Here is a 111,197-nt window from a genome sequence, read left to right on the forward strand (position 1 = left end):
CAGTTGCCGGCCGCCCAATTGCCACCGTCGCCCCATGCGCTTGCATTGAGCGGGAAGGTCGGGAATGGGCGCGCGTCCCAATTCCAGGCACAGCAAAATGACGTCAGGATCATCGGGACGCCCGAGGCCGAAGTCTCGTTCTTGCCGCCGGTCCAGTAATCGTAAATCGCCTGTAGTCCGAGCGCGGCGAGAAGATCGTCCCGGCGCGGCAGGAAGCTCGCGCCATCGGCGGAATCCCACACGGACCAGAACGGCGTGTCGCTCTCGGTCGATTTCGCGTCGAAAAAGACATTCGGCTGATTGGTGCAACGGTCGACCGTGGCGAAGCCATATTCGACGAAGATCATCGGCTTGGATTTCGCCGCCCATTGCGTCGTCGGGCCGTGCGGCGTCCATCCGAGGCCGTCGCTGGCGTCATACATCGCCTGATGCGCGTTCTTCCACCACCACCGGAATTGCTTGCGTCCGAGCAGCTGCTGATTGGCGTAATAGGGGTTGCGCGCCTGGCTCGCGCGGTCGCCTTCGGGCAGGCTGACATATTGCCCCGTCCCAAGCGGATCAAACCCGCGCCCGAGATTGTTCGAATCGCCATAGTACCAATTGAAGCTCTCGCCGCCCTCAATATTGGCCTGCAAATAAGCCTCGCTGTGCAGCATGGGCGTCCCGGAAAGGCCAAGGCCGCTCATCGCCCCCGAAGACGGCGGCCAGGAGGTCGGCGCGGCGCTGGTCCAGTTGAGCGGGTCAAGGCCGCCATCGCCCGTCGTCCAGTCGGACAGCGGCAGATAATTGTCGAATGAGACGATGTCGATATTCTCCGAGGCGAACAGTCGGTCGAGGTGCGGCCATTGCCCATTCGCGCCGGAATGCTGGACGCCGTTCCAGGTCGACCAGTCCGCCGAATAGGAGATCAGGTTTTTCCACGTCGTCAGGTTCTTGCTCAGGCCCGCGCCGTCGAAGATCGAGCGCGCATCCGCCGCAAGCTGGATCAGACCGGCGACAAAGGGATAATCCCAGACCGCGAAGCCGTCGCCGTCCGTCGTCCCCGCCTTGGTCCAGCCGGGACCGCGGATCGCTTCGAGGCCGCGCAATTCCGATCCGATCAGGAACAGATCGACGCCGCCCGCCACCACGCACAGATTGGCGTAATGCAGGATCATCCGGCGATAGCTGAAATCAGTCGGCGAGCCAGAATAAGCGACCGTCAGGTTTGTCGCGTCGCGCGTGAATTGCCCGGTCGAGGCCGCGCCGAGAAAAGCGCTCACTGCCGCCGTCGCGGCGCTGTTCACATCGCTTGAAACCCCGATCCGCCCGCGCCAGGGCTTGCCGGCGCAATCCATCAGGATGAAGGGATAGAAAACCACGCGGAGGCCGCGCGCTTTCAGATCGTGAATGCAGCGGACGACGCTTTGGTCCGATGGCGTGCCGCCATAGGAAAAGCTGCCGCCCGTCTGCGAAATCGGGATCAGGCCCGTCGATCCCTGCGTCAACCCCGAGCATTGCCAGTTCGCCACGACCCAGGTCGAGCCGTTCCAAGACGTAAACGCACCCTTGATATAAGTCGTGGACGGGTAAATCTGGCAAGAACCCGCATCGGTCGAATTGCCGAACCATGCGACGACGAGGGCGACCGTCTGACATTCCGGGTGCGCCGCCTGCAACTGGTCGATCGCATAGGAATAGTCGGTCTTCGTCCCGCCCGGCGCGTAAAAACAATTGATCGGCGCCAATGTTTCGAGCGCGCCGGTCCCGAAGGTTCCCCCGGTCGGGTTCCAGCGCGCGCCCTGCGCGGGGAGAGTGTCATAGGCGAATTCGCCGGTCGCGGGGAGAAGGCAGACGCCAAAGACCTGTGCCAAACCTTACGCCCCCGCAAGCCGTCTCAGACCCAGATGGTTGCCGTCCGCGACGGCCTGATTGATCGCCTTCATGATCTGGCGCGAATTGCCGCCAAGCCAGCTCTTGACCGAGCCCGCATCAAGCGCGCTGACGTTCAGATGAACGCTCGCGCCTGCGGCCGCCGTCGAACCACCCGAGCCGCCGCCCTTGGTCGCACCGGAGAGCATCGAACGGAACGCGCCCGCCTCTGCCGCCGGCATGACGAGTTCGTTGCGGTGAACCATCGCCAGCTGATCCTGCGGGATCGACCAGGCGCCAATATCGAAAGCCGCAACGGACATCACCGCGCCCTGCGCCGCGGCCGCAGGCCCGGCCGCCGCCGGCCCCATCACGGGAGCGAGAAAACCGAACACGCCCGCAAATGTCTCGGAGGCCGAGGCTGTTATGCTTTTCAGCAGGGAGCCCAGGATCGACGCTTGTCCGGCCGCCGCTTCGCCAGCCGCAATGCCGCCACGCGACGCGGCGCCGGCGGCAGCGGCGGCCGTCTTCTGGCCTTCGCCGGCGGCCGACAAAGCCGCAAGCGCCAGTTGCCGCTTGCCCCAATCCGCCACGATGCCGACGCCCATGCGGACGAATTGCGACACCACCGACTGAGCCAATGAAGACAGCGCCTGATTCAGCGTGCGCGTCCCCATAGCCATGCCGGTCAAGCCGGACGAGAAGGACGACCCCATGGAGTCGATCACATGGTCCATTGGCGCGACCATTTGCCCGACCGACTGCAGCATGATCTTCTGGCTGTCGAGCGCATATCGCGCATCGAGCGCGAGCTTTCGATTCTCAACCTGCTCCCGCTGCCGGATGCTCAGGTCGCCAAGCTGCCCCTCTTTTTGGAGCAGAGACCTTTCCGCCGCATATTCCTCGTTCAAAGCGGCCTGCGAAGCGGAAAGCCGTTCGCCCGCGCTTATGACCTTCAATATGGTCAGCTCGTCATAGAGCGATTTCTTTTCCGCAAGCGCCGCGCGCTCAGCGAAAATCTGGCGATTGATCGCCCCGAGGCTCTCCCGGGCGGCATCCTCCTGAGAGGAGCTCGCCGTCCGCGCGGCGTCGCCGATCCCGGACAAGGCGTTAGCCGCGCCGGCGCCGAAGGAGGCAAAACTCCGCGACGATTTGTCAACGCCGAGCCCCACCTGACCGACATCGCCGGGCAGCGTCTGCAAGGCGGCCGAAACACGCGCGACGCCGTCAAGAAAGCCGGACGCATCTGCGCCGAAGGAAATTGAAACATTGGATTCGGCCATGCCGTCCTCGCTTTTCGCATGACATTGGTGCTGTCAGATGCGCCCTGACGGAAACAGCCCCCGCAGCGCGGCGACCGCATCAGTGGCGCGACGCTCCGGCTTCCAGCAGCCTAGGCCGATCGCGAGCGCGGACAACAAAACTGGCGCCGGCGGATTTTTGCGCCAATAGGCGTGGCGGGCGAAGATTTTGACGAAAGTCAGTTCCGCTTCGAGCGCGTCGGTCCAGGCCTCGCCGGACATTTGGCAATAATGGGCGACGATCCGGTCGAAATCCGGAGCGTCGCCTTTCATTCCCCCGGCGGCTGCGCCTCCGTTGGCGCAAACAGGCCCGTCTGCCCGGCGATGACGGCAAGCGCCGCGACGAGGTCAGTAAATCCCGCCTCGAGATCGAGAACATCATCACGCGCCAAATCAGGATAGGCGCGGGTCAATCCGCAATGGACGACATCGAGCATCAACTCGACGTCATCCTGATCCAGCAGCGTCGCGCCCAGCGGATCGCCGCCGGAGATGCGCGCCTGGATAGCGTTGAGGCGCGGCATCAGTTTCAACAGGCCCGGCACGACGATGCGCGCCTGCCGCAGGGCGAGGCGCGGCACGAAGAACTCCTGCCCGCCGAGAGCGACGACAGGCGAGCCCGCGCAATTGATTTTCGGATCCGGAACCATGTCAAACCGCCGTATTGATTTCGCCGATCGAATTCGCAGCATTGGCGAGAGCTTCGAAATCGAGCTCGGGAACGACAAAATCCTGCGTCTTCGAGGCGATGCTCAGCTTGTTCGAAACGCAATTGAAAAGCCGCAAGGACCATTGCGCGCCGGCGATATTAGGATTGGTCTGATAAAAATCGATCTGGAAGGTGGGCGCCGTCCCCATCGCCTTGTTGACGATGAGCGCGCGTGATCCGCCGCTGGTCTGCGTATAGGAATAGGAGACCAGGACAGCCTTGCCGGCGTCGCCTGAGCTGAAGGTATAGACGCCAGCCGAGACGCTATATTGGCCAACGGCGGGAGCAGAGGAAACCCTGGTCAGCGCCAGACCGCTCGCCGCATAGACCACGCCGAGATCGCCGTCGAAATTGGCGGCGTTGGCCGTGGCGTAAGTATAGGGCGAGGAGGAAGGAACAGCGCCAGCCTCATTATAGGCCCAGAGTTTCTGCCCCGCATTCAGCGTCTGGCCAAAGAAGCATGCGTTGAACAAAGGCCCGTCGATATTGGCGAATTTCGCCTTGCCGGTGATCTTTCCTTCGCCCCGAGCCAGAGCGATGGGAAACTGATATTGCCCAAACAATTGCTTCGACGAAAAACTGATGTCCAGCGTGACATCCTGCACGGCGCCGAATTGAACGGGAGTCGCATTGGCCCCCGAGGGCGTCGCGATCAAAACGCCAGAGCCGAACGCTACGGAAGTTGTATTGGACATGGATCATTGCTCCTGCAAAAGAGCGGCGAGTCTCGCTTTCAAGACATCGACCGCGACGCGCACATGGTTGAAAATGTCGGTGGCGCGCGAGACCGGCGAATGGTGCATGGTCTCGACAAACCAAGAGTCGATTGCCGCCTCGATTTCACGGACGGCCGCTTCGGATTGCTCCGGAGGAATTTGAAAAGAATTTTGCATCACGAATTCCCTGGAAGTGAACGCGGCGTCATGGCGCGAGGATGCGGATCGGAACAAGCGCAAGCCCCTGTCCATCGAGGTCGCCGGAGTCCTTGACGATCCGTCCCTCGATACGGCAGTGATGAACCAGGCTGCCAAGAGTCTGCCGACCGATCGCGGGATCAGGCGCCAGCGCCGCGCAAAGCGCGTCGAGCGCAATATTCAGATCGCGCGCCGGTACAACGCAGGGATCGTTCGCCCCGGTGACATAGACGAAAAGATCGACGTTCAGGATCGTTTTGCCGGGCGCATTTTCACTGGCATAGGCGATGTTTTCGCCGTGCTCCGTGACGAACAAGGCTGGCTGATCCGCCGCCGCGACATCGCTCCATAGCTTCACGCGTCGCGACAAAATCGCCCAGCTTTCGTGGCCATTGATGGGCGTCGAAAATTGCGCTCGGGCCAGGCGCGCGCAAAGCGCTGCCATGATCTCTTCGCGTGAGTTTTTCATCGGGGCTCTTTCAGCTGTTCGGCGGTGTCGGCGACGAGTTCCCTGAGCGCTGCGGCGATTTCGCCACTCGCATCGTCCAGCGCCCCGCCGAGATAGGACCGCGCGGCGAATGTCGAACCCGGGTGCTGGATTCTCCGCGCGAAGGCCTGCTTGCCATTCGCCAGAAACGCCAGCGCTCTCGCCTTGTCGGGCAGGATTTCATGCGCCGCCGTCTTGCCGCCGAATTCGAGTATCGCGGCATAGGGGACGTCGCCGTCCGAGAAGATTTTCGCATCGACCCGCGCGTCCTCCCCCTGGACATCGATCTGGATGGAATCCCGCAACGCTCCGCTGCGCGCGTTCAAGACGGAGCCGCTCAGATTGACGCCGACGACCTGCGCATAAAGCGCCTGCGCCAAAGCCTGGACTTTCCCAGTCAAAGCCGCGCGCAATTGATCTGGCAAAGCGTCCAGCCGCGCGGAAAACTCGGCCGCGCCGTCGAGGCTGATCTGCAACATGGCTCAACTCGGGATGACGCGGGTGTAGTTGCGCAAGGCGACGGCGACATAATCGGGCACGGCCGAGATGCGGAACGCCGTCGTCTCCTGGCCGCCAAGGCTTTTCGACGTCATGGCGATGCGCTCGCGATAGCGGTAACGGTCGGCCGCCCATTCCAGCGCGCAGCTGGCAAGATCGGCGGGCGCATAGCCATAATTCAGCAAAAGAGTCTGGCCCGCGTCGGCGGTCGAGAAGAAATAGCCGTCGCCACCGTCAAACGCATATTGTCCTTGCGCCGGATTGGCCGCCACGCGCGTGAGCGGCTGGCCGTTCGCGTAGGTCACGCCCGCGTCGCAAGCGAATTCTCCGAAGGGCTGCGCGGCCTGTACGAGGAAAGGCCCCGAGGCCGGCGCGACAAAGGCCTCGTTCGAGATCTGATATCCCGCGCGATAGGCGATCGTGATGTTTTGCCAGCCACGTGAGAATGTCGCCCCGCGCAACAGAATTTTCTGCATCGCGCCCGGCGGTTCGATTTCGCCCGGCTCCAGCGCCCATCCGACGCCCAAAGGCGTTTGCGCCTGCGGAATATTCTGGCCATCGATCGAGACCGAGGAGACGGAAATCACCGGCCAGTTTCGCAACTGGATCAACGCCCTGCCGTTGCCGTCGAAATGATCGACGACATCGCGCGGCCAGACGAAAGGTCGGTTGATATAGGCGCAGATCGCTCGGCTGATCTGGCCGATCAGGCCGACGAGCAGAAGGTCGTCGCCATTCGATTGCACGCCGAGATGCGCCTTGAGCTGCGCCAGCGAAACGAGGTCGCCCTGCGCCATGGTCAGCTCACCTTCCCGGCGCGCGAACGCCCACGTGAACTCTTTTCTCCAACGGACGCGCCGGGCAGATCAGACTCACATTCGACGCAACCATGAGCCCTCAATTCGTCGGCCAATTCCTCCGAAGCTTCGAAAACGCCGGCTTCGTCTGGCGCGATGGTTTCGCCCGCGCAGGACAACGCGGCCACGCCCTCGGGCGCCCGATATTTCATGTCGAGACTCCATTTCAGGAAAGAAATCGCGCCGCCTTATGCAAGGCGGCGCGCCAGGCGTCAGCCGTTGCCGATATTGGTGATGACCGACATGGAAGGCGGGAAGAAGTGCTGCAGCACTTCATCGGCATAGACGCCATATTCATAGCGGCGGGCGCGCAGCGGCCATTCGATCTGGTAATAATCCTGCCGCGTGCGGACCTGGATGACATTGCCGACATTCGCCAGCGGATAGGGCAGCTTCCGCGTCAGGAACAGCATGGTCCCGGCCGGCATGTTCGGGTGGATCTTGATGTCGAGGGACTTGGCGCCCGCGAGCGAATATTTGTTCTTATATGTCGTGACCATCACGCCGCCGCCGATGGCGTCCTGCTTCGTGTCGAAGATGAATCTCTGCGCGCCGGTGGCCCCGCCCGCCAGGATTTTCTTCGAGATATTGTTCGCTTCCTGCGACGAAACCCAAACTTCGTCAGGCGAGAGACGGTAGAGATCCCAATTGGCCTTGAGCACGGCTTCAATCTCGACGATGCCGCCGGCGCCATCGCTCGTCAGCGGCGTGCCCGCGCCCGCAACACCGGTCGGCTGCACATTCACCATCGCGCCCGAGCCGGGCAGCAGCGCCTGAGTGAGCAGGCCGTCGAAGGCGAGCGAATTGGCGGACCAGTCGGCGGCCGGCAAGGAGGCGGCGGTCTGCGTTCCGGTCGCGGCGGCCGTGATCGCCACGCTGTTGACCGTGGTGATGGCGCCCAGAACCTCCGAACCGGCGGCGCCCCAATACCAGGCGTAGCCGAAAGCGCCGGTCTTGGCCGCGACCGTCGCGGTGACGCTGCCGCTGGGGCCGGTGACGGAAACCGTGGCGTTGGCGGATTTCTGCGCGGCGCCGCCGCCGAAGACGTCCGACGAGGAATCCGCATTGGCGCGGCTGATCGACGCCTGGACGCCCGTGGCGACCGAGGAATTCATCAGGCCGTCAAGGGTCAAGGCGACGCAGATCACGGACCAGGTCCCGGTCGCCAGCGCGCCGCCGGAAGCGGAGGCGGCGAGGGTCGGAGTCGCGGTCACGCCCAGAGACATCGACGTATTGCCGCCGAGCAGCATCGCTTCTTCGCCGATCATCAGCGCCTCAAGGCCGATCTGCGCGGCAAGCGCGCGGACGTCGTCGAAATTCTGGCCCGCGAACTGGGCCTCGAAATCGGCATTGGTCTCGATGCCGATCCCCTTATAGGTTGCGACATAATCCTTCGTCGTGACAGCCGCGACGGCGCCGCGGTTGCCGCCCGAAACGCCGATGCGCAGGCCGGTCGAATTGATCGCCGTGACGGCGCGCCAGGCGGCCTGGACGCCGCCCCTGCCGGAGACGCGCGGGATCGAGTTGCGCAGCGGCGTCAGCACCGGGAACAGCAGCTTCGCGCCGGCTTCGAGATCGTAATAGGTCAGTCCCGAAGTCGGCGAGGACGCCTGGGAGAAGGTGGATTTTTCCAGGCTGGCGAAACGCGGATCGAATACGGGCGCGGCCTGCGCCTTTCGGATCGCCTGAGTGAGCTCAAGCGCGGTCTGTTGTGCGGTCATGGACATGCTTTCTCTGTTGGGAGTCGTCAAAAGGATGCGGCTTAGCCGAAGCGTTTCGGCTGGGTCTGGGCCGCCTTGATCAGCACGAGGGAGGCCTGCTCGGGCGAGAGCCGCGCCAGTTCGGCGGCAAGGTCTTCGAGGCTCGCCTCCCCCGATTTGGAGACCGGCGCAAAGCCCGGCATCAGGACGGGCGCCGCTGGCGCGGCCTCCAGCGCGCTTACGCGCTCGGCAAGCTCCGCCAGACGCGGCGCGAGATCCGCCGCGACTTTACGGGCCGCTTCGCCCTGCGCGGCGAGCTTTTCCAGCCGGGCTTCAAGTGAACCAGATTTCTGGGCCGCGCGGGGCTGAAGCGCCGCTACGCATTGCGCCTTGAGCCGCGCCAGCAGGGACGAGAGGGGCGTGTCGTGGATCGGGTCGGCGTTGAGGTCGTGCTCCAGCGCGTCAAAAAAATCGGCAATCGTCTCGGCCGCCTCGCAATCGCTCGTCACATTGCCGGCAAGCCAGTCGCGCAGGGCGGAGGCCGCCGCATCGGACGCGGCCTCCGCCTTGGCGACAGGCTCAATGAAAGCGCGCCTCTCGCTCACGCCATCCGCCTTGACCAGTTCGAAGCCAGCCTCCGGCAGACAGGGCAGATCGACCAGAGAAATTTCCGTCGGACTGGCGGTATAGCGCGTGAATTCCGGCTGGTCCGGATCGGGCCAGCGTTTCACATAGGCGCCCCCCTGGCTGAAGCCGGTATAGACGCCCTCCTCGATCTTGCGCCATTCGTCGTCGTCGATGATCTTGGCTGCGATCTCGATGCGCTTGGCGTCATCGTTGAAGGCGATCGAGGAAATCTTCCCCGCCGCGATCTTGCCATGCATGGCGCGCAAATTGCCGAGGCTCTTGCCTCCGGAGGCCTTGGCGCAATCCGCCGACCATCGCTCGTAAAAAGGCTTGGTGCTGGCGTAATCGCAGATCTCGCCGGACTTGTCCGGCAATTCGGCTGTGGCGTAGCCATAGATCAGGCGACTGGCGGCGTCCGCCTTGCGCAGGGGTATGAACATTTGCAACGGGTCCGGCACGCTTGGCGCTCCTCGCTGGGTTGAGCCGGCCGCGCTCGCTGCGGGGCTGGCCATGGGGTCGAAAATTTTGCTAAAGGGATGCGCGCCATCGAATGGCGCGGAGAAAAGGCGCGAAACCATGGAATTCTGGAGCGCAAAGGCGCAGAGCCTGAGCCCCTACACGCCCGGCGAGCAGCCGCGTATCGAGGGCCTGGTCAAGCTCAACACCAATGAATGTCCGCTGCCGCCATCGCAGCACGCCATCCAGGCCATGCGCGACGCTGCGACCGACGCCCTGCGCCTTTATCCCGATCCGGAATCGCTCGCTTTACGCGAAACCCTCGCGCGCTATCACGGTCTTCACGCTGAAAATATTTTCGTCGGCAATGGTTCCGACGAAGTGCTGGCCCATGTTTTCGTCGCGTTGCTCAAGCACGAGAAGCCGCTGCTTTTTCCAGACGTGACCTATAGTTTCTATCCCGTCTGGGCCCAGCTCAACGACATCGCCTTCCAAACCGTCGCGCTGGACGACTCCATGCGCCTGCGCGTGGATGACTACCGCCGCAACGCCGCCGGCGCGATCGTCTTCGCCAATCCCAACGCGCCGACGGGCGTCGCTCTGTCGCTCGACGAGGTCACGCGAATGCTGGATCAGCACGCCGACATACCAGTCGTCGTGGACGAGGCCTATGTCGATTTCGGCGGCGAGAGCGCGATCCCGCTGATTGCGGCGCATCCCAATCTTCTGGTGGTGCGCACCTTCTCGAAATCGCGCGCGCTCGCCGGTCTGCGCGTCGGCTATGCGCTCGGCCAGCCTTCGCTGATCGACGCGCTGACGCGGGTGAAGAACTGCTTCAATTCCTACCCGCTCGGCCAGATCGCGCAGGCCGGCGCCATCGCCTCGGTGGAGGACGATTCCTATTTCCGTTCAAGTGTCAAAACCATCGTCGCCGAGCGCGAAAACATGACCGCGCAGCTGCGCGAACTCGGCTTCGACATTCTGCCATCGAGCGCAAATTTCATCTTCGCCCGACACAAAACCGCGAAGGGCGCCGACCTCGCCCGCGCCCTACGCGACCGCGCCGTGCTGGTGCGTCATTTCAACGCGCCGCGCATCGAGGATTATCTGCGCATCACGATCGGAACAGCGGAGCAGACGGACAAACTCGTTTCTGCCTTACACGATATTCTCGTGTGACGCACTTCGCTCCCGTTGACGGGTTGAACTTCAAGGCCACAGGCGATTCGTCGGGGCGGCTTATCCGCGTGTTTTCAAATCATCTGGCGCAGTATCTGGATAGAGTTGATAGACTGGGCGCAGGATATTGAAATATATTTCACTCAAAATCGAGCCGATTATTTGTTTATATCTGGCAGTCTCTTCGGAGTCGGCGCCCTTGAGCAATTCAATGAGAACCAAATTCAGATCGCCAGATGCCCGGAGCGCAAGCTGCGATATCACTTTGGCATGTTCGAATTCCATTCTGATCTCCGTCTGATGCCGAATGCCATGACGTCGCCCCAACTTTATCCAGTTCTGAGTTCGCGCTTTTAATTGGATGACCTGCGGAGCGGATCGGGCGGCAATGGAACGCAAAATTTCATTACCCTTACGGCAACTTTGCGCCGACAAGCGATTTCAAATCGGTGACCGCCTTGGCAACGATTTGCTCCCGAACTTCGTCGAGCGATTTCCAACCCCGATTCAACGCAAGGGCGTAACTGATTTCCAGATCGCCCCACGCATCCCAGAAGTCTTCTCGCCAATCCTGGTCGTCAAGATCGACAGCATTGAACAATCCTTCAAGCTCTTGAATCAAAGAATCAAGAGCCAACTGGCCGTTTTCGAATGCGCCGAGCTTCAACAACATCATCCGAAATTTATGGTCTTGATCGCTCGTCATATCGATCCTAACGATTGTCGCCCTGAATGACTGTGATGAAAAAATCGGAAGGTCATATTGGCCCCGGCGAAGCGATCTACTAACGACAAAATCGAAAGCGCGAGGCTTTGAAGCGGCATTGTTTCCGGTGGCGAAATCTAGCGATGCTTGGCAAGTTCGATCAGCCGTTCTTTGGAAACGCGTTCGCCCATTGGCATGAGAGAAATATAGTCATCGGGAATCTCCGCCAATTGACCCGTTGAAATTGGCAGGCCCGCCTCCGCCATGAGGTAAAGCCGGAAAAATTTGGCATCCACGACAAGCGGCCAATGGTCTTCGATTTCCGCGTCCAACGGCGCCTTTTCCATTTCCGCCAGCGCAGCGGTGTCTTTTCCCATTTTTTTTAAAAGCTCTGCACGTTTATGGAAGACTCCGCTTTTGCATTCAAAACGATGCAAATTAGCAGCCAGAAATTGGAAAGCTTCTTCATAGCGGCCTTCGTCGCGCAAGACCACCGAGCGCCAATGAGCCACCGTCTGCTCGCCGGGATCAGCGAATTCTTCCTCGTCCAACAACGCGTGGGCCGTTGTCCAATCTTTGCGACGGATGAGATCGATCAATTTATTGATTTTTGCCATATCGATCATCGCAACACCTTCCCTGCTAACTTCCGGAGATCTGGTTTCCGCCGCATCTTTCGCTGACAAACCCTTTAGCGCAGCCTTCCTTGTTCGTGTATCCGCCCAGAAGAACTCGATCTGGATGGAATTTTGGAAGGCGCAGCAGACCTTCGCATCTATCGTATGCCCGTTGCCATTCTGCTGCGCAATTTTCAACGGTCCTTTGGGGCGTGGACATCCTGGAAGCGACCGGCGGCTCCAGTTTTTCTTGTTGGTAGCTCACCTGTTCGGCTGTGACAGAGCCTGTGGCCGTCCATCGCCCCTGATCATCGCGCGGCTGGTCAGGTTCAAATTTTCCTAACGACAGGTTGTCGAAACGGCGCAGTGAAAAATCTCCGTCCCTTTTCATCACGCCATTCTGATCCGCATTGCCGCCCAGCCTGACAACCCCCTGCCCCGTCGAAACCGTCAACACATCGACCATCGGATCGGCGGGCAGCCTCTCGCCCATGATCTCCGCCGCGCGGCGCCGGGTCATCATGCCGGCGCTGACGTAAGCAACGAGATTCTCCCGCTGCACGGTCGGATCGATCGCCGTCTCGTGGCGCCAGACGAATTCCAGACTGTCCACGCCCAGCATGTTCTGGATGACATGATCGCACAGCCGCTTGATCCAGGCGAGGATGGGGAACAGCCCCTCCTCCTCGGCCGTCTCCTTCTGCGTCTCGCTGGTGGCGCGATTCATCTGGCTGACGAAGGGCTGCGGCGAGATCGAAAAGGCGAAGCACACCACCCGCGCGATCCATTCGTCGAAAGCGTTTTTGAGCTCCGGCTCCTTGGTCTGGATGAAGGTTTTCGCTACCCCGCCGGGCACGAATTTCGCTCTTCTGCGCCGCGCCAGATCGCCGGTGAAATAGAGGTCCCAATAGTCCTGGAAATTCTTGATCTGGTCCGGCGTCCAGGCGTCCGGCACGCCGATCAGGCTCTCGGGCACATTGCCCTCGCTGTAATAGCTCAGCTGGTGCAATTGCCGCTTCAGGCCGATATTGACCGTCGCCATCACCTGCTCGACAGGCGAGAAACCATAGGCCCGATGCGCGCGCACATTGCGCGGCCGGTAGACAATGTCGCGCTCGCTGTAATTGACGGCGGGCACGCCTTTCAGAACCTGCTGGAACGCGACCGGATAGACCAGCTTGCCGTTCTGGACGAAAGCCCGCGGGGTCCGGCCCCAGGCGTCGAGCACGGGCTTGATGGTGGCGCCGTCGAGCGGATGCAAGGCCAAAAGCCCGCCCGCGCGGTCGCGCTCGCACCACAGCGCCGGCGCGTCGATGACGAACAGATCTTCCAGAATCATCCGCATCCAGGCGCACCAGTCATGGACGCCATCCGGACTCTGGAAAAACTTCTCAACGCGCGCGATCTGCCCCGGTTCGGCGCTTGCGCCCGCCCTGGCGCGAATGCCCCAGTTCATCCGTTCGATCTGATCCTTGCGCGTTTCGATCACCAGTCGCAATAGATCATAGGCGTCGGCGAGCATGCGCAGATCGGAGAAGGAAAAGGCCTCGTAATTGCGCGCTTGGACATTGAGATTATAGCCCGAGGGAAAATCCCATTGCCGCCCCGCGACCTCCGCCGGCGCGCCCGGCGCCAGCGGATCCGACGGCCCGAACCAATCGGCCGCGCGCTCGAAGCCGCCGAAGCTGGCGGTCACCTCGACAGGCGAAAGGGTCCAGCGTGGCAGACCCGCGCCGCGTTCGGTCATGTCAGACTCCTGAGAATTAGAATTTACGCGGTGAATATTTTCGCCGGATTGCGAAACAAAAGCCGCTGCTCACGAGGGCTTTTTCGGATCCGGTCGCTATTCCCTGCTGCCGACATAGGGTGAGGGCAAAGCAAACCATAGTCCGCCCGGATCACAGTCCGGCGATCCGGCAGCCAGCCATTCTTTCATGACTGCATCAAGGATTTCCGTATTCGTCTCGCCATAGTGCGGCTGATAGATCCAATCGAATTCCGTACCGCCGCCGCCGACGACAGGCTTGGCGCCATGCGCCAGCAGTTCAGCCACGCATCTGCGAACGAACTCAGTGAGGTCATCGCCCTCCAGCTCAAATTCGTATTGGCCGGCAGGAACAATCTGCCACATACCAACGGCGTCAACAGGCAATTCACGAGGAACCGACTCGATCCATTCCAAGACTGTCAGATCGTAGTGACGACCTCTTGCTTGCAGGTTTAGGCTCATCGCTGATGTTTTTTCATTCGAATGCCAACTGTACTGTCAATTCTTTGACGCCAGAAGCCGCTCCCGACCCTTCACGACTGGAGCGGGGACATGATAGCGTTTATGGCTCGGCTTTCCGCGGGCGGAATTTTTGTCCTAATTCTTTAAATCTTTCCCTTGCCTGGATCAGGCTTATCTTATTCGCCCCGCCCACATAATGTTCATTTGCTGATTGAACCGGGTCGTCCTCCCATCCGCAATTTGCGCATATTTCCCAATTTCCGCACTCTTTGATGGTGAGTTCACCGCAGCAAGGACAGGAACAACAATGACCATTCATTTTTATTTCTCCTGCGCTCACTCCCTCGCATCTCCGGACCTATCAATTTTAGCGAGGACATACTCGAAGACGAGATGCTTTTCGGTGGCCAATTGCAGGAATTGGCGAGCGCATTTGATCGATTCGAATGCGAAAGCGTGGCTCGATAAGAGTTTGGAAAAATCTGCAATATAGTCCATTTCTGGACGTCTTCCTCCACCAACGAGAGTAAAATTTTCTATACCGAGAATACCGACACCGATACGCTCGCAAAGTTTCAACAATATCTCGCTCGACGTGATGTCAAACAATGGGACCCCGACGGATCTCGCAATGGGGCGCAAACCTTCGGAGGCTAGCAGATCGTCGACCGCAATGTATGCTATTCTTCCCATGGCTTCTTCCAGTCTGGATCCTTCCAGTCCGATAACTGCACCACGTGGGAGCTATTTCCCGGACCGGTCGCTATTCCCTGTTGCCAACATAGGGCGAGGACAAAGCAAACCATAGCCCGCCTGGATAGCAGTCCGGCGATCCAGCAGCCAACCATTCTTTGGCGACGGCATCCGCAATTTCCTCGTTCGTCTCGCCATACTGCGGTTGATATATCCAGGCGTATTTTGTTCCGCCGCCGCCCAAGACAGGCTTGGCGCCATGCGCCAAGAGAGCAAGAACGCAAAGACGTATGAAATCGGAAAGTTCCGCTCCTTCCAGCCCGAACCCATATCTTCCTGCCGGGACTATTTGCCAAAGCCCGACCGCGTCAACCGGTAACTCATCAGAAATGGTTTGAATATGCTCGGCTAGTGTGTGGCCATATAGTTTGTGACGAGCATAAATATTCATTTTTGATGAACCTTAAATCCCGGGGGGCAGTGCAGAGTCGCCTCCCCGCCCGTCTCAATGAAACGGCCCGTCGCCGGATAGTGCGGATGCTATTCCCTGTTGCCGACGTAGGGCGACGGCAAAGCAAACCATAGCCCGCCCGGATCACAGTCCGGCGATCCGGCAGCCAGCCATTCTTTCACGACAGCATCGAGAATTTCCGAATTCGTCTCGCCATAGTGCGGCTGATAGATCCAATCGAATTCCGTGCCGCCGCCACCGACGACTGGCTTGGCGCCATGCGTCAGCAACTCAGACACGCATCGCCGAACGAACTCGGTGAGGTCATCCCCGCTCAACCCAAACTCACATCGACCATCCGGAACGATTTGCCACATGCCTACCGCGTCAACAGGCAATTCGCGAGGAACCGCCTCAATCCATTCCAAGACTGTCAGATCGTACCGACGACCTTTTGCATGGAGATTTAAACTCATCGCTGATGCACCTTGAATCCGGGTTCCAAATCTGGATCATTACTCTTGATAACATCAATCGTCGGCCCAAAGCTTTTACTCATTCGAACTCCAAACACGGAGCCGTCAGCTCGTTGATACCAAACGCCGCCATATCCCGATTGCTCGATAGCCGGAACAGCGCCCTCCATCAATTCGGACCTCAATTGTTCAAATTGTTCAGGAGTCACTGTTCTGGTTGGAGGCCTGGCGCGAGAGTACACGTACCCAACAGGCTCACCATTCGGCATCAGAATGTCGCTCATGCTTCGGCCATAAGAAGCCTGCGTGCTATCTCCGGTCTGCCCTGCCGAACCATCTCCGGACGAACCGGACGAACTCAGCGGCGCGAGTACAGGTAGCTCCGGCTTCTGATCCGGATCGCGCTCGTTCGGGTCTCGCGGCTGTTGGTCGCCAGCCTGCTCCAACCCCGGCCCGCCATTATGGCCAATGCCTGGCGTCTCGCCCTTGCTCTCGTCAGACGCATTGTCCGACGCAACGCCCGGCAACCAATAGCCTGGGCCATCTTGAATCTCGCCCTTGGGCCCGTGGGAGAGCACCCAGCCAGCGGCGGTCAGCGAAAGCAACGCGCCGCCAGCCACGGCATAGACGCCAGCAGCGACCTGCATGGCGCCGCCCGCGATCAAATGTTCCGCAACGCTGGCCGGGACCACCGCCGCCCCGCCCGTCTCTATGAAGCGGCCCGTCGCCGGGTCGCGCGCATGCTAATCCCTGTTGCCAACATAGGGCGAGGGCAAAGCAAACCATAGCCCGCCCGGATCGCAGTCCGGCGATCCAGCAGCCAGCCATTCTTTCATGACCGCATCAAGGATTGCGGAATTCGTCTCGCCATATTGCGGCTGATAGATCCAATCGAAATCCGTACCGCCGCCGCCGACGACAGGCTTGGCGCCATGCGCCAGCAGTTCAGCCACGCATCGACGAACAAATTCCGCGAGGTCATCGCCCGTCAGTTCGAAATCATTTCGACCAACAGGCGCAATCTGCCACAATCCGACTGCGTCGAACGGCAATTCGGCAGGAATGGCATGGATATATTCAAGAACCGTCCCGCCCCAAATACGATCTCTCGCATAAAGATTCAAACTCATTTCTTGTGCACCTTGAAACCAAATCTCAATCTGGAATTATCGCTCTTTATGACGTCTACAGTCGGTCCATGCTTTTTGCTCATTCGAACACCAAACATGGCGCCGTCAGCCCTTTGATACCAAACGCCATCATAGCCCGTTGGCGTCGCAACCGGAACGGCTCCATCCATCAACTGGGATTGCAATTGGTCGAATTGCTCGGATGATACTGTCCTCGTGCGGGAATCTGCACGAGAGTACACGTACCCAACAGGCTCACCATTCGGCATCAAGATGTCGCTCATGCTTCGGCCATACGAAGCCTGCGTGCTATCTCCGGTCTGCCCTGCCGAACCATCTCCGGACGAACCGGACGAACTCAGCGGCGCGAGTACAGGCGGCTCCGGCTTCTGATTCGGATCGCGCTGATTCGGGTCTCGCGGCCTTTGGTCGCCAGCCTCCTCCAACCCCGGCCCGCCATTATGGCCAATGCCTGGCGTCTCGCCCTTGCCGTCCTCGTCAGACGCATTGTCCGACGCGACGCCCGGCAGCCAATAGCCTGGGCCATCTTGAATATCGCCCTTGGGTCCGTGGGAGAGCACCCAGCCAGCGGCGGTCAGCGAAAGCAACGCGCCGCCAGCCGCGGCATAGACGCCAGCAGCGACCTGCATGGCGCCGCCCGCGATCAAATGTTCCGCAACGCTGGCCGGGACCACCGCCGCCCCGCCCGTCTCGATGAAGCGGCCCGTCGCCGGATCGCGCGGATGCTGGGTTTCATCCCACTCGGCCTTGCACAGCCGGACATTCGCGCCCTCGATTTCCGCCGCTTTCAGAATCGTCCAGGGCGAAAAGCCCTTGTCGAGAAATGTCGCCCCCGCCTTGAGCATTTCCGCGTCGCGCGGACCGCGCAGCGGCGGCAGGCCAATTTGCGCCAGCCGGATTGCCGCGCCGACAAATTCGCCTCGCGCGACACTCTTTGCGACGCCGTGCACGCCATGCAGGACATTGGGATGAACAGCGCCGCCCTGAGCCAGCGAGAGCAAAGCGAAAATTTCCGCTTCCCTTCCCTCGACAGTGAGGGCGGCGGTCCCGTCCCCGCGCCTCGTCATCGGAGCGACGACAACGCCCTCGCCCAGCACGACGCCGCGATCGGTCAATCGCGCCCCGCCGCAAAATGCCGGCGCGGGCGGCAAATCACGTTGCGCCGCCGGGCGCTCATCTCCTCGCGGCGCGATCATTCCTTGCCCTGCTCCTTCGCAGCCATCGTCCGGTAAAAATCAAACACGCCGCCGCCCTCGCCTTGATCGAAAACCAGCGAGGAAACCGCCCAGACCAGAGCGTCCACGCGATCCGGCGAATAGCCTGCCCGGCCACGGTCGAAATCCGGCGTCATCAGGCACATCTGGTCTTCGAGCCGCGCGAAAAGCCCGCAATGGCGCACCCTGCCCTGCTCATAGAGCGCGGCAACCGGCTCGGCCCGCGTGAACTTCCCGCGCGAGGCGCGCACCGCGCGAAAGGCGACATTGGCGTCTACCTGGCGGATCATCGTCTCGATCATCTCGCCACCATTATTGACCTCTGCGACGAGGCAATCCGCGCCAAATTCCTTCAAGGCGGTCACGGCGCGCAAAACCCAGCCGAGCGGCGTCTCGCCCTGCCGCGACAGATCGGCGAGGATGAAAACCCGACGGTCCGGTGCAAGGCCGGCGACGATCATGCCGCATTCGTCGGCGCTCTCCCCGGAGGTGACCGGCGGATCGAGCGCGACGACGATGCGCCCGAGCTTCGGAATCTCTTCCTTGCCGACATGGGCGGCCTCGATTGTCTCGCGCGTCCACAAGGCGCCGGGAACGTCGAGCAGCAGATGGGCGTGCAATTCCTGCCGCCCGAGCCGCGTGCCCTCATATTTACGCACCACGCGTTCCAGAAAATTTTCGGCGAGATTCCCGATATTTTCATAGGTCGAATGCTGCGTCGAAAAGGTCAGCGGATCCGCCAGCAGATCGCGCATCAGTCTGGTCGGACGCGGCGTGGTGGTGATGATCGCCTGCGGCCTCTCGCCCAGACGCAGACCGAACACGGCCTGATCCCAGGCCTCGGGATAGCGCCAGGCGGCGAGTTCGTCGGCCCAGAGCTTCATATGCTGCTTGCCGCGCAACCGCTCCGGCTCCTCGGCTGAGAACAGCAGGCTTTTCGCCCCGTTCGGCCATTCCAGGCGCCGTTTGTGCGCGACGTAGCGAGGGCGTTCGTCGCGCGGGCACACCGCCAGCACGCCGGATTCGCCTTCAACCATTACGTCGCGCACATCATCGGCGGTCGCGCCGATCAAATTGACCAGGGGAAAATCATGCGCCCAATGGCGAATGGTTTCGGCCCCGGTCCGTGTCTTGCCCCAGCCGCGCCCGGCCAGAGGCAGCCAATAAACCCAATCGCCGGGCGGTATCAGTTGCTCGGCCCGCGCCCAGAACGGCCACAGGGTTTTCAGCGATTCCAGTTCATCCGCGTCGAGCTTGGCGAAAAAGCCGGCGCGCTCGCGCGGGCTCATCCGCGCCAGCGCGCTCGCATCGGTCGGGGGCTTGCGCATGGCGGCGCTTATTTCTTCGCAACCGCTTTACCGCCTTCTGCGGCCAGCGCCGTCTCAATACAAGAGGCGGCTGGCGCCGCTTGGCCGCGCGCCAAGGCGTCGAGCTTCTTCAGCAGCGTCTGGCGCGACTCGTCGAGCGAAATCACCGCCTCCGGGCCGGCGTCGAGGCCAAGCAATTTTGCGCGGCGGTCCATGATGGACAGCACACGCGAAATCGCCGTGGCGTCGCCGCCCATCGCGGCCTTGTAATGAGCCGCCTGCAATTGATCGAGCCGCATCAATTCGAGCTGGCGCAATTCGCGCGCCGGCTGGTCACGACAAGAGCGCAGGTTCTTGGCGACAATCGCATAGATACGGCTGACGCTGACGCGCCGAAATCCGGCTTCCGGCAATTTGCGGGCGATCTCGTGAAAGGTCAGGCCATGCAGGCGCATGTTGAGAATCGCGAGGTCGCGATTGACGCGCTCCAGCGGCGTTTCGGCCCTGTGCGATCCCGCGTCCTTCGTCTCCTCCAGCCCTCTCCGGCCTCTATTTTTCTGTTGCAGCTTTTCGCGCGGGTCGGACGCCATCGCTCTTCCAATTCATCGGCCCGGCCGGCGTGAGGCCGACCGAAAGCAAAACCCGGCGCCCCCTCTCGGGAGCGCCGGGCGCACATCTTCAACATGGATATTTCTAGCAAAAGTCAGTCGACCCGTCAATGGGCTTTAATGGGCTTTTTTGCAATATTTTGGGATTTTTCCCATTTTGTCTGCCGCAACACGCAATGGGCAAATGCTGGGCAGGCTCAGTTTATCGTGAAGCGTCCGGCGAAACGGCCGATGATACGGACGTCATCCAAGGCCGCCTCGTAAGGAGCATAGGACGTATTGGCCGAGATCACCCGCACCTTCGTCGGCTCTGAACCCATGACGATCTGCAATCTCTTGATGACCAGGCCAAAACCGTCCCAGAGCGCGAAAATGCCCTCGGGGCTCGGAATGGTGTAGCGCAGATCGATGAAGACGCGATCGCCTTCGTACAAGCGAGGCTCCATCGAATCGCCGATCACTTCGAAGACGCGGACATGCCTCGCCGAGGCATGCAACACGCCCTGCATGATCGCGGCGGGCAGGCTCCATTCGGCGGCGATCGCCTCGGCCGAATAGACATTGCCCTGCTCGTCATGAACGAAAGCCTCGATCGGCACGCCGCCGCCGCCGGCGCCCGCGCGCACATCGACCTCCAGAATGGTTGATCCCGCCTCAGTCGCGCCATCGACGATCCTGCTGTCGACGCTGGTGTCGAACCGGCGTCGCGGCGGCTTGTCCGGCGCGAATTCTCCGCCCGCCACTTCCGCCCCGGTGAGCAGCCAGTCGAGCGAACGCCCCAGCGCCGCCGCCAGCTTGTTGAGCGCAGGCAGCGAACCTCCGCGTCCGCGCTTGAGCGCGTCGCGCACATAGGTTTCGCCCAGACCGGCAAGCTTCGACAGGCCTTTCATGTCGAGGCCCTGCCGCTCCATCTCGGCCTTCACGCGGTTTCGGATTGACTCATCCATGATGGGCTTTTTCCCATATATTCACCCCCTCGTCCAGAGGGATTTTTCCCATTGACACGATGGGATCGTTCACTTTATGTTCCATTAGCTTCGCTGCGAAGCCCATTTCCTCAGGCACTTTTGCAAGGCGGCCATGACTCTCCCTGCACCTTTTCGCGTCTTCTCACCCTTCTCCTCCACCTCCATCATCGTGCCGCGCGCTGGCGCGCGCCCGCTACGTGTGGAAACCGTTAAGCCGCGCGCGGCCTTGCCGAAAACCGGCCAATTCGGCCTGAGCGCCGAGCCGCGCCCCGCCGCCCAGGCCATCACTCTGACCGTCCCGACGCCGCCGCCTGCTTCCGTCCTTTATGTCCCGACCCCGCAGGGCCTCGTGCGCTCCGAGGCCTATGAAGACTGGCTCGATCAGGCGGCGCGCCGCCTCAACGCGCAGAAGCCCGGACGCATCGGCGCGACGTTCGCGCTGGAGATCGCGGCGCCCCGCAATTCGCGCACCCGGCAATTCGGCGCGCTGGAGCGCCCTCTGGTCGAACTTCTCGCGCGCTGCAGGATCATCCGGCGCGGCCTGTCGCCGGAAAAGTTCAGCGCGACTTATGGCGGCGCGGGGTCCGAACTCACCTTGACCGTGCGCGACCATTCCGCCGCCTGACCCAGCCCGCAACGCCAGAATTCGAGCGCAAGATGAACAAGACGCGGAAGTCCAAAATCTCCCTGCCCAAACTCGCCTGCCTCGACACGCCCCCACGGGCGGCGGCGCGCAAGACGCTGGAAAAATTCGCCCGTTCCGGCTACCGCGCGCCGGAAGGCCCCAGCGTAGAGCGCCTGCTGAAAGCGGGCGACTCTGCGCGCATCGAGACCTTTTCCGAAGTCGTGGAGGTCGCGCGCGGCGACAAATTCGAGGCGGCGACAGTGGACCTCGTCCGCATGCGTCTCGATGACGGACCGCTGGCGCGGCTGCGCGACCGCAACCAGCTCGACCGCGGCGACAAGGCGCGCAATTTCGCCCTCGCCCAGGCTGGCGAAAAATATCGCGAAACCTTTACGCGCGCCGGACTTGATCCTTTGCGCTCGCTGGATCCGTCGCAGGAAGTCTCAGCGGCCTATTCCCCCACCGGACTCTGGCGCTGCGAGAGCCAGATCGAGGCGCTTCAGCAATATCGCGCCGCGCGCGAGGCGATCCCGGATGATTTCCGCGATCCTCTCGCCGCAATCGTGCTCAATGACCGCGAGATTGTCGATGTCGGCCGCGAAATCGGCGCCTATCGCGACGCCAAAATGGCCGGCGCCGTGGCTCTGTTCATCCTGCGCCGCGGCCTGACAGCGCTAGCCCGCCACTACCGGATGATTTCGGCGGCTGGAACGGTCTGAACGCCGCGCCTCACTGGCCCCCAAGCCGACGCATCAATTCGCACGCGATCTCCAGTTCGCGCGTGAATGGCCCTGCCGCCATAGCCCGGATCGCATTTGCCTGCGCAAGCCCCTCGCTGCCAAAACGCGCGCGGATCGATTCCTCTACCCAGGCCTTTTCCTGCGCGTCGCGGCGGGCTTTCAGAGCGCCGCTCTGCTCGGCCCAAGCACGATGCCCGGCCAAAGCCTGATGCAATTCCGCGAGTCCCGCGCCGCTCGCCGCCGACGCCAGAATGACCGGCACACGCCAGTCGTCGTCGCGCTCGAACAAAGTGAGCGCGCCTTCGACTTCGCTTTTCGCGCGTTTCGCGGCGTCGCCCATATCGGCCTTGGTCACGACGACAATGTCGGGCAATTCCATCACGCCGGCCTTCATGAATTGCAGGCTGTCGCCCGAACCCGGCTGGACGCAGAGAATGACGCTGTCGACAGCGAAAGAGATATCCGCTTCGGATTGCCCAATGCCGACGCTTTCGATCAGCACGCGGTCGAATAGAGCGCGCATCAGCGCCGCCGCCGCGATGGTCTGGTCGGACAGCCCGCCGAGCCTGTCGCGCGCCGCCATGGAGCGCACGAAAACGCCCTGATCGTCCGGGTCCGTCGCCATGCGCGCACGGTCGCCGAGCAACGCGCCGCCAGTACGCCGCGACGACGGATCGACAGCGATGACGCCGACAGTCTCGCTCCGCGCGCGCCAGTCGCGCAACAGGGCGTTGGTGAGAGTCGATTTGCCGACGCCGGGCGGTCCGGTCAGTCCGGCGGCATGGGCGCGGGTCCGGGCCAGAGCCGCGTCGAGCAGTTCCGCCAGCTCCGCCGTGCCCTGCCGCGTCTCGATCAGCGCCAGAGCGCGCGAAAGGCCGCGCTTGCCGCCGGCGGCGATGGAAGCCAGATCAGGAACAGGCGCGCGCATGAAGCCTCCGCAAATGCAGCGCGGGTCTAGCGGGCGCCGCGCGGTCTGGCAAGACTCTGCGTTAATCTCCCACCGCGTGCAAAATGACCTCACGGCGATGCGGCGCATGGCGATGCTCGAACAGATAAATCCCCTGCCAGGTCCCCAGCAGCAGATCGCCCTCGGCGAAGGGAATGGTGAGGCTCACCTGCGTCAAGGCCGTGCGCACATGCGCCGGCATATCGTCCGGGCCTTCGTTCTCATGGCTGTAGAGCCCCCGCCCTTCCGGCGCCACGCGGTCGAAAAAGGCGAGCAGATCGTCGAGGACGGAAGGATCGGCGTTTTCCTGGATCAGCAACGATGCCGAGGTGTGGCGGCAGAAAACCGTCAGCTGCCCGAGCGCCAGGCCGCTGGCGCGCAAAAAGGCGCGCGCCTCGCGGGTGAACTCGAACAGCCCACGCCCGCGCGTAGCAATCGTCAAGCGATGTTGAGCCTGCTGCAAAATGCGCCTCCCTCGCCAACGCAGTCCCTTCTTCCCTCGCGAGAGAAGGTGGCGCGCAGCGACGGATGAGGGGAAAAACTCAGGCCGTCGAGCGCGCCGCCGCGCCCAGCGCCGCCTGTGCCGCCGCAAGGCGCGCGATCGGCACGCGATAGGGCGAGCAGGAGACGTAATCGAGCCCCGTCTTTTCACAAAAAGCAATGGAGGACGGGTCGCCGCCATGCTCGCCGCAAATGCCGAGCTTGATTTTTTCGCGCGTCTTCTTGCCGCGCTCGGCGGCCAGCGCGACCAGTTCGCCAACGCCCTCCTGGTCGAGCGAGATGAAGGGATCATGCGCCAGAATGCCCTTCTGGACATAAGTTCCGAGGAAGGAGCCGGCGTCGTCGCGCGAAATGCCGAGCGTGGTCTGGGTCAGGTCATTGGTGCCGAAGGAGAAAAACTCCGCCGTCTCGGCGATTTCGCCGGCGCGCAAGGCGGCGCGCGGCAATTCGATCATCGTGCCGACCTGATAGGGAAGGGTCACGCCCGTTTCCTTGAAGACCGCCTCGGCCATGGCGTCTATGCGCGCCTTGACGAGATCGAGTTCTCGCTTGGAGAACACCAGCGGCACCATGATTTCCGGCGTGACGTTTTCGCCGGTCTTCTTCTGCGCCTCGACCGCGCCTTCAAAAATGGCGCGGGCCTGCATTTCCGCGATTTCGGGGAAGGCGACAGCCAGACGCACGCCGCGGAAGCCAAGCATGGGGTTGAATTCATGCAATTCGTCAGCGCGGCGTTTGAGTTTCTCCGGGCTCGTCCCGGTCGCGGCCGCGACTTCCGCGATTTCCTCGGCAGTATGCGGCAGGAACTCATGCAGCGGCGGATCGAGCAGGCGGATCGTCACGGGAAGGCCGTGCATGATCTCGAACAAAGCCGCGAAATCCGAACGCTGCATCGGCAGGATCTTGGCGAGCGCGGCGCGGCGTTCTGCTTCCGTGTCGGCCAGGATCATCTCGCGTACGGCGACGATGCGATCATTATCGAAGAACATGTGTTCGGTGCGGCACAAGCCGATGCCCTCTGCGCCATATTTGCGCGCGATGCGGGCGTCGGCCGGCGTATCGGCGTTGGTGCGCACTTTCAAGCGGCGCTCGGCGTCAGCCCACCCCATCAACACCGCGAAATCGCCCGAAAGCTCGGGCTGCAACGTCGGGACCGCGCCTTCCATCACCTGACCGGCGGCGCCGTCGATGGTGATGATGTCTCCCTTGGCGAAAGTGCGGCCCATGGCGGTCAGGGTCTGCGCCGCATAATCGACGCGCACCGTACCCGCGCCGGAAACGCAGGGCTTGCCCATGCCGCGCGCCACCACCGCCGCATGGGAGGTCATGCCGCCGCGTGTGGTCAGGATGCCTTCCGCCGCGTGCATGCCGTGGATGTCTTCCGGCGAGGTCTCGACCCGCACCAGAATGACCTTGTGGCCGGCCGCCTTCAGCGCCTCGGCTTCGTCGGACGTGAACACGATTTCGCCGCTCGCGGCGCCGGGCGAGGCCGGCAGTCCGGTGGCGATGATCTTGCGCTCCGCCTTGGGATCGAGCGTCGGATGCAGCAATTGATCGAGCGAGCCCGGCTCGATGCGGTTGATCGCTTCCCGCTTGTCGATCACGCCCTCATTGGCCATTTCCACCGCGACGCGGAGGGCGGCGCGGGCCGTGCGCTTGCCGTTGCGGGTTTGCAGCATCCAGAACTTGCCGCGCTCGACGGTGAATTCCATGTCCTGCATGTCGCGATAATGCGATTCGAGCAGCTTGGTGGCGCGGACGAACTCGGCGTAAACCTCCGGCATCGCCCGCTCCATGGAGAGCTTGTCGGATTTGGCCGCGATGCGCGCGGCTTCGGTGATGTTCTGCGGCGTCCTGATGCCGGCCACCACGTCCTCGCCCTGGGCGTTGATCAGGAACTCGCCGTAAAGCGCGTTCTCGCCGGTCGAGGGATTGCGGGTGAAGGCGACGCCCGTCGCGGAGGTCTCGCCCATATTGCCGAAGACCATGGCCTGGACGTTGACCGCCGTGCCCCAGGCTTCCGGAATGTCGTGCAGGCGGCGATAGGTGATGGCGCGCTGGTTCATCCAGGACGAGAACACCGCGCCGATCGCGCCCCATAATTGCTCTTTCGGATCCTGCGGGAACGGCTTTTCGATCTCGCGCTGGACGGCTTCCTTGTAGCTGGCGACGATTTTGCGCCAGTCGTCGGCCTTCAGGTCGGTGTCCTGGTGATAGCCCTTCTGGTCCTTGTAGACCTCCAGGATCTCCTCGAAATTATGGTGCTCCACTTCGAGCACGACATTGGAATACATCTGGATGAAGCGGCGGTAGGAATCCCACGCGAAGCGCTCGTCGCCGGAGGATTTGGCGATGGCTTCTACGGTCACGTCGTTGAGGCCGAGATTGAGCACGGTGTCCATCATGCCCGGCATCGAAGCGCGGGCGCCGGAGCGCACTGAAACGAGCAGCGGATTGGCCGGATCGCCAAACACATGGCTCGCAAGCTTGCCGACATGCGCCAGAGCCGCCTCGACCTGATCGACGAGATCGGCCGGATAGGTCTGGCCGTTGGCGTAATAATAGGTGCAGACCTCGGTCGAAATGGTGAAACCGGGGGGGACGGGCAGGCCGAGATTGGCCATTTCGGCCAGATTGGCTCCCTTGCCGCCCAGCAAGTTCTTCATCGCGCTGGCGCCTTCAGCCTTGCCATCGCCGAACGAATAAACCCATTTCGCCATGATCGAATCCTTAGACCGTCAGAGAAGAGCTGACTTCACATGTCAGAAAGCGCAGGAGATGAGCTTTGCCCGTCGCCCGCGTTTATCATCCCGACGCGGCAAAAGCCAAGCGTCAGCCGAATATTTGAAGCTTCAATGGCGCAATTTCAGCCCCAGGCCTATCCAGCTCGCGCCATGAAAAACCATGTCGACCCCGAAGAGAGTCCCCAGAATCACCATGGTATTGCCCGGCCAGCCTGCGAGAATCATGCCGCCGAGCAGCGTGGTAACCACGCCGGCAAGAACTATGAAAGCCTTGGGTCCAGCAGGCAGCCGCGCGCCGAGCCAGATGCGGACGAGGCCGGCGAAGAGGAAGCCGAATCCGACGACCGCCGTCAACACCGCCGCCGCAACTTCCGGGCGAGCGAGCGCGAAAGCGCCGAAGACGAGGTAGAACAGGCCGCTGATCAGCCACAGAAAGCGAGAAGGCCAATCGCGGGAATTGACGCCAATCATGATTTCGACGCCGCCGGCCAGGATCAACATGAGCGCGACGAAAAAAACGACCGCGAGCGTCGAAACCGCCGCCAGAATCAAGGCGGCCACGCCGAAAATCAGGCAAAGCGCGCCATAGGCGACAAACCAGCCCCAGCGCGAGCGCAGGCGCTCGATCGCGCCGCCAAGACTGTGAAGCGTATTGGGGTTTTGCGGGCTCATGCTCATGGTCGTCTCCTGCCGGCAAACCCGGTCCTGGCGCCGCGCCTCAGCGTCCGGGAACGATCAAAGCGGTCCGAAACAAAGCCGTCAAGAGATGGGTGGAGACCAAACAGCCAAGCTTTGCTGCAAATTAACGCCGCAGCGACAAAATACGATCGCGCAATTGCCCCTTCGACGTTCAACGTGTAAAGCACCTTTTCGCGCTTCTTGTCAGAGGGGGAGCGAATATTGATCGAGTGTGCCGTGAACAATAATTCGACGACCCCTGTTCTCGACCGTGTCAAGCTCCCCGCCGACCTGCGCCAACTCCCCGAGAGCGAGTTGCGTGCGTTGGCCGAGGACCTGCGCCGCGCGACCATTGACGCCGTCTCCGTCACGGGCGGACATCTCGGATCGAGCCTTGGCGTGGTCGAGCTGACTGTCGCCTTGCATTATGTCTTTAATACGCCAAAAGACCGGGTCATCTGGGACGTTGGCCACCAGGCCTATCCTCACAAGATCCTGACCGGACGGCGCGAGCGCATCAAGACGTTGCGCCAGGCCGGGGGCCTCTCGGGCTTCACCAAGCGCTCGGAAAGCGAATACGACCCCTTCGGCGCGGCTCATTCCTCGACTTCGATTTCGGCCGGGCTCGGCATGGCGGTGGCCCGCACGCTTTCGGGCGGCGACAATAATGTCATCGCGGTGATCGGCGACGGCTCGATGTCGGCGGGCATGGCCTATGAGGCCATGAACAACGCCGGCGCCTCCCATTCGCGCCTCATCGTCATCCTGAACGACAACGACATGTCGATCGCGCCGCCCGTCGGCGCCATGTCGGCCTATCTCGCCCGCCTCTCCTCGGGACGCACCTATCTCAAGCTGCGCGACGCGGGCAAGAACATCGCCCGCCATCTGCCCAAGCCCGTGGAAAGCGCGATCACTCGCGCGGTCGAACACGCCCGGACCTATGTCACCGGCGGCACCCTGTTCGAGGAGCTGGGCTTCTTCTACGTCGGCCCGATCGACGGCCATAATCTCGACCATCTGCTGCCGGTGCTGAAAAACGTCCGCGACGCCGACGTCGGCGGCCCGGTCCTGATCCATGTCGTCACGCAGAAGGGCAAGGGCTATGCGCCCGCCGAAGCCGCCGAGGACAAATATCACGGCGTCAACAAGTTCGACGTGGTGACCGGAACCCAGGTCAAGCCCAAGGCCAACGCGCCTTCCTACACCAAGGTGTTCGGACAATCGCTGGTCAAGGAAGCCGAAAAGGACGACAAGATCGTCGCCATCACCGCCGCCATGCCCACGGGCACCGGAGTCGATTTCTTCCAGCAGGCCTTCCCCAAGCGCACCTTCGACGTCGGCATCGCCGAGCAACACGCCGTGACCTTCGCCGCCGGCCTGGCGACCGAGGGCTACAAGCCGTTCTGCGCGATCTATTCGACCTTTTTGCAGCGCGGCTACGATCAGGTCGTGCATGACGTCGCGATCCAGAACCTGCCGGTGCGCTTCGCGCTGGACCGCGCCGGATTGGTGGGCGCGGACGGCGCGACCCATGCGGGCGCCTTCGACGTTGCTTTCCTCGGCATCCTGCCGAACATGGTGGTGATGGCCGCCGCCGACGAAGCGGAACTGGTCCATATGGTCGCCACCGCCGCGGCCTATGACAAGGGGCCGATCGCCTTCCGCTACCCGCGTGGCGATGGCGTCGGCGTCGAACTGCCGCAGGACGGCGTTCCGCTGGAGATCGGCAAGGGCCGTATCGTCCGCCAGGGCGACAAGGTCGCCATCCTGTCGCTCGGCACGCGACTCGCCGAGGCGCTTGCGGCGGCGGAATTGCTGGCGGCGCAGGGAATTTCCGCCACCGTTGCCGACGCGCGCTTCGCCAAGCCGCTCGACGTCGCGTTGATCCGCAAGCTCGCGGCGGAACATGAGGCGCTCATCACAATCGAAGAAGGTTCGGTTGGCGGCTTCGGCTCCTTCGTCGCCCAGCAACTGGCCGAGGACGGCCTGCTCGACGGCGGCCTGCGCTTCCGCGCCATGGTCCTGCCCGACGTTTTCCTCGATCAGGACAAGCCGGAACTCCTCTACGCCAAGGCGGGCCTCGACGCCAAGGGCATCGTCGCCAAGGTTTTCCAGGCGCTCGGCCATCCAGCCGCCGCGGCCAAAACGGCCTGACGCCACACCGGACAGCGCCGGGGGCCGAACATCCCCCGGATCGCGGCGGCAAAACTTTCAATCGACCGAAACGTCCCGCCGGCTGTCCCACACGGCCAGGAACGCGTTCCATTTTGTCCGCAAGCTCGCCTTGTCGCTCGCCAGCGTGTCGAGGAAATGCGCGAGGCGGCGGGACTTCTTTACCGTGTAGAGCGTCAGCAGCGTCGTGGGGATGAACACGAGGAAGAAAATCGCCAGCCGGTCGGTCGTCGGCAGATCGGAGTGACTGAACAGATTCATACCGAGGAAGCCGGTGGTGATCGTCCCGACCAGGCTGAACAAGGTCACCACGGTCAGTTGCAAGATGGTCACGGCCTGCCGACGCAGCAGATCGGTCTCCATGAAGGCCTCCATGTCGTTGACCTCCTCGCGCAATTCCTTGAACAAAGCGTCAGTGCGCAATTGTCCGGTCCAGATGCGGAAGACGTCGCGCAAGATTGCCTGATCCGACACTTCGCAGAAATAATAGCGGTGGGTGAAGCGCAGGAATGTCGCGGAAATGTCGCGAATGTCATGACGGAAGCGCGATACCGAGCGGTTGTCACGACTATCCAGCCGGCTGATGACCTCGACCAGCCGGTTCGACATCATCAGGATCGCGGCGCGGTGGAAATGTGCGATCATCCCGAGCATGAAGAACTGGTGGCGGAACTGGCCAAGAAAGCCGCGCTCGCCGTCGATGAAGCCGGGGTCGCCCGACCGGCCGATCATCACGAAAGCCTGCGGCGTGCACATGATCCGCATGTTGGGCCATTCCGGATCGTCAGTGCGGCGGGGATCGAAAAATCGGTCATAACAATGGGCGCGCTCGAAATCGGCGAGATAGATCGATGATAGCGGCAGCCGGTCGCGCGCGGCGGCGGGGACCGCCGCAAGCGCGAGACGGGTGAATTCGGCGCGGGTCAGGCTGGCGGGATCCTCCACCGCAAGATAGGTCATCATCGGCATGCGATGATATTCCAGCGGCCGGTAGCGCACCGCGCAGGTGGCGCCGATGCGATTGAGCATCATGGGGCGCAACATAAAGTCCCAATGAGCGGCGATGTCGGTGGTCTGGGACCGAGTCACCGACGCGTAAAATTTCAACCGGTCGGTGTAATCGGCGGCGGCGAGGGGAGCCTCCGCGGCGTCGAGCCATTCGACTGTCTCGAAACAATTGGCCGGCTCGCCGCTCTCGCTCCAGGCGGCGGGATAGGCGCGGCCGAAACGGTTGATCGTGTCCATCGCCACGTCGAGCGCGATGTTTTCGGCCGATATCTCGATCACCGGAATCATGACATCGGCGTCGTAGAAGAAAAAGACGTCGGCGTGCTCGACCTTGAAGCAACGGAATTCCGCCTCTCCCGGCGCCCGCATCCGCACCGCCTTGATATCGGTGCGGCGATAGACCAGCAGCGGAGATTCCCCATAGCTGCGCACGGATTTCGAGCGCTCGCCATAGAGGAAGCGCTGGACATGAGGCAGGAAGGAAACAAATTCCCGATAATGCCGCTCCTGGTATTGCTCGGGATCGGACGGAAAATCGTCATCCAGCAAAATCCAGTTCGGATCTCCGTCGAGCTGGCGCCAATGCACGTCGCCGCGATCCGGCAAGGGCATCAATTGCAAGGGCCAGAACAGGATCTGACGAAATTTCTCGACCAGCATGGCGCCCTCCGGTCTTCGACTCGCTCTTTCGGCGTTTCGACGTCTATGCTACCCGCAACGCGCGCCCAAAGGCCATGCGCGCGACTGTCCGCGCGCCTAGACATTGGCATGAGTTGAATTCCGCAGGACCCGCCGCATGACCCGTCGCGCCGATATAGCCCTGGTTGAACGCGGCTTTTTCGCCAGTCGCGCGAAGGCGCGCGAGGCGATCGAAGCCGGGCTCGTCACGCTGGACGGCCGAATGCTGGCGAAGCCCTCCGAGCCCGTCGCGGAAGACGCCCGCCTGGAGGCTAGCGCACCCTACCCCTGGGTTTCGCGCGGCGGCGTCAAGCTGGCGGCGGCGCTCGACGCCTTCGCCATCGACGCCACGGGCAGGCAAGCCCTCGACATTGGCGCCTCGACCGGCGGCTTTGCCCATGTCCTGCTCGCGCGCGGCGCGGCCCATGTCACTTGCGTCGATGTCGGCCACGGCCAGCTTCACCCCGTCATCGCCAGCGATCCGCGCGTGACTTCGCTGGAAAAGCGCGACGCCCGCGCGCTCGCCTCCGCCGATCTCCGCACGCCGCCGCATATTATCGTCTGCGACGTCAGCTTCATCTCGCTGTCGCTGGTGCTGCCGCCGGTCCTCGCTCTGGCCGCGCCTCAGGCGGAAGCCGCGCTTCTCATCAAGCCGCAATTCGAAGTGGGGCCTGATTTCGTGAAAAAAGGGCTGGTCCGCGACGCCTCGGCGCAACGCCGCGCTTGCGAAAAGATTCAATCTCTGGTCGAAAGCCTTGGCTGGCGCTTGATTGGCCTGATCCCCTCGCCAATCGAAGGCGGCGACGGCAATCGTGAATTCCTGCTAGGAGCGCGCCGGCCGTGATCAATCTGAACGCCCATCTCGACATCGAACGCCTTGGCGCGCGCGGCGAAGGCCTCTGCCGGGGGCCGAGAGGCCTCATCTTCACCCCCTACGCCCTGCCCGGCGAAACCATCCTCGCGGAAGTGGATGGCGAACGCGGCAAACTGGTCGAAGTGCTGAAAGCCTCGCCCGAGCGCATTCCCGCGCCCTGCCCGCATTTCACGAAATGCGGCGGCTGCGCCGTGCAAACGCTGAGCGCCCCCGCCTATGCGGAATGGAAGCGCGGCCTCGTCGCCGATTCGCTGCGCAACGCCGGCGTCACGGTGGACGTCGCGCCGCTCGTCGCGGCCTGGGGCGCCGGGCGCAGGCGCGCCACATTCCACGCCCGCAATGACCAGCGCGGACAGCCTCACGTCGGCTTCATGGAGGCGCGCAGCCACCGCATCTACGAGCTCGACGCCTGTCCGATTCTTGCGCCCGAAATGGCGGGCGCCCTGCACGCGGCGCGCAATGTGGCGGAAATTCTGAAAACCCTGGAAAAGCCGCTCGATATCGTCGTGACGGCCAGCCCGCAGGGCCTCGATCTCGACATTCACGGCTGCGGCAAGCTCGAATTTGAACTGGAGCAGGCGCTGATCAGGGCGGCGGAAAGTCTCGATCTCGCCCGCATCGCCAATCATGGCGCCCCGCTGGTCGAACGCCGCGCGCCCGAAATCCAGATCGGGCGGGTCCGCGTGACCCCGCCGCCCGGCGCTTTCTTGCAGGCGACGGCGGCGGGCGAAGAAATTCTGGCCCAACTGGTTCTCGACGCTATCGGCGAAGCGAAAAAAGCGGCCGACCTCTATTGCGGAATCGGCACATTCGCGCTGCGGCTGGCAGAAAAGGCCGATGTTTTCTGTGTCGAGAGCGAGGCCGCCGCGCTCGCCGCCGGTCTGCGCGCCGGGCGCGCAACGCCCGGCTTGCGCCGGCTGACCGGCGAGGCGCGCGATCTGTTCGCCCGCCCCTTGCTTGCGAGCGAACTAGCCGCTTTCGACGCCGTGGTGTTCGACCCGCCGCGCGCCGGCGCGGAGAAACAGATGCGCGAACTGGCCCAAAGCGCGGTTCCTTGCGTCGTCGGCGTCTCCTGCAACGCCCAGACTTTCGCACGCGACGCCAATATGCTCATCGCGGGCGGCTATGAGCTGACAACCGTCACGCCCGTTGACCAATTCCTCTATTCGCCTCATGTGGAGCTGGTCGGCGTGTTCCGGAAGGCCGCCGTCAAGGCGGGGCGCAAACGCCGCCTGCTTGGCTGAAAAGCTTGCGATGGCGCGCAGTCTGGGGCAAAGCAAAAGCGCGCCACAACAGAGACGGAATGCAATGACCGAGCTATCTCCCGCGGAGACCGCCGCGCAACTCGCCGAGATCGTTGGCGAGAAATATGTGCTGACTGCGCCGCAGGACATGGCCGGCTATCTGAGCGAGCCGCGCGACCTTTGGCATGGCAAGGCCTCCTGCGTCGTGCGTCCCGGCAGCGCGCAGGAAGTCGCAGCGATCTGCGCCTACGCCGACAGGCATGGCCTGAAGATCGTTCCGCAGGGCGGCAATACCGGGCTGGTCGGCGGTCAGATCCCGGACCAGACCGGCCATGAGATTCTGCTGTCGCTCGGACGGCTCGACAAGGTGCGTGAGATCGACCCCGCCTCCAACACCATGATCGTCGAAGCCGGCGTCACCCTGCAGAAAGTGCAGGAGGCCGCCGAAAGCGTCGATCGCCTGTTCCCGCTGTCGCTCGCCTCGGAGGGCTCCTGCACCATCGGCGGCAATCTCGCCTCCAACGCTGGCGGCACCGCCGTGCTGGCCTATGGCAACGCCCGCGATCTCGTCACAGGCCTCGAAGTCGTGCTGGCCGACGGCTCCGTGCTCGGCAATCTGTCCAAGCTGCGCAAGGACAATACGGGCTACGACCTGAAGCATGTCTTCATGGGCTCGGAAGGCACGCTCGGAATCATCACCGCCGCCGTGGTCAAGCTCTATCCGCGCCCCCGCGCCGTCGAGACGGCGCTGATCGGCCTCGCCAGCCCGGAGAAATGCCTCGACCTGCTCGTTTTGGCCCAGACCATGGCCGGGCCGGACCTCAAAACCTTCGAATTCATGTCGCGCTTTGGCGTCGAGATCGTCGTCAAACATTCTGCCGGCGCCCGCGAGCCGCTGGAAAGCCCGCATGAATGGTATGTGCTGCTGGAACTGGCCTCGCAATCCGACTCCGGCCTCAGCGACACCATGATGGCCCTGTTGGAGGTCGCCTTTGAACAGGAGATCGTCGAGGACGCGGCTGTGGCCGCTTCGCTCGACCAGCGCAAGGCCTTTTGGGCTTTGCGCGAAAACCTGTCCGAAATGCAGAAATTCGAGGGCGGCTCGATCAAGCACGACGTCTGCGTGCCCGTCGCGCTGGTCCCAGCCTTCCTGGCCGAGGCCGTTCCGGTGGTCGAGGCGACTATTCCGGGCGCGCGCCCCGTGCCCTTCGGCCATATGGGCGACGGCAATATCCACTTCAACGTGAGCCAGCCGCTGGGCGCCGACAAGGAAGCTTATCTCGCGCGCTGGGAGGAGTTGAACGAGGCCGTCCATGCCGTGGTGAAGCGCATGAACGGCTCGATCTCCGCCGAACATGGCATCGGCGTGCTCAAGCGCGACCTGCTGCCGACCGTGAAGGATTCCGTTGCCATGGACGTCATGCGCCGGTTCAAGACCGCGCTCGACCCGCACAACACGTTAAATCCCGGCAAGGTGCTGTAATCACGCCAGCAGGGCGAAGAAGCCTTCGGCGAAAATCCGCAGCGGTTCGCCGCTGCGGCGCAGCTTGGCGCGCAGCACCGCGCCCTCCCAGCCGATCCAGAAAAAATGCGCCAGTCGCGCGCAATCCCGGCCCGAGCCGATTTCCCCGCGCGCCTGGGCCAGACGCAGACATGCGGCAAGCCGCGCCTCCCAGTCCATGAAGACGGCGTCGAGCTGGGAGCGATACGCCTCCGGCAAGGCCGACATTTCCTGCCCCAGATTGCCGACGAGACAGCCGCGCCGGAACTCATAGCGGCGCATGCCCGCTTCGGCGTTGGCGATAAAGCCGCGCAGGCGGTCGAGCGGCGCGAGCCTCTCGTCAAGCAAATGACGATCGAGCTTTGCGGCGAAATAGGCGCCATAGCGGGCGATGGCCTCGGCGCCGAAGGCCTCTTTCGACGCGAAATAATGATAAAAAGAGCCTTTCGGCACATTCGCCAGCGCCAAGATCTCGTCGAGCCCGGTGGCGACGAAACCTTTTCTCGTCAGCGTCGCGACGCCCGCGCGCAGCAGTGATTCTCTTGTGTCGCCATGATCGGGGGCTTGCTTGGGTGGGCGCCCGCGTTTGCGTGGCTGCGGATTGACCATTTGCATGAAATCATTTTAGACTGATCGTCTAATAAATGCAAAGGCCCGTTTTTTGGGTCGAGGAGGCCCCCCATGACCAAATTCAAGGCCATTCGCATCGACAAGGACGCATCCGGCTATCGCGCGGCTTTTTCGGAATTCGACGAAACGGAATTGATGGAGGGCGACGTGACCGTGCGCGTCAGTCATTCCACGGTCAATTACAAGGACGGGCTGGCGATCACCGGCAAGTCTCCGGTCGTGCGCCGCTTCCCGATGATCCCCGGCATTGATTTCGCCGGGGTGGTGGAAAGCTCGACCCATCCCGATTTCAAGCCCGGCGACGAGGTGGTCCTGAATGGCTGGGGCGTCGGCGAAACCCATTTCGGCGGCTATTCGCAAAAGGCGCGGGTGAAGGGCGACTGGCTGGTGCCGCTCCAAAAGGGCTTTACCGCCGCGCAAAGCATGGCGATCGGCACGGCCGGCTACACCGCCGCGCTCGCGGTGCTGGCGCTGGAGAAGCAGGGCATGACGCCGGATCGCGGCCCCGTGCTGGTCACGGGCGCGGCGGGCGGAGTCGGCTCGGTCGCCATTTCGCTGCTCGCCACGGCGGGCTGGCGCGTCATCGCCTCGACGGGCCGCGCGGAAGAAGCGGAATTCCTGAAACATCTCGGCGCGTCAGAGATTATCGACCGCGCGGAGCTTTCCGCGCCCGGCAAGCCGCTCGGCAAGGAGCGCTGGGCGGCGGCGGTCGATGCGGTCGGCTCGCATACGCTGGCCAATGTCCTGGCCCAGACCTCCTATGAAGGCGCGGTCGCCGCCTGCGGCCTCGCGCAGGGCATGGACCTGCCGACCTCGGTCGCGCCCTTCATCCTGCGCGGCGTCGCCCTGCTTGGCATAGACAGCGTGATGAAGCCCAAGGCCGTGCGCCTGCAAGCGTGGGAGCGTCTCGCGCGCGATCTGGACAAGGCCAAGCTGGCCGAACTCAGCACGACCATCGGCTATGACAAGGTGATCGAGACCGCCACCGCGATTCTCGAGGGCAAGGTGCGCGGCCGTGTGATCGTGGAGATCGGCTAAACTTCACCCGTCGCCATTGCCGTTCCCGCCGCTCAGCACGGCGCGCCGCTTGCTCAGCTGCGCGCCGGCGTGATCCATGAAGGCGCGAACGCGCGCGGCGTGGCGCAGGTCGGGGTGGGTCAGCAGCCAGAGCACGGCGCCCCGCCCGGCCATCGGCTCGTCGGTGCAGACCAGTTCCGGATGCTGGTCGCCGATGAAACGCGGCAGGAAACCGATCCCGACGCCCTGCGCGATGCATTGCGCGATCCCGACCGTAGTGTTGCAGCGCATGGCGATGCGATGCGGCGGAATTTCCTTCTCGATCCAGTCGAATACGTCGACGCCGCCGAATTGCTCGTTGAAGGCGATATAGGAATGGCTCTCGTCGGCGGGATCGAAGCCGGATTCGTAAAGCGTCCGAGAGACATAGCGCCCCCAGACCGAGGAGCCGATGCGGCGGCCGACCAGCGTCTCAGGCGGGGCGTAGGTCGAGCGCACGGCAATGTCGGCGTCGCGGCGCGACAGGTTCAGCGGCTGGTTCGTAACCAGCACGTCGAGCTGGATATCCGGGTAAGCCTTGCGAAAGCTCGCCAGGATCGGCGCGAGGACATAATTGAACAGCGCGTCATTGGTCGTGACCCGCAACAGGCCCGAGGGCTTTTCGTCGCGCCCCGCGATGCGCCGCTCGAAATCGGTGACGTCACGGCCCATCCGCTCGGCCAGCAGGACCATCTCCTGTCCGGCGGCGGTGGCGGCATAGCCGTTGCGCGACCGCTCGAACAATTTGGCCCCGATCATCTCCTCCAGCGCGCCGAGGCGGCGGAACACCGTGGAATGATTGAGGTTGAGGGAAGCTGCTGCGCCGACCAGCGAACCGGATTCCGCAATGCCGCGCACCAGGCGAAAATCGTCCCAACTGATTTGATTCATGTCGCCAGAATGGTTCAAATCGCAACCAGTTTCAAGATTGCGCCGCACAAGAGATTGCATCGTGCAAAAAAAACGGCGAAAATCGCGTTCATGACCGAGGCGCGGCGGCGCGGCGCAGGCGGTCATTGATGGCCTCGCCAAGGCCTTCAGGCGGAATGGGCGCGACGGCGATCCGCCGCATCCCGCTGGCGTCCAGCAGCCGCAGCATGGAAAAGAGATTGGCTGCCGCCTCGGTGAGGTCGCCGTGCGGCGAAAGGTCAAGGATCGTTCCGTGCGCGCCCGCAAATCGCCCGCCAAAATCCAGCCCCGCCTCGCCTTCCAGCACTTCCGCGGCGTCGAGCCGCACGCCCGCGCGCGGCGCATAATGCGAGGCGAGCTGTCCCGGCGCCACAGGCGCGTCAATTCCCTCCTCCGCGCCGGCGAGGCTTTCCCCCAATACATATTCGATCCCGGCGCGCGAAACGCCGCCCGGACGCAGCAGAACCGGCGTTTCGCCGAGCAGGGAAACGATGGTCGACTCGACCCCGACGGGACAGGCGCCGCCATTGAGCACGGCGTCGATGCGCCCATTGAGATCGGCCAGCACATGCGATGGCAGCGCCGGGCTGACATGGCCGGAGAGATTGGCGGAGGGCGCCGCGACCGGGCCTCCGGCGGCGGCGATCAGGCCGCGCGCCAGACCATTGGCGGGAATGCGCAAGCCAACGCTGTCGAGGCCGGCGCGGGCCAGATCGCAGACGCTCCCGCTCTTCGCCACCGGAAGCACAAGCGTCAGCGGCCCCGGCCAGAAGGCGGCGGCCAGCTTTTCGGCGCGCGAATCGAAACAGCCTTCGCGCCGCGCCTGGTCCAGGTCCGCGACATGTGCGATCAGCGGATTGAAACTCGGCCGCCCCTTGGCGCGATAAATGGCGGCGACGGCGCGCGGATCCGACGCCAGCGCGCCGAGGCCGTAAACCGTCTCGGTCGGGAAGGCGACCAACCCGCCCGCGCGCAAAATCCTTGCGGCCTCGGCGATTCCGCCCGGGCCTGCCGGAAGCAAAAGCGTATTTTTCTTGTCTTCCCTGTTCAAAGCGCCAATCCTGTTTGACGCCGAAGAGATAAAATGGTTCACTTATAAACCAAATAAAAACGACGCCCGTCGCGCTTGCTCATGACACTGGCGCGCGCGTCAAGCAAGCCGAACGGAGAGGAAAGCCATGACGGATGTGGAGGTCGCGCGCAATGGCGCGGTCCTGGAGCTGTCTCTGAACCGGCCCGCCAAGAAAAACGCCCTGACCAACGCCATGTATCGGGCGCTCTCCGTCGCCCTGCACGAGGCCGAGCGCGACCAAAACATCGGCGCGGTGCTGATCTCTGGCGCGGGCGGCGTTTTTTCCGCCGGCAATGACATCGGCGATTTCGTCGCCGCCGTCAGCAGCGGCGGCGAGATGGCGGCGGCAGACTTCGTTCGCAAGATCGCTGCCTTTTCCAAGCCGCTCGTCGCCGCCGTCGATGGCCTTTCTGTTGGAGTCGGCACGACCATGCTCCTTCATTGCGACCTCATTTACGCCTCGCCTTCGGCGCGCTTCTCATTGCCCTTCGTCGATCTCGGCCTGCTGCCGGAGGCTGGCTCCTCGCTGCTGCTGCCCCGCCGCGTCGGCATGGCCCGCGCCAGCGCCTGGCTGCTGGCGGGCGAAAGCTTTTCCGCCGAGGAGGCGCGCGAGGCCGGCCTGATCAACGGCGTCGTCGCCGCTGACGCCCTGCTCGCCACGGCCCGGGAAAAAGCGGCCAAGCTTGCCGCCAAGCCTCGCACGGCGCTGCTCGCCGCGCGAAAATTCCTGCGCGGCGACAAGGAGGAAATCCTCGCCCGGATCGACGCGGAACTCGACGCCTTCCGCGCCGCGCTGGCCTCGCCGCAGGCGCAGGGCGCGCTCGCGGCTTTCCTCAACAAAAACAAGTAATCGGGCGCACGCCGCAATCAAAATCAAAAGGGAGCGAATCATGTCCAGCCTGGCAGGCAAGACCCTGTTCATTACCGGCGCGTCGCGCGGCATCGGCCTCGCCATCGCGCTCAGGGCCGCGCGCGACGGCGCCAATGTCGCCATCGCCGCCAAGACGGCGGAGCCCCATCCCAAACTTCCCGGCACCATCTATAGCGCCGCCCGGGAGATCGAGGACGCTGGCGGCCGAGCCCTGCCTCTGACCGTGGACGTGCGCGACGAAGACCAGGTCGCGCAGGCGCTGGCGCAGACCGCCGCGCATTTCGGCGGAATCGACATCGTGGTCAACAACGCCAGCGCCATTGCGCTCGGCGGCAGCCAGCATATTGACATGAAGCGGTTCGATCTGATGCACCAGGTCAACGCGCGCGGCTCCTATATGACCGCCAAGCTCGCCTTTTCTTATCTCGCCAAGGCGGAAAATCCTCATGTGCTGATGCTGGCGCCGCCGCTCGACATGAAGGAAAAATGGTTCGCCGCGCATACCGCCTATTCCATGGCCAAATTCGGCATGAGCTTGGCCGTGCTCGGACTCGCTGGCGAATTCCGTCCGGCGGGCGTCGCGGTCAACGCCTTGTGGCCACGCACGACCATCGCCACGGCGGCGGTCAATAACCTGCTCGGCGGCGAGAAGCTGATGCGCGCCTCACGCAAGCCGGACATCATGGCCGACGCCGCCCACGCCATCTTCTGTTCGCCGAGCCGCGAGCTGACCGGGCAATTCCTCATCGACGACGTCATCCTAGCCGCGCAAGGCGTGACGGAATTCGACGCCTATCGCGTCGATCCGACCAGCCCGCTCGCGCCGGACTTCTTCGTGCCCGAAGATACCCCCGTTCCGCAAGGCGTCTCGCTCAAGGCGCTGGTTTGACGCTTTCTGCGCGCCCCGCTAACACGATGCGGGGCGCGCAGGAATTTCGAAAAGTCGAGTCGCGGACAATGGCGGTTTACACGGATGTCACGGACGAGGCTCTTTTCGCCTTTCTCGCCGATTACGACCTCGGCGAGGTCCTCTCGTTCAAGGGCATAGCCGAGGGCGTCGAGAACTCGAATTTCCTGCTCCATTGCCAGCGCGGCTTCTATATTCTCACGCTTTACGAAAAGCGGGTGAACCCAGACGACTTGCCCTTTTTCATCGGCCTGATGGAACATCTGGCGACGAAAAAGCTGTCCTGCCCGGTGCCGGTCAAGCGGCGCGACGGCGCCGCGCTCGGGACGCTCGCCGGGCGCCCGGCGGCTATCGTCACCTTTCTCGACGGCGTCTCCGCCCGCAAGCCGGAAGCGCTTCACTGCGCCGAGACCGGGCGCGCCCTGGCGCAATTGCATCTCGCCGGACAGGGCTTCGCCCTTTCGCGCCACAATGCGCTCTCGGTCGATCATTGGCCGGCGCTGTTCGAGGCCTCGCGCGCCCGCGCAGAAGAGGTCTCGCCCGGCCTCGCCACCGAAATCGCGGCTGAACTGGACGCCTTGCGCCGCCTCTGGCCCAGCGACCTGCCGCAAGGCGTGATCCACGCCGATCTCTTTCCCGACAATGTCTTTTTCATTGGCCGGAAGCTCTCCGGTGTAATCGACTTCTATTTCGCCTGCACCGACGCCCTCGCCTATGATCTGGCGATCTGTCTCAACGCCTGGTGTTTCGAGACGGACGGATCCTTCAACGCCACCAAGGGCCGCGCCCTGCTCCAGGGCTACCAGAGCCTGCGCCCGCTCGCGCCGTCCGAGAGCGACGCCCTGCCCGTTCTCGCGCGCGGCGCCGCCATGCGCTTCCTGCTCACCCGGCTCTACGACTGGCTGAACGTGCCCCCCGGCGCGCTGGTGCGGCCCAAGAACCCGCTCGAATATCTCAGTAAATTACGTTTCCACCAGACCATTGCGCGCGCCGGCGAATATGGGCTGGGCGCGTGACCCGCCGCGTCGCGATCTGGACCGACGGCGCCTGTTCCGGCAATCCCGGCCCGGGCGGATGGGGCGCCATCCTGACCTTCAACGGCTCGGAAAAAGACCTTTGCGGCGGCGAGCCCGCCACGACCAACAATCGAATGGAGCTGCTCGGCGCCATTTCGGCGCTTGAGGCTTTGACGCGCCCCTGCGCGGTCGATCTGCACACGGATTCCCAATATGTGCGGCAGGGCGTGACGTCCTGGATGCACAACTGGAAGCGCAACGGCTGGCGCACCGCCGACAAGAAGCCGGTGAAGAACGAGGACTTGTGGAAGCGGCTCGACGAAGCGGCCAACCGCCACGATGTCGCCTGGCACTGGGTCAAGGGCCATGCGGGAGACCCAATGAACGAACGCGCCGACGCACTGGCGCGCGCGGGCATGGCGCCTTATTTGAAGGGTGCAAAACAAAGATCGGGCGGGTAAGTCCGAGCGGACCTTGCCTCCCGGCCATCCTGTTTGCTAAACATGCCGTGAAAATTCGCATGATTGCGGCGGGGGCGGCACAAGAGCGGAACAATGATGGCCAAAGCGATGATCGCCTCGATACGTCCCATTTTATTTTTTGCAGGCTTTTTCCTGGCGTTCTCGGCCTTTTCGGGAGGAGCGCGCGCGCAGGTCTGCAATGAAGACCTCGCCGTCTTCGGCAAGCAGCGCAATACGGAAATCGAGGCGCTGAACACGATTTCCAAGGCGCATGAAAACAAGCTCGATCCGATCGCCGCCTGCCCGCATCTGCGCAAGATGAAGGACATCGAGGCGAAAATGGCCGCCTATATGGTCAAGAACAAGGATTGGTGCAATATTCCGGACGATTTCCTGAATAATTTCAAGACCAATAGCGAGCGAACGACCAAGATCGCCGAACAGGCCTGCGCCCTGGCCGCCAAGGCCAAGCAGATGCAGCAAAACGGCGGCGGCGCTGGCGTAGGCAATCTGCCGCCCCCGCCCAAGCTGCCCGCCGGACCGCTCTGAGTCATGCCCGCGCCGTCGCTCGACGCCGGCGCTTTGCCGGATGCCCAGCCGGCAAGCCTCTGGCGGCGCCTCCCCGCGAGCTGGCTGCCCTATATCCAGCTCGCGCGACTTGACCGTCCCGCCGGCTGGCAATTGCTGCTCGCGCCCTGCCTCTCCTCGACCTGCCTCGCCAGCATCTATCGCCTGCAGGCCCCGAATTACCTCCTGCTCCTGCTGTTTTTCATTGGCGCGGTCGCCATGCGCGGCGCGGGATCGACCTTCAACGACCTGATCGACCGTCAGATCGACGCTCAGGTGGAGCGGACGCGCGGACGCCCCCTGCCCTCAGGCCGGGTCAGCCCGCGCGCGGCGGCGATCTTCATGCTGGCGCAGGCGCTCGTCGGCCTGTTCGTCCTGCTGTCGCTTAATTCCTTCGCGATTCTGCTCGGCCTGTGCTCGCTGATTCCGGTCGCGATCTATCCCTTCTTGAAGCGTTTCACATCGTGGCCCCAGGCGGCGCTCGGCCTCGCTTTTTCGTGGGGCGCGCTAATGGGCTGGACCGCGCAGACCGGCGGGCTGGCCGCGCCTGCAATCTGGCTTTATATATCCGGCATCGCCTGGACGATCGGCTATGACACGATCTACGCCATCCAGGACCAAAAGGACGACGTCAGCGCCGGGGTGAAATCCACCGCCTTGCTGTTCGGCGACCATTTGAAGCTCATCGTCGCCCTGTTCTATCTCGCCACGGTGATCTGCGCGGAAATCGCTCTCATATCCGTCGGCGCCGGCCTGGTGGCGCATATCGGCCTGCTTGCCTTCGCCGGGCATCTGGCCTGGCAGATCCGTCGGCTGGACAACGCCGACGAGGCGATGGCGCTGAAACTTTTCCGCTCTAATGGCCCCGCGGGCTTCCTGCTCTTTGCCGGCCTGTTCGGCGAGAACCTGCTGTTCTATCTCGTCGGGTGAACGGTTTCACTCGTAGCAGACGATCTCGCGTTCGCCGCGATGAACCGCCACAACGCGCCCCTTGGCGCCGCACAGACGCCGCGCCGAGATCATCGAGCGGCGTCCTTTCAGCGGCCAGCCGCGCCGACGCGGCATAACCTCGCCCGCCTCGACCTCGCCGAAGCGGCGGTCGATCACTGCCTCGCCGCCGCCCGCTCTGCGCGTCAGGCGCGGCAGACGGAAGAACTTCGCCCAGCACAGCCAATCCCGGCTGATGTCCGCTTCATTCTCCGATTCCGCCAGCACCACGTCCAGTTCCGGGTCGGCATGGACCAAAGCGACGCGATAGACGAAGCCGCGCGCGGCCTCGTACACGCTGAGGGCGACGCCGCGAAAGCTCGGCGCCGGTAGGCAGAACCGCATCTTCACGCCGCCAACGCGACGGTCGATGGCAATTGCTTCGGCCGAAATGCTGATCTCGCGCTGGCCATTGTCGGCGCGCGGATCGGCGGCGACGAGGCGTGTCATAGGCGCGGCGGGGGACATGACCATATCAGGCTCCTGCGGGAATTTTCCGCTGTTGGCCCATCTTTCGTCGCGACTCGCCTCAACCCTGCTAAGGAAATAGGCGGCATTTTAGTCAAACCGCTTTGGTCGGCGGCACGTCCAATCCCGGGTTAGCCGGATTGTTCAAATTGTCGGCAATCACGCCAAAAACGCCCGGAATAGGCCGCCTTTCGCAGGTGCAAAAATTCTTGCGCTGCGGCGAATGGGCGTTTACACGAAATCAAAGCTCCTCGATCAGGGTCGCGATTTGTCCGGTCTGTCCGCCTTTGCCCCCCTTCTGCCTCGCGTCGAGGCGATTGTGCGCGAGGCTGGCGACATTGCGCTCGACTATTTCCGCCACGGCGCCGCCACCCACGCCGAAGTGACCCACAAGAGCTGTGGCTCTCCGGTGACCGAGGCCGATCTTCGCGTCGACGAATTCCTCCACGACCGCCTGCACAATCTCGCCCCGGAATTCGGCTGGCTCTCCGAGGAAACCGCCGATTCGCCGGACCGGCTCGGACGCGAGGCGGTGTTCGTGGTCGATCCCATTGACGGCACGCGCGGTTTCGCGGCTGGCGACCCCTGCTTTTCGGTCTGCGTCGCGCTCGTGGTCGGCGGCCGGCCCTGTTTCGGCGTCGTCCGAGCGCCGGCGCTCGATCAGACCTTCATCGCAGCGGCTGGCGGCGGCGCGCGCTGCAACGGCGTCCCCATCTCGGTCTCGAGCCGCAGAGAACTTGCCGGCGCGCGCCTGTCAGTCCCCGACGCGATGGCCGATGATCTGCGCCGTTCCGGGCTTTCCTTCGTGCAGCAGCCGCGTTTGCCCTCTCTCGCCATGCGCCTGCTGCGCGTCGCCGACAGCGAGTTCGACGCGGCGCTGGCGCGCAAGAATTCCAATGATTGGGATATTGCCGCCGCCGACCTCATCCTTCATGAAGCTGGCGGCGTGCTGACTGATTTTTCGGGCCGCACCCTGTTTTACAACCAGCCCGAGCCGAAACATCCCGCGCTGGCCGCGGGACCACCCGGCCTCCAGGCCGATTTGATCCGGGCGGCGCAAGAGGGAAAGGCGGGGATCCAGAGAGGGTCCGCGCAAAAACTTCCCCACGCGCGTCCCGCCCAAGACGTGAAGGACTGAGCGAATGAGCCATGAAGTCGAGCCCAAGCAGCTGCTGCATCTTGTTTTTGGCGGCGAGCTGAAAAATCTCGAAACGACCGATTTCAAGGATCTGAGCAAGATCGACCTGGTCGGCATGTATCCCGATTTCCAGAGCGCCCACGCCGTCTGGAAGGCCAAGGCGCAATCGACCGTGGACAACGCGCAGATGCGCTATTTCATCGTCCACATGCACCGCGTGCTCGACCCCTCCGACGACTGAGCAGCCTCGTTCCCGCCGCCATGGGTCGACGCGAACGCGCGGCGGCCTCTCGCTATTTTCTCCGGCCTGCGCTATCTGTCGCCTGCAAGAACGGTGGAAGCGCGCCGGAGCGCGTTTTTTTTCGCCTTCGCCGCCTTTCGGCCCGGATGGTCCGGCATTGTCGCCCGAACGCTGCGACTCCCGGCCATCCAAATCCGTCAGTCGAATGTACAAGACCAGGCCGCGATGAGTTCTGCCGTGTTTTTGCCCGTTTACCGCGCCGCCGCCAATGGCCTTGCGCCGTTCAGCGGCCTGTTCCTGTGGCGACGCGGGCAAAAGGGCAAGGAAGACCTCGCCCGGATCGGCGAGCGTCGGGGTTATGCCGAGCTGCCGCGACCCGAAGGGCGCCTCGCCTGGCTGCACGGCGCGAGCGTCGGCGAGGGCCTCGCTTTGCTGCCCCTGGTCGAAAGGCTGATAGGCAAAGGCTTTCAAGTCCTCGTCACGACCGGCACCGTCACCTCCGCCCGCATACTCGGGGAAAGGCTGCCGAAAGGCGCGACCCATCAGTTCTCGCCGCTCGACGCGCCGCCCTTCGTCGCGCGCTTTCTCGACCATTGGCGGCCGGATCTGTTCATTCTCGCCGAATCCGAGATCTGGCCCAATACGCTTTGCGCCGTCCACGAGCGCAATATCCCCATTACCCTCGTCAACGCCCGGCTTTCGCCGCGCTCTTTCGCGCGCTGGCGGCGCTTTCCCGGGTTCATCTCGGCGCTGCTCGGCAAGATCGACCTGTGCCTCGCCCAGAGCCAGGACGACGCCGCGCGCCTGCTGCAACTCGGCGCGCCGCGCGTCGACGCCATCGGCAACCTGAAATATGACGTGGAGCCGCCGCCCGCAGATCCCGCGCGTCTCGATGAGCTCTCGCGCCAGATCGGTCCGCGCCAGATCTGGATCGCGGCCTCGACCCATCCTGGCGAAGAATCGCTCGCGCTTCAGGCGCACAAGGTCCTAACGCAACGCTTTCCCGGCCTGCTGACGTTTCTCGTCCCGCGCCATCCCCATCGCGGCCCGGAAATCGTCGCCGAAGCCGAGGCCGCCGGCCTTGAAGCGGCCCTGCGCTCGCGCGGCGATCCGATCAGGCCCTCGACGCAGGTCTATATCGGCGACACCATCGGCGAGATGGGCCTGTTCTTCCGCTTGTCGAGCGTGATCTTCATGGGCAAGTCGCTGGCGGGCCACGGAGGCCAAAATCCCATCGAGCCGGCGAAGCTCGGCTCGGCGATCCTGCATGGACCCCATATCGGCAATTTCATCGATGTCTATCACGCGCTGGACAGCCAGGGCGGCGCCATCACGGTCAAGGACGCCGAAGATCTCGCCCGCCAGTTGCAGGCTCTGTTCGACGACCCTGTCTATCTGCGCCGCACCGCCGAGGCCTCCCGCCGTATTGTCGGCGAGCTTGGCGGCGCCACCGACAAAATCATGCTGGCGCTCGAACATTATATCGCCCAGATGATTGTATCTCAGCAGTAGGGCTTCTAGATTTAAGGACTTGAGATAGCGAGGTCACATGCGCGCGCCGGATTTCTGGTGGTCCGCCAAGCCCGGCCTGTTCGGGCGGGCGATGACCGCGGTTCTGACGCCTTTCGCCGCGCTTTACGGACGCGCGGCGGCGCGCCGGATGGCGCGTCCCGGCTCGCGCGTCAGCGCTCCGGTGATCTGCATCGGCAATTTCGTCGTCGGCGGCGCCGGCAAGACGCCGACCGCGCTGGCCGTCGCCAAATGGCTCAAACGGGCCGGCGAAACGCCCTATTTCCTTTCACGCGGTTATGGCGGCGCCCTGAGCGCGGACGGCGCCGCCCATCTCGTGGATCAGCGCCGCCATTGCGCCGCGCAGACTGGCGACGAGCCTCTGCTGCTCGCGCGGGTCGCCCAGACGGTGGTGGCGCGCGACCGCCCGACGGGCGCCATGCTGGCTTTGGCAGGGGGCGCCAGCCTGATCGTGATGGACGATGGTCTGCAAAACCCCAGCCTGCGCCGGGATTTCACCTTGGCCGTGATCGATGGCGGCGTGGGCTTCGGCAATGGTCGGCTGCTGCCCGCTGGCCCCCTGCGCGCGCCGATCGAACTACAGCTTCAGCATAGTTCGGCGGCTCTGGTGATCGGTGAGGGCGAGGCTGGACGAGCGGCAGCCGCCCTGTTCGAGACCACGGGCAAGCCGGTCTTTCACGGCCGGTTGGCGCCCGACGCCAACGCCGCATTGCGGATGCTCGGCGCCCGGGTGGTGGCTTTCGCGGGCATTGGCCGGCCGCAGAAATTTTTCGATTCGCTTCAGGCCTGCGGCGCGCGCATCGTCGCCCGCCATGGCTTCCCGGATCATTACGCCTATCGGCCGTCCGATATCGCGGCGCTGCAGCGGCAGGCCGAGGCGCTCGACGCGCTGCTGGTGACGACCGAAAAGGACATGGTCAAGATTTCGCCCTTTCTCGCCGCCCTGCGCGCGGACCTGCCGGAGCCCGAGGCGCTGCCCGTGACGCTGGTCGTCGATGAAGCCGAAGACTTACGCCAGCTCCTGCTTGACGTCCTGACGAAATTTCGCGGCGCGGGGCGAATAGCCGGCCCGATGAGCCTGTAAAACTCAGGCTTTCGGGGGCAGCAGTCCGAGCTGGCGCAGCCTCGCCAGTTTCGCATCCGGCCCGGCATAGGGCTCCTGCCGATCGACGTTCCAATAGCGCAATTCCTCGATCGGAACATGCGCGCCCGTCGCAGCGCAGACGACATAGGCGCCCGGCTTCCTGATCTTGAAATCGCCGTCGAGATATTCGACTTCGGCCGGCCCGCTGAGCGGGACGCGGCGATCGATGCGGTTCATCGGCCCAATCCGTTCTGCCCCTCTCTTTTTCGGGGATTTACCGATGTATCGCCATTGGCCGCTCCATTCAATCCCGAAAGCCGCGCAGGTCGAGCGCTCCCGGTGAACACGGGAGTTGCCGGAGTCAATATTTCTGTTATTCTCGATATATGGATGAATTAACCGCACTCAGCGCCTTGGCCGCCCTCTCACAGGCAACCCGGCTTCAATGCTTTCGACTGCTCGTCACGCGCGAGCCGGACGGCGTTCCCGCCGGCGAATTGGCGCGGCTGGTCGGCGTGCCGCAAAATACGCTGTCGACGCATCTTGCGATCCTCGCCAACGCCGGTCTGGTCCATGGCGAGCGACATAGCCGCTCGATCATCTACCGCGCCAATTTCGATCGCCTCCGCGAGCTTGTCCTCTTCCTCCTGAAAGATTGCTGCGGCGGCCGCGCCGACCTCTGCGCGCCGCTGATCGCCGATCTCTCCCCCTGCTGTCCGCCAAAGGAGGCCGTTCATGACTGATCGCGTTTTCAATGTCCTGTTTCTCTGCACCGGCAACACCGCCCGTTCGATCCTGGCCGAAAAAATTCTCGCCAGGGACGGCCAGGGAAAATTCCGCGCCTTTTCCGCTGGCAGCCAACCGAAGGGCGCCGTCAATCCTTTCGCGCTGAAAGTCCTCGAAGGCTTCGGCTATCCGACCGACGGCGCCCGTTCGAAAAGCTGGGACGAATTCGCCGGCGAGGGCGCGCCGAAAATGGATTTCGTTTTCACCGTCTGCGACAACGCCGCCGGAGAAGCCTGCCCCCATTGGCCCGGCCAGCCGATGACCGCCCATTGGGGCGTCGAAGACCCGGCCGCCGTCGAGGGGAACGATATCGAAAAGGAGCGCGCCTTTGTGACCGCGTTCCGCTACCTCAAGAATCGCATTTCCGCCTTTGTCGCCATCCCGGTCGAGCGGCTCGACCGGCTGACCTTGTCGGGCCAGTTGCACGAGATCGGCCGGATGGAGGGCGCGACCGCGCCTTCAACGCCTCGCTGAACACAGGCCCTTCAGGGCGCCGGAGTGAATTATGTCGACATTCGAGCGTTATCTCAGCCTGTGGGTGGCCCTGTGCATCGTCGCGGGCATCGCACTCGGGCATTTCTTCCCCGACGCCTTTCACCTGATCGGCGCGGCGGAAATCGCCAAGGTCAACCTGCCCGTCGCCGCGCTGATCTGGCTCATGATCATCCCCATGCTGGTGAAGATCGATTTCGCCGCCCTGGCGCAGGTCAGGCAACATTGGCGCGGCATTGGCGTGACCCTGTTCATCAACTGGGCCGTCAAGCCATTCTCGATGGCGCTGCTCGGCTGGCTGTTCATTGGCGGGATCTTCCGCCCCTTTCTGCCCGCCGACCAGATCGACAGCTATATCGCCGGATTGATCCTGCTCGCGGCGGCGCCCTGCACGGCCATGGTGTTTGTCTGGAGCAATCTGACCAAGGGCGAGCCGCTGTTCACGCTGAGCCAGGTGGCGCTCAACGATGTCATCATGATCGTCGCCTTTGCGCCCATCGTCGGCCTGCTGCTCGGCCTGTCGGCGATCGCCGTGCCATGGCAGACGCTGTTCCTCTCCGTCTTTCTCTATATCGTCGTTCCCGTCATCTTCGCGCAGGCGTTGCGGCGGGCGTTGCTGGCGCGCGGCGGAGAGAGCGCCATTCAGGCCTTGCTCAATCGCTTGCAGCCTTTGTCGCTCATGGCCCTGCTGGCGACGCTCGTTCTTCTGTTCGGGTTCCAGGGGGAGCAGATTCTGGCGCAGCCTCTGGTGATCGCGATGCTGGCCGCGCCGATCCTGATCCAGGTCTATTTCAACGCCGGCCTCGCCTATCTCCTCAACCGCGCGACCGGCGAAGCCCATTGCGTGGCGGGACCGTCCGCCCTGATCGGGGCCAGCAATTTCTTTGAGCTTGCGGTCGCGGCGGCGATCAGTCTTTTCGGCTTTCATTCCGGCGCTGCGCTGGCGACGGTGGTCGGCGTCCTGATCGAGGTTCCCGTGATGCTGTCGGTGGTCAAGATCGTCAATGCAACGCGGGGTTGGTATGAATCTGGCTCCGCCGTACGAGAATGCGACACCGTAAGTTCTTACGATAAATATTTGTGATAAAATGAAAAATATTGTCGTTCAAAACATCAGGAAGGGCCGCCGCCTTGGCTAAACCGGACGAAACCCTGCCGAACCTCGACGAAGCCTGTTTCCAGACGATTAACGAAACCCGGCTGCACAAGCCGTCACGTCAGGCCCACGCTCCGCGCATCCTGCTGCTTTACGGCTCGCTTCGTCCGCGCTCCTTCAGCCGCCTGATGAGCGAGGAAGCCGCCCGAATTCTGCGCCGCCTCGGCGCGGAAACGCGCATATATAATCCCAGCAGCCTGCCCCTGCCGGACGATGCCGGCGCAGATCATCCCAAGGTTCAGGAATTGCGCGACCTCGTCACTTGGTGCGAGGGCATGGTCTGGTGCTCGCCGGAACGGCATGGGGCCATGACGGCGATCATGAAGGCGCAGATCGACTGGATACCGCTCAGCCTCGGCGCGGTTCGCCCGACGCAGGGCAAGACGCTGGCGATAATGCAGGTTTGCGGCGGCTCGCAGAGCTTCAACGCCCTCAATCAGATGCGCATTCTCGGCCGCTGGATGCGCCTGATCACGATCCCCAATCAGTCCTCAGTCGCCAAGGCCTTCATGGAATTCGACGACCATGACCGGATGAAGCCTTCCTCCTATTACGACCGCGTCGTGGACGTGATGGAGGAGCTGGTGAAGTTCACTTTGTTGACGCGCGACTGCGCGGGCTATCTGGTCGATCGCTATTCCGAACGGAAAGAAAGCGCCGAAGAACTTTCAAAGCGGGTGAACCAGAGGTCGATCTGAGCGCGACCGGCGCAATGCGCCAGCCGCCGTTTCATTTTCAGCGCGGAATCAGCACCTTGTCGATCACGTGGATGACGCCATTGTCTGCCTCGACATCCGCCTTGACGACATGGGCCTTGTTGACCCTAACGCCATGGCGGCCGTCGATATGCACCTTCTGGCCTTCGACCGTCGTCGCGGACAGGCGTTTGCCGATGACCGCGCTCGACGGAACCTTGCCGGGCACGACGTGATAGGTGAGGACCTTGACCAGCTGCGCCTTGTTTTCCGGCTTCAGAAGATTTTCCACCGTGCCCTTGGGCAGCTTTTTGAAAGCCGCGTCGGTCGGCGCGAAGACCGTGAAGGGCCCCGGCGATTTCAACGTCGTCACGAGATCCGCTGCCTTGACCGCGGCGACCAGCGTGTTGAACGAACCGGCGGCGGCGGCCGTATCGACGATATCCGCGGCCCTTGCCGGACCGGCGGCCACGAGCGCGGCGAAAGCGAAAGTTGCCGCGACGGAAGAAAGAAACCTGTGTTTGCCGAATGACATGATGTTCTCCTGTTCGAATTCGCCCTCCTGATACGTGACCGCGCCAAGAGCGGTTCAAAGGGGACGAGACAGGCAAATCAACAAGCCGTGAACGCGGGCGACGCCCCGAAACGGTCGGACGGACGCGAAGCGCGCTAGATACCGAATCCCGAATCCGGCTCCGTCGCCGAATCGTCGCCTCCGGAACCAAGCTCCGCCGGGCGCGGATGGCGCACCAGCGTGACCGTGCAGGGCGCCTGGGCGCCGATCCGCGCCGCGACGGGGCCGATGGTGCGTCTTATGGGCGAGCCGGCGCCGATCACGATCTGGTCGACATGGTTTTCGCGCGCGAAGTCGATCAGCGCCGCCGCCGGATCACTCGCCTCCAGAACATGGGCCGTGACCTGGGCGGCCGGCAGGCTCAGTCCCGCCGCCCATTGGCGCACCTCAATGAGGCGCCGCACATGGAGATTGCGGCCAAACTCGTCCTGGGCGCTGTCGATGCGAAGCCGACTGGTCTTGATGATATTGACGCAGGCGAGGCGCGCGCCAGGCGCGGTGGTCATGATCCGACCCACCGTCTCGCGCAACACGTCGCCCAATGCGGCGTTGACTTCGCTGAGATCCACCGCCGCCATGACGATGGGCGCCGCCGCCTGCCGCGCGGCCATGCTGCGGGGATGGCGCGTCGGCGCAAATTTCAGGGCCCACCAGCGCCGGCGCGCCGTCAACCAGGAATCGGCGCGGCGCTTTTCCGAGCGTTCGGTCAGGCGAATCTGTTCCGGCGTGGCGAGATCGAGCGCGAGCTGGGCGGCGGTGGGGTAGCGATCATCAGCCTTTGGCTCCAGGCAGTGCAGGATCACCTCCTGCAGCCAGGGCGGACAGGCCGGGTTGTAGCGGATCGGCGGCTCGGGATCGCGCCAGAGCCTGCGGGCCAGCGCGCGCCGCTGGCGCGGGGTTCCGAAAGGCCGCACGCCCGTGAGCAGATAATAGAGCACCACGCCCAACGAAAAAATATCGCTGCGCGGATCGCCACGATCGCGACCGATCTGCTCCGGCGACAGATAAGGGCCGGTGCCAAGCGGCAAGCGGAATTCCTCGGCCAGCAAGTCCGGCAGCAGGTCGTGGCGCGAGAGGCCGAAATCGATCAGCGCAACTTCGCCGCCCGGGCGGCGCATGATATTCGAAGGCTTGATATCGAGATGGATGACGTTCTGGCTGTGCAGGTCGGCCAGGGCGCGGGCGACGCCTATGCCGATCTCGACGACCTCATCGACGGGAAGCGGCGCGTCTTCCATCTTCGAGAGCAGCGATTCGCCCCCGATCAGCTCCATCACGATATAGGGCTGACGGGTGAAATCGCCCGAGGCGATGAATCGGGGGGCGTGGGGACCCTGGAGCAGCGGCAGGATCATCTGCTCCATCTCGAAACCGACGATGGCGGTGGCGTCGTCGCCGTCCTGCACGATCGGCGCCTTGAGAATCGCGGGCGGCGACATATCGTCGCGCGTCACGCGCCACAGATGCGCCATGCCGCCGACATGCATACGCTCGACCAGGCGAAAGCCGTCGATGACGTCGCCGGGGCGCAGATCGGAAAAGGCGGGTCTCTCCGTCGAAATGGCGCGTCTCCCTTTCGTCAATCTAGACCGCGCGCCGTCGCGCCGACAAGCGCGCAAATGGCGTCGAATCGCCGCGTCCGGCCGACTTAATAGCGCCGGATTGCTTATTTTGCTGAAAGGAGAAGGCCGGGTTCGGCAAAAACGGGTTTCCCTTTTGCGTCTGGCGATTTAGAACAACCCGGCATTTAAGGGGAGGCTTTTCATGACGCCGCAGAAGATTCTCGTCGCCCAGGGTGGCGGCCCGACCGCCGTCATCAACCAGTCGCTCGCAGGCGTCGTGCTGGAAGCGCGCAAATTCGCGAGCGTCAGCAAAGTCTATGGCGCCCATCACGGCGTGCGCGGCATTATCGACGAAGACTTGCTCGACCTGACGCAGGAGACGAGCCACAATCTCGAAATGGTGGCCAATACGCCCTCCTCGGCGCTGGGCTCCACCCGCGACAAGCCGGACGCCAAATATTGCCACGAGATCTTCAAGGTCCTGCAGGCGCATGAGATCGGCGCCTTCTTCTATGTCGGCGGCAATGATTCCTCCGACACGGTGCGCATCGTCGCCGAAGAAGCCATCAAGGCCAAATATCCGCTGCGCTGCGTCCATATTCCCAAGACCATCGACAATGATCTGGTCGGCAACGACCATACGCCCGGCTTTCCCTCCGCGGCGCGTTTCGTCGCCCAGGCCTTCGCCGGCGCCAATCTCGACAACGCCGCGCTGCCCGGCGTCTATGTCGCGGTGGTGATGGGACGCCACGCCGGCTTCCTGACGGCGGCCTCCGCGCTCGGCAAGAAATTCCCCGAGGACGGCCCGCATCTCATCTATGTGCCGGAACGGGTGTTCGACATCGACAAGTTCCTGGCAGACGTCAAGCGCATCTATGACCGCCTCGGCCGTTGCGTGGTCGCTGTTTCCGAAGGCATCCACGACGCCGCCGGAGCGCCGATCATCACCAAGCTCGCCGAACAGATCGAGCATGACGCCCATGGCAATGTCCAGCTTTCGGGCACGGGCGCGCTCGCCGACCTGCTCTGCGAGGAAATCAAGAACAAGCTGAAGATCAAGCGCGTGCGCGGCGACACCTTCGGCTATCTGCAGCGCTCCTTCATCGGCTGCGTCTCCGACGTCGACCAGCGCGAGGCGCGCGAGGTCGGCGAAAAGGCCGTGCAATACGCCATGTGGGGCGACCGCAATGGCTCGGTGTCGATCAAGCGCACCGGCTATTACTCGGTCGATTACGAGCTGGTCCCGCTCGAAAGCGTCGCCGGCAAGACCCGCGTGATGGAGGACGAGCTGATCTCGCCCTGCGGCACCGACGTCACTGACGCCTTCCGCCTCTATCTGCGCCCTTTGCTCGGCTCCGGCATGCCCGACGCCTTCCGCCTGCGTCCGAACAAGGTCGCCAAGGTTCTGCACAAGGGCTGACATGGCGGATACAGCAGGCGTGGCGAATCGTCCGGAAGACAAGGGCCCGGTCGGGGTCGGCGCTTTCCTTTTGGACGATCTGGCTCCGGCGTTCTGGACGCCGGAGCTGCAGATCGAGGAAAGCCGCTGGTGGCCGCATGTTCCCTTCGCCTTCTGGCTCGTCGCCGCGGCAAGGCCCCGGAGCCTTGTCGAACTCGGGACCGATCGCGGCGTGTCTTACGCGGCCTTTTGCGAGGCGGCGCGGCGGCTGGAACTCGACGCGCGGTTTTTCGCGGTCGACAACTGGCTTGGCGACGAAAAAGCGGACGAAGAGGAAGCAGGCGAGAAGGTTTTCGAGACCTTCAAGGCGTTCCACGACCGCCGCTATGCAAGCTTTTCTGAACTGGTCCGCGCGGGCTTTGACGCAGCGCGCGACGCTTTCGCCGATGGCTCGATCGACCTGCTGCATATCGACGGACCGCAGGACTATGACGCGGCGCGCGATATCCATGACCTTTGGAAAGGCAAGCTGTCGTCGCGCGGCGTCGTCCTGTTCCACGGAACCCGGCGCGCCGGCGAGAATTTCGGCGTCGGGAGGCTATTTGGCGAACTTGCCGGCGGCGCGCCGCATTTCGAATTCCCGCACGGCGACGGACTCGGTTTGATTGCGTCGGGGCCGGAAGCGCCGGAATCCATCGCCGCCTTGTGCGAATTGGGTGTGGGCCGGGACGCAATTCTGCGCGAACGCTTCGAATTTCTCGGCGGACGCTGGCAGGAACGCGCGATCGCCTTCAGCCTCTTGCGGCAATTCGAAGTCGATATGCCGCGTGATCAACACATCCGCTTGCCGATCCACAAGAGATTGGCGAGAAGCGTTCAGAAGACGATAGCCGATCCGATGCGCCATCTCAAAAAACCAAATCCTGAATCCTGATGGCCAGACGAAAGCACAGCGCTCCACCCATACCGCAGACGGGGCCCGACTATTCTTACCTGCGCTTGCCGATCGAGGCGCGGCGCGGGGACGTGGCGCCGGGCTCGAAGATCGGCGTTTTCATCCACGCCTATTATGAGCAGGAAATTGTCGCGCTCCTGCCTTATCTCGCCCATATCCGCGCGCCTTTCGAGCTTTTCGTCACCACCGATTCCGAAAGCAAGAAGGCCTTTCTGCTCGAAACGTTGCGACCGATTTATGGCGACGCGGTCACGGTGGGCGTCTTCGACAATCGCGGCCGCGACATCGCGCCGAAATATGTGGGCTTCCGCGACCAACAGCTCGCTTGCGATCTTGTCCTGCACCTGCACACCAAGAAGTCGCTGCATGATTCCAAACTGGCCGCGTGGCGAAGTTTCATGCTCGATTGCCTGATCGGCTCGCCTGCAACCTGCGGCGGCGTCCTTGACCTCTTCGCGAACAACCCCAAACTCGGCGTCGTCGCCCCGCGAATTTTTCCCGCCGTTCATCCGGCGGTGAGATGGGGCGAAAATTATTGCAAGACGGTCTATCTCGCCCGGCGCATGGGCGTGCGGCTCGAACGTCCGACGCAGATCGATTTTCCGGCCGGCTCCATGTTCTGGGCTCGTTCGGCGGCGCTCCGCCCGATCCTGGATCTCGGCCTCGGCTTCGGATCGTTTGAAGCGGAAGGCGGCCAGGTCGACGGAACGACCGCCCATGCGATCGAGCGGCTGATCTTTTATTCGGCGGAGCGCGCCGGCTATCGCTCGCTCCATGCCGGCGGCTCCGGCGATCCGGAAAAATTCGAAACATTGATCGACGCGCAGGACCTTGAACTGGGCTGGGTCAAGACAAGCTAGAAACTCGGGCGCGCGCCGCCGCAAGCCCGTCAAGCCGGAGGCCGGACGATTCTGACCACGCTCGCAGATATCTGGCTCATTCTGCAATCCGGGGCGTTCCGCCACGCGGATTACGCCTGGCTGCATCTCTCGTCGCGCTATCTGGCGCCGCTTGCCCTGCTGCATTATGTGACGATCGGCGAAAAGCGCGGCTTGCGGCCGACGCCGTTCTTCGATCCCGTCTTTTACGGCGAGCGCCGTCCCCGGCGCGACGGCGGCAATCTCTTCGCGGCTTTTTTGCGCGCTCCGCGCGGGGCGCCGGCCTGCCGCGAATTCGACGAGGCCTGGTATGTCGCGCATCACCCCGAAGCGAGCCGCGCGTCCTCGCCTTGGGCCGCGTTCATGAGCCATGGCCTGGCCGCGCTGCACGACCCGGCGCCGGACGTCTCGCTCGCCTTCGTGGCGCAAGCCTATCGCGGCCGTAACAAGCGCCTCGCCCGCACCCTGATGAAGGTTTTCGAAAGGCGGCGGGGCGACGGGAAGCTCTCCTGCGTTTTGCGCCTCGCCGATCTCAAGGCGAACCAGACCGCCTTTCGCGACGGCATCGTCCTGCTGACTATGGTGGACGGCCCCGCGAAAAGGTCCTGCCTCGTTTTCGTCCAGACCAATGGCGAGCATGCGACCGCGCTGCATGACCCGTCCCGGGGCTATGACCTGCTGCTGAACTTTTATCAGCCGCCGAAAGAGCCGCCCTTCGAGGCTGAATTCGTCTTCGCCCAGAACGGAACCAAGACCACGGCGATCTGGAAGCTTCTCACCGAACGGCCCGATATTTTCCAGGCCTATGACCATGTGCTTTTCCTCGACGACGATATCGCCATCGCGCCCCCGCGGCTGAACGAATTTTTCGCCATGATGAAGATGCACGGGCTCGACCTCGCGCAACCGGCGCTCGCCGCCGGCTCCTATGGCTCCTTCCCGGCCCTGTTCCAGAAGGAAGGCTCTCCGGGCTTCCGTCCGGTGAATTACGTGGAGATTATGATGCCCGCCCTGTCGCGCCGGGCGCTGTTCGCCACGCGGGATTGCTTCGCACAGGGAATCAGCGGCTTCGGTGTCGACGCCTTGGTCGGAGATACGGTTCATCGCCTGTTCGGACCGCATATCGCCGTGATCGATTCCGTGAGCGCGCGGCACGATCGCCCCATCGATCTCGACGGCGGCCCGCTCTATCGCTATTTATCCGCCAATGGCATTGATCCCGGCGTCGAGATGTGGACCATTCTTGCCGAGAACAGGCTGGAACACGGCCTCAGGGAAACGGACCCGGACGCGCATTGAAGGCCTATTACATCAACCTCGACCGCGCGCCAGAGCGTCGCGCCCATATGGAGCAGGCCCTTCAGGGCGTCGATCACGAGCGTGTAGCCGCCATTGACGGCCGGTTGCAGCCGCCGACCGGACAGGGGCTGACGCGCTTCGAAATCGCCTGCCTCGAAAGCCATCGTGAAGCCTGGCGGCGGTTTCTGGCCACGCCCGACGCCTATGCCTGTTTCCTCGAAGACGACGTGCATTTCTCGCCGGATTTCGCCGGCTTCGTCGCCCAGGACAACTGGATTCCCGCCAACGCGGACGCCGTCAAGCTCGACAGCTATTTCAACAGGGTCATGCTCGGGGCTCCAGCGCCCGCGCCGCTAGGCCGCAAGCTGGCGTTGCTCTATACGCGCCATGAAAGCTGCGCGACCTATATCCTGAGCCGGCGCGGCGCCGCGATTTTCCTGCGACTGACGGAAAACCCGACGCTGCCGGTCGATTACATCGTCTTTCCTGAAGACCCCGTCGGCCAGAAGCTCCGGCTTTACCAGCTCACGCCCGCCGTCGCGATCCAGGACCAGCTCTATCTGCGCCATTACGCGCGCGGCCTTCGTTTCGAGAGCGACATCAGCAAGCTCGACGCGCCAAAACCCGAAAGCGGGAAGCGTGGCGCCCTGTTCACGCTGAAGCGCGAAGCCGTCCGGCTCTATCGCCAGATTTTCAAGGCGAAACGCTATCTGGTCAATCGGCTGGCGCGCGGCCTCAAGCCCGAAATCGTGCCGTTCCAATAAAGGCCGCTCTGCGGGCTCACCACCCGAGAAAAAGACGCTCGGCGAGAAATTCCGGCAGGCCGGCGGCGAAGATTTTGCGCGCGGCGTCGTTCACGTCATAGGACACGCGAATGAAGCGCAGCGTGCCGCGCAAATCGTCATAGAGCGCGAAAGACGCCAGCGGATTGCCGTCGCGCGGCTGGCCTACCGAGCCAAGCACGGCGAGCCAGCGGCGGCTGCGCGCCAGCGGCGTCGGCAGATTGGCCGTCGGCGCGAAGAAGGTCGGCGGCTTGCCGGGGGCGACATGATAGAGCTGCGGCCTGTGCACATGGCCACAAAAGGTCACATGCGCGTTGACCGCGTTGAGCGAGCGCTCCGCGGTGTCGATCCCGGTGACATAGATGAAACGCTCCGGCGCGCTGGCGTCGCCGTGGACAAAAAAGGTCTCGGCTCCGCTCTCGCTGACGGTCGTCGCCGTATAGGGCATCGATGCGAGGAAATCCTTCTGCGCCTTGTCCAGCCGCCGCGCGGTCCATTCGATCGCGGAGCGGGCAGCGTCGTTCATATAATCCGATGGGCCATCGACCGCCGCGAGATCATGATTGCCCATCAAGCTGATGGCGCCGCGCGCGACATCCTCCGCCACGCAATCGACAATATAGGACGGCTCGGCGCCATAGCCGACCAGATCGCCGAGATAGACGAATTTTTCCGCGCCGAGGCGCCGCGCTTCCAGGCGGCATGCATCGAACGCCTCTCGGTTGCCATGGATGTCGGTGAGCAGCGCAATAAGCATGTTGATCCAGATCAATGGACCCTGATTTCTAAAACAAATTTTTCGGCGCGTCGCGCCCTTCGGCGCATTTTCCCGCTATCGCGTCAGAAAAGGCTGCCCTGCCCGCCCTCCGGCGTTTTGCGCGAAGTCGCCGGCCGCTTTTTCGACGCCGGCGCGCCCTCCGCAGGGGCGGCGTCGAAAGGTCCTGCCGCTGTTGCTGCGATCTTGCCGTCGGCGAATTGCAAGGTGAGTCGCGCCCCGGGCGGCGCCTGGGCGACCGATCGCACGGCCGCGTCATCGGCGTCGCGCACCAGGGCGAAGCCGCGCCGCAGCACCGCCGCATAACCGACCGCCGCCAGCATCTGCTCCGCGTGGCCGAGCCTTTCCCGGCGCCGCGCCAAAGCCGAGGCCATCGCCGCATCGAGCCTTGCAGCCAAAGCCGACCGCCGCTCTTCCGCCGCGCGGAAGTCGTTGCGCAGCAGAGCCACACGGGCGAGACGCGCGGACTCGAACCGCGCATCGAGAACCGCCAGTCGCTCACGCCTTTTTTCGACAAGCCCTACGCGAGCAGAGGCGAGGCGGAAAACGAGCGTGTCCAGACGGCCGGAAGCGCGCTGCAACTCCGCGTGCGGCGCATGCCGCGCCAGCAGACGCGAAGCGTTGGCCAGCGCAAGCTGCCGCCTGGAAAATCCGGCGGCGAGCGCGGCGCGCAATTTGTCGCCCGAGCGGTCGAGCCTTTGCCGCGGCGTCGCCAGCAGCGATTCCGGCCCCGGCAACGCGCGGACCAAGGCGCGCAGGTCGGAGCGTTTGCGCTCCAGCAGGCGCAAGGCCGCGCCATCGTGGCGGCGCGCCAGATCGGCGAGGTCTGCCAGAAGCTCCGTGCGCACGGGCACGGCCTTTTCGGCGGCGCCGGTCGGCGTCGGCGCGCGCAGATCGGCCACCAGATCGAGCAGCGTCCAATCGGTCTCATGCCCGATGGCCGAGATCAGCGGAATCCCAGATTCGGACGCTGCGCGTAAAACTTCTTCCTCGTTGAAGCTCCATAAATCTTCCAGCGAACCGCCGCCGCGCGCCACGATCAGCAGGTCCGGGCGCGGAATGGACCCCTGCGGCGTCAGCGCATTGAAGCCGCGAATGGCGGTCGCGACTTCCGCCGCCGAGGTTTCGCCCTGCACCCGCACCGGCCACACCAGCACGCGGCGCGGGAAACGGTCGTTCAGGCGATGCAGGATGTCGCGGATCACCGCGCCGGTCGGCGAAGTGACAATCCCGATCACGCGCGGCAGAAATGGCAGCTTCTTCTTGCGCGCTTCGTCGAACAGTCCTTCGGCGCCGAGTTTCTTGCGGCGCTCTTCCAGCAGCGCCATCAGCGCGCCGAGACCGGCGGGCTCCAATTGCTCGATGACAATCTGATATGAGCTTTTGCCCGGAAAGGTCGTGATCCGGCCGGTAGCGATGACCTCCAGCCCTTCCTGCGGCTTGGTCCGCAGGCGCGCATAAGTCCCCTTCCAGACCACCGCGTCGATCCGGGCGCTGGAATCCTTGAGCGAGAAATAGCAATGGCCGGAGGAATGCTGGCCGCGAAAATTGGAAATCTCGCCGCGCAGCCGCACATGGCCGAACTGGTCCTCTATGGCGCGCTTGAGCGCCCCGGACAATTCCGAGACGGTCAGTTCGGGCGCATTGGTGAGGATTGTGGATTCGCTCATGACGCAAGGCTAACCCTTTTGGCCGCCTTCTGGCGAGGGGGCGTTTGGCGCGAAAAATGCTCCTGACGCCAAAACAACCGCACGAAAAAGCTCACGGAGCCTCCATGCCGTCCATTCCCGTCGCCCAATTGCATGAACACGGCCAGGACATGGTCATCGTCATCATGGATTCCGCTTTCGCCCGCGCGGCGCCGAACCATCAGGAGGCGACCATCAGCCAGTTGCAGGCGCTGGCCAAGCTCAACGGCCTCAAAGGTACGATCGCGATGGTCTGGGACGCCGGCGGCAAGATGGATTACCTCGTGCCACAGCCGTGGCACGAGTTTTTCCGCAGCATCACTCTCGACGACGTGCGAGGCCGGATCAACGCCGAAATCAAGTGGTGACAGGCGCAGATTGGTCGAAGCCGGCCACGCGGACTGCCTTGGCCGACATCGAAAGCCCGTAGCGTTTTAAGAGCCTCTCTCACTTAACCGAGATAGCTCACCACCCCGGTCTCGATATCATAGATCGCCGCGACGATCTTGAGTTTGCCCGCGCCTGCGAGGCCCGAGATGAGCGTGCTCGCCGCAGTCAGCCGCGCCGCCGTCCTTTGCGCACTGAGCTTGGCGGTGGCGTTGACATAGTCGCCCGGGTCGTCCCGCGCGGCGAGCGCGGCGGGCAGGATCGGCTCGATCATCGGCCCAATCGCGCCGGGATAGGTCGCATTCTTTTTCACCACGTCGCAGGCCGCCTTCACGGCGCCGCAGCTTGTATGCGCGAGGACGACGACAAGCGGCGACCCGAGCACAGCCGCGCCATATTCGACCGTGCCGAGCGTAGCCGTGTCGACGAGATTGCCGGCGTTGCGGGCGACGAACAATTGCCCGACGCCGTGGCCGCCAAAAATGAGTTCCGGCGGGACGCGGCTGTCGGCGCAGGCAATCACCGTCGCCCATGGCGCCTGGTGTCCCGCGACCGAGGCCCGCTGTGCGGCCATGTCGATCGAGCAGAGTTCCGGATGACTGACATAGCGCGCATTGCCTTCCTTGAGCGCGGCGAGGGCCTCATCCGGCGAGAGTGACGTCGGCGCGCCTTCGGCCGCCCGCGCCGAGTTCGTCGCGCCGGCCAGCGCAACGCCGGCGAGTCCCGCCGCCGTGAATTTAAGGAAATCTCTCCGCGCCCTCGTTTTGCGATCGCAAGTTTCGCACATTGCCAGTCCCTCCTCCTGCGGAAGCAGAGACTGTGCCTGTCGCACGCATTTGACAAGGCCGAATCCCGTTGAAACCTAGCCGTTCAACAGCGACGGGGCGGGACTGGCGCCCTCGAGCGAGAGGTCAACCATGAGCTCGTGGGCGATCGCTTCAAGGGACTGGCGGAGGTCTTCGAGAGGGAGCCCGTCGGGCAGCGTCAGCCGGGCTTTAGCCTTGAACATGGCTTCGCCCGAGAACGACCCGCTCACACGTTCGCTTTCGAGTTCGGCGATGTTGACGTTTTGGCCGGCCAGGACGTGCGATATGTCTCGAATGATGCCGGGCCTGTCGAGACCGACGAGTTCGAGTCGTAGAGAGCGGCCTGCGACCGGCGTCTGCTCCTCGCTCCTCTCAATGACGAAGCGCAGCCCCTGCCCTTCCAACTGACGCAGCGACGCCACGAGCGCGTCAGCTTTATCGGGCGCGATGGCGACCAAAAGCATTCCGGCGAATTGGCCGGAAAGGCTCGCCATGCGCGTGTCGAGCCAATTGCCGCCGCCTGCGGCGATGGTCTCGGAAACCGCGCTCACCAGGCCCGGCCGGTCGCGGCCTATGACGGTCAGAACAAGATGTATCTGCATGGGCGCGTCCTCTTTTGCATGAGAATAGTCGAAGCGCGGCGCCGCTCATAGTCGCCCTTGGGTCGACCTTTGTCCTCCGACCGCCGCCGGCGGCGTCCGGCGGCATGTCGCCGGGAAAGTTGAAACCTCGCCCCGCCTCGCCTAAACAGACGGCGAAAGAGGCCCTTCATGAATGTTCTTCTCATCGGCTCGGGCGGACGCGAACATGCGCTCGCCGTCGCGCTCGCCAAAAGCCCGCTGCTGACAAAGCTGTTCGTCGCGCCCGGCAATCCCGGCACGGCGCCCATCGCGCAGAATGTCGTCCTCGACGTCGCGGATTTCGACGCCGTGATCGCCTTCTGCCGGGTCCAGAACATCGGCTTTGTGGTGATCGGCCCGGAACAGCCTTTGGTCGATGGGCTGGTCGATGCGCTGGACGCGGCGGGGATCAAGTCGTTCGGGCCGAGCAAGGCCGCCGCACGGCTGGAAGGCTCCAAGGGCTTCACCAAGGACCTCTGCGCCAAATATAACATCCCGACCGGCGCGTACGAGCGCTTCACGGCGCCCGAACCCGCGCTGGCCTATGTGCGCGCGAAAGGCGCGCCCATCGTGGTCAAGGCCGATGGCCTCGCCGCCGGCAAGGGCGTTGTCGTCGCCATGACTTTGGCCGAGGCGGAAGATGCGGTGAATGCCCTCTTCGCCGGGGCTTTCGGCGCAGCGGGCGCGGAAGTGGTGATAGAGGAATTTCTCGACGGCGAGGAGGCCTCTTTCTTCGCGCTCAGCGACGGCGAAAAGGCTTTGGCCTTCGCTTCGGCGCAGGACCACAAGCGCGTCGGCGACGGCGACACCGGGCCAAATACCGGCGGCATGGGCGCCTATTCCCCCGCCCCCGTGGTGACGGATGCGATCGTCGCGCAGGTAATGCGCGAGATCATCGTGCCGACCGTCGCGGCGATGAAGGCCGAGGGCTGCCCCTTCAAGGGCGTGCTGTTCGCCGGGCTGATGATCGGCAAGGACGGTCCGAAGCTGATCGAATTCAACACCCGCTTCGGCGATCCGGAATGTCAGGTGATGATGGCGCGGCTGGAGGACGACCTGCTCGGGCTGCTGCTCGCCTGCGCGGAAGGGCGCCTGCCGCAGCAGGTTCGCCTGTCGCCCAAGACCGCCCTGACCGTGGTGCTGGCGGCGCAGGGCTATCCGGCCGCGCCGCGCAAGGGCGGCAAGATCGCCGGCGTCGAACAGGCCGAAAAAATTCCGGGCGTGAGCGTGACCCATGCCGGGACGAAGTTGGAGGGCGGCCAACTGGTCGCCAATGGCGGCCGCGTGCTGAACGTCATCGGCCTGGCCGACAGCGTCGCCGAGGCCAAGTCTCTGGCCTATCGCGGCGTGGACGCCATCGACTTTCCGGAAGGTTTTTGCCGCCGCGACATTGGCTGGCGCGCGGTTGGGAGCTGACGCGGCTCAGGCGACCGCGCTTTCCCGCAATGTATAGCCGGCGCCGCGCACGGTCTGCAGCAATTGCACCTCGTGGCCCTTGTCGATCTTGCCGCGCAGGCGGGAAATATGAACGTCGATCACATTGGTCTGGGGATCGAAGTGATAGTCCCAGATGTTCTCCAGCAGCATGGTGCGCGTCACCACCTGCCCGGCGTGGCGCATCAGATATTCGAGCAGGCGAAACTCGCGCGGCTGAAGCACGATCTCCTTGCCGGCGCGAAACACCTTGTGCTTGAGCCGGTCCAGTTCGAGATCGGCCACGCGATAGCTCGTCTCCTCATTGGCGCCGCCGCCGCGCCGCCGCGCCAGAACTTCGACCCGCGCCAGCAGCTCGGCGAAGGAATAGGGTTTTGACAGGTAATCGTCGCCGCCGGCGCGCAGGCCCTTGACGCGATCGTCGACCTGGCCGAGCGCCGACAGGATCAGGACCGGCGTTTCAATTTTCTGCTGCCGCAGCCCGCCGATCAACGACAGGCCATCGAGCTTGGGCAACATGCGGTCGACAATCAGCACGTCATAATCGCCCGCTTCCGCCTTGCCATAGCCCGTCAGGCCGTCGGCGGCGGAATCAGCGTTATGCCCGGCTTCGCGAAAGGCCTTGACCAGATAGGCGGAGGCCTGGGGATCGTCTTCGATGATCAGGATGCGCATGTCGGGCATGATAATCGATTCCTGCAAAAAAGTCGGCAGGCCGGGAGGGGGCTTCCCGGCCTGCCTAGGGGAGCGGGCGCCTAAAAACGCAGGCGCCGCTTCCATTGGGGCAATTGCTTAGAGCCGTCTGGACCCGCCTGACCTCACGACGGATCGGAGGACAGCGCCAGGAAATGCGTGTTGTCGCCGGTCCGCACGCGCAGCAGGACGGCGCGGCGGCCTTCCTTCTTGGCGGTGTCGAGCGCCTTCACCACATCCTGCGGCCCGGTGACCGGCTTGCCGGCGGCGTCGAGGATCACGTCGCCGGGACGCAGACCCTTCTGGGCGGCGGGGCCGTCGGGATCGAGATCGGTCACGACCGCGCCTTCCTTGCCCGCCCCGGGCACGTCCGAAGACGGCGACAGGGAGAAGCCGAAATTGGCGAGCGCGGTCTTGGCGGCCTTTTCCGGCTGGACAACGTCGGCCTTGGCTTCCTTCTCCTCCGGCAGCTTGCCGAGCTTCACGCTGATGGCCTTTTCGGCGCCATTGCGGATGATCGTCAGATTGGCCGTGGCGTCGGGGCCGAGCGCCGCGATTTTGCGCGACAGCTCATGCGGGTTCTCGATCTTGGTCCCGTTGACGCTGGTCACGACGTCGCCCGAGACGATGCCCGCGGCGGCGGCCGGAGTGTTGGGCTGGGCCTGCGCCACCAGCGCCCCGCTCGACGACTTCAGGCCAAGGCTGTCGGCGATTTCCGGCGTGATCGGCTGGATCTGCACGCCGATATAGCCGCGCGTCACCGAGCCCTTGTCCTTGAGCGCCGCGACGACGTCGCGAGCGACTTCGGCGGGAATGGCGAAGCCGATGCCGACGCTGCCGCCCGAAGGCGAATAGATCGCGGTATTGACACCGACCACGTCGCCCCTGGCGTTGAAGGTCGGGCCGCCCGAATTGCCACGGTTCACCGCCGCGTCGATCTGCAGATAATCGTCATAAGGGCCGGAGCCGATATCGCGGCCGCGCGCGGAAACGATGCCCGCTGTGACGGTGCCGCCGAGGCCGAAGGGGTTGCCGACCGCGATGACCCAGTCGCCGACGCGCGGCATGCCGTCCGCGAACTGCACATAGGGATAGGTCCCCGGCTCGGTGATCTTGAGCAAGGCGAGATCGGTCTTCTTGTCCGCGCCGATCAGCTTGGCGGGAACGGTCTTGCCGCCCTCGATCGTCAGCGTGACCTCGGTCGCGTTTTCGACGACGTGATTATTGGTCACAACATAGCCGTCGGCGGAAATGATGAAGCCCGAGCCGAGCGCCTGGCCCTTGTGCGGCTTCTGCGGCATGGGCACGCCATTCGGGCCGCCGAAACGCTTGAAGAAGCGGTAGAGCGGATCGTCGGGCGAAACCGGGGGCATGCCGGGGGGCAGGCCTTCGGCGCCCTGATCCGGGCCGCCGGCTTCAGCCTTCTCGACGACATTGACTTTGACCGCGACGACGGCGCCCTTCACGCGATCAACCATGTCAGCGAAGGAGGGCGGACCGACGGGGGCGAGACCCTGATTGGCCGGCGCTTCGGCATGGGCGGGCAACATGGCGACGCTCGCGGCCGAGCCGATGAGCGCGGCGGCGCCGACGGCGCCCAGCATCGCGACACGCAGGGGGCGGCGCGGGGCGCGCAGGGGCAGCTCGCGGCGGGAGGAAGACGCAGACCAATTCAGCATGGGGGGCTCCATAGACCGTTTTCCGAAAAGCCGGCGGCGATTCGCGCCGCTGTTCGGGAGGGAATATGGAGGCCGCCGTCTTACGCGGCTGTTTCGGTGAGATGAATTTTTGGTAAGCTGACGGAACGCGTCGAAAGGCGGGTCAGCGTCAGGCTTGCCCTTCGTCTGGCGATTGGCCAAGCAGGCTCTTCAGCCGGGCGCTTTCCTCTTCCGACAGCGGCGCGGCGGGCTTGTCTTCGCCCTTGCGGCGCGCAGCGAACATGGCGGCGGCGCCCAGCCCCAAGATCGCGAAGGGCGACAGCCACAACAGCAGCGTGTCCCATTCGAACGGCGGCTTGAGCAGGATAAAATTCCCGTAGCGCGCGACCAGGAAGTCCTTCACCTGCGGATCGCTGTCGCCTGCCTTGAGGCGCTCGCGCACGAGCAGACGCAGGTCCTTGGCCAGCGAGGCGTCGGAATCGTCGATCGACTGGTTCTGGCAGACGAGGCAGCGCAGATCGGCAGAAATGGTTCGCGCGCGCTGCTCCAGCTTGGCGTCGGGCAGGATTTCATCCGGCTGCACCGCGAAGGCGGGCGCCGACAGCGAGAGAAGAGCGCAAAAGGCGAAAAGTCTTGCTTTCATGGCTCAGCTCGCGCCTTGCGCGCCAGCGGGTATTTTAGCCGCGCGGCGGGCGACGCCGACCCTTAGGCGCCGGTCGCTCAGGCTCAAGCCGCCGCCAAAGGCCATGACCAGGGCGCCAACCCAGATCAGCGACACCAGCGGCTTCCAGTAAAGCCGTGCGTCGAGCGACCCACTCTCGTTCTGGTCCGCGATGCTGACATAGATCTGGCCGAAATTCAGCGTGACGATGCCGGCCTGCGTCGTCGCCATCCGCCGCGTTGTGAAGAAGCGCTTGGCCGGCTGGATCAGCGCCACGATCTGGCCGTCGCGGCGCACGCTCATATGCGCGAGCGTTTCCTTGTAATTCGGCCCCTGCTGCGAGGTCAGGCCGATGACTTCAAGCTGATAGGGGCCGACGTCATAGGTCTGGCCCTGTTTCATCGCCACGATCTTCTCGACGCCCCAGCCGGTCGCGGCGAGCCCGAGCAAGGTGACCCCGAGCCCCGCATGGGCGAAGGCCGTTCCCCAGGCCGAAAGCGGCAGGCCCTTGGCGCGGTAGAAGGCGTTTTTCGACGAGCCCAGACCCGACGGGAAGATGCGGCCGAAAATCTCGGTAAAGGCGCCGACGATCAGATAGATGGCGACACCCGCGCCAATGAAGGCCACCACTGGCGCGCCATTGATCGCCGCGAAGATCAGCATGGCGGCGAGACCGCAGACAGCGGCGAAAAACAGCCTATGCGCCGCCCCGAGCAGGTCGCCGCGCTTCCAGGACAGCAATTGGCCGAGCGGCGCCAGCAGCAGGACCGGCGCGACGAGCGGCCCGAATGTCAGGTTGAAGAAGGGCGCGCCGACAGAAATCTTGTCGCCGTTGATCGCTTCAAGGGCGAGCGGATAAAGCGTGCCGACGAAGACCGCCGCGCAGGACGCGGTGAGAAGCAGATTGTTCAGCACCAGCGCGCCTTCGCGCGAGATCGGCGCGAACAGCCCGCCCTGCTTGAGCGACGAGGCGCGCGTCATGAACAGGAACAGCGCGCCGCCGATGAACAGCACGAGAATGCCGAGGATGAACAGGCCGCGTTGCGGATCGCTGGCGAAGGCGTGGACCGAGGTCAGCACGCCGGAGCGCACCAGGAAGGTGCCGAGCAAGGACAGCGAAAAGGCGAGGATGGCGAGGAAGATGGTCCAGATCTTGAGCGCCTCGCGCTTTTCCATCACGGCCGCCGAATGCAGCAAGGCCGTGCCGGCGAGCCAGGGCAGCAGCGAAGCGTTTTCGACCGGGTCCCAGAACCAGAAGCCGCCCCAGCCGAGCGTGTAATAGGCCCAATAGGAGCCCATGGCGATGCCGAGCGTGAGGAAGCACCAGGCCGCCAGCGTCCAGGGCCGGATGAAGCGCGCGAAGGCGGCGTCGATGCGGCCGCCGATCAGCGCCGCCGCCGCCAGCGAAAACACAATCGAGAAGCCGACATAGCCGAGATAGAGCAGCGGCGGATGGATGGCGAGGCCGGGGTCCTGCAGGATCGGGTTGAGGTCGGCGCCCTCGATCGGCGCCGGCGACAGCCGCGCGAACGGGTTGGACGTCAACAGGATGAACAACAGGAAGGCGGCGCAGAGCAGCCCCTGCACGGAGAGCGCGTCGGCGAGCAGGCGCGGCGGAATGGCGCGCGAAAAGGCGGCCATGGCGGCGCCGCTCAAGGTGAGAATGAGGACCCACAGCATCATGGAGCCCTCGTGATTCCCCCACACGCCGGAGATCTTGTAGATCAGCGGCTTGGTCGAATGCGAGTTCTCCACCACATTGGCCAGCGAGAAATCCGAGGCCACATGGGCATAGGTCAGCGCCGCATAGGACAGCGCGACGAAGGCGAATTGCGTCAGCGCGACGGGACGCGCCACGGCCATCAGCCGGGCCTCATGAGCGCGCGCGCCCCAGAATGGCAGCACGGTCTGCATGATCGACAAGGCGAAAGCGAGCACCAGCGCGTAATGGCCGAGTTCGACGATCATTGGGTTGCTCCCGCCGGCTTGGCGACTTGAGTGGCGGCCGGGTTTTCGGCGCCGCCCGCCCAGACGCCCTGCTTTTTCAATGCGTCCGCCACTTCGCGCGGCATATAGCGCTCGTCATGCTTGGCGAGGATGGAATCGGCCCGGAACACGCCGCCCTTGTCGAGTGCGCCTTCGGCGACTACGCCCTGCCCCTCGCGGAACAGATCGGGCAACAGGCCGGTATAGGCGACCGGCACTTCGGCATTGCCGTCCGAGACGGCGAACGTGACGCTTTTGCCTTCCAGATGGACGAGGCTGCCGGTCTTGACCAGCCCGCCGATGCGCAGGCGCTGGCCGGGGCCGACATGCTTTTCCGCCATTTCCGTCGGGCCATAAAAGAAAACCACATTGTCGCGCAGCGCGAACAGCATCAGCCCGACCGCGAGGCCGAGCACGCCAAGGGCGGAGCCGATCAAGGCCAATCTTTTCTGCTTGCGGGTCATGTGCCGTTCAGCCCCAATTCCTTTGCCAGCGCCGCGAGTTTCTGTTGCGATTCCGCGTCCGGCAGCGCCTTGCACGCCTGATCATACGCGTTTTTCGCCCGATCTGGTTCATTCAACACCTTATAGGCGCGAATGAGGCGCATCCATTCGTCCGCGCCGCCACCCTGCGAGGAAAGCCGCTGGGCCAGGCGATCGACCATGGCGTGAATGGTCTTCTGCTGTTCGTCGGCCGGCTGGGCCGCGACCGCGGCTGCGGCGTCCGGCGAAGGAGCGGCGCCCTGCCCCGCCCCCTGCTGCGGAGCCGCGCCGCCGTCAAGCGGCGCGGCGAGCATGGCGAGCTTTTCAATGACGTCGATCCGGGCGCGGGATCCCTCGGGCAAATCGGCAAGCAGCGCCGTCCAGACTTCGCGCGCCTTCGCCTTGTCCTCATGTTGGGCCGCGGCGAGGCCAAGGAAATAGCGCGCCTGCAAATTCTTCGGGTCTTGCGACAGCGCGCGCTCCAGCTGATCGACGGCCTCCGGCGACACCATGCCGTCATTGGCGTAGGACAGCGCCTCGGCATATTTCACCAGCCGGTCCGGAGTCTCGCCCAAGATTTTCAGCGCCTGCGCGCGCGCCTTGACGGCTTCGCCATAGCGGCCGAGGCGCAGATAGACCGGCGCCATCAGCTCCAGAGCGCGGCCGTCTTCGGGATGCGCGGCCAGATGCGCCTCCATCTTGGCGACGACTGCGGCGAAATCCTGCTGCGCCGGCGGCGAACTCATCCGCGCCTCCAAAGGCAGGTCAGGCAGCGCGGGATGGCCAATCCTGGCATAGATGCCCAGCGCGATGGCGGGCGCCGCGACCAGGGCCAGCGCAGCCGCAATTTTTCTCGCCCTGGGCGAGTCCGCGACCGCGACCTCGTCGGGCGCAACGGAAAGAAGCCGCCGCGCGGCCTGAGCCTTGGCCGACTCGGCCTGATCCTGTTCGATGCCGCCGCGCGAAAGCTCCGCGTCGATCTCGGCGATCTGCGCGCGATAAAACGCGACATCGGCGGCGTCCTCGCCGCGTTTCGGCGCCGGACGCGACAGAGGCCACAGGATGCTGAGGACGGCGACGCCCGTGAGAAGCGCAAAAAAGAGCCAGATCATGCCCGCTGCTTTAACTTTTTCCCGCACGCAATGAAAGGGCGCCATTGTCGCAGAGAAAATGAAGGCTAACCTCTGGTCGAATAGCGCAGGAGCGATTCTCCCTTATGGCCAATGATCCGAACAACGTCCCCGGCAAGATTCTCGTCGGCAAGGCAGAGGATTACGACTACCTGACCCTGCGCTTCGGCAACCGGCATGGGCTGGTCGCCGGGGCCACCGGAACGGGCAAGACCGTCACCCTGCAAAAGCTGGCCGAGGGCTTCTGCGCCGCCGGAACCTGCGTCTTCGCCGCCGACATCAAGGGCGACCTCTCCGGAATCGCCATGCCCGGCGACGGCGCCAAGCCCTTTGTCGCCCGCGCACAGGAAATCGGCGTCAAATATGAGCCGGACCAGTTCCGCTGCGTGTTTTGGGACATTTTCGGTGAAAAGGGCCATCCCGTCCGCGCCACTCTCGCGGAAATGGGGCCGTTGCTGCTCTCCCGCATCCTCCAGCTCAACGAGGTGCAGGAAGGCGTGCTCAACATCGCCTTCCGCGTTTCCGACGAACAAGGCCTCGCCCTGCTCGACCTCAAGGACCTGCGCGCGATCCTCACCTTTCTTTCGGAAAACGCCGCCGACCTGCAGCAGCGCTATGGCAATGTGTCTGCGGCCTCGATCGGCGCGATCCAGCGGCAATTGCTGGTGCTGGAGAACCAGGGCGCCGATAAATTCTTCGGCGAACCGGCGCTCGATATCCTGGACCTGCTGAAGCCGGACATAGACGGACGCGGCTTCATCCATGTTCTGAAGGCTGAAAAGCTGGTCCAAAGCCCGAATCTCTACGCAACCTTCCTGTTCTGGCTGCTGTCCGAGCTTTTCGCCAAATTGCCGGAGGTCGGCGACCTCGACAAGCCGAAGCTGGTCTTCTTCTTCGACGAGGCGCATTTCCTGTTCGACGACGCGCCCAAGGCGCTGTTGCGCGCCATCGAGCAGGTGGTGCGACTAATCCGAAGCAAGGGCGTCGGCGTCTATTTCGTCACGCAAAGCCCGCTCGACGTGCCGGAAACGGTGCTGGGCCAGCTCGGCAATCGCGTGCAGCACGCCTTGCGCGCCTTCACCCCGCGCGACCAGAAGGCGGTAAAGACCGCAGCGCAGACCTTTCGCCAGAATCCGAAACTCGACACGGCCGACGTCATCACCAAGCTCAATGTCGGCGAGGCGCTGCTCTCGATGCTGGAAGCCTCCGGCACGCCCGCCATGGTCACGCGGGCCAAGATCGCGCCGCCTGCCTCGCGCGTCGGCCCGATCACCGACGCCGAACTGGCGGAGGTCCAGGCCTCAAGCCCGTTCAAGGGCAAATATGATGTGGCGATCGACCGTGAATCGGCCTTCGAGATCCTTCAGGCGCGTGCGCAGGGGCGCACGTCCGGGGCGCCAGTGGGATCCAATGAGGAGGAAGGCGGGTTGCTGTCGCAGATCGGCGCCGGCCTACAGAACCTGTTCCGGTCCAGCGGCAAGCGCCCGTCCATCGCGCAATCGGCGATCCGCTCGGCCGCGACTTCCGCCGCGCGCAGCGTCGGCTCGGCCATCGCCAAGGAAATTGTGCGCGGGGTTACCGGCGGGATGAAGTGAGGCGGGAGGATCGGGCTGGCGCATTTTCGCCGCTGCGCGCACCGACTGGCGCCCGATGGGCGAATAAAGTTAAAGCCAAGTTGCAACTTTTCTTGTCCGAATTCGTCAACTGAATGGCGATAGCGGAGGCTTTTCTGACCAGCTTGAGCTGAAGTCTCCCGCAATATTCAGGAAATGGCGATGTTACGCTTCACCATGCCGCGATATGTCTTCACATATCCTCCCAAAAGCAGGCGCAAGGCTTATGCAATGCTGCTTGCGATCGCGCTCTCCACGACACATACGAGCGCCTATGCCGGCGATAACGCCGCGAAACCCAGGAGGGCTACCTCGGGCGAGGGAGTGCCAGCCTGGGTCGTCCAGGAATGCCGTCCCGCGACGGGCGCGGAAATCATGGGCAGGTTCGCGGGCGCCGGATACTGGTTCTATCGGGCGACTGGCGATTTTTGTTATTCCGACCTTCGACCCAACGTGATGTGATCAGGATCGCAGGGTCTAAGCCAACGGCCAGCGCGTAGCACGCCGCTGGCTCGGAACTTGCTCGGCGCACAAGCCCATTGCGCGAAAGCTGACATTCATCGGCTTCGGGCCCTGGCGACGGCCGACCCGTCAGAAAGGCGCCATGCGATCCTTTTCCCGAACGCGGCGCATGTGCGAATGGGATGAATTTCCCGCGCGCGAAGGTCTTGCGCGCGCCTATCTCGCCGACGCCACCGCCGAGCCAATCTCGCCCTTTCTGCTCCTGTCGGAGCCGGGGGTGACCGCGGGCGAGCAAAAGCTGTTTTCCGAGGCCTGGATGCGCAAGCGCCGGGCGGGCGCTGTCGACGAGCGCGCCCGGCTCGCTTTCCAATTCTCGCGATCCGCGCGTCCAAAAATCAGGCTTGGCTATCTCTCCAACGACTTTCAGGAACACGCCACGGCGCTGCTGCTCATCGAGACGCTGGAAGCCCACGACCGCGCGCTGTTCGAGGTATATGCCTATTCCTATGGCGGCGCCGACGACGGCGAAATGCGCGCCCGCATCGTCCGGGCCGTCGATCGCTTCGTCGATATCGGCGCACTCTCCGATTCCGCCGCCGCCCAAGTGATTCATGAGGACAGCGTCGATATTCTGATCGACCTCAAGGGCTTTACGCAAAAATCGCGGACGTCGATCCTCGCGCTCCATCCAGCGCCGATACAGGTCAATTATCTAGGCTATCCCGGCACGCTCGGCCCTGAGCTCTGCGACTATATCATCACGGATTCCTTCGTGACGCCCGCCGCGAGCGCCGAGGATTATTCGGAATGTTTCGCCGAAATGCCGGATTCGTTCCAGCCGCGCGGGCGCGGGCTGGCCGTCAACGCCGCTCCAAGCCGCGCGGCCGCAGGCCTGCCCGAATCAGGCTTTGTGTTCTGTTGCTTCAACCAGGCCTATAAGTTCACGCCGGACGTGTTCGACGTCTGGTGCCGGCTGCTCGACGCTTTGCCCGGCAGCATCCTCTGGTTGCTCGCCGCGAACGAGGCCGAGGGCAACCTCCGCAACGAGGCCATGCAGCGGGGAATCGCCGCGCACCGGCTCGTTTTCGCGCCGGACGCCCCGCAAATCGAGCATCTCGCCCGCCTGCAACTGGCGGATCTCGTGCTCGACACCGCCCCTTATGGCGCCCATACGACGGCGAGCGACGCCCTATGGGTCGGCGTGCCAATGGTCACGCGGCCCGGCGCGACCTTTCCCTCCCGTGTCGCCGGAAGCCTTTTGCGCGCGGTGGGCCTGCCGGAGCTGATCGTCGAGGACGAGGCCGATTATTTCGCGCTGGCCTCCGCGCTCGCCGCAGATCCGCAACGGCTCGCCGCTCTGCGCCAGAAACTCGCAGACAACCAGCAGGACGCGGCTCTCTTCGACGTATCGGCCTATACCCGCCATCTGGAACGGCTTTTTAGCGCCATGTGGGGACGCTATCGCGACGGACTTCCCAGCGCCGCGATCAGATAATCGGCTGACACGCCAAAAAGCTGTGAATGGCGGCGGCAAGGATCGATTGTTCGCCGGTGGGGTGCTACCTAGGCCAATGCCGCAAAGACGCGCGGCTGTGGGAAGCGGATGGGAACTGGCATCGACATTGGCTTGACAGGCGCGGGAGCCCCGGCTGTCATCGACCTTGAGGAACTGCTCGCCACGCGCTTGCTGGTTCAAGGCAATTCAGGGTCGGGAAAATCGCATCTGCTGCGCCGCCTGCTGGAGCAGAGCGCGCGGCTCGTGCAACAGATCGTCATCGACCCCGAGGGCGATTTCGTTTCGCTGGTCGAGCATTATGGCCATCTGACGGTCGACGCCGCCGAATGCGAGCGTGACCTGACTGCCATCGCCGCGCGCGTCCGGCGCCATCGCGTCTCCGTCGTGCTCAATCTCGAAGGGCTTGAAGTGGATGGGCAATTGCGCTGCGCCGCGCAATTCCTCAACGCCCTGTTCGAAGCCGAGCGCGACTTCTGGTATCCGGCGCTGGTGGTGGTGGACGAGGCGCAGCTCTTCGCCCCCGCCGCGGCGGCCGACGCCTCGGATGAGGCGCGGCGCATGAGCCTCGTCGCCATGACCAATCTGATGTGCCGGGGCCGCAAGCGCGGGCTCGCGGGCGTGATCGCGACCCAGCGCCTGGCGAAACTGGCCAAGAACGTCGCCGCCGAGGCCTCCAACTTCCTGATGGGACGGACCTTTCTCGATATCGACATGGCCCGCGCCGCCGATCTTCTCGGCATGGAGCGCCGGCAGGCCGAGGCCTTCCGCGACCTTGAACGCGGCGCCTTCATTGGCCTCGGCCCCGCCATCGCTCGGCGGCCGGCGGCGATTCGGATCGGCCCGGTGGCGACGGCGGACCGGGGCGGCGCGCCCAAGCTGCTGCCTCTGCCCAATGCGCATCACGGCCAGGACTGGCAAAGTCTGATCTTCACAGCGGGCGATGGTGAGAAGTCCGAAGCCCCGCCGTCGCGCCCGCGCATGCCGCGGCCAGAAATCGCCCAGACCATTTTCGCCCAGATCGAACAGGCCGCCGCGCCTCAATTCGTCGCCGCGCCGCCGCCCGATCTCACGGAGGACGAGCGCGAGGCCGAAATCGACGGCATCCTGCGCCAGATGCTGGCCGACAAGGGCTTCGCTTTTCAGCCCGCCGCCGCTTTGCATCAGGATTTTCTCGTGCGCTGGCGCATTCGACGGCTCGGCGCCGGCGCCCCGGATCTGGCGGTCTTTCGCCGCCGCGTGACGATCATGCGCGCGCGTCTGGCTTTTCCCGGCGACGCCGATGAGGACGCCTGGGCTCGCGCGATCGAGTTGGTCCAGCGCCTGCCCGATGATTTGCAGGTAGTGTTTCTGCTGTTGAGCCGCGCGGCGGTCGCCGCCGAAACCTGCCCGTCCGACGACGAGATCGCGCAATTTTTCGGCAGCCATTCTCCCGGCCGCGCCCGGCGCATGCTCGATCAACTGGAGAAAACGGGAGCGATCGTCGCCCGCGCCGATTTCCAGAAAAGGCGCATCATCGCCTTTCCCGAACTCGGAATCGAAACCGCCGCGAAATGTGATGCGGCGGTTTCCTAGAATCGAGCCTCAAGACAGGCGAAGGCTTATTCTTTCCCCGGCGCGGCCGGCGACGCCGCATCGAGAGGCGGTAGGGATTCGGTCGTGACCTGCCCCGGCGGCGGGCGCGGAGTGCGGTCTGCCCCGGCGTCGATCACCGCCTGATCGGCGGCGCGCGGCGCGGCGGCGCGGGCGCCGATCTGGCGCACCACCTGCGGCGCATTGGCGTAATTGTCATGGCCGATCAGGTTGGAGGACAAGTCGGAAATGTCATAGACGCCGACGCCGAGCCCCTCGATGAGATCACGGTCGCGATCCGAGGTCGGATCGAGCGCGCCGAGACGCCGGTCGCCCTGAAGGCCGGCCGAGACCTGCAAGGCGCGGTCGTCCTTGGAGACATAGACCGAGAAATGCGACGGATCGAGCCGCGCGATCTGCTGCTTGAATACCGAGAGATCGATATCCGGCGCCGCCAGCATGACATTGCCCAGCTTGCCGTGCAGATCGGCCGAGCCCGAAAGAGCCGCCCCGCGAAGCGTCTCCATCGTCAGCCATGTGCCCATGGAATGGGCGAGAATGTGGATGCGGCCGATCCCGGGGGTTTCCGCGAGATCATTCAGCAGATTGAGATAGGCGTCGCGCGAGGCGGTGGCGCTTTCCTTGTCCGCGCCATAGGCGAGCAGCGCGGCCTTGGAAGGCCAGGTGAACAGGACCGGAACGCCGCCGAATTTGGTGTCCACGACAATCTGCGCGAGGCGGAAGCGGGCCTCGTCCAGCGAAGTATTGAAGCCGTGGACATAGACCAGCACGTCGCGGTTGACGCCGATGCGACCGGAGAGATGAGACGCCAACTGCTCTGTGAACTCGTCCTCGTCGAGCTGGCTGCGCGACGCCACCGCGAAATGATGATCGGGATTGGTCCCGCCGATAGCGGGACGCTCCATCGCGCCGGGCTTGTGGTCCGGAGGGACAGAAATGTAATCGAGCGAGAAGCGCCCCTTCGCGCCGGGCGTCAGCTCGGTGGAATGATTTCCGCCCTTGCGCGTCGAAACAGTGAATATTTCCGCTGTATAGGCGGTCTGGTCGGACCCGCCGCCGAATATTCCGCCAAGATTGAAGCCGTCGCCGGCGCGGGCCGCGCCGCCCGGCGCCAGGATCAGGGCCAGAGAGAGAAACAGGCCCGGACCGGCGATGCGCGCCGGCCAATGGTTCAAGATTTTTCGCACTGTCATTTCCTCGTCGGGGGCCGCAGAAGGCTTCGCCGCGCCGCAACAAAACGCCCAGGGGCTTAATCAAAGATGAATCGCCCACGCCTTATCCAGCGAGCAGATGCAACATAAAGGCGGCGACAATAGGACCCCGCCGCACATGATCCGGCACAGCGCGGAGTGGCGCCCCTCGCCTAAAGCGGAAGAATCTGCACAATTGCGCGAATGCGGCCTTTCGCGGGGGACGGAAACATATGCACGAGTGGCTGACGATCATCGCCGTCACACTCGCGTTCTGGCTCGTGCTGGCCTATCTGGCCCTGCCCGCGATCTGGCGGCGCGCGGAACGGCAATCCGTGCTCGCCGGCTATGAAATGGTGACGCGCACCAAGCAGGGGATCGCGGGCGATCCAATCAATTTCGGCCTTGTCGGCGACGAGGCGGAGGTTTCAGCCGGTTTTCACGCGGCGGGCTGGATCCTGGCCGATTCGGTGACCCTGCGCTCCAGCCTCAAGATTGCCGGCAGCGTCGCCTTCCACCGCCCCGATCCATCGGCGCCGGTCAGTCCGCTGCTTTACGCCGGACACGTCGAGGACCTCGCCTTTCAGCTGCCGTCGGGCGTTTCGGCGGCGCATCGCCACCACATCCGGCTTTGGCGCGTGGGCGACAAAATGTTTCACGACCGCCCGCTCTGGCTCGGCTCCGCCAGCTATGACAAGAGCGTGGGGCTGAGCCATTTCACCTTGCAGGTGACGCATCATATCGGCGCCGATCTCGACGCCGAACGCACATTCGTCGGCGAATCGCTCGGCAAGGCGGGCGCGATCCGCTCCTTTTTTCAGATTTCGGGCGTTGGTCCGACCTTGCGCGGCAAGAACGGCGGCGGCGACCCCTATTTCACCGACGGCGACGTCCTGATCGGCGTGCTGGCGCCCAAGGACGAACTGACCCCCGGCGTTCCAGTCGAACCGCCGAACAACCCGCCCCACATCGATATTCGCAGCGCGATCGTCCATGCGCTGGGGGAGCGGGAATGATTTTCCGCCGACAGGAGACGCGGCCTTGACCCATGCAACCGACGATTCGACGCCCGAAGGCGGCCCCGGGACGACGCCTCCGCCGATTCAGACATCCTTCCAGGACCATGTCGGCATCATCGCCTTCGACCATTATTCGAGGCGCAACGCGCTCAGTCAGAGCCTGATCGCAGCCGTGCTGGCAGCTTTCGAGACATTCATGGCCCAGCAGGCGCGCGTTGTCATTCTGCGCTCGGCGCTAAATGAAAAGGTCTGGTCGGCCGGCCATTCGGTCGATGAATTGCCCAAGGCGGATATCGACCCCCTGCCCTATGACGACCCACTGGAACAGCTTTTGCGCGCTGTGAAGGCCTTTCCTGCCCCGGTCGTCGCCATGGTCCACGGCTCGGTCTGGGGCGGCGCCTGCGACCTGGTTCTCGCTTGCGACCTTGTCGTCGCCGACGAAACCGCCACTTTCGCCATCACCCCGGCCAAGATCGGCGTGCCCTACAATATCGTCGGCATTCTCAATTTCATGAGCCAGTTGCCCCTGTCCGTCGTGAAGGAAATGTTCTTCACCGCCGATCCGATCGACGCCAGACGCGCGGTGCAGATCGGCCTCATCAACCATCTCGCGCCTCCCGACGCGCTTGAGGCGGAAACCTTGGCTTTGGCGCGAAAGATCGCCAGCCGCTCTCCAGCGGCCATCTCTACCCTGAAAGAAGCCATGCGGGCGCTGAGCGCCGCGGCGCCAATCACTCCAGACACTTACGAATATTTGCAGGGCCTGCGCCGCAAGGTCTATTTCGGCCCGGATTACCGCGAGGGAATCGCCGCCTTTCTGGAAAAGCGCCCGGCGCGTTTTTGAGCCGTCTGGCCTTGACCGCCGCCCGCGACGTTCAGCTTAGCGCCCCGACGCCAATAATCGGTCCCGCAGATCGACCGTGAGCGATTCGATGCGCTCCGTCAGCTCGCGCACCGTGCGCGTCAGGGCGATATTCTGCTCCATCAGCAAACTGACCTGCTCCGTCAATTTGTTGTTTTGCCCGAGCATTTCCACCAGCAGGCCGGTTTGGCCATGCATCTCCCCGAGGCGTTCGGCGCTCAATTGATAGAGCTCCTCGCGATGCATCGCGTCAGCCTCGCTATGCGCCTTGTCGCGATCCGCCTGACGCGTCTGCGCGAGCAGAATGAGGGGCGCGGCATAGGCGGCCTGAAGCGAGAAGGCGAGATTGAGCAGGATGAAGGGATAGATGTCGAACTGGGTCCAGCCCGCAAGATTGATCCCGATCCAGACGGCGACGATGAGCGTCTGCCCGATCAGGAAGGTCGGCGTGCCAAAAAAGCGCGCGAAGCCTTCGGCTTTCAGCGCGAACCAGTCGTCGCCGAAAACCGAGCTGAGATGCCGGTGTGGAATGTGAAACCGCCAATGCCGGCCCACGGACGGATGTTGCGAATCGCTCACTTCGATCTCCTCTGATGATGTGCGGGAGGGCGCGCCGTCAGGCATCCGGCACCCTATGACTTTTTCGGCGCCGGAACACGGGGGCGCGACGTCCTTTCCTTCGACAAAGGACAACTGGCGCCGCAGCGCGCAAAGTGGCAAAAGATACACAAACAGAGCAGGAGAATTTCGCATGGCGGCGTCAGAGCAAGCCTCGCCCTTCATCGACAGTTTCGCGCCCTCCACCGAGGAGCAATGGCGCAAGAAGGTGGAAGCCGCCCTGAAAGGCGCGTCCGTGCAGAAGCTCGTCAGCAAGACCTATGACGGCTTCGACATCCAGCCGCTCTATCCCCGCGCCGCCAACAAGCCGCGCGCCTTCCGCGCCAGCGGCGACTGGGCCGTGACCGCCCGCGTCGATCATCCCGATTCCGCCGCCGCCAATGAGCTGGCGCTGACCGATCTCGAAAATGGCGCCAACGGCCTCCAGGTCGTCTTCGCCGGCGCGGTCGGCGGCTATGGCTTCGGCCTCAAGGACGCCGCCGCCCTCGCCCCGGCCCTCAAGGACATCCAGCTCGACGCCGGGCTGCGGATCGTGCTCGATCTTCCCGTCCAGTCCGGCCTCCATGTCGCGGCGCTGCTCGATCTCGTCGCCGCGCGCGGTTACGATCCCAAAACGCTCGATATTTCCTTCGGCCTCGATCCGATTGGCGCCGCCGCCGCAGTGGGCGCTCCGCTGGACTGGAACGAAGAAGGCCCGAGACTGGCTGAACTGGCCAGGATTCTCATCGCCAAGGGCTTCGACAAGGGCCTGATCGCCGCCGATGGCCGCGTCGTCCATGCCGCGGGCGGCTCGCCCGCGCAGGAACTCGCCTTCGCCCTCGCCAGCGGCGTGGCGGCGTTACGCGCGCTGGAGGCGGCCGGGCTCAGCCTCGACGCCGCCCGGAAATTAATCGATTTCCGTCTCGCCGCCGACGCCGACGAATTCCTCACTCTGGCCAAATTCCGCGCCCTGCGCCGCCTGTGGGCGAGCGTCGAGCGGGCCTGTGGCCTTGAGGCGAAGCCCATTCGCGTCCATGGCGAAACCGCCTGGCGCATGATGACCCGGCGCGACCCCTGGGTGAACCTGCTGCGCGCCACCGTGGCGGTGTTCTCGGCCGGTCTCGGCGGCGCCGATTCGATCTCCGTGCTGCCCTTCACCCAGGCGCTCGGCCTGCCCGACGCCTTCGCCCGCCGCATCGCCCGCAACACCCAGCTGGTTCTGCTCGAGGAATCCAGCCTCGGCAAGGTCGCCGATCCGGCGGCGGGCTCGGGTGGCGTCGAGGCGCTCACCGATTCGCTGGTCGAGCGCGCCTACGCCCTGTTCCAGGATATTGAAAAGGCCGGCGGCCTCGCCAAAGCATTGGAAAGTGGGGCTTTCCAGGCCGAAGTGGCCAAGACCGCCGACGAGCGCGCGAAAAACGTCGCCCGCCGCAAGGAGCCGCTGACCGGAGCCAGCGAATTCCCCGACATTCACGAAAAGCCCGTGAGCGTACTGCTGCCCGCCCCGGTCGCGCCCGCCGTGAACGCAAAAGCCAACCCCAAAACCCTCGCGCCGCGCCGCATCGCCGAAAGTTTCGAGGACCTGCGCGATCAGGCCGACGCCGCTTCCGCGCGCCCCAAGATCTTCCTCGCCAATCTCGGCCCGGTGGCGGCCTTCACCGCCCGCGCCACTTTCGCCAAGAATTTCTTCGAGGCGGGCGGCGTCGAGGCGCTCGGCAATGACGGTTTCGCCGACGCCGGCGCGCTCGTCGCGGGCTTCAAGGCCAGCGGCGCCAGACTCGCCGTGCTCTGCTCCTCCGACACGGTCTATGCCGAACAGGGCATCGAGGCCGCCAAGGCCCTCGCCGCCGCCGGCGCGCATCTTTTCGTCGCGGGCCGTCCTGGCGAGCAGGAAGCGCAATGGCGCGAGGCCGGAGCGCACGATTTTGTCTTCGTCGGCAGCGACATACTCGCGCAGCTCCGCGACGCGCTCAAGGCAGCGTGACTTTTTTGTGGCGCCGCGAAATTTTCGTGGCGCCAGCCTGATTTGAAGCTTTGCAATCAACGCAAAGCATGCGAGCCAAACCCGGTTCCATTCACGCCCCGAAGCGCCCGCCGTCGTCTTTCAGCGAGGCGCGCTTCGGAACAAGCGGCGATTGCGAAAGCCCGACTGCCGGTCTATCGCCCGCCGCTCTGGCCGCCTGTTCCGGGAGATACCGCGTGCGCGCGAAAATTCTTGTCGCCAGCCTTCTGCTTTCATCCAGCCTCACTGCCTCTCTGGCCGCCCCGGTCGCAGCCAAGCCCGCCCATGATGGGCAATGGCGAGTTGATATTCAGACATCGGTCGGCAATTGTCCGCCCGGCGGCCAGGTCGTCGTGACGATCAAGGATGAGCGGGTCGCCTCCATCGACGCCGGGGGCGTCGAGCCCTGGGGCTATATCGACGACACCAACACCTTTGTCGGCCATTTCAACATCGGCGAGAAGGTCGTGCGCGCCAATGGCGAGGTGAAGGGCCAGACCGCCTCCGGCCCCTGGTCGTCCAATACGGATTATTGCGGCGGACGCTGGACCGCCCGCAAGATCGACTAAGTGTTGCGAGCGCCGCGCAGGACGCTACGATGGCGCCATGAGCGGCGCTGACCAAAACATTGAAAACGAGCGCGAAAAGCCCGACGCCGACGAGACGCCGCGCTTCGAACTCGCCTTTGACGCCCCCGCGGGCCATCTGCTGCGCGTCTCGCCGCTGGTCCGGCGCATCGTCGCGCCCAATCCCGGCCCCTTCACCTTCACCGGGACCTGCACTTACGTGGTCGGCGAAGGCGAAGTCGTCGTGATCGATCCCGGCCCTGACCTGCCCTCCCATGTCGAGGCGCTGCTCGACGTGCTCAAGGGCGAAAAAGTCGCGGCGATCTTCGTCACCCATACCCATCGGGATCATTCGCCCGCCGCCCGCCTGCTGCAAAAGGCCACCGGCGCGGAAATCATCGGCTGCCCGCCGCATTTCCCGGCCCGCGAGATGGCGCTCGGCGAGATCAACAAGCTCGACGCCTCCAATGATCTCGACCATCGCCCCGACCGCGAACTTGGCGACGGCGAGGTTTTCGACGGCCCCGGCTTCACGATCCGCGCCGTGAAGACGCCCGGCCATACCATGAATCATGTCTGTTTCGAGCTGGTCGAGGAAAAGGCTCTCTTCACCGGCGACCACATCATGGGCTGGTCGACCTCCATCGTCGCGCCGCCGGACGGCGCCATGCGGCTCTATCTCGATTCGCTGGAAAAGCTCCGCGCTCACGATCATGCAGTGTATTGGCCCGGCCATGGCGGCCCGGTGTCCCAGCCGCAGCGCTTTTTGCGCGCGCTTCTGCACCACCGCCGCGCGCGCGAAAAATCCATTCTTGCCGCACTCGGCGCGGGGCCACTCGCCCCGCCCGAGATCGTCGAAAAAGTCTATGAAAAGCTTGACCCGCGCCTGAAAGGCGCCGCCGCGCTCTCGACCTTCGCCCATCTGGAAGACCTTTGCGAGCGCGGACTCGTCGGGACCGAGGGGACGCCGCAACTGACGGGCAAATTTTCACGGCTGTAGTGGGTGGAAACGCCGCTCGGGCATCGCGGCCACTTTAGCAATGGCGCAAGTCGCCCCACCGGGGGGCGGCCCGAATGTCTCGCGTAACGATCAGGCGCACCTTCGCCCCACTCGCCGCGCGCCCTACCGCAGCGACGGAGGCTCAGAGGCTCTCGCAGGTGGCCGTGGTTAATACGCGCCCCGGCGGACGTGTCGCCGGACGGTTCGGCGCGCAGAGCCGCGCGTACCGACGTAAACAGCTTTTTCAATTGTCGGGGCGCCGACAATCGCTTCCTGCAGCGCGCGGATCGGCATGGCCGCGACGGGCTCGACGAGCAAGGCAATGGCGGAAAAGGCGAAAAGCAGCTTTTTCATGACTGAGCCTCCAGTCAGCGGGGGCAGGTAGCATGCGCGCCGCACCCTCGGGGGTCAAGAATCGACGGCTCCCGGTCCGGTCATTTTTTTGTGTTGTGCGACAAACGCCTCAACGCCGCCACAAATCTCGGCCCCGGCCGAAGATTCGCTGAAGGCGGCCGCCAGCCCTAGTTCGCCTCATCCTTTTCATCGAGCAAATCGCTCAGCTTGCCGATCAGCTTGGCCCCGGCGCCGAGATCATTGCGCAGGTAGCGCGTCGCTGCGCGCATATCGACCCGGGTCTCGTCCTGGCCGGGCCGAATGCGAATGGAAATCGCCACCGGCAGGTTCAGGGCGGGCGAATGTGCGAGCGCCTCGATATGGCCTTCCGGCCGCTTGGGGCCGCCGGGCCGCACCTCTTCGAGGATTTTCCAGCGCAATTGCTGCACGACCTCGCGGGTCGCCTTGAAGGCTTCGTCCATTTCCATGTCGAGCGCGATCGGCTTGACGTCGGGATAGGCGGCGAGTTGCTCCTCCCCGCGCGCGGAATTGAACGCCCCCGGCGTCCAGCCGCCGCGCCCGGCGAGCGCGTCCGGCGAGGTCAGGAAGGCCGGAGGATCCTCAACATCGGTCGAAATATCGGCCAACCAGGGCGGCGGGCCGCCGGCTGTATAAATCAGAAAAGCCGGGTACGGGGCGAGCAGCGCCAGCAGCAGGAATGTGGCGATGATTTTTCCAACGCCGCGCCGGCCCTTGATCCAGATCGACGCCATGGCTCCGAGCGCCAGACCGATCGCCACAATCGCGACTCCGAGGGCGACACAGAAAATGTAAAGGCCGACGCCCTGATCTGGCGCGGCGCTGGGCTGCAGGGTCAGGATGGCGAAAAAGCGCGCCAGCGCCCCGCGCGCATGGGCGGCGACAAGGGCAAGCGCGGCAAGTAGCAAGGCGAGCTTGGCGAATTTGGTCGAGAGGATCGCCAGGCGCGAAACCGGCTCCTCGACATTCACGCGCCGCAGAGCGCTGTCCATTCCCCCCATATCGCCATTCCGCCAAAGGGCCGGCATTCGCCGTAAAAACCGCGCCGTGAATTTGGTAGCCCGCCGCGCTTCGCTCATCAAGCCTTCGTTGGCCCGCCAACAAAGGCTCTCTTCGCTTTCCCGGGCAAGTGCAGGATTTTGATCCGAAAACCGGCGTCCACTTTTCGGAAATCCTGCCGAGGCAAGCGCGGGCCATTTGGCCTTTTGCGCGCTTTGGGGTTAGAACGCGGCATTCCCTTCAGACGATCCGGCCGCCATGTCGCACAACACCTTCGGACATCTCTTCCGCGTCACCACCTTCGGCGAAAGCCACGGTCCCGCGCTGGGCTGCGTGGTCGACGGCTGCCCCTCGCGCCTGCCGATTGAGGCCGCGGAGATCCAGAAGTTTCTCGACCTGCGCCGGCCCGGCCAATCGCGCTTCACGACCCAGCGCCAGGAGCCAGATCAGGTGAAAATCCTCTCCGGCGTCATGACCGACGAGACCGGCGTGCAGCGGACCACCGGCGCGCCCATCGCCCTGATGATCGAGAACACCGACCAGCGCTCCAAGGACTATGGGGAAATCAAGGATTCCTATCGTCCCGGCCACGCCGACTATGTCTATGACGCCAAATATGGCATTCGCGATTATCGCGGCGGCGGCCGCTCCTCGGCCCGCGAGACCGCTGCGCGCGTGGCGGCGGGCGCCATTGCCCGCAAGGTCATTCCCGGCGTGAGCATCCGCGCCGCGCTGATCCAGATTGGGCCGAAAAAGATCGACCGCTCCCGCTGGGACTGGGATGAAATCTCGCGCAACCAGTTGTTCTGCCCGGACGCAGACACCGCGGCGGAATGGGCCGATTATCTCGATGACATTCGCAAGGCCGGCTCTTCAATCGGCGCGGTGCTGGAAGTTGTCGCCGAGGGCGTTCCCGCCGGCTGGGGCGCGCCAATCTATGGCAAGCTCGACGCGGAACTCGCGGCGGCGCTGATGTCGATCAACGCCGTGAAGGGCGTCGAGATTGGCGACGGCTTCGCCTCCGCGGAACTGACCGGCGAGGAAAACGCCGATGAAATGCGCGCGGGCAATGATGGCCCAGCCTTTCTCTCCAATCATGCCGGCGGCGTGCTGGGCGGCATTTCCACTGGCCAGCCCGTGGTGGCGCGTTTCGCGGTCAAGCCGACCTCGTCGATCCTGACGCCGCGCCGTTCGGTGGACCGTTACGGCGCCGAGATCGACCTGCGCACAAAAGGCCGCCACGACCCTTGCGTCGGCGTCCGCGCCGCGCCCATCGCCGAGGCCATGGTCGCCTGCGTGCTGGCCGACGCCTTTCTGCGCCATCGCGGACAGCAAGGCGAAGGTTTTTCCTGGCCATTCGAAAGATAACGAGAAGGCTCAAAGGCAACTGGCGCGTCTGCATTGCAAAGCCGCCTGCTTGAGACCTTTTGCGACGCGTAGAATGACGCGGTGGGAAACACCTATTGAAATTTAATAAGTAATAATTATCTATTTAAGATCGCAACTACATATCAAATGTTTTTGGCAGCAGGAAAATGCACCTTCCCTCAATTGATATTTTCGTCGCCATCGGCGTTACTGCTTCTACGGCGGTTACGGACGCGGTCTATGTCTTTTTCAACGCCTCGGTTTCAGAGCGAAGACGAATCGCTGCGGCTACATGGAGCAGCATCTGGTATATGCTCTCCGCATTCGCGGTCATCAGCTACACCTCGAACTGGGTTTATGTGCTTTTCGCGGCTATAGGCGCCTGGATCGGAGGGTTCTTTTCCATTACTGCGCTTAACTGGATAAGCCCACGAAAAGACCAGCACTCAGCCGCGAAATAATGCGAGTCGCGGGGCTCAGATCACCTGAGCAATTGGGGCTTCGCCACCGCCCCGACCATCGGCCCCATCGGCAATGTAAAATCATTGCGCCCGAGATTCGGCGCGTAGAGCGCCGAAATCGAGCCGTCGAGGAAGAGCGCGTTGTCGCAATGCAGCGCGTCGCGGAACAGGCTGGCGAATTCGTAAAAGGTCACTGGCTCGTTGGAAATGGCGAAGACGACCAGCCCTTCGCGGTCCACGCCGACGCCATTGCGCGTCTTGGCCGAAATTCCCTCAGCGTGGATGCGGGGATGGATCTTGCCGTTCGTCACCAGCATTGGGCCGGACTGCGTGGCATAGTCCACCGCCGGCCGCTGGCTGAGGAAATGCGCCGTCTCCATTATGCCCGCCTGCCCGGACCCGATGAAAAACACGCCATTGGGTTTGAGATGGAAATTGCCGGCGCCGCCGCGCGTATTGGCGCGCCGCAATTCGACGCCCTTCTCGACGTAAAGACCGACGGGCGCGTAATTCGGGTCATACATGCCGGCGTTCATAGCGAAAATCAGCTTTTCGCCCGATTTGAGAGTCGCCGCCGCAGCCTCGAAACTCCCCAGCGGCTCGCCGTCCGGCGCCCGCCAGAACAGCCGCAAGTCGTCTTTTTTCGGGTCGAACCTGCAGATCGTATAAGAGCGCCCGCCTTGCTTGATATCCGCGCAAGGCGACGCCGGAACGGGCCAGGGCGCGGCCAGGGCGGACAGGTCAAAAGCCGACAGAAGCAACAAAACCCCGCCGATGGCGCTGAGACAAAAATGTGACCGCATGGGCCTCCCAAGCGGATTTTAGTATTGCTAAAATCCGGAAATTCACTAGCTTCTCCGCCATGAAGCTGGCGGAATGGTTGCGCAAAACCGGCGTAAGCCGGATCGAATTTTCAAGGCGCCTCGGCCTGACGCCTGGCGCCGTGAGCCAGCTCTGCAATCAGGAAAGCGTCTGGATGTCGCGCGACACGGCCCAAGCCATTGCGCGCGAAACCGGAGGCGCTGTAACGCCGAACGACTTTTTGCCCGAGGTCTGTGGCGAGGACAAGATGGGAGAGCATTCCGTGACGAATTCTGTGACCCAGGCCCTTGAGGCGATGAAGCGCGGCGAGATCGTCATCGTGACCGATGACGACGACCGCGAGAACGAGGGCGATCTGGTGATGGCGGCGAGCCTGTGCACGCCGGAGAAAATGGCGTTCATCATCCGCAACTGCTGCGGCATCGTCTGCGCCCCGCTCAGCGCCGCCGAAGCGCGGCGTCTGCATCTCGCGCCCATGGTGGCCGACAATGACGCCCCGCTCGGCACCGCCTTCACGGTCTCGGTGGACGTCAAGCACGGCCTTACCACCGGCATCTCGGCGGAACAGCGCTCCAACACCGTGCGCGGCCTCGCCAACAACAATCTCGGTGCGAGCGATTTCGTGCGTCCCGGCCACGTCTTTCCGCTGGTGGCGCGCGAAGGCGGCGTGCTGATGCGCTCCGGCCATACCGAAGCCGCCGTCGATCTGTGCAAGCTCGCCGGCCTGCCCCCAGTCGGCGTGATCTGCGAACTCGCCAATGACGACGGCACCGTGATGATGGGGCCGCAGATCGTGGCCTTCGCCGAAAAGCACAATCTCAAGCAGATTTCAGTGGCCGATCTCATCGCCTATCGCCAGGCGCGCGAGACGCTGGTCGAACGCGTCGCCGAATTCCCCGTCAAGACGCGCTTCGGCGAATTCACCGGCTACGCCTTCGTGACGCCTTTCGACAAGGTGCAGCATTTCGCGATCGTGGCCGGCGATATTGGCGAAGGCCGCGACATTCCCGCCCGCCTGCATCGCGCCGACATCATGAGCGACGTGTTCGGCGGCGGGACATCGATCAACAAGGCGCTGGAGAGCTTCACGCAACAGGGGCGCGGCGTGCTGGTCTATCTGCGCGATGGCGCGGCGGGCGTTCCCGCCACCCTGGTCGGACAGGAGCAGGAAGCGGGCGCCGAGAACGAGCGCGCGAAAAACTGGCTCGATATTGGCGTCGGCGCGCAGATCCTACGCAATCTCGGCGTATCCTCGATTCGCCTGCGCACCAAGACGCCGCGCAAATATGTCGGCCTCTCGGGCTTCGGCATCGAGATCACCGGCACGGAGGACGGGTTTTGAACCAACAGACGGACGACGCCGAAGCTCTGCGCCATCGGGAGAAAATGGCGAAGCGCAAGCAGGTTCAGGACGCCGAGGTCGCCGCCAAGACCGTCGAGTCCAAGGGCCTGCTGATGGTCCACACCGGGCCGGGCAAGGGCAAGTCCAGCGCCGCCTTCGGCCTTGTGCTGCGCGCGCTCGGCCATGACTGGAAGGTCGGCGTGGTGCAGTTCGGCAAGGGCGCCTGGCAAACCGGTGAACGCAAGGCGCTGGAGCGCTTTCCCGATCTGGTCTCATGGCACACTCTGGGCGAGGGGTTTACGTGGGAGACGCAGGACCGCGCCCGCGACGTCGCCGCCGCCGCCCGCGCCTGGGACAAGGCGAAAGAGCTGATGACCGATCCAGAAATAAAGCTGCTGGTGCTGGACGAGTTGAACATCACCTTGCGCTATGAGCATCTGCCGTTGGATGAAGTGGTCGCGACTCTCGTCGCGCGGAGGCCCGACCTTCACGTCATCGTCACCGGACGCAACGCCAAGCCCGAACTGGTCGCCGCCGCCGATCTCGTCACGGAGATGCAGGCGACCAAGCACCATTTCGCCGCCGGGGTGAAAGCGCAGGCGGGCATCGAGTTTTGACGGCGCAGGCCACATTTCCTTCTCCCCATAGCCCGTCCTCAGACGGGCGTTCTTCCGAACGCCCTATGGCGGGAGAAGGTGGATCGCTGCGAAACAGCGAGACGGATGAGGGGGCTTTGACGGCGGAACGACCCCCCCATCCGGCGCCAAAGCCCGTCCGACAGGACGGGCGTCTGGCGACGCCCTATGTGCGCCACCTTCTCCCGCAAGGGGAGAAGGGATACGGCGGAAATTCATCGTGACTCGCGCGCTGATGTTTCAGGGCACGGGCTCCGACGTCGGCAAGTCCCTGCTCGTCGCGGGGCTGTGCCGCGCCTATACCCGGCGCGGCCTGCGCGTGCTTCCCTTCAAGCCGCAGAACATGTCGAACAACGCCGCCGTGACGGCAGACGGCGGCGAGATCGGCCGCGCCCAGGCGCTGCAGGCACGCGCCTGCCATGCCGCGCCGAGCGTCCACATGAACCCCGTCCTGCTCAAGCCGCAGAGCGAGATCGGCTCGCAGATCGTCGTGCAAGGCAAGATTTTTGGGAACGCCAAGGCGCGCGATTATCAGGCGCTCAAGCCGCAGCTCGCGGGCTTTGTCTCGGACTCTTTCGCCCGCCTGCGCGCCGAGGCGGACCTCGTTCTGGTCGAAGGCGCCGGCAGCCCGGCCGAAGTCAATTTGCGCCAGGGCGACATCGCCAATATGGGTTTCGCGCGGACGCATGACGTCCCCGTCGTGCTGATCGGCGACATCGACCGAGGCGGCGTGATCGCCCAGATCGTCGGCACCAAGGTCGTGCTAGACCCCGCCGACGCCGAAATGGTGCGCGGCTTTCTCGTCAATAAATTTCGCGGCGACGCCAGCCTGTTCAACGATGGCATGGACCTGATCGCGGAAAAAACCGGCTGGGCGGCGCTCGGCCTGGTGTCCTTCTTTGCTGACGCCGCACGGCTGCCCGCCGAAGACGCGGTCGCTTTGTCGCGCAAGGAAAAGGCGAAGGACGGCGGCAAGGTCATCGCCGTGCCGCAACTACCGCGCATCAGCAATTTCGACGATTTCGACCCGCTCAAGCTTGAGCCCAATGTCGATCTACGCATGATCCCGCCCGGCGAACCGCTGCCTTTGTGCGATCTCGTCATCCTGCCGGGGACCAAGGCGACCATTGCCGACCTCGCCTTTTTCCGCGCGCAGGGCTGGGACATAGACCTTCTCGCCCATGCCCGGCGCGGCGGCAGGATCTTGGGCATTTGCGGCGGCTACCAGATGCTGGGTAAGACGATTTCCGACCCGCTCGGCATGGAGGGGCCGCCCGGCGCGGTCGCGGGCCTCGGCCTGCTCGACGTCTCGACCGAATTGACCTCCGAGAAAATTCTCCACGCCTGCGCGGGCGTTTCCATTGCCGAGGGCACCGGTTTTTCCGGCTATGAAATGCATGTCGGAACTACCCGTGGCCCAGATTGCGCGCGGCCGCTGCTGCGCTTCGCGAATGGCCGCGCCGACGGCGCCGTCTCGGCCGATGGCGCGATCCGCGCCTGCTATGTCCACGGCCTGTTCGGCGATGAAGACCAGCGCGCTGCGCTCCTGCGCTGGATCGGCGCCGAGCCTTCGACGCTCGGCTATGAAGCGGAGGTGGAGCGCGTGCTCGACGACCTTGCCGCCCATCTCGAACGGCATATCGATCTCGACGCGCTGCTCACCCTAGCGCGATGACCAGCAGCCCCGCCAAAGCAAGCATCTGCGCGGCGCAGGCGCGGCGGTAAAGCGTCAGCGCCCGGCGAATGTCGGCGGCGTCCAGCGCCGCGCGGCCGTCGCCCATGTACACATCGTCCACCAACTCGCCGCCATAGACGCGCGGCCCCGCCAGCTTGAAGCCGAGCGCGCCGGCCAGCGCCGCCTCGGGCCAGCCGGCGTTGGGCGAGCGATGTTTCTTGGCGTCGTGGCCCACGGCGGCCCAGGCCGCGCGCCATTCCGCACGCGGCGTGAAGGCGGCGGCGAGGATGATCCACAGAGCCGCCAGACGCGAGGCCGGCAGGTTGACCAGATCATCGAAGCGCGCCGCCGCCCAGCCGAAGTCCTTGTAACGCTCGTTGCGGTGGCCGATCATGGAATCCGCAGTATTGGCGGCCTTGTAGATCGCTCCGCCCGGCAGGCCCAGCGCGGCGGTCCAGAAGGCCGGGGCGACGATTCCATCGGAAAAATTCTCCGCCAGACTCTCTACCGCCGCGCGGGACACCCCCGCGACATCAAGCGCCGACACATCGCGCCCGACGATCATCGCCACTTTTTCACGTCCGGCCGCGAGCCCTTCGCGCTCCAGCGCCTCGGCCACCGCCGCAACATGCTCGTAGAGACTGCGCTGCGCGACCATCGACGACGCCAGCACGGCAAGGACGATGAAGCCGAACCAATTCTGCGGCGCCCAATCGCTCAAAAGGCGCGCGACTTCGCCCGTGACGGCCAAAACGACAAGCAGGCTCAAAGCGCCAAATGCCTTGCGGCGGTCGCCGGAAAACTCGGGCCGGTTGAGCATTTGCTCCAGCCGCGCGATAAGGGCGCCGATCCACGTCACCGGATGGCTCAACATAGCGTAAACCGAGGCGGGATAGCCGATCAAGGCTTCGAACAGCAGCGCCGCCAGGGCGAGCGCGAGGGTGAAGGCAGGAAACATGGTTGCGGCGACGAATCTTTCGGACGAGACCGCGCTAGCCTATCACGGCGGAGGCCTCGCCGCCGCGCGCCGCCTGTTTCCACGCGCGCCCGAGCCCTGGCTCGACCTTTCGACCGGCATCAATGCGGCGGCTTTTCCTTTTGCGCCGGTCAGCGCGGCGGCTTACGCGCGGCTGCCCGAGACGGAATCCATCGCGGCGCTGGAAGCGGCGGCGGCGGATAGCTTCGGATTGGGCGCGGGGGCGGGAGTTGTCGCGGCGCCGGGCACGCAGGCGCTGATCCAGCTGTTGCCACGTCTGCTGGGCGTTAAAAAAGTCGCGATCCTGGGCTTCACCTATGCGGAACATGAACGCGTCTGGGCCGCTAGCGGGGCGGAGGTCACCGTCTGCGACAGGCTCGACGAGCTGACCCGCGCCGATCTGGCCATCGTCGTCAATCCGAACAATCCGGACGGACGACTCTGCAATCCGCGCGACCTGCGCGACTTCGCGGGCCAAATGGCGGCGGAAGGCAAGAGCCTCATCGTGGACGAGGCCTTCATCGACCTGATGCCGCGCGAATCCAGCCTCGCGCCGCTGCTGCCCCTGCCCAGCGCTATCGTGCTGCGCTCTTTCGGCAAGACTTTTGGGCTTGCAGGCCTGCGGCTCGGTTTCGCGCTTGGCGAGACCTCCCTGACCGACGCCCTCCGCGCTGCGCTCGGACCCTGGGCGGTAAGCGGCGCGGCAGTAGAGATCGGAATTGAGGCCTATCGCGACCGCGCATGGCTGAATGAAACCGCCGCGCGGCTTGCGCGGGATTGCGTCCGCCTGGACGCCCTGCTGGAGGCCGCCGGTTTCGAGATTATCGGCAGAACGCCCTTGTTCCGCCTCGCCCGTCATGAGCGCGCGGAACAGATCTTCCGGCGCCTGTGCGGGGCGGGCGTGTTGACCCGCCCCTTCGCGGCGCGGCCGGACTGGCTGCGCTTCGGTCTACCGCACGGCGAGGCGGATTTCGCGCGGCTGGCCGAAGGTCTTGGTTTGCTTGGCCAGGGTTCGCCAGACTAAGTTTTCGCGGAAGTCCCTGCGGCGTCCCGCTCGGAGGCGGCGGCGCGAGACAAACTCATTTCTCCAGCGTCTTCGCCGCGGTGATGGCCTGCAGGATTTGCTCCGAAAAGGACTGCACCGAGCCCGGCGCATGCGAGACGAACAAAGTGTTGGTCTTGTCCTGCTCGCCGATCGACTTCAGCGTGTCGAAATATTGCGTCACCAGCACCAGCTGCATGACTTCCTTGGCGCTGGCGTCGCCAAGCGTCTTCTGGAAATCCTCGATCGAGCCGCGCAGGCCCTCGATGATCGCCCGACGCTGATTGGCGATGCCCTGGCCCTGCAGCGCCTTGCTCTCGGCCTCGGCCTCGGCCTTCTTGACCACCAGGATCTTCTCGGCCTCGCCGCGCGCATTGGCCGCGACCTGCGAGCGCTGCGCCGCGTTGATGTCGTTCATCGCGGCCTTGACCTTGGGGTCGGGGATGATGTCGGTCACCAGCACATTGACGATCTCATAGCCGAACGCCGCCATGTCGACGTCGAGCTCATGCTTGACTGCGGCGGCGATGCTGGACTGGCTGGCGAAGACATCGTCGAGCATCATGCCGGGCACATGGCCGAGCACGACCTGTTCGACATAGGCCTTGATCTGCGCCTCCGGGTCCGAGAGCGCGTAATAGGCTTCGAAGGCCTTTTCCGGCCTTACGCGGGTCTGGACGGAGATCGGAATGGTGACGAAGACATTGTCCTTCGTCTTGGTCTCCATGGTCAGCGACATCTGGTTGACGCGCAGGCTCAACCGCCCGTCCACCTTGTCAATATAGGGGACCTTCCAGTTCAGGCCGGCCTGGGCGACGCGCAAATAGCGGCCGAACCGCGTGATGACGGCGACTTCGGCGGTCTGGACCGTGAAAAAACTGCCCAGCACGGTCGCCAGCACGAAAAGCAGCGCAATGCCGCCGAAGGACGAAAGCAAAATATCCATGAAACGCCCAATTAAAAGCTATGACGCGGCGGTCCGCACAGGGCGCCATCAAGCCATCGTCCGGTGAAAGTTACAAGACGGGCGCCGCCGGACTTTCGTCGCGAAGCGGGGCGGACAAGGCGCTGGCCTCGTCCGCATTTTTCAATGTCAAATCGTGGCGATCGCTTCCAGCTTTTCCCGGCCGCGCCGCGCCATGATCTTGTTCAGCGCCGCGATATAGGCACGGGCCGAGGCGACCAGCGTGTCCGGATCGGCGCCCTTGCCGGAGACGACATTGCCCTCTTCCGACAGCCTGACCGTGACTTCCGCCTGCGCGTCCGTGCCTTCCGTCACGGCATGGACCTGATACAGCTCCAGCTTGGCGTCATGCGGCGCCAAAGCGTGGATGGCGTTGAAGATCGCGTCCACGGGGCCGTTGCCGGTCGCCTGATGGGTCTTCAACTCGCCGTCGAAGTCCAGCGTCAGCGCGGCCTTCTGCGGCCCCTTGGTGCCGGCGACCACGGTCAGCTCGACGACCTTGATCCGCTCATGCGAGCTGACGATTTCGTCGTCGACCAAAGCCACAATGTCTTCGTCGTAAACGATCTTTTTGCGGTCGGCCAAATCCTTGAAACGGGTGAAGGCGACCTGCAATTCATTGTCGCCCAGTTCGTAGCCCAGTTCCTTCAGCTTTTCCTTGAAGGCGTGGCGGCCGGAATGCTTGCCCATCACCAGCGAGGTCTTTTGCACGCCGACCGATTCCGGCGTCATGATCTCATAGGTATGAGCGTTCTTCAGCATGCCGTCCTGATGGATCCCGCTCTCATGGGCGAACGCGTTCCGGCCCACGATGGCCTTGTTATATTGCACCGGGAAGGACGTGACCGCCGAAACCAGCTTTGACGTGCGCGTCAGCATTTTGGCGTCGATGCCGTTGACGAAGGGCAGGATGTCGGCGCGGGTGCGCAGGGCCATCACGATTTCTTCCAGCGCCGCATTGCCCGCGCGCTCGCCAATTCCATTGATCGTGCACTCGATCTGGCGGGCGCCGCCCTGCACACCGGCGATGGAATTGGCCACCGCCAGACCCAGATCGTCGTGGCAATGGACCGAGAAGATCGCCTTGTCGGCGTTGGGCACGCGCGCGCGCACCATCTCGAACAAGGCGCGATATTCGTCCGGCGTGGTGTAGCCAACCGTGTCGGGAATATTGATGGTGGTCGCGCCGGCGTTGATCGCCGTCTCGACCGCGCGGCACAGGAAATCATGCTCCGTGCGGGTGCCATCTTCCGCCGACCATTCGACGAATTCGACATGGTTGCGCGCGCGGGAGACCGAGGACGCGATCAGCTCCAGCACCTTTTCCGGCGCCATCTGCAATTTATACTGCATATGGACCGGCGAGGTGGAGATGAAGGTGTGGATGCGCGGAATGCGGCCGTGGCGCACCGCCTCGGCGCAGCGGTCGATATCCTTGGCGGAGGCGCGCGACAGGCCGCAGACGGAGGCGTTTTTCACGCGGCGCGCGACTTCGGACACGGATTCGAAATCGCCCTGCGAGGCGATGGGGAAGCCGGCCTCGATCACATCGACGCCCAAAGCGTCCAGAATATCAGCGACTTCCAGCTTTTCTTCAAAAGTCATCGAGGCGCCGGGGCATTGCTCGCCATCGCGCAAGGTGGTGTCGAAGATGAAGACGCGATCTTTATCGGAAGTCTGGGCGGAAGTCTGGGCGGGGGAATGATTTTGCTCGGTCATGAGATGTTCCTGGCGATAGGCGCCCCAATTCGCGCTCGGCATAGTCCGGTTGAGCTGTTCAAGCAATGGTCGCGGACATGCGAAGCCGGGGCCGGAAAAGGCTGCGGCGAAATCCCCTGAGCGCCCAGGCAAAGCCCGGCCGGCCCTCAGGGGTTGATAAGAAGGAGAATTTTAGCGAGCGCGCGCGCGGATGCGGCCGGGGCAAAAGCGCCAGCTTTCATCATCTGCGTCTGGTGGGCCTCAATGGACACGGGCGGCTCGAACTGGGGCTGCGATCAGCCTGGAACCGTTCTCATAACCGATTTGGGGGGGATGACGCAAGTGCGGCGAGTGTTCGGTCGTGTCTCAGTTCGAAATTTCATGCGGCAAGATTGCCGCCCCTCACATTACGGCCGATGACGCTGCGACACGGCGGCGCATGGACTGCCAAACGCCTTCAGGCTTGGCGGGCGTCATTCGAATCGCGAATAGTAAAATGGACATTGGGGTCTAGCAGCGAAATTTCGGGCCGCTGCGCCGCGAATTCGTCGAACGCTAGCTCGACGATGTCAGACAAACCCACGCCATCCCGAACCTGCGCCTCAAACTTGAAAACGTCTTTGCCTTCTTTCGAAATTGTTACGACGACTCTCACGGCCCCCTCCATGCCTTCCACCGCGCATGACGTTATCGAAATGGGGGTGGTCGAGCGGCTGTCAAGGGCGTTAGGTTTCAAGCTGATACACTAATAAGTGTTCCCGCCGCTCACGGCCAGCCGCCACTGAAATAGACCACCTGCCCCGTCGTGAAGGGCGAAGCGCCGGAGGCGAAGAACGCGATCAGGGCGCCGACTTCCTCCGGCTCGCCCAGACGGCCGAAAGGCACTTTCTCGGCGATCAACGCCCGGCCGTCCGGATCGTCGATGAATTTGGCGCGCGGGTAATACATCTCGCTGTAGAGATAGTTCGGCGCGACGACATTGGCCTGTATGCCGAAAGGCGCGGCCTCCTTGGCCAGCCCCTTGGCGAAGGCCGTGGTCGCGGCGCGCAGGCTGGTCGGCACGGCGAAGCCCGGTTCCGGCCGGGTCTCGCGCGCCGAGGTCACAAAGACGAAACTGCCGGAGCGCCGCTGTTTCATCGCCGGCAGGAAGGCCTGCGTCAGTTCGATCGGGAACAGCACGACGGCGTCAAAAGTGGCGCGGAAATCGTCGAGCGGAATATCCTCAATGGCGTTGGGCGTGATCGGATAGACGTCATTGCTGACGATGGAATCTGGCAATCCCGCGACCGCCAGGATTTCAGCCTGAATATCGACCGGCGTCTGGGCGCCCAGCGCCCGCGCGCCGGTCTCACGCTCGAAACTTGTCCGGGAGTCGGGCGAAACGAAAGAGACATCGTGGCAGAAGACCTGCGCGCCGCTCTGGACCAGCGCCGTCACTGCGCCCGGCCCGCAATATTGGCGCGCGTTGGTCAGCAATATCAGGCGCATTTCGCTCCACTCCACGTGAAAATCACCCCACCGTGACTGTTCACCAATAGGAAGCGCATGGATTTTGGTCGTCAAGCCGGCACGCTTCGCTCATCGAGGCGCTCGCAGCATTGGCGGAGCCGGCAATATCAAGACGCCAATTTCAGATGGGCATCGCTGCTTCGTTCAAAACACATTGGTGGAAACGGCCAAAGCCGCTTCCACCAAATTTGCAGTGCTCGCCTTCTCCGAGGCCTTTAGGCCGGGACGTGGGGGAAGAGTTCCGCCGCCGACACAACCTGATCGCGGAGGGCCTCATATTCTTCCTTCGTCAGCGGCACGGCGTTGGGATTGCCGAGATCTTCCAACTTCAGGCGATAGGTCTCACGCGCCGAATAGGCTGTGATCGCGGCGATCACCGTCGTCAGGAGCGTGATCGAACCGACGACGACCGGCACATTCGCAGAGCCTGGAGGGGCGACGGTCGCGAACAGGGCCGGAAGGAAAGCCGTCACCATGGTGCCGATATTCTGGGAAATGGCCATGCCTGAAACACGGCGGCGCGTGGGGAAGAGTTCCGGGTAGAAGCTCGGAAAGATCGCGTTATAGCCCTGATAGACCACGCCCCACATCAACAGTGACATGCCGATCGCCATCGGAACGCTGTGGATGCTGATGGCGTATAGATAGAGATAAGACAAAAGCCCCGAACCAATCGCGCCGCATATGATGGTCGGACGACGACCGATGCGATCAGCGAGATTGCCGACGTGCGGGATCACCAGAACGGCAAGGATGTTGCCCAGCACGGGAATCCACAAATAGACATCCGTGCTGAAACCGACGCCATAGCCCGGCTGAACGGCATAAGCGGCGCCGAAGATGGTCGCGACGATCGGAATGACATTCATCAAGGACATCAGGACCACGCGCAGCATGTCCGGCCAATGATATTTGAAGGCCTCCACCACCGGAATGCTGGCCACTTCGTCGTGCTTCTTTTCCTCGGAGAAAGCGGGCGTTTCCTCAACCTGGCGACGGATGATCCAACCCGCGATGATGACGACAAAGCTGAGCAGGAAGGGAATGCGCCAGCCCCAGCTTTGGAACGCCTCCTTCGGCAGGTAGAAGGCCAAAGGTAGGAAGACGGCCGCGGCGAGAATTTGTCCGGCCTGAACGCCCTGCAAGGTATAGCTGGCGTAATAGGCGCGGCGCCCGAAAGGCGCATGTTCGAGAATCATCGAACTCGCGCCGGAGATTTCGCCGGCGACGGCGAAGCCCTGGATCAGGCGCAGGAGGACGAGAAGCAGCGGCGCCAAAATGCCGACCTGATTATATGTCGGCAGCATGCCGACCGCCATTGTCGAACCGCCCATCAGGAACATGCAGATGAGGAGCACGTTCTTGCGGCCATGGGTATCGCCCCAGTGGCCAAGAAAGACCGCGCCGATCGGTCGGGCAACATAGCCTACGCCGTAAGTGGCGAGCGACGCGACAATCGCCACGGTGGGATTGGTCGAGGGGAAGAAAAGCTGCGGAAAGATCAGCGAGGCGGCCGTCGCATAGATGAAGAAGTCATAATATTCGAGGACCGATCCGATCCAGCCGCTGGTCGTCGCTTTCTTGGCCTGGGATGTGGCGCGCACACCCTGTCCGGCGTTCAAAGTCATCTAATTTCCTCCCTGAATACGCGTTCTTTATTGCCGGCCTGCTGAGGGGCCGATTGTGCGGTGGAGCTTGCGCTCCTTGTGGCATTTTCGCGATGAAGACGACGTCGCAACATCCTTCGACGGCGCCCGGGACGAGGCCATTGAAAATCGCGGCAATTGAAGCGGCAAAGCGGCGGAAATGGACTGCCGGGATGCGCATCGTCATCACATGTTCAAAAAATGCTAGCGAGCGCCACGAAGAAAGAAAATGACCAATATTGGCGCGCGATTTAACATTTTGTTATGTCCCGGAGCGGCGAACCTTCCGAACCTTCCCTTCCTCGCGGTTTGCCCATCGCGCCGCCGCGCGAGAAAGGCTTGGCAGGGGGGCGGGGCGAGGTTCTCCGTCGCCTTGAGCAGGTGCTCGGCGAGCAAGTCGATGGGCTGAAACTGGGGCATTCGACGCGGACGAAACGCAGGGACGCGTCTTGGAGGTCCAGATCTTCGACGGCATGGGCCTATGCCAGGATCTGCCGATCCAAAGTGCGCCGCTTCGCCAACGCTCGGACGGCGATGAAGAACGACAAAAACCTGCTCGACATCGCTTTCTGAATGTCGTGCTCCGGCGCGTCCTGCGCGCCGGGCTCATTCATGGCGGCGGCGTTTTTTCGAAGGCGTTCAGCAGCGCGAGACAAATCCGGTCGATGACTGAGGCGTGCGACGCCTTGTCTGACGGGACATGGAGATCGGCCTCGGCATAGGCGGGGCGCCGCTCCTGCGCGTATTTTTCCAAAGTTTCTATGACATTCCCGCACATCAGAAGCGGGCGGGTGTTGCGCCGCCGGACACGCTCGGCGAGCACCCCCATTTCGGCGTCGAGCCAGATGGAGATTCCAGCGGCTTTGACATTGCGCCGCGTCTCCGCATCAAGAAAAGCGCCGCCGCCCAGAGCCAGCACCTGCCCCGGCTGGCCCAGCAAACGCGCGATGACTCTTCTTTCGGCGGCGCGGAATCTTTCCTCGCCGAGCGCCGCGAAAATTTCGGCCACGCTCATCCGCGCGGCGTCCTCGATGGCGCTATCGGCGTCGATGAAAGGGCGCCCGAGCCTTTCAGCGAGGCGCCTTCCGACTGTTGATTTACCCGCGCCCATCATGCCCACAAGGACCAGCGAGCGATCGCCAAGCAGGCGCAATAGCCGGTCGACGTCTGGACGACCGCCGCTTGGAAGACTGGCGCCCGGGCGCCCTGTCGCGTCCATCAGTGTTTTGGCACCGCCAGATTGCGCGCGAACCGTGTCTGCGCCGCCAGTCGAACTGGCGCGTTGGGAGCGCCAAAGCCGGAATAATTATGCCTCTGCACGATTTCGAAAAAGAATCGGTCGTCGAATGTCTTGGTGTAGAGCTGGAAATATTCGCCAACCTCATCGCGGTCATACATGATGCCGCATTCGGACATTTGCTCGATCAGAGCAGGACTGAGCTGAAAGCGGGCGACGAGGTCGTCGTAATAATTTTTCGGAATCGGCAGCAGATCGAGACCATTCGCCTTGATGCGCCGCCCCGCGGCGAAAATGTCGGCGGTCGCCAGCGCCAAATGCTGCATGCCGGAACCGAAAAATTCCTCGATGAAGCGGCCGGCCAGGGTACGCATGCTCTGCGCCCCGTTGAGCGCCAGCCGCAAGGCGCCATCTGTCGTCTGCACGACCTGGCTGCGGATCAGGCCGACCGGATCGGCAATGTCCTGGCCGGGCAATTTGTCGACATTGAAGATCGAGGTGAAGAACAGGATCCACGAGAGCATTTCGTCATATTCCGTTGAATAGGACATATGATCGATCTGCCGCACCATGGCGCCCTGCCCGGCCGCTTCAGGCTCGGCGTGGAAGTCCACGGACCAGAGATCCTTGAGATTGCTTTTGTCATCGATGAAATAGATCAGGCTGCCGCCGATGCCGCGAATGGCCGGAATTTCCAGCTCACCCTGAACCACGGCCTGCATGAATGGCTCCGCCATCAGCGATTCCGCACGTTTCGCGACCGCTTTGGCGTCATCCACCGCCAGACCCACGGCGCAAACCGAAGGGCCGTGATTGATATAGAAGGAATGGGCAAAACCCTCGGGATCCTTGTTCAGGACAAGATTCACGCCGCCCTGCCGCCACAGCGCGACATCCTTTGAGCGATGGCGCCCTGCAATATGGAAGCCCAGCGCCCGCAATAAACTTTCAAGCTCGGTCGCATCGGCCTTGCTCACGGCGAATTCGATGAATTCCACGCCCTTGACCTCAGCCTTCGGCGGCAGAGCGACGGGCTGCGCGACCGTTGCGGACGCCGCCGTTTTGCCGGCGCGGAGCTGATCCATCAGATAGATCAGCGAACGCTTGCCATCGACTGCGACGCTGCGCGCCGAACCCGAGCGGAACTGGTCGTTGAAGATCTCCAGCGAAATGACGCCGTCATAGCCGGTAGCCTGAACATTGCGCATGAAGCCGAGAACGTCGAGATCGCCCTGCCCCGGCATGTTGCGGAAATGGCGGCTCCACGAAAGATAGTCGAGCTGCAGCTTCGGCGCATCGGCGAGCTGGACAATGAAAAGTTTTTCCTTGGGGATCGACGCGATGCTCTCGACCGGAATGCCGCGCGACAGCGTGTGGAAGGAATCCAGGATCAGCCCTACGGCAGGATGATCGGCGCGACGGACGATTTCCCAAGCGTCACGATGGTCGTGGATAAGAGGCGCCCAGGCAAGCGCCTCATATCCGACGCGCAATCCACGCTTGGCGGCGCGCTCGCCTAATTCGCGGAAATCGGCGGCCGCCCGTTCGAGGCCCGGCAACGCATGGGGCGAAAGGCTCGAGCAAACAAGCATCAGATCAGCGCCAAGTTCGCCCATCACATCGAACTTGCGCTCGGCGCGCTCGAAAGCCTGCGTACGAAAAGGTTCAGGCAGGCCTTCAAAATCACGGAAGGGCTGGAACAGGGTCAATTCCAGTCCGGCGTCGCGGACCATTTTGCCGACGTCGCGCGGCGAATAAGCGGTCGAGATGAAATCGGCGTCGAAGATTTCCACGCCGTCAAAACCGGCGCGGGCGATGGCCGCGAGCTTTTCCGGCAATTCGCCGCTGACCGAAACAGTTGCGATCGACGTTTTCATTGGGCGCTCGTTCGTCGTACAGGCTACGATTTCCAATGTGACTACAATGCCGCCACGCCGCCCGCGATTACCAAGTCCGATGCGGTCGCTAACATGATGTTATCATTCGCGGCCCGATCACACGATTCATGTCATCTTATTTCCGCTGTGCTGGAACAGATTGACGAATAAGGCGCGCAACCAGCGCGAGGCTAAATCGTGATGATTGCGGGCATGCCAGAGCTGCTTGACCTGAAAGCTTTCTATTTGGATAGGGCACGGGTAAACGGCAAGTCCGTGAATTTCCGCCAAGGTCTCGCCAATATGGCGCGGCAGGGTGGCGACGAGGTCGGCGCCTGAAACAAGTGCGCCGAGACCCAAAAAGCCGGGAAGCGTCAAAGCCGTTCGACGATGAACATCGGCGGCCGCCATGGCTGTTTCGATCAGGTCGTAGCCGGTGCCGCGCTCGATGACGACATGGGCTTCGGCCTCGTAATCGGCGCGGGTCATGCCGCCGCGCACGCGCGGATGCGCCGCGCTGACGAGGCAAACCCAATCCTGCATGTAAAGCGTTTGCTGGAAGAAGCCCGCGCCAAGCTCCGGGATCAAACCGACGGCCAGGTCTGCTTCGCCGGACAGCAGCCGCGCTCCGGCGCTGGCGTCGTTCTGCAAGGCCTCGACGCTGACGCCCGGAGCCTGCGCCCGCAATTGCGCCAGCAGTCTGGGCAGCAAGGTAATATGGCTTGAATCCGTCATGCAGATGCGAAAGCGCCGCTTTGCCGTCGCCGGGTCGAAGGTCGGCGCCGTTTCGGTCAGTTGGCGCAAATTCTCGATGGCGGCGCGCGCTGGGCCAATCAAACTTTCCGCGCGCGGCGTCGGCTCCATGCCTATCGGAGTGCGGACGAACAGAGGGTCCTGCAATTCCTGCCGCAGCCGGTTGAGCCAGATGCTGACCGTTGGCTGGGCCTGTCCGAGCTGCGCCGCGGCGCGCGTCACGGAGCGGGTGGCGTAGAGCGCATCGAACAGACGCAGCAGCTTCTCATCAAGCAGGGCGCCCTGCGGTTTCTCAATTCCCATGTCCAGCCGCCCCATTATTGCGAAACGCAATAAAGTTCATTGCAGCTGTTGCCTAGTCAATAGGGGAGGACGACGGATAATGACGTCGCCAAGCCGCTGACTGCAGCGACACGGCGCTAAGCCGAAAGTGAAAAGGCGGGGCGCCCGTGGCTTCGCTCAAGCAAGAGGCGCTCGCATGACCGACCTTTACGCCGTCATCGGCAATCCCATCGGCCACACCAAATCGCCAACCATTCACAAGGCTTTTGCGGCGCAGACCGGACAGGATCTCGACTATATCGCGATTGAGGGAACCCTTGGCGGGTTCGCCGCCGATGTCGATCACTGGCGTGCGAAGGGCTTGCGTGGTCTGAACATCACCGCGCCATTCAAGCTCGACGCTTTCGCCTATGCCGACCGTCTTGACGATCAAGCCCGGCGGGCAGGCGCCGTCAATTGCCTGACCTTCGACGAGCAAGGCGCGGAAGGGTGCAATTACGACGGAATTGGTCTGGTGCGAGACATTGTCGTCAACCTCGGCGTTCCGATGAAAGGGCGCCGCATCCTGCTGCTCGGAACTGGCGGCGCTACGCGCGGCGCTCTGGCGCCTTTCCTGGCGGAAGAACCCACTGAACTGGTGCTGGGCCATCGCTCTCCAGAACAGGCGGCCGCTCTCTGCGCCGCCTATGCCGGAAACGGCGCATTGGTGGCGGCCGATTACGCATCCCTGGAAGAAGAGCGCGGCGCCGGCTACGACCTTGTGGTCAACGCGACTTCGGCAAGTCTCTTCGGTCGGTCTCCACCGGTTCCGGCGGGCGTCTTCCGTACTGGCGGGCTGGCCTATGATCTGGCTTACGGCAAGGGGCTGACCCCGTTCCTGCGCCTGGCGAAAGAGGCGGGCGTGCAGAAAATCGCCGATGGAGTCGGCATGTTGGTCGAACAGGCGGCGGAAGCCTTCGAGCATTGGCGCGGCATCCGCCCCCACACCAATGAAATGATCGAAAAGCTGACTATTCCGCTGGTCTGAAGCCTCGCGCACGACGCCCGGAAACATCAAGGACGGATAAAATGAGCCGCATCGTTTATCTTCTCAACGGCCCCAATCTCAACCTGCTCGGCAAACGCCAGCCGCATATCTACGGGCACGAAACCCTGGCCGATGTCGAGCGCGACTGCCGCGCGCTTTGCGCCGAATTGAAACTCGAGCTCCGCTTCTTCCAGAGCAATCGCGAATATGAATTGATCGACTGGATTCATGAAGCGCGCGACGTCGCAGGCGGGATTGTCATCAATCCGGCCGCCTTCACGCATACGTCGGTAGCCCTGCTCGACGCGCTCAATGCATTCGAGCCGCCGATCGTCGAAATCCACATTTCCAACGTCCATAAGCGCGAGGAATTTCGACACCATTCCTATGTGTCGCTTCGCGCCGACGGCGTGATCGCCGGCTGCGGCACGCAGGGCTATCAACTCGCCCTGCGTCGCATCGCCGCCTTGATCGACCAGGCTGCGAAAGCCTGAAACCGCAACGGACGCGCAAGCGCAGAGGAGAGCATATGATCGACGGAAAAACCAAGCTGATTCCCCATATCGGCTATCCGACCGAATCCTTCAAAGCCCCGATGATCTACAATCCCTGGTTCGAAAGCCGGGGCATCAACGCCATTGTCGCGCCCTTCGCGGTTCAGGGCGCAGACTTCCCAGATGTCCTCAAATCCTTGTTTCGCTGCGGCAATGTTATCGGCGCGCTCATCACCATGCCGCACAAGGTCGCGGTGACGAAGCTGGTCGACGAGCTGACGGTGACCGCGCAGATCGCAGGATCCGCCAATGCCGTCGTGCGCCGTCCCGACGGCTCGCTGGTCGGCGACATGTTCGACGGCGAAGGCTTTGCGCGCGGCGTTTTGCGCAAGGGACAGGAGATCAAGGGCAAGAAAGTTCTCGTCGTCGGCAGCGGCGGCGTCGGTTGCGCCATTGCCGCTTCGCTGGCGGCGGCAGGCGCCGCCGAAATGGGCCTGTTCGATCCCGCGACTGCGTCGGCGCAAGGTCTGGCCGACCGGCTCACAACGCATTATCCCGCCTTGAAAGTCTCAGTCGGCTCGAAAGATCCCGCAGGATTTGACATCGTCGTCAACGCCACGCCGCTGGGCATGAAAGCGGGCGATCCATTGCCGATGGATGTCGAACGCTTAGCGCCGACAACTTTCGTCGGCGAAGTGGTCATGAAGGAGGAGCACACGCCCTTCCTGCGCGCTGCTATTGAACGCGGGTGCCGTACCCAGGTGGGAACCGACATGCTGTTCGAAATGATCCCCGCATATCTCGAATTCTTCGGCTTCGGCTCGACGACCGCGGAAGAATTGCGCGCGATTGCGCGCCTGCAATACTGAAGCGGGGGCGCCCACCGTCCCCTGACGAAAGCATCCGCCTCTTTGGCGCCGAGCATTCAGGCGCCAATTAAAATCCAAGATCAGGCCCGACGCATGAGTTCTGTGATCTCCATCACGCTGCCGATTTTCCTGCTCATCGCGCTGGGCTACGCCTCCACGCTCAAAGGCGTTACAACCAAAGACAATATCCGCGGCATTGGCGTTTTCGTCATCCGCTTCGCACTTCCGGCCCTGATTTTCCGGGCTTTGTCGCAGCGGACCGTCCATGAGATCATGGATGCCAAATATTTGACGGCCTATGCTGTTGGCTCGTTGATTTCCTTTGCAACCCTGTTCGTCTTCACCCGTTACGCGCAAAAGAAGGGCATCGCCTCGAGCGCCTTGGCCGGACTTGGCGTTTCCTGCTCCAATAGCGGTTTCGTCGGCTTTCCAATCGCCGCCATGGTTGTCGGACAAAACGCCGTCGTCGCGCTGTCGCTCACCATGATCGTCGAAAATGTCATGATGCTCCCGCTGGCCCTTGGCCTGGCCGAAAGTGAAAGCCGCCGCGAAGAGCCCTTGCATCGAATCCTGTTCTTCGTCTTCCGGCGGTTGACGAGCAATCCGATGGTGCTCGCTATCATTGCGGGCGCGGCGGCTTCGCTGCTCGATTGGAAGCCGCCAGCAGCCCTGTTCCGGGCCATCGATCTTCTCGCCAACGCCTCCAGCCCCGCCGCCCTCTTCGCAGTCGGCGGCGCGCTTGCAGGGCTCTCGCTGAAAGGCCTCGGCCTCGATGTCGGCCGCATCGTCGGCGCCAAGCTCGTCTTCCATCCACTCGCCGTCGGAGGCATGCTCCTTCTGTTGCCCTCGATCGATCCCGACTTCAAAAAGGCCATGATCATCTTTGCGGCCTCGCCCATGCTGTCGATCTATCCGCTCGTGGCCCAGCCCTATGGCGAAGAGGGCCGGGCGGCGGCGGCGCTGCTCGGCGGAACCTTCTTTTCCTTCTTCACCATTTCGGCGCTGCTGCTCGCCTTCTGACGGCGCGCCCGCCGCGCCGGAAAGGCATGATATGTCCGTTTTCGATGATCCCAAGATCGACTGCCATTGCCATCTCCTCAACCCGTCGCGCTTCCCTTATGCCGCGGACGCGCCTTATCGTCCGGAAGGCGCGGAAATCGCCACCGCGGAACAGATGAACCATGTTTTCGCGGCTTATGGCATAGGCCATGCCGTGATCGTCCAGCCGAATTCCGGCTATTCCGAAGACAATTCCTGCTTGCTTTCAGCCCTCGACGCCGGCGCGGGACGCTTCAAGGGCGTGGCCGTTGTCGCGCCCGATATTTCGCTGGACAGGCTCGCCGCCCTGAAGGCGCGACACATTGTCGGGATCGCTTTCAACTTGCCGCTCTATGGGCCCCGCCCCTATCTCGAAACGCGCCGGCTTCTGGAGATGCTGGCGGAACTCGACATGTTCCTGCAAATCCAGGTGCGGGACGATCAGTTGTTGACGCTGACGCCGCTGATCGAGGCGTCTCCCGTGCGTCTGTTGTTCGATCATTGCGGTCGTCCGGCTATCGACAAAGGACTGGAACAAAGCGGCTTTCAGAAGCTGCTGTCCTATGGCCGCAGCGGGCGCGGCGCCGTGAAATTATCGGGCTTTTCCAAATTTTCCGCCCAGGCGCATCCTTATGAAGATGCCAGCCCCTATGTCGAAGCTCTGCTCGAAGCCTTCACGCCGTTGAATTGCCTTTGGGGCTCCGACTGGCCCTTTCTTCGCGCGCCGGCGCGCATCGACTATGGGCCCTTGCTGAAACTTGCCGAGACGCAAATCCCTGACGCTTCGGCGCGGCGGCAAATATTCTGGGATACGCCGATGCGTCTGTTTCGCTTCGGCGACCAGAGCTGACGAAAAGGGGGAGCGATGCCTCGACATCCCTCCCCTTGTTTATTGTACGCGAACGGAAATCAGGCGGCCGCCAGAGCCATCATGCCTGCGGCGGTATTGCTGATCGGTATGTGATAATTGCTGTGGACTTTACGCACATCGCCTGGAACGGCCGCGCGTGCGGCAAGCCACATCAGCAACTCGACACCCTGTGTGCCCGTCTTTTCGACGAGTTCCAGAATGCTGAATTGCGCGGCCCATTCGGGGTCGTCGATCAGGCTCTTCATGAAGGCCAGATCGAAAGGCTTGTTGATGAAGCCCGCGCGCTGGCCTTCCAACTGATGGCTGAGGCCGCCAGAGCCAATCATAACGACCTTCTTGTCGCTGTCCCACCCTGCGACCGCCTCGCCAACGGCCTTCCCGAGCGCAATGCAACGCTTGGCGCTTGGCAGCGGAAATTGCACGGTGTTGATGCAGACCGGCACGATCTGGGTCGGGCCTTCGTCGTTCGGCCAGAACAGTTTCAGAGGCATTGTCGCAGCATGGTCGATCAGCATTTCCTGGCAGGTTGTGACGTCGAATTCGCGGCTCACCAGATGGTCGATGATCTTCCAGGACAGGTCCAGCGAGCCATCGAACGGAGCAACCGTGGGAATGCCCCAGCCTTCGTCAGCATTGAAATATTGGCGCGCGGCGCCAATGGCGAAGGTCGGCATCTTGTCGAGGAAAAAATTGAGGCCGTGGTCATTGTAAAAAATCACGGCGACGTCGGGCTTGGTCTCAGCCAGCCATTCGCGGGCGGGACCGAAGCCGTCGAAGAAAGGCTTCCAATAGGGATCCTGTTGCAATCCCTTGGCGATTGCGCCGCCGATCGCGGGCACATGTGACGTCGTAAGACCACCGATGATCTTGGCCATGAATGAAACTCCCTGCGCTTTAGCGCTTCAAATGTTGACGATTTGCGGCTTTGCCGGGTTCAAAGCGTTTCCGGCTGTTCGTTCTGAGCGACCAGCCTGGCCTTGAAGGCTTCCTTGCTCATGCCGGTCTGGGCGGCGCCGAGGTCCTGAACATCGAGACCGAGAATTCCGGCGAATTTCGCCAGATAATAGACATTGCCGCCCGCTGCGAGCAGGCCGAGTACGTCGCGCGCGCGAATGGCCTTGGCCTGTTCCTCATTCAGGCCGAAATCGCGCATATAGGCGTCTTCGTCGGCGAGGAATTTCGCCCGCGCGGTTCCGTCGTTGAAGGAGAAGCACATTTTGTTGAGTGCATAGCCTTTGCGGGCCTGGGCGCCGTCAAATGGCGTAGTGCCGAAAATTTCATGCGAAACGACGGACAATTGAGCCTCCCTTGTGTTTTGATTGCGAGGCTTTTCTTGCATTTCGATTGCCAAAGATAAACGGATATTGAATCATATGACTCATGAGCAAATTCGATTGGTCAGATCTGGATGCGCGCCTCCTGCGCCTTTTCGTCACGGTCGTTGAGACCGGCTCCATCACGGGCGCCGCGCAGCAACTCGGCGTCACGCAATCGGCGGTCAGCCATTTGGTCAATAAATTGCGCGCCATTATCGGCGACGAGCTTTTCGTGAAATCCGGGCGCGGAATCGCGCCGACTGCCCGCGCCGAGGCCTTGGCTTCGCGCGCGCGAAATTTGCTGCGCGAGCTCGAGCGTTTCGCAGCGCCGGATGTGTTCGATCCAGCGCAATGGCATACGACCTTCACCATTGCCGCCAATGATTTCCAACGCGACGCCCTGCTCCCGGCGCTCGTGGCGCGGCTACGGACCGAAGCTCCAGGCGTCGCGTTGCGGATCATCCCGTCCAACGTGCCGACGCTGGAAATGCTGCGCGACGAGGCCTGCCAACTCGTCATCAGCCCGCGTCCGCCCGACGGCGCCGATATTGTCCAGAAACGATTGTTCGAGGACCGCTATCGCGTCTTTTACGACCCTGCGGTTCGATCCGCTCCTCGGACCAAAGCGGAATATCTGGCGGCGCCTCACGCGACAGTCGTCTACGAACCTCGCCGGGCCTTGCACCTCGATGCGCAATTGGCCGAACGCGGTCTGCAACGCAATTTTGTCTTGATGGCGCCGGGCTTTTCAGCTCTGCCGGCCTTCATTCGCGGCAGCGACATGATCGCCACGGCTCCAGGCCTGCTACGGCTCGGCCTGATGAAGGAACTGGCCAGCGCGCCCGTTCCGGTTCCCTGCCCCAAAATGCCCATGTACATGATCTGGAGCCAGCGCCGCCACGACGATCCCGCGCATCGATGGCTGCGTGGGCAATTAGAAGACTGCGCCCGTCTGCTGGCTGTCGAAGTCGGCTAAGGATAAGTTAGCGCACCGACGCTTGCATCAGGTTGATATCTTGCAGACGACGATCGACGTGGCGCTCATTCGTCACGCAGCATTGAGACTCTCAACCGCATTTCTCACGGCGCCAATCAACGCTTCGGAACCGAACGGCTTTTCGAGAAAATCAAAGGCGCCCGAACGGCTTGCGGTTTCTCGTGCCTTTTCCGTCGCTGCCGCGGTCATGATGATAACCGGCCAACCCAAGGCGGGTTTGACGATCTTGCGCAGAATATCAAGGCCAGTCAGACCTCCTGGCATTTGCAAATCCGTGAGCACACAGCCTTTTCCGCTTGGCAAGCCGGCTCTGAAAAAATCTACCGCCGAGGCATAGGTCTCGACGACGAATCCCTCGTCTGTCAGCAACATGTCTATAGCGCCGCGAACGAGTTCGTCGTCATCGATAACATAAACGAGATTGTGGTTTCCCATTATCTCTCTCCACGCGGTGAACAAGCCGAACGTCAAGCCAGAATGCTCGTGGCGTTTTTTGGAACATTTTGTTCGGACGGTGTGGGCAACCTCAATCTTTGATGAATTCGCCGAACCCCTGAACCATATGAGTGAGTCAATGCGCTAGACGGCGGCGAAATTCTCGGTATCCACCTCGCCTGATGTCGCGTCGTTGTAACGTGCTCCAACGACAGTTCTGTCGTTCAGAATTTCGTCCAGCCGGGCCAAGGCTTCGGCATTGAGACGGACGGTCGCCGCGCCGAGATTTTCCCTGAGATGATCGATGCTGGTCGTCCCCGGGATCGGCAAAATGTTCGCGTCCTTGGCCAGCAGCCAGGCGAGCGCCAGTTGCGCGGGGGTGCATTGAAGGTTGCGCGCGACTTCTTTGTAGGCGGGCAGGAGCGTGAGATTTTTCGGATAGGTTTCCGGCGCAAAACGCGGCATGGCGCGGCGAATGTCGCGCGAGTCGAGACTGGCGACATCGGTCAGCATGCCGGTCAAAAAACCGCGCGCCAGCGGGCTGAAAGCGACAAAGGCCGCGCCGATTTCACGGGCCATCTGGAGCACGGCGATCTCAGGATTGCGCGTCCAGAGCGAATATTCGGTCTGCACCGCCGCGATCGGGAATTCGGCATGGGCGCGCTTCAGGATCGGCGCGGAAACTTCGGACAAGCCGACCGCCCGGATATGGCCCCTGCGCACCAGTTCGCCCATGGCGCCGACGCTTTCCTCGATCGGAACCTGCTTGTCCCAACGATGCAGATAATACAGGTCGATCACCTCGGACCCCAGGCGCCGCAGACTATCCTCGCAATTGCGGATCACGGTTTCGGGACGCCCGTCGATCACGCGCCTCTTCACGCCATTGGAATCGGCGACGCCGGTCATGCCGCCTTTGCTCGCGAGCAATATTTTCTGGCGATGGGTCTTGAGCACGCGCCCGACCAGTTCTTCATTGGCGCCAAAGCCATAAAGCGCCGCCGAGTCGAAATGATCGACGCCCGCATCCAGAGCTGCGTGCAGCACGCGCTCTCCCTGCTCGACGGAAATCGGCGCGCCATAGGCATGGCTCAGGTTCATGCAGCCGAGACCAAGCGCATTGACGGTGAAGGGGCCAATCTGTCTTTTCGGCATCATCCTGCTCTATTGCAATCGGCGCAGATTTCGGGGCCGCGCCGAATATCATTGGAAGACTTGTAAAGGCGGATGCGCGCCTAACCAAGACTCACGGGTTCTCAACTGTGAGGCTTGGTTTTACTTCAATTGCTGCTCAAGATCGTGGAGCACCTGATAGCAAGGCAGGACCTGTTCCACGCTCGAATTGGGCTGGCGACCTTCGCGGATGGCGGCGAAGAATTCGCGGTCCTGCAATTCGATGCCGTTCATGCTGACATCGACCTTGCTGACGTCGATCTTCTCGTCCTTGCCGGTGAAGAGATCGTCGTAGCGGGCGATATAGGTCGCGCTGTCGCCGATATAACGGAAGAACGTGCCGAGCGGGCCAT

General features: G+C 63.4%; 116 protein-coding genes (2 of these 116 only partly in view). 50 read left to right on the forward strand and 66 right to left on the reverse strand.

Annotation, left to right across the window (positions count from 1 at the left end; all coding sequences use genetic code 11):
* The 11 genes from QZ409_RS09365 to QZ409_RS09415 all read right to left on the reverse strand — a co-directional run.
* Positions 1-1,853: the 5' portion of a glycoside hydrolase TIM-barrel-like domain-containing protein gene (locus QZ409_RS09365; RefSeq protein ID WP_296709813.1), read on the reverse strand. The gene continues 658 nt to the left of window position 1, outside the view; only the first 1,853 of its 2,511 coding nucleotides appear in the window; it begins with the start codon at positions 1,851-1,853; the stop codon falls past the left edge of the window.
* 3 nt (positions 1,854-1,856) lie between these two features.
* The gene (locus tag QZ409_RS09370) at positions 1,857-3,134 is read right to left on the reverse strand and encodes a hypothetical protein (protein ID WP_296709815.1); all 1,278 of its coding nucleotides are present in this window, start codon (positions 3,132-3,134) and stop codon (positions 1,857-1,859) included.
* 33 nt (positions 3,135-3,167) lie between these two features.
* Entirely contained in the window at positions 3,168-3,425 is a 258-nt protein-coding gene (locus tag QZ409_RS09375) for a hypothetical protein (RefSeq protein WP_296709818.1), read from the reverse strand.
* Positions 3,422-3,802: a hypothetical protein gene (locus QZ409_RS09380; RefSeq protein ID WP_296709820.1), complete on the reverse strand. Its 381-nt coding sequence runs from the start codon at positions 3,800-3,802 to the stop codon at positions 3,422-3,424. The genes QZ409_RS09375 and QZ409_RS09380 overlap by 4 nt, the downstream gene beginning before the upstream one ends.
* 1 nt (position 3,803) lies before the next feature.
* Complete coding sequence (locus QZ409_RS09385) at positions 3,804-4,556, reverse strand: hypothetical protein (RefSeq protein ID WP_296709822.1); 753 nt, start codon at positions 4,554-4,556, stop codon at positions 3,804-3,806.
* A 3-nt stretch (positions 4,557-4,559) separates the two neighbouring features.
* Entirely contained in the window at positions 4,560-4,754 is a 195-nt protein-coding gene (locus QZ409_RS09390; RefSeq protein WP_296709825.1) for a hypothetical protein, read from the reverse strand.
* 28 nt (positions 4,755-4,782) lie between these two features.
* Positions 4,783-5,244: a hypothetical protein gene (locus QZ409_RS09395; RefSeq protein ID WP_296709828.1), complete on the reverse strand. Its 462-nt coding sequence runs from the start codon at positions 5,242-5,244 to the stop codon at positions 4,783-4,785.
* Complete coding sequence (locus QZ409_RS09400; RefSeq protein WP_296709830.1) at positions 5,241-5,741, reverse strand: HK97 gp10 family phage protein; 501 nt, start codon at positions 5,739-5,741, stop codon at positions 5,241-5,243. Before QZ409_RS09400 ends, QZ409_RS09395 begins: the two co-directional genes overlap by 4 nt.
* 3 nt (positions 5,742-5,744) lie before the next feature.
* A complete protein-coding gene (locus tag QZ409_RS09405) occupies positions 5,745-6,557 on the reverse strand; it encodes a head-tail connector protein (protein ID WP_296709833.1) in 813 nt (270 codons plus the stop codon).
* A 272-nt stretch (positions 6,558-6,829) separates the two neighbouring features.
* Complete coding sequence (locus QZ409_RS09410) at positions 6,830-8,338, reverse strand: hypothetical protein (protein WP_296709836.1); 1,509 nt, start codon at positions 8,336-8,338, stop codon at positions 6,830-6,832.
* 41 nt (positions 8,339-8,379) lie between these two features.
* Positions 8,380-9,402, reverse strand: a complete 1,023-nt coding sequence (locus QZ409_RS09415) for a hypothetical protein (protein WP_296709838.1) — start codon at positions 9,400-9,402, stop codon at positions 8,380-8,382.
* Between the two features lie 118 nt (positions 9,403-9,520).
* On the opposite strand from QZ409_RS09415, the gene hisC reads away from it, so the two are divergent.
* Positions 9,521-10,579, forward strand: a complete 1,059-nt coding sequence (gene hisC / locus QZ409_RS09420) for a histidinol-phosphate transaminase (protein ID WP_296709840.1) — start codon at positions 9,521-9,523, stop codon at positions 10,577-10,579.
* Between the two features lie 60 nt (positions 10,580-10,639).
* Here hisC and QZ409_RS09425 read toward each other — a convergent pair whose 3' ends face one another.
* The 14 genes from QZ409_RS09425 to QZ409_RS09490 form a co-directional block, all read right to left on the reverse strand.
* Positions 10,640-10,864, reverse strand: coding sequence for a hypothetical protein (locus tag QZ409_RS09425; RefSeq protein ID WP_296709844.1), 225 nt, complete (start codon positions 10,862-10,864; stop codon positions 10,640-10,642).
* 127 nt (positions 10,865-10,991) lie between these two features.
* Entirely contained in the window at positions 10,992-11,285 is a 294-nt protein-coding gene (locus QZ409_RS09430; RefSeq protein WP_296709847.1) for a hypothetical protein, read from the reverse strand.
* A gap of 137 nt (positions 11,286-11,422) precedes the next feature.
* Complete coding sequence (locus QZ409_RS09435; RefSeq protein WP_296709850.1) at positions 11,423-11,911, reverse strand: hypothetical protein; 489 nt, start codon at positions 11,909-11,911, stop codon at positions 11,423-11,425.
* 16 nt (positions 11,912-11,927) lie between these two features.
* On the reverse strand, positions 11,928-13,649 hold the full coding sequence (locus QZ409_RS09440) for a phage portal protein (protein WP_296709854.1): 1,722 nt from the start codon (positions 13,647-13,649) through the stop codon (positions 11,928-11,930).
* Positions 13,650-13,745: 96 nt separating this feature from the next.
* On the reverse strand, positions 13,746-14,132 hold the full coding sequence (locus QZ409_RS09445; protein ID WP_296709856.1) for a hypothetical protein: 387 nt from the start codon (positions 14,130-14,132) through the stop codon (positions 13,746-13,748).
* 336 nt (positions 14,133-14,468) lie between these two features.
* Complete coding sequence (locus QZ409_RS09450; protein WP_296709858.1) at positions 14,469-14,825, reverse strand: hypothetical protein; 357 nt, start codon at positions 14,823-14,825, stop codon at positions 14,469-14,471.
* 70 nt (positions 14,826-14,895) lie between these two features.
* On the reverse strand, positions 14,896-15,276 hold the full coding sequence (locus tag QZ409_RS09455; protein WP_296709860.1) for a hypothetical protein: 381 nt from the start codon (positions 15,274-15,276) through the stop codon (positions 14,896-14,898).
* 89 nt (positions 15,277-15,365) lie between these two features.
* Positions 15,366-15,752, reverse strand: a complete 387-nt coding sequence (locus QZ409_RS09460) for a hypothetical protein (RefSeq protein ID WP_296709862.1) — start codon at positions 15,750-15,752, stop codon at positions 15,366-15,368.
* Positions 15,749-16,399, reverse strand: coding sequence for a hypothetical protein (locus QZ409_RS09465; protein ID WP_296709865.1), 651 nt, complete (start codon positions 16,397-16,399; stop codon positions 15,749-15,751). Before QZ409_RS09465 ends, QZ409_RS09460 begins: the two co-directional genes overlap by 4 nt.
* A gap of 96 nt (positions 16,400-16,495) precedes the next feature.
* Positions 16,496-16,882, reverse strand: a complete 387-nt coding sequence (locus QZ409_RS09470; RefSeq protein ID WP_296709868.1) for a hypothetical protein — start codon at positions 16,880-16,882, stop codon at positions 16,496-16,498.
* Positions 16,879-18,018, reverse strand: a complete 1,140-nt coding sequence (locus QZ409_RS09475) for a hypothetical protein (RefSeq protein ID WP_296709872.1) — start codon at positions 18,016-18,018, stop codon at positions 16,879-16,881. Before QZ409_RS09475 ends, QZ409_RS09470 begins: the two co-directional genes overlap by 4 nt.
* A 77-nt stretch (positions 18,019-18,095) precedes the next feature.
* Positions 18,096-19,445 (reverse strand): terminase family protein, encoded by a 1,350-nt coding sequence (locus QZ409_RS09480; protein ID WP_296709874.1) that lies wholly within the window; start codon positions 19,443-19,445, stop codon positions 18,096-18,098.
* A gap of 8 nt (positions 19,446-19,453) precedes the next feature.
* Complete coding sequence (locus QZ409_RS09485) at positions 19,454-20,014, reverse strand: hypothetical protein (protein ID WP_296709876.1); 561 nt, start codon at positions 20,012-20,014, stop codon at positions 19,454-19,456.
* Positions 20,015-20,229: 215 nt separating this feature from the next.
* Positions 20,230-20,979, reverse strand: coding sequence for a LexA family transcriptional regulator (locus tag QZ409_RS09490; RefSeq protein ID WP_296709879.1), 750 nt, complete (start codon positions 20,977-20,979; stop codon positions 20,230-20,232).
* A 133-nt stretch (positions 20,980-21,112) separates the two neighbouring features.
* Between QZ409_RS09490 and QZ409_RS09495 the strand changes: the two genes are divergently transcribed.
* A complete protein-coding gene (locus tag QZ409_RS09495; protein WP_296709884.1) occupies positions 21,113-21,625 on the forward strand; it encodes a hypothetical protein in 513 nt (170 codons plus the stop codon).
* A 32-nt stretch (positions 21,626-21,657) separates the two neighbouring features.
* Positions 21,658-22,344: a DUF6456 domain-containing protein gene (locus QZ409_RS09500; RefSeq protein ID WP_296709887.1), complete on the forward strand. Its 687-nt coding sequence runs from the start codon at positions 21,658-21,660 to the stop codon at positions 22,342-22,344.
* 10 nt (positions 22,345-22,354) lie between these two features.
* Here QZ409_RS09500 and meaB read toward each other — a convergent pair whose 3' ends face one another.
* The 4 genes from meaB to QZ409_RS09520 all read right to left on the reverse strand — a co-directional run bounded on the left by meaB (position 22,355) and on the right by QZ409_RS09520 (position 27,234).
* Positions 22,355-23,293, reverse strand: a complete 939-nt coding sequence (gene meaB, locus QZ409_RS09505; RefSeq protein ID WP_296709891.1) for a methylmalonyl Co-A mutase-associated GTPase MeaB — start codon at positions 23,291-23,293, stop codon at positions 22,355-22,357.
* Positions 23,294-23,354: 61 nt separating this feature from the next.
* Positions 23,355-23,774: a secondary thiamine-phosphate synthase enzyme YjbQ gene (locus QZ409_RS09510; protein WP_296709895.1), complete on the reverse strand. Its 420-nt coding sequence runs from the start codon at positions 23,772-23,774 to the stop codon at positions 23,355-23,357.
* Between the two features lie 79 nt (positions 23,775-23,853).
* Positions 23,854-26,532: a pyruvate, phosphate dikinase gene (gene ppdK / locus QZ409_RS09515; RefSeq protein WP_296709898.1), complete on the reverse strand. Its 2,679-nt coding sequence runs from the start codon at positions 26,530-26,532 to the stop codon at positions 23,854-23,856.
* Between the two features lie 132 nt (positions 26,533-26,664).
* The gene (locus QZ409_RS09520; RefSeq protein WP_296709901.1) at positions 26,665-27,234 is read right to left on the reverse strand and encodes an HdeD family acid-resistance protein; all 570 of its coding nucleotides are present in this window, start codon (positions 27,232-27,234) and stop codon (positions 26,665-26,667) included.
* Between the two features lie 237 nt (positions 27,235-27,471).
* Between QZ409_RS09520 and dxs the strand changes: the two genes are divergently transcribed.
* Complete coding sequence (gene dxs, locus QZ409_RS09525) at positions 27,472-29,391, forward strand: 1-deoxy-D-xylulose-5-phosphate synthase (protein WP_296709903.1); 1,920 nt, start codon at positions 27,472-27,474, stop codon at positions 29,389-29,391.
* A 57-nt stretch (positions 29,392-29,448) separates the two neighbouring features.
* On the opposite strand, the gene QZ409_RS09530 is transcribed toward dxs, so the two are convergent.
* Positions 29,449-31,077 (reverse strand): hypothetical protein, encoded by a 1,629-nt coding sequence (locus tag QZ409_RS09530; RefSeq protein WP_296709907.1) that lies wholly within the window; start codon positions 31,075-31,077, stop codon positions 29,449-29,451.
* 136 nt (positions 31,078-31,213) lie between these two features.
* On the opposite strand from QZ409_RS09530, the gene QZ409_RS09535 reads away from it, so the two are divergent.
* From QZ409_RS09535 to QZ409_RS09545, 3 genes are all read left to right on the forward strand, one after another.
* Positions 31,214-31,939, forward strand: coding sequence for a TlyA family RNA methyltransferase (locus tag QZ409_RS09535; protein WP_296709910.1), 726 nt, complete (start codon positions 31,214-31,216; stop codon positions 31,937-31,939).
* Positions 31,936-33,213, forward strand: coding sequence for an RNA methyltransferase (locus tag QZ409_RS09540; RefSeq protein ID WP_296709913.1), 1,278 nt, complete (start codon positions 31,936-31,938; stop codon positions 33,211-33,213). Before QZ409_RS09535 ends, QZ409_RS09540 begins: the two co-directional genes overlap by 4 nt.
* Positions 33,214-33,277: 64 nt before the next feature.
* Entirely contained in the window at positions 33,278-34,696 is a 1,419-nt protein-coding gene (locus QZ409_RS09545; RefSeq protein WP_296709916.1) for an FAD-binding oxidoreductase, read from the forward strand.
* On the opposite strand, the gene QZ409_RS09550 is transcribed toward QZ409_RS09545, so the two are convergent.
* Positions 34,697-35,329: a TetR/AcrR family transcriptional regulator gene (locus QZ409_RS09550; protein WP_296709919.1), complete on the reverse strand. Its 633-nt coding sequence runs from the start codon at positions 35,327-35,329 to the stop codon at positions 34,697-34,699.
* A gap of 66 nt (positions 35,330-35,395) precedes the next feature.
* Here QZ409_RS09550 and QZ409_RS09555 point away from each other — a divergent pair, with 66 nt between their 5' ends.
* On the forward strand, positions 35,396-36,382 hold the full coding sequence (locus QZ409_RS09555; RefSeq protein WP_296709922.1) for an MDR family oxidoreductase: 987 nt from the start codon (positions 35,396-35,398) through the stop codon (positions 36,380-36,382).
* Positions 36,383-36,385: 3 nt separating this feature from the next.
* On the opposite strand, the gene QZ409_RS09560 is transcribed toward QZ409_RS09555, so the two are convergent.
* The gene (locus QZ409_RS09560; protein ID WP_296709925.1) at positions 36,386-37,291 is read right to left on the reverse strand and encodes a LysR family transcriptional regulator; all 906 of its coding nucleotides are present in this window, start codon (positions 37,289-37,291) and stop codon (positions 36,386-36,388) included.
* Positions 37,292-37,379: 88 nt separating this feature from the next.
* Entirely contained in the window at positions 37,380-38,360 is a 981-nt protein-coding gene (locus QZ409_RS09565) for an L-threonylcarbamoyladenylate synthase (protein WP_296709928.1), read from the reverse strand.
* 127 nt (positions 38,361-38,487) lie between these two features.
* Between QZ409_RS09565 and QZ409_RS09570 the strand changes: the two genes are divergently transcribed.
* The 6 genes from QZ409_RS09570 (at position 38,488) to ubiA (ending at position 43,133) form a co-directional block, all read left to right on the forward strand.
* Positions 38,488-39,231: an enoyl-CoA hydratase-related protein gene (locus QZ409_RS09570; RefSeq protein WP_296709930.1), complete on the forward strand. Its 744-nt coding sequence runs from the start codon at positions 38,488-38,490 to the stop codon at positions 39,229-39,231.
* 40 nt (positions 39,232-39,271) lie between these two features.
* A complete protein-coding gene (locus QZ409_RS09575; RefSeq protein WP_296709934.1) occupies positions 39,272-40,141 on the forward strand; it encodes an NAD(P)-dependent oxidoreductase in 870 nt (289 codons plus the stop codon).
* Between the two features lie 68 nt (positions 40,142-40,209).
* The gene (gene thrB, locus QZ409_RS09580; RefSeq protein ID WP_296709937.1) at positions 40,210-41,175 is read left to right on the forward strand and encodes a homoserine kinase; all 966 of its coding nucleotides are present in this window, start codon (positions 40,210-40,212) and stop codon (positions 41,173-41,175) included.
* Complete coding sequence (gene rnhA, locus QZ409_RS09585) at positions 41,172-41,636, forward strand: ribonuclease HI (protein ID WP_296709940.1); 465 nt, start codon at positions 41,172-41,174, stop codon at positions 41,634-41,636. The genes thrB and rnhA overlap by 4 nt, the downstream gene beginning before the upstream one ends.
* A gap of 93 nt (positions 41,637-41,729) precedes the next feature.
* Positions 41,730-42,185 (forward strand): hypothetical protein, encoded by a 456-nt coding sequence (locus tag QZ409_RS09590; protein WP_296709946.1) that lies wholly within the window; start codon positions 41,730-41,732, stop codon positions 42,183-42,185.
* Between the two features lie 3 nt (positions 42,186-42,188).
* Positions 42,189-43,133, forward strand: a complete 945-nt coding sequence (ubiA, locus tag QZ409_RS09595) for a 4-hydroxybenzoate octaprenyltransferase (protein WP_296709948.1) — start codon at positions 42,189-42,191, stop codon at positions 43,131-43,133.
* Positions 43,134-43,139: 6 nt separating this feature from the next.
* On the opposite strand, the gene QZ409_RS09600 is transcribed toward ubiA, so the two are convergent.
* On the reverse strand, positions 43,140-43,664 hold the full coding sequence (locus tag QZ409_RS09600) for a DUF6101 family protein (RefSeq protein WP_296709950.1): 525 nt from the start codon (positions 43,662-43,664) through the stop codon (positions 43,140-43,142).
* A gap of 262 nt (positions 43,665-43,926) precedes the next feature.
* Here QZ409_RS09600 and QZ409_RS09605 point away from each other — a divergent pair, with 262 nt between their 5' ends.
* The 4 genes from QZ409_RS09605 (at position 43,927) to lpxK (ending at position 47,651) form a co-directional block, all read left to right on the forward strand.
* A complete protein-coding gene (locus QZ409_RS09605) occupies positions 43,927-44,796 on the forward strand; it encodes a 3'(2'),5'-bisphosphate nucleotidase CysQ (protein WP_296709953.1) in 870 nt (289 codons plus the stop codon).
* Between the two features lie 4 nt (positions 44,797-44,800).
* Complete coding sequence (locus tag QZ409_RS09610) at positions 44,801-45,037, forward strand: DUF4170 domain-containing protein (protein WP_283366850.1); 237 nt, start codon at positions 44,801-44,803, stop codon at positions 45,035-45,037.
* 237 nt (positions 45,038-45,274) lie between these two features.
* Positions 45,275-46,549 carry a 3-deoxy-D-manno-octulosonic acid transferase gene (locus QZ409_RS09615; protein WP_296709959.1) on the forward strand — a complete coding sequence of 425 codons (1,275 nt, stop codon included), beginning with the start codon at positions 45,275-45,277 and terminating at the stop codon, positions 46,547-46,549.
* 37 nt (positions 46,550-46,586) lie between these two features.
* The gene (lpxK, locus tag QZ409_RS09620; RefSeq protein ID WP_296709961.1) at positions 46,587-47,651 is read left to right on the forward strand and encodes a tetraacyldisaccharide 4'-kinase; all 1,065 of its coding nucleotides are present in this window, start codon (positions 46,587-46,589) and stop codon (positions 47,649-47,651) included.
* 3 nt (positions 47,652-47,654) lie between these two features.
* Here the strand turns inward: lpxK and QZ409_RS09625 are convergent, their stop codons facing one another.
* Entirely contained in the window at positions 47,655-47,888 is a 234-nt protein-coding gene (locus tag QZ409_RS09625) for a DUF2093 domain-containing protein (RefSeq protein ID WP_296709962.1), read from the reverse strand.
* A 149-nt stretch (positions 47,889-48,037) separates the two neighbouring features.
* Here QZ409_RS09625 and QZ409_RS09630 point away from each other — a divergent pair, with 149 nt between their 5' ends.
* The 4 genes from QZ409_RS09630 to arsH are packed head-to-tail and all read left to right on the forward strand — an operon-like array spanning position 48,038 to position 50,783.
* Positions 48,038-48,394: a metalloregulator ArsR/SmtB family transcription factor gene (locus QZ409_RS09630; protein WP_296709964.1), complete on the forward strand. Its 357-nt coding sequence runs from the start codon at positions 48,038-48,040 to the stop codon at positions 48,392-48,394.
* Positions 48,387-48,911 (forward strand): arsenate reductase ArsC, encoded by a 525-nt coding sequence (locus tag QZ409_RS09635; RefSeq protein ID WP_296709967.1) that lies wholly within the window; start codon positions 48,387-48,389, stop codon positions 48,909-48,911. Before QZ409_RS09630 ends, QZ409_RS09635 begins: the two co-directional genes overlap by 8 nt.
* A 31-nt stretch (positions 48,912-48,942) precedes the next feature.
* Positions 48,943-50,013, forward strand: coding sequence for an ACR3 family arsenite efflux transporter (arsB, locus tag QZ409_RS09640; protein WP_296709971.1), 1,071 nt, complete (start codon positions 48,943-48,945; stop codon positions 50,011-50,013).
* Between the two features lie 47 nt (positions 50,014-50,060).
* Positions 50,061-50,783, forward strand: coding sequence for an arsenical resistance protein ArsH (gene arsH, locus QZ409_RS09645; protein WP_296709974.1), 723 nt, complete (start codon positions 50,061-50,063; stop codon positions 50,781-50,783).
* A 37-nt stretch (positions 50,784-50,820) separates the two neighbouring features.
* Here arsH and QZ409_RS09650 read toward each other — a convergent pair whose 3' ends face one another.
* Positions 50,821-51,252: a fasciclin domain-containing protein gene (locus QZ409_RS09650; RefSeq protein ID WP_296710235.1), complete on the reverse strand. Its 432-nt coding sequence runs from the start codon at positions 51,250-51,252 to the stop codon at positions 50,821-50,823.
* A 197-nt stretch (positions 51,253-51,449) separates the two neighbouring features.
* Positions 51,450-52,937 carry a bifunctional serine/threonine-protein kinase/universal stress protein gene (locus QZ409_RS09655; RefSeq protein WP_296709977.1) on the reverse strand — a complete coding sequence of 496 codons (1,488 nt, stop codon included), beginning with the start codon at positions 52,935-52,937 and terminating at the stop codon, positions 51,450-51,452.
* Positions 52,938-53,118: 181 nt separating this feature from the next.
* On the opposite strand from QZ409_RS09655, the gene QZ409_RS09660 reads away from it, so the two are divergent.
* The 5 genes from QZ409_RS09660 (at position 53,119) to QZ409_RS09680 (ending at position 58,211) form a co-directional block, all read left to right on the forward strand.
* A complete protein-coding gene (locus QZ409_RS09660) occupies positions 53,119-54,336 on the forward strand; it encodes a 6-phosphofructokinase (RefSeq protein WP_296709981.1) in 1,218 nt (405 codons plus the stop codon).
* Position 54,337: 1 nt separating this feature from the next.
* On the forward strand, positions 54,338-55,249 hold the full coding sequence (locus QZ409_RS09665) for a class I SAM-dependent methyltransferase (protein ID WP_296709984.1): 912 nt from the start codon (positions 54,338-54,340) through the stop codon (positions 55,247-55,249).
* Positions 55,249-56,130, forward strand: a complete 882-nt coding sequence (locus tag QZ409_RS09670) for a rhamnan synthesis F family protein (RefSeq protein ID WP_296709987.1) — start codon at positions 55,249-55,251, stop codon at positions 56,128-56,130. Before QZ409_RS09665 ends, QZ409_RS09670 begins: the two co-directional genes overlap by 1 nt.
* Before the next feature lie 168 nt (positions 56,131-56,298).
* On the forward strand, positions 56,299-57,447 hold the full coding sequence (locus QZ409_RS09675; RefSeq protein WP_296709990.1) for a hypothetical protein: 1,149 nt from the start codon (positions 56,299-56,301) through the stop codon (positions 57,445-57,447).
* Entirely contained in the window at positions 57,444-58,211 is a 768-nt protein-coding gene (locus QZ409_RS09680) for a glycosyltransferase family 25 protein (RefSeq protein ID WP_296709994.1), read from the forward strand. Before QZ409_RS09675 ends, QZ409_RS09680 begins: the two co-directional genes overlap by 4 nt.
* Positions 58,212-58,227: 16 nt before the next feature.
* Here QZ409_RS09680 and QZ409_RS09685 read toward each other — a convergent pair whose 3' ends face one another.
* The gene (locus tag QZ409_RS09685) at positions 58,228-58,986 is read right to left on the reverse strand and encodes a metallophosphoesterase family protein (protein ID WP_296709997.1); all 759 of its coding nucleotides are present in this window, start codon (positions 58,984-58,986) and stop codon (positions 58,228-58,230) included.
* A gap of 83 nt (positions 58,987-59,069) precedes the next feature.
* A complete protein-coding gene (xseA, locus tag QZ409_RS09690; protein WP_296709998.1) occupies positions 59,070-60,674 on the reverse strand; it encodes an exodeoxyribonuclease VII large subunit in 1,605 nt (534 codons plus the stop codon).
* Positions 60,675-60,778: 104 nt separating this feature from the next.
* Here xseA and QZ409_RS09695 point away from each other — a divergent pair, with 104 nt between their 5' ends.
* Positions 60,779-61,060 (forward strand): hypothetical protein, encoded by a 282-nt coding sequence (locus QZ409_RS09695; RefSeq protein WP_296710000.1) that lies wholly within the window; start codon positions 60,779-60,781, stop codon positions 61,058-61,060.
* Positions 61,061-61,143: 83 nt separating this feature from the next.
* Here the strand turns inward: QZ409_RS09695 and QZ409_RS09700 are convergent, their stop codons facing one another.
* Together QZ409_RS09700 and QZ409_RS09705 are read right to left on the reverse strand one after the other, a co-directional pair.
* The gene (locus tag QZ409_RS09700; RefSeq protein WP_296710002.1) at positions 61,144-61,866 is read right to left on the reverse strand and encodes a carbonic anhydrase; all 723 of its coding nucleotides are present in this window, start codon (positions 61,864-61,866) and stop codon (positions 61,144-61,146) included.
* 75 nt (positions 61,867-61,941) lie between these two features.
* Positions 61,942-62,487: an ACT domain-containing protein gene (locus tag QZ409_RS09705; protein ID WP_296710004.1), complete on the reverse strand. Its 546-nt coding sequence runs from the start codon at positions 62,485-62,487 to the stop codon at positions 61,942-61,944.
* Between the two features lie 168 nt (positions 62,488-62,655).
* On the opposite strand from QZ409_RS09705, the gene purD reads away from it, so the two are divergent.
* Positions 62,656-63,921, forward strand: coding sequence for a phosphoribosylamine--glycine ligase (gene purD, locus QZ409_RS09710; protein WP_296710005.1), 1,266 nt, complete (start codon positions 62,656-62,658; stop codon positions 63,919-63,921).
* Positions 63,922-63,927: 6 nt separating this feature from the next.
* Here purD and QZ409_RS09715 read toward each other — a convergent pair whose 3' ends face one another.
* The 6 genes from QZ409_RS09715 to ccmI form a co-directional block, all read right to left on the reverse strand.
* A complete protein-coding gene (locus QZ409_RS09715) occupies positions 63,928-64,614 on the reverse strand; it encodes a response regulator transcription factor (RefSeq protein ID WP_296710237.1) in 687 nt (228 codons plus the stop codon).
* A gap of 143 nt (positions 64,615-64,757) precedes the next feature.
* Positions 64,758-66,311 carry a Do family serine endopeptidase gene (locus QZ409_RS09720; RefSeq protein ID WP_296710007.1) on the reverse strand — a complete coding sequence of 518 codons (1,554 nt, stop codon included), beginning with the start codon at positions 66,309-66,311 and terminating at the stop codon, positions 64,758-64,760.
* A 148-nt stretch (positions 66,312-66,459) separates the two neighbouring features.
* Complete coding sequence (locus tag QZ409_RS09725) at positions 66,460-66,933, reverse strand: cytochrome c-type biogenesis protein (RefSeq protein ID WP_296710009.1); 474 nt, start codon at positions 66,931-66,933, stop codon at positions 66,460-66,462.
* Between the two features lie 3 nt (positions 66,934-66,936).
* Complete coding sequence (locus QZ409_RS09730; protein WP_296710012.1) at positions 66,937-68,919, reverse strand: heme lyase CcmF/NrfE family subunit; 1,983 nt, start codon at positions 68,917-68,919, stop codon at positions 66,937-66,939.
* The gene (ccmE, locus tag QZ409_RS09735) at positions 68,916-69,401 is read right to left on the reverse strand and encodes a cytochrome c maturation protein CcmE (RefSeq protein WP_296710015.1); all 486 of its coding nucleotides are present in this window, start codon (positions 69,399-69,401) and stop codon (positions 68,916-68,918) included. The genes QZ409_RS09730 and ccmE overlap by 4 nt, the downstream gene beginning before the upstream one ends.
* Positions 69,398-70,531, reverse strand: coding sequence for a c-type cytochrome biogenesis protein CcmI (ccmI, locus tag QZ409_RS09740; RefSeq protein WP_296710017.1), 1,134 nt, complete (start codon positions 70,529-70,531; stop codon positions 69,398-69,400). The genes ccmE and ccmI overlap by 4 nt, the downstream gene beginning before the upstream one ends.
* A 104-nt stretch (positions 70,532-70,635) precedes the next feature.
* Here ccmI and QZ409_RS09745 point away from each other — a divergent pair, with 104 nt between their 5' ends.
* The 4 genes from QZ409_RS09745 (at position 70,636) to QZ409_RS09760 (ending at position 75,712) form a co-directional block, all read left to right on the forward strand.
* Positions 70,636-72,144, forward strand: coding sequence for a helicase HerA-like domain-containing protein (locus QZ409_RS09745; RefSeq protein WP_296710020.1), 1,509 nt, complete (start codon positions 70,636-70,638; stop codon positions 72,142-72,144).
* Between the two features lie 249 nt (positions 72,145-72,393).
* The gene (locus QZ409_RS09750; protein ID WP_296710024.1) at positions 72,394-72,624 is read left to right on the forward strand and encodes a hypothetical protein; all 231 of its coding nucleotides are present in this window, start codon (positions 72,394-72,396) and stop codon (positions 72,622-72,624) included.
* Between the two features lie 169 nt (positions 72,625-72,793).
* Positions 72,794-74,119: a UDP-N-acetylglucosamine-peptide N-acetylglucosaminyltransferase gene (locus tag QZ409_RS09755; protein ID WP_296710026.1), complete on the forward strand. Its 1,326-nt coding sequence runs from the start codon at positions 72,794-72,796 to the stop codon at positions 74,117-74,119.
* Between the two features lie 108 nt (positions 74,120-74,227).
* Positions 74,228-75,712, forward strand: coding sequence for a DUF87 domain-containing protein (locus QZ409_RS09760; protein WP_296710029.1), 1,485 nt, complete (start codon positions 74,228-74,230; stop codon positions 75,710-75,712).
* Between the two features lie 26 nt (positions 75,713-75,738).
* Here QZ409_RS09760 and QZ409_RS09765 read toward each other — a convergent pair whose 3' ends face one another.
* Positions 75,739-76,917, reverse strand: a complete 1,179-nt coding sequence (locus QZ409_RS09765; protein ID WP_296710032.1) for an alpha/beta hydrolase — start codon at positions 76,915-76,917, stop codon at positions 75,739-75,741.
* Positions 76,918-77,153: 236 nt separating this feature from the next.
* Between QZ409_RS09765 and QZ409_RS09770 the strand changes: the two genes are divergently transcribed.
* Together QZ409_RS09770 and scpB are read left to right on the forward strand one after the other, a co-directional pair.
* A complete protein-coding gene (locus QZ409_RS09770; RefSeq protein ID WP_296710035.1) occupies positions 77,154-77,936 on the forward strand; it encodes an LssY C-terminal domain-containing protein in 783 nt (260 codons plus the stop codon).
* Positions 77,937-77,961: 25 nt separating this feature from the next.
* Positions 77,962-78,783, forward strand: a complete 822-nt coding sequence (scpB, locus tag QZ409_RS09775) for a methylmalonyl-CoA decarboxylase (RefSeq protein ID WP_296710038.1) — start codon at positions 77,962-77,964, stop codon at positions 78,781-78,783.
* Between the two features lie 36 nt (positions 78,784-78,819).
* On the opposite strand, the gene QZ409_RS09780 is transcribed toward scpB, so the two are convergent.
* On the reverse strand, positions 78,820-79,380 hold the full coding sequence (locus tag QZ409_RS09780; RefSeq protein WP_296710039.1) for a DUF1003 domain-containing protein: 561 nt from the start codon (positions 79,378-79,380) through the stop codon (positions 78,820-78,822).
* Between the two features lie 172 nt (positions 79,381-79,552).
* Here QZ409_RS09780 and QZ409_RS09785 point away from each other — a divergent pair, with 172 nt between their 5' ends.
* The 3 genes from QZ409_RS09785 to QZ409_RS09795 all read left to right on the forward strand — a co-directional run bounded on the left by QZ409_RS09785 (position 79,553) and on the right by QZ409_RS09795 (position 82,966).
* Complete coding sequence (locus QZ409_RS09785; RefSeq protein WP_296710041.1) at positions 79,553-81,382, forward strand: methylmalonyl-CoA mutase subunit beta; 1,830 nt, start codon at positions 79,553-79,555, stop codon at positions 81,380-81,382.
* A gap of 215 nt (positions 81,383-81,597) precedes the next feature.
* Positions 81,598-81,969 carry a hypothetical protein gene (locus tag QZ409_RS09790; protein WP_296710044.1) on the forward strand — a complete coding sequence of 124 codons (372 nt, stop codon included), beginning with the start codon at positions 81,598-81,600 and terminating at the stop codon, positions 81,967-81,969.
* A 37-nt stretch (positions 81,970-82,006) separates the two neighbouring features.
* Positions 82,007-82,966 (forward strand): MBL fold metallo-hydrolase, encoded by a 960-nt coding sequence (locus QZ409_RS09795; RefSeq protein WP_296710046.1) that lies wholly within the window; start codon positions 82,007-82,009, stop codon positions 82,964-82,966.
* Positions 82,967-83,134: 168 nt separating this feature from the next.
* Here QZ409_RS09795 and QZ409_RS09800 read toward each other — a convergent pair whose 3' ends face one another.
* Both QZ409_RS09800 and QZ409_RS09805 read right to left on the reverse strand, forming a co-directional pair.
* A complete protein-coding gene (locus QZ409_RS09800) occupies positions 83,135-83,320 on the reverse strand; it encodes a hypothetical protein (RefSeq protein ID WP_296710050.1) in 186 nt (61 codons plus the stop codon).
* A gap of 167 nt (positions 83,321-83,487) precedes the next feature.
* Positions 83,488-84,330, reverse strand: coding sequence for a DUF1499 domain-containing protein (locus QZ409_RS09805; protein WP_296710054.1), 843 nt, complete (start codon positions 84,328-84,330; stop codon positions 83,488-83,490).
* 265 nt (positions 84,331-84,595) lie between these two features.
* Here QZ409_RS09805 and aroC point away from each other — a divergent pair, with 265 nt between their 5' ends.
* Positions 84,596-85,705, forward strand: a complete 1,110-nt coding sequence (gene aroC, locus QZ409_RS09810) for a chorismate synthase (protein WP_296710057.1) — start codon at positions 84,596-84,598, stop codon at positions 85,703-85,705.
* 167 nt (positions 85,706-85,872) lie between these two features.
* Positions 85,873-86,166, forward strand: coding sequence for a hypothetical protein (locus QZ409_RS09815; protein WP_296710059.1), 294 nt, complete (start codon positions 85,873-85,875; stop codon positions 86,164-86,166).
* 20 nt (positions 86,167-86,186) lie between these two features.
* Here QZ409_RS09815 and QZ409_RS09820 read toward each other — a convergent pair whose 3' ends face one another.
* The gene (locus QZ409_RS09820) at positions 86,187-86,969 is read right to left on the reverse strand and encodes a phosphodiester glycosidase family protein (protein WP_296710063.1); all 783 of its coding nucleotides are present in this window, start codon (positions 86,967-86,969) and stop codon (positions 86,187-86,189) included.
* Positions 86,970-87,028: 59 nt separating this feature from the next.
* Here QZ409_RS09820 and ribB point away from each other — a divergent pair, with 59 nt between their 5' ends.
* The 3 genes from ribB (at position 87,029) to QZ409_RS09835 (ending at position 90,640) form a co-directional block, all read left to right on the forward strand.
* Complete coding sequence (gene ribB, locus QZ409_RS09825; RefSeq protein ID WP_296710066.1) at positions 87,029-88,330, forward strand: 3,4-dihydroxy-2-butanone-4-phosphate synthase; 1,302 nt, start codon at positions 87,029-87,031, stop codon at positions 88,328-88,330.
* On the forward strand, positions 88,327-88,947 hold the full coding sequence (gene cobO / locus QZ409_RS09830; RefSeq protein WP_296710068.1) for a cob(I)yrinic acid a,c-diamide adenosyltransferase: 621 nt from the start codon (positions 88,327-88,329) through the stop codon (positions 88,945-88,947). The genes ribB and cobO overlap by 4 nt, the downstream gene beginning before the upstream one ends.
* A 253-nt stretch (positions 88,948-89,200) precedes the next feature.
* Complete coding sequence (locus tag QZ409_RS09835) at positions 89,201-90,640, forward strand: cobyric acid synthase (protein ID WP_296710240.1); 1,440 nt, start codon at positions 89,201-89,203, stop codon at positions 90,638-90,640.
* Here the strand turns inward: QZ409_RS09835 and cbiB are convergent.
* Positions 90,624-91,598: an adenosylcobinamide-phosphate synthase CbiB gene (gene cbiB / locus QZ409_RS09840; RefSeq protein WP_296710069.1), complete on the reverse strand. Its 975-nt coding sequence runs from the start codon at positions 91,596-91,598 to the stop codon at positions 90,624-90,626. The two genes, QZ409_RS09835 and cbiB, sit on opposite strands and share 17 nt — an antisense overlap.
* Between cbiB and cobD the strand changes: the two genes are divergently transcribed.
* Positions 91,597-92,640, forward strand: coding sequence for a threonine-phosphate decarboxylase CobD (cobD, locus tag QZ409_RS09845; RefSeq protein WP_296710071.1), 1,044 nt, complete (start codon positions 91,597-91,599; stop codon positions 92,638-92,640). The genes cbiB and cobD overlap by 2 nt on opposite strands.
* A 55-nt stretch (positions 92,641-92,695) precedes the next feature.
* Here the strand turns inward: cobD and QZ409_RS09850 are convergent, their stop codons facing one another.
* The 8 genes from QZ409_RS09850 to QZ409_RS09885 form a co-directional block, all read right to left on the reverse strand.
* On the reverse strand, positions 92,696-93,604 hold the full coding sequence (locus tag QZ409_RS09850) for an SPFH domain-containing protein (protein ID WP_296710075.1): 909 nt from the start codon (positions 93,602-93,604) through the stop codon (positions 92,696-92,698).
* A 147-nt stretch (positions 93,605-93,751) separates the two neighbouring features.
* Positions 93,752-95,341 carry a 2-isopropylmalate synthase gene (locus QZ409_RS09855; RefSeq protein WP_296710077.1) on the reverse strand — a complete coding sequence of 530 codons (1,590 nt, stop codon included), beginning with the start codon at positions 95,339-95,341 and terminating at the stop codon, positions 93,752-93,754.
* 436 nt (positions 95,342-95,777) lie between these two features.
* On the reverse strand, positions 95,778-95,987 hold the full coding sequence (locus QZ409_RS09860; protein WP_296710079.1) for a hypothetical protein: 210 nt from the start codon (positions 95,985-95,987) through the stop codon (positions 95,778-95,780).
* 98 nt (positions 95,988-96,085) lie between these two features.
* On the reverse strand, positions 96,086-96,808 hold the full coding sequence (locus QZ409_RS09865; protein ID WP_296710082.1) for an SDR family oxidoreductase: 723 nt from the start codon (positions 96,806-96,808) through the stop codon (positions 96,086-96,088).
* A gap of 236 nt (positions 96,809-97,044) precedes the next feature.
* Positions 97,045-98,457, reverse strand: coding sequence for an MFS transporter (locus QZ409_RS09870; RefSeq protein ID WP_296710085.1), 1,413 nt, complete (start codon positions 98,455-98,457; stop codon positions 97,045-97,047).
* A gap of 628 nt (positions 98,458-99,085) precedes the next feature.
* On the reverse strand, positions 99,086-99,694 hold the full coding sequence (locus QZ409_RS09875) for a shikimate kinase (RefSeq protein WP_296710087.1): 609 nt from the start codon (positions 99,692-99,694) through the stop codon (positions 99,086-99,088).
* Entirely contained in the window at positions 99,694-101,589 is a 1,896-nt protein-coding gene (locus QZ409_RS09880) for a sugar phosphate isomerase/epimerase and 4-hydroxyphenylpyruvate domain-containing protein (RefSeq protein WP_296710088.1), read from the reverse strand. Before QZ409_RS09880 ends, QZ409_RS09875 begins: the two co-directional genes overlap by 1 nt.
* A gap of 126 nt (positions 101,590-101,715) precedes the next feature.
* Positions 101,716-102,645, reverse strand: a complete 930-nt coding sequence (locus tag QZ409_RS09885) for a LysR family transcriptional regulator (RefSeq protein WP_296710090.1) — start codon at positions 102,643-102,645, stop codon at positions 101,716-101,718.
* Positions 102,646-102,820: 175 nt separating this feature from the next.
* Between QZ409_RS09885 and aroE the strand changes: the two genes are divergently transcribed.
* From aroE to QZ409_RS09910, 5 genes are all read left to right on the forward strand, one after another.
* Positions 102,821-103,651, forward strand: a complete 831-nt coding sequence (aroE, locus tag QZ409_RS09890; RefSeq protein ID WP_296710091.1) for a shikimate dehydrogenase — start codon at positions 102,821-102,823, stop codon at positions 103,649-103,651.
* Between the two features lie 41 nt (positions 103,652-103,692).
* Positions 103,693-104,145: a type II 3-dehydroquinate dehydratase gene (gene aroQ / locus QZ409_RS09895; RefSeq protein ID WP_296710093.1), complete on the forward strand. Its 453-nt coding sequence runs from the start codon at positions 103,693-103,695 to the stop codon at positions 104,143-104,145.
* 35 nt (positions 104,146-104,180) lie between these two features.
* Positions 104,181-105,014, forward strand: a complete 834-nt coding sequence (locus QZ409_RS09900) for a ThiF family adenylyltransferase (protein WP_296710096.1) — start codon at positions 104,181-104,183, stop codon at positions 105,012-105,014.
* 93 nt (positions 105,015-105,107) lie between these two features.
* Complete coding sequence (locus tag QZ409_RS09905) at positions 105,108-106,034, forward strand: AEC family transporter (protein ID WP_296710098.1); 927 nt, start codon at positions 105,108-105,110, stop codon at positions 106,032-106,034.
* A 31-nt stretch (positions 106,035-106,065) separates the two neighbouring features.
* Positions 106,066-106,902 carry an amidohydrolase family protein gene (locus QZ409_RS09910; RefSeq protein ID WP_296710100.1) on the forward strand — a complete coding sequence of 279 codons (837 nt, stop codon included), beginning with the start codon at positions 106,066-106,068 and terminating at the stop codon, positions 106,900-106,902.
* Positions 106,903-106,961: 59 nt separating this feature from the next.
* Here the strand turns inward: QZ409_RS09910 and QZ409_RS09915 are convergent, their stop codons facing one another.
* Together QZ409_RS09915 and QZ409_RS09920 are read right to left on the reverse strand one after the other, a co-directional pair.
* Complete coding sequence (locus QZ409_RS09915; RefSeq protein ID WP_296710104.1) at positions 106,962-107,798, reverse strand: class III extradiol dioxygenase family protein; 837 nt, start codon at positions 107,796-107,798, stop codon at positions 106,962-106,964.
* A gap of 59 nt (positions 107,799-107,857) precedes the next feature.
* Positions 107,858-108,220: a protocatechuate 4,5-dioxygenase subunit alpha gene (locus tag QZ409_RS09920; protein WP_296710106.1), complete on the reverse strand. Its 363-nt coding sequence runs from the start codon at positions 108,218-108,220 to the stop codon at positions 107,858-107,860.
* Positions 108,221-108,303: 83 nt separating this feature from the next.
* Here QZ409_RS09920 and QZ409_RS09925 point away from each other — a divergent pair, with 83 nt between their 5' ends.
* Complete coding sequence (locus QZ409_RS09925; protein ID WP_296710110.1) at positions 108,304-109,215, forward strand: LysR family transcriptional regulator; 912 nt, start codon at positions 108,304-108,306, stop codon at positions 109,213-109,215.
* A 72-nt stretch (positions 109,216-109,287) separates the two neighbouring features.
* Here the strand turns inward: QZ409_RS09925 and QZ409_RS09930 are convergent, their stop codons facing one another.
* From QZ409_RS09930 to QZ409_RS09940, 3 genes are all read right to left on the reverse strand, one after another.
* On the reverse strand, positions 109,288-109,671 hold the full coding sequence (locus QZ409_RS09930; protein ID WP_296710113.1) for a response regulator: 384 nt from the start codon (positions 109,669-109,671) through the stop codon (positions 109,288-109,290).
* 144 nt (positions 109,672-109,815) lie between these two features.
* Entirely contained in the window at positions 109,816-110,826 is a 1,011-nt protein-coding gene (locus QZ409_RS09935) for an aldo/keto reductase (protein WP_296710117.1), read from the reverse strand.
* 120 nt (positions 110,827-110,946) lie between these two features.
* A protein-coding gene (locus QZ409_RS09940) for a Gfo/Idh/MocA family oxidoreductase (protein ID WP_296710121.1) crosses the window boundary here: on the reverse strand, positions 110,947-111,197 show its 3' portion. It continues 703 nt past the right edge of the window; 251 of the gene's 954 nt are visible here — the last part of the coding sequence; its start codon lies beyond the right edge, outside the window; the stop codon is at positions 110,947-110,949.

This window comes from Rhodoblastus sp., assembly GCF_019449565.1.
In the GTDB taxonomy this organism is placed as follows: domain Bacteria; phylum Pseudomonadota; class Alphaproteobacteria; order Rhizobiales; family Beijerinckiaceae; genus Rhodoblastus.

What these genes read in the sequence shown, in the direction of transcription:
- ubiA (WP_296709948.1), top strand. Translation starts at nt 42,189, where the DNA reads ATGCCCGCGCCGTCGCTCGACGCCGGCGCTTTGCCGGATGCCCAGCCG.
- QZ409_RS09590 (WP_296709946.1), top strand. Translation starts at nt 41,730, where the DNA reads ATGATGGCCAAAGCGATGATCGCCTCGATACGTCCCATTTTATTTTTT.
- QZ409_RS09695 (WP_296710000.1), top strand. Translation starts at nt 60,779, where the DNA reads ATGCCGTCCATTCCCGTCGCCCAATTGCATGAACACGGCCAGGACATG.
- QZ409_RS09910 (WP_296710100.1), top strand. Translation starts at nt 106,066, where the DNA reads ATGTCCGTTTTCGATGATCCCAAGATCGACTGCCATTGCCATCTCCTC.
- QZ409_RS09425 (WP_296709844.1), bottom strand. Translation starts at nt 10,864, where the DNA reads ATGGAATTCGAACATGCCAAAGTGATATCGCAGCTTGCGCTCCGGGCA.
- QZ409_RS09900 (WP_296710096.1), top strand. Translation starts at nt 104,181, where the DNA reads ATGATCGACGGAAAAACCAAGCTGATTCCCCATATCGGCTATCCGACC.
- purD (WP_296710005.1), top strand. Translation starts at nt 62,656, where the DNA reads ATGAATGTTCTTCTCATCGGCTCGGGCGGACGCGAACATGCGCTCGCC.
- QZ409_RS09860 (WP_296710079.1), bottom strand. Translation starts at nt 95,987, where the DNA reads ATGGAGGGGGCCGTGAGAGTCGTCGTAACAATTTCGAAAGAAGGCAAA.
- QZ409_RS09560 (WP_296709925.1), bottom strand. Translation starts at nt 37,291, where the DNA reads ATGAATCAAATCAGTTGGGACGATTTTCGCCTGGTGCGCGGCATTGCG.
- arsB (WP_296709971.1), top strand. Translation starts at nt 48,943, where the DNA reads ATGTCGACATTCGAGCGTTATCTCAGCCTGTGGGTGGCCCTGTGCATC.
- QZ409_RS09815 (WP_296710059.1), top strand. Translation starts at nt 85,873, where the DNA reads ATGCACCTTCCCTCAATTGATATTTTCGTCGCCATCGGCGTTACTGCT.
- cobD (WP_296710071.1), top strand. Translation starts at nt 91,597, where the DNA reads ATGGTTGCGGCGACGAATCTTTCGGACGAGACCGCGCTAGCCTATCAC.
- ribB (WP_296710066.1), top strand. Translation starts at nt 87,029, where the DNA reads ATGAAGCTGGCGGAATGGTTGCGCAAAACCGGCGTAAGCCGGATCGAA.
- QZ409_RS09930 (WP_296710113.1), bottom strand. Translation starts at nt 109,671, where the DNA reads ATGGGAAACCACAATCTCGTTTATGTTATCGATGACGACGAACTCGTT.
- lpxK (WP_296709961.1), top strand. Translation starts at nt 46,587, where the DNA reads ATGCGCGCGCCGGATTTCTGGTGGTCCGCCAAGCCCGGCCTGTTCGGG.
- QZ409_RS09570 (WP_296709930.1), top strand. Translation starts at nt 38,488, where the DNA reads ATGACGGATGTGGAGGTCGCGCGCAATGGCGCGGTCCTGGAGCTGTCT.
- cbiB (WP_296710069.1), bottom strand. Translation starts at nt 91,598, where the DNA reads ATGTTTCCTGCCTTCACCCTCGCGCTCGCCCTGGCGGCGCTGCTGTTC.
- meaB (WP_296709891.1), bottom strand. Translation starts at nt 23,293, where the DNA reads ATGCGCGCGCCTGTTCCTGATCTGGCTTCCATCGCCGCCGGCGGCAAG.
- QZ409_RS09850 (WP_296710075.1), bottom strand. Translation starts at nt 93,604, where the DNA reads ATGGATATTTTGCTTTCGTCCTTCGGCGGCATTGCGCTGCTTTTCGTG.
- QZ409_RS09915 (WP_296710104.1), bottom strand. Translation starts at nt 107,798, where the DNA reads ATGGCCAAGATCATCGGTGGTCTTACGACGTCACATGTGCCCGCGATC.
- QZ409_RS09370 (WP_296709815.1), bottom strand. Translation starts at nt 3,134, where the DNA reads ATGGCCGAATCCAATGTTTCAATTTCCTTCGGCGCAGATGCGTCCGGC.
- QZ409_RS09800 (WP_296710050.1), bottom strand. Translation starts at nt 83,320, where the DNA reads ATGAAAAAGCTGCTTTTCGCCTTTTCCGCCATTGCCTTGCTCGTCGAG.
- QZ409_RS09795 (WP_296710046.1), top strand. Translation starts at nt 82,007, where the DNA reads ATGAGCGGCGCTGACCAAAACATTGAAAACGAGCGCGAAAAGCCCGAC.
- QZ409_RS09400 (WP_296709830.1), bottom strand. Translation starts at nt 5,741, where the DNA reads ATGTTGCAGATCAGCCTCGACGGCGCGGCCGAGTTTTCCGCGCGGCTG.
- ppdK (WP_296709898.1), bottom strand. Translation starts at nt 26,532, where the DNA reads ATGGCGAAATGGGTTTATTCGTTCGGCGATGGCAAGGCTGAAGGCGCC.
- QZ409_RS09835 (WP_296710240.1), top strand. Translation starts at nt 89,201, where the DNA reads ATGTTTCAGGGCACGGGCTCCGACGTCGGCAAGTCCCTGCTCGTCGCG.
- QZ409_RS09855 (WP_296710077.1), bottom strand. Translation starts at nt 95,341, where the DNA reads ATGACCGAGCAAAATCATTCCCCCGCCCAGACTTCCGCCCAGACTTCC.
- QZ409_RS09785 (WP_296710041.1), top strand. Translation starts at nt 79,553, where the DNA reads ATGGCGGCGTCAGAGCAAGCCTCGCCCTTCATCGACAGTTTCGCGCCC.
- QZ409_RS09725 (WP_296710009.1), bottom strand. Translation starts at nt 66,933, where the DNA reads ATGAAAGCAAGACTTTTCGCCTTTTGCGCTCTTCTCTCGCTGTCGGCG.
- aroQ (WP_296710093.1), top strand. Translation starts at nt 103,693, where the DNA reads ATGAGCCGCATCGTTTATCTTCTCAACGGCCCCAATCTCAACCTGCTC.
- QZ409_RS09865 (WP_296710082.1), bottom strand. Translation starts at nt 96,808, where the DNA reads ATGCGCCTGATATTGCTGACCAACGCGCGCCAATATTGCGGGCCGGGC.
- QZ409_RS09820 (WP_296710063.1), bottom strand. Translation starts at nt 86,969, where the DNA reads ATGCGGTCACATTTTTGTCTCAGCGCCATCGGCGGGGTTTTGTTGCTT.
- QZ409_RS09555 (WP_296709922.1), top strand. Translation starts at nt 35,396, where the DNA reads ATGACCAAATTCAAGGCCATTCGCATCGACAAGGACGCATCCGGCTAT.
- QZ409_RS09440 (WP_296709854.1), bottom strand. Translation starts at nt 13,649, where the DNA reads ATGACCGAACGCGGCGCGGGTCTGCCACGCTGGACCCTTTCGCCTGTC.
- QZ409_RS09610 (WP_283366850.1), top strand. Translation starts at nt 44,801, where the DNA reads ATGAGCCATGAAGTCGAGCCCAAGCAGCTGCTGCATCTTGTTTTTGGC.
- QZ409_RS09485 (WP_296709876.1), bottom strand. Translation starts at nt 20,014, where the DNA reads ATGGCGTCCGACCCGCGCGAAAAGCTGCAACAGAAAAATAGAGGCCGG.
- QZ409_RS09750 (WP_296710024.1), top strand. Translation starts at nt 72,394, where the DNA reads ATGCTGCTTGCGATCGCGCTCTCCACGACACATACGAGCGCCTATGCC.
- QZ409_RS09885 (WP_296710090.1), bottom strand. Translation starts at nt 102,645, where the DNA reads ATGGGAATTGAGAAACCGCAGGGCGCCCTGCTTGATGAGAAGCTGCTG.
- QZ409_RS09410 (WP_296709836.1), bottom strand. Translation starts at nt 8,338, where the DNA reads ATGACCGCACAACAGACCGCGCTTGAGCTCACTCAGGCGATCCGAAAG.
- ccmI (WP_296710017.1), bottom strand. Translation starts at nt 70,531, where the DNA reads ATGATCTGGCTCTTTTTTGCGCTTCTCACGGGCGTCGCCGTCCTCAGC.
- QZ409_RS09905 (WP_296710098.1), top strand. Translation starts at nt 105,108, where the DNA reads ATGAGTTCTGTGATCTCCATCACGCTGCCGATTTTCCTGCTCATCGCG.
- QZ409_RS09760 (WP_296710029.1), top strand. Translation starts at nt 74,228, where the DNA reads ATGGGAACTGGCATCGACATTGGCTTGACAGGCGCGGGAGCCCCGGCT.
- ccmE (WP_296710015.1), bottom strand. Translation starts at nt 69,401, where the DNA reads ATGACCCGCAAGCAGAAAAGATTGGCCTTGATCGGCTCCGCCCTTGGC.
- QZ409_RS09665 (WP_296709984.1), top strand. Translation starts at nt 54,338, where the DNA reads ATGGCGGATACAGCAGGCGTGGCGAATCGTCCGGAAGACAAGGGCCCG.
- thrB (WP_296709937.1), top strand. Translation starts at nt 40,210, where the DNA reads ATGGCGGTTTACACGGATGTCACGGACGAGGCTCTTTTCGCCTTTCTC.
- QZ409_RS09450 (WP_296709858.1), bottom strand. Translation starts at nt 14,825, where the DNA reads ATGGGAAGAATAGCATACATTGCGGTCGACGATCTGCTAGCCTCCGAA.
- QZ409_RS09395 (WP_296709828.1), bottom strand. Translation starts at nt 5,244, where the DNA reads ATGAAAAACTCACGCGAAGAGATCATGGCAGCGCTTTGCGCGCGCCTG.
- QZ409_RS09935 (WP_296710117.1), bottom strand. Translation starts at nt 110,826, where the DNA reads ATGCCGAAAAGACAGATTGGCCCCTTCACCGTCAATGCGCTTGGTCTC.
- QZ409_RS09530 (WP_296709907.1), bottom strand. Translation starts at nt 31,077, where the DNA reads ATGCTGGTCGAGAAATTTCGTCAGATCCTGTTCTGGCCCTTGCAATTG.
- QZ409_RS09805 (WP_296710054.1), bottom strand. Translation starts at nt 84,330, where the DNA reads ATGGACAGCGCTCTGCGGCGCGTGAATGTCGAGGAGCCGGTTTCGCGC.
- QZ409_RS09380 (WP_296709820.1), bottom strand. Translation starts at nt 3,802, where the DNA reads ATGGTTCCGGATCCGAAAATCAATTGCGCGGGCTCGCCTGTCGTCGCT.
- QZ409_RS09495 (WP_296709884.1), top strand. Translation starts at nt 21,113, where the DNA reads ATGACTCTCCCTGCACCTTTTCGCGTCTTCTCACCCTTCTCCTCCACC.
- QZ409_RS09625 (WP_296709962.1), bottom strand. Translation starts at nt 47,888, where the DNA reads ATGAACCGCATCGATCGCCGCGTCCCGCTCAGCGGGCCGGCCGAAGTC.
- QZ409_RS09460 (WP_296709862.1), bottom strand. Translation starts at nt 15,752, where the DNA reads ATGAGTTTAAATCTCCATGCAAAAGGTCGTCGGTACGATCTGACAGTC.
- QZ409_RS09600 (WP_296709950.1), bottom strand. Translation starts at nt 43,664, where the DNA reads ATGGTCATGTCCCCCGCCGCGCCTATGACACGCCTCGTCGCCGCCGAT.
- hisC (WP_296709840.1), top strand. Translation starts at nt 9,521, where the DNA reads ATGGAATTCTGGAGCGCAAAGGCGCAGAGCCTGAGCCCCTACACGCCC.
- QZ409_RS09480 (WP_296709874.1), bottom strand. Translation starts at nt 19,445, where the DNA reads ATGCGCAAGCCCCCGACCGATGCGAGCGCGCTGGCGCGGATGAGCCCG.
- QZ409_RS09535 (WP_296709910.1), top strand. Translation starts at nt 31,214, where the DNA reads ATGACCCGTCGCGCCGATATAGCCCTGGTTGAACGCGGCTTTTTCGCC.
- QZ409_RS09715 (WP_296710237.1), bottom strand. Translation starts at nt 64,614, where the DNA reads ATGCGCATCCTGATCATCGAAGACGATCCCCAGGCCTCCGCCTATCTG.
- QZ409_RS09870 (WP_296710085.1), bottom strand. Translation starts at nt 98,457, where the DNA reads ATGACTTTGAACGCCGGACAGGGTGTGCGCGCCACATCCCAGGCCAAG.
- QZ409_RS09925 (WP_296710110.1), top strand. Translation starts at nt 108,304, where the DNA reads ATGAGCAAATTCGATTGGTCAGATCTGGATGCGCGCCTCCTGCGCCTT.
- QZ409_RS09875 (WP_296710087.1), bottom strand. Translation starts at nt 99,694, where the DNA reads ATGGACGCGACAGGGCGCCCGGGCGCCAGTCTTCCAAGCGGCGGTCGT.
- QZ409_RS09500 (WP_296709887.1), top strand. Translation starts at nt 21,658, where the DNA reads ATGAACAAGACGCGGAAGTCCAAAATCTCCCTGCCCAAACTCGCCTGC.
- QZ409_RS09630 (WP_296709964.1), top strand. Translation starts at nt 48,038, where the DNA reads ATGGATGAATTAACCGCACTCAGCGCCTTGGCCGCCCTCTCACAGGCA.
- QZ409_RS09375 (WP_296709818.1), bottom strand. Translation starts at nt 3,425, where the DNA reads ATGAAAGGCGACGCTCCGGATTTCGACCGGATCGTCGCCCATTATTGC.
- QZ409_RS09575 (WP_296709934.1), top strand. Translation starts at nt 39,272, where the DNA reads ATGTCCAGCCTGGCAGGCAAGACCCTGTTCATTACCGGCGCGTCGCGC.
- QZ409_RS09700 (WP_296710002.1), bottom strand. Translation starts at nt 61,866, where the DNA reads ATGTGCGAAACTTGCGATCGCAAAACGAGGGCGCGGAGAGATTTCCTT.
- QZ409_RS09470 (WP_296709868.1), bottom strand. Translation starts at nt 16,882, where the DNA reads ATGAGTTTGAATCTTTATGCGAGAGATCGTATTTGGGGCGGGACGGTT.
- QZ409_RS09755 (WP_296710026.1), top strand. Translation starts at nt 72,794, where the DNA reads ATGTGCGAATGGGATGAATTTCCCGCGCGCGAAGGTCTTGCGCGCGCC.
- aroC (WP_296710057.1), top strand. Translation starts at nt 84,596, where the DNA reads ATGTCGCACAACACCTTCGGACATCTCTTCCGCGTCACCACCTTCGGC.
- QZ409_RS09745 (WP_296710020.1), top strand. Translation starts at nt 70,636, where the DNA reads ATGGCCAATGATCCGAACAACGTCCCCGGCAAGATTCTCGTCGGCAAG.
- QZ409_RS09705 (WP_296710004.1), bottom strand. Translation starts at nt 62,487, where the DNA reads ATGCAGATACATCTTGTTCTGACCGTCATAGGCCGCGACCGGCCGGGC.
- QZ409_RS09455 (WP_296709860.1), bottom strand. Translation starts at nt 15,276, where the DNA reads ATGAATATTTATGCTCGTCACAAACTATATGGCCACACACTAGCCGAG.
- QZ409_RS09465 (WP_296709865.1), bottom strand. Translation starts at nt 16,399, where the DNA reads ATGCAGGTCGCTGCTGGCGTCTATGCCGTGGCTGGCGGCGCGTTGCTT.
- QZ409_RS09670 (WP_296709987.1), top strand. Translation starts at nt 55,249, where the DNA reads ATGGCCAGACGAAAGCACAGCGCTCCACCCATACCGCAGACGGGGCCC.
- QZ409_RS09545 (WP_296709916.1), top strand. Translation starts at nt 33,278, where the DNA reads ATGACCGAGCTATCTCCCGCGGAGACCGCCGCGCAACTCGCCGAGATC.
- QZ409_RS09550 (WP_296709919.1), bottom strand. Translation starts at nt 35,329, where the DNA reads ATGCAAATGGTCAATCCGCAGCCACGCAAACGCGGGCGCCCACCCAAG.
- QZ409_RS09730 (WP_296710012.1), bottom strand. Translation starts at nt 68,919, where the DNA reads ATGATCGTCGAACTCGGCCATTACGCGCTGGTGCTCGCTTTCGCCTTG.
- QZ409_RS09635 (WP_296709967.1), top strand. Translation starts at nt 48,387, where the DNA reads ATGACTGATCGCGTTTTCAATGTCCTGTTTCTCTGCACCGGCAACACC.
- QZ409_RS09405 (WP_296709833.1), bottom strand. Translation starts at nt 6,557, where the DNA reads ATGGCGCAGGGCGACCTCGTTTCGCTGGCGCAGCTCAAGGCGCATCTC.
- QZ409_RS09445 (WP_296709856.1), bottom strand. Translation starts at nt 14,132, where the DNA reads ATGAGCCTAAACCTGCAAGCAAGAGGTCGTCACTACGATCTGACAGTC.
- QZ409_RS09685 (WP_296709997.1), bottom strand. Translation starts at nt 58,986, where the DNA reads ATGCTTATTGCGCTGCTCACCGACATCCATGGCAACCGAGAGGCGTTC.
- QZ409_RS09390 (WP_296709825.1), bottom strand. Translation starts at nt 4,754, where the DNA reads ATGCAAAATTCTTTTCAAATTCCTCCGGAGCAATCCGAAGCGGCCGTC.
- xseA (WP_296709998.1), bottom strand. Translation starts at nt 60,674, where the DNA reads ATGAGCGAATCCACAATCCTCACCAATGCGCCCGAACTGACCGTCTCG.
- QZ409_RS09770 (WP_296710035.1), top strand. Translation starts at nt 77,154, where the DNA reads ATGCACGAGTGGCTGACGATCATCGCCGTCACACTCGCGTTCTGGCTC.
- QZ409_RS09435 (WP_296709850.1), bottom strand. Translation starts at nt 11,911, where the DNA reads ATGATCGATATGGCAAAAATCAATAAATTGATCGATCTCATCCGTCGC.
- QZ409_RS09660 (WP_296709981.1), top strand. Translation starts at nt 53,119, where the DNA reads ATGACGCCGCAGAAGATTCTCGTCGCCCAGGGTGGCGGCCCGACCGCC.
- aroE (WP_296710091.1), top strand. Translation starts at nt 102,821, where the DNA reads ATGACCGACCTTTACGCCGTCATCGGCAATCCCATCGGCCACACCAAA.
- QZ409_RS09520 (WP_296709901.1), bottom strand. Translation starts at nt 27,234, where the DNA reads ATGAGCATGAGCCCGCAAAACCCCAATACGCTTCACAGTCTTGGCGGC.
- QZ409_RS09385 (WP_296709822.1), bottom strand. Translation starts at nt 4,556, where the DNA reads ATGTCCAATACAACTTCCGTAGCGTTCGGCTCTGGCGTTTTGATCGCG.
- QZ409_RS09720 (WP_296710007.1), bottom strand. Translation starts at nt 66,311, where the DNA reads ATGCTGAATTGGTCTGCGTCTTCCTCCCGCCGCGAGCTGCCCCTGCGC.
- QZ409_RS09490 (WP_296709879.1), bottom strand. Translation starts at nt 20,979, where the DNA reads ATGGATGAGTCAATCCGAAACCGCGTGAAGGCCGAGATGGAGCGGCAG.
- QZ409_RS09880 (WP_296710088.1), bottom strand. Translation starts at nt 101,589, where the DNA reads ATGAAAACGTCGATCGCAACTGTTTCGGTCAGCGGCGAATTGCCGGAA.
- QZ409_RS09430 (WP_296709847.1), bottom strand. Translation starts at nt 11,285, where the DNA reads ATGACGAGCGATCAAGACCATAAATTTCGGATGATGTTGTTGAAGCTC.